The sequence below is a fragment of the Agrobacterium sp. 22-214-1 genome, assembly GCF_053522465.1.
Map to the genome: position 1 here is coordinate 1 of NZ_JBNWCK010000001.1, position 110,244 is coordinate 110,244.

Annotated in this window: 114 protein-coding genes, 1 tRNA gene, 1 pseudogene and 1 riboswitch (1 of these 117 only partly in view); of the genes and pseudogenes, 79 read left to right on the forward strand and 37 right to left on the reverse strand. The window is 59.7% G+C overall.

Features of this window, described 5'->3' with window-relative positions:
• Positions 1-565, forward strand: a 565-nt coding sequence (locus ACQZ5G_RS00005) for an EF-Tu C-terminal domain-related protein (RefSeq protein WP_272870676.1), incomplete at its 5' end; no start/stop codon positions are given.
• A gap of 68 nt (positions 566-633) precedes the next feature.
• Here the strand turns inward: ACQZ5G_RS00005 and ACQZ5G_RS00010 are convergent.
• Positions 634-1,221 carry a histidine phosphatase family protein gene (locus tag ACQZ5G_RS00010; protein WP_003523717.1) on the reverse strand — a complete coding sequence of 196 codons (588 nt, stop codon included), beginning with the start codon at positions 1,219-1,221 and terminating at the stop codon, positions 634-636.
• A 186-nt stretch (positions 1,222-1,407) separates the two neighbouring features.
• On the opposite strand from ACQZ5G_RS00010, the gene ACQZ5G_RS00015 reads away from it, so the two are divergent.
• The 9 genes from ACQZ5G_RS00015 (at position 1,408) to rpoC (ending at position 13,821) form a co-directional block, all read left to right on the forward strand.
• Positions 1,408-1,483, forward strand: a tRNA-Trp gene (locus tag ACQZ5G_RS00015).
• A 185-nt stretch (positions 1,484-1,668) separates the two neighbouring features.
• Positions 1,669-1,869, forward strand: coding sequence for a preprotein translocase subunit SecE (gene secE, locus ACQZ5G_RS00020; RefSeq protein WP_003523719.1), 201 nt, complete (start codon positions 1,669-1,671; stop codon positions 1,867-1,869).
• A gap of 45 nt (positions 1,870-1,914) precedes the next feature.
• Positions 1,915-2,445 carry a transcription termination/antitermination protein NusG gene (gene nusG / locus ACQZ5G_RS00025; RefSeq protein ID WP_003523721.1) on the forward strand — a complete coding sequence of 177 codons (531 nt, stop codon included), beginning with the start codon at positions 1,915-1,917 and terminating at the stop codon, positions 2,443-2,445.
• Positions 2,446-2,589: 144 nt separating this feature from the next.
• Entirely contained in the window at positions 2,590-3,021 is a 432-nt protein-coding gene (gene rplK / locus ACQZ5G_RS00030) for a 50S ribosomal protein L11 (protein WP_003523723.1), read from the forward strand.
• A gap of 2 nt (positions 3,022-3,023) precedes the next feature.
• Entirely contained in the window at positions 3,024-3,719 is a 696-nt protein-coding gene (gene rplA / locus ACQZ5G_RS00035; protein ID WP_003523724.1) for a 50S ribosomal protein L1, read from the forward strand.
• Between the two features lie 354 nt (positions 3,720-4,073).
• The gene (rplJ, locus tag ACQZ5G_RS00040) at positions 4,074-4,592 is read left to right on the forward strand and encodes a 50S ribosomal protein L10 (RefSeq protein WP_003523725.1); all 519 of its coding nucleotides are present in this window, start codon (positions 4,074-4,076) and stop codon (positions 4,590-4,592) included.
• Between the two features lie 59 nt (positions 4,593-4,651).
• Positions 4,652-5,032, forward strand: coding sequence for a 50S ribosomal protein L7/L12 (gene rplL, locus ACQZ5G_RS00045; RefSeq protein ID WP_003523726.1), 381 nt, complete (start codon positions 4,652-4,654; stop codon positions 5,030-5,032).
• 263 nt (positions 5,033-5,295) lie between these two features.
• On the forward strand, positions 5,296-9,432 hold the full coding sequence (gene rpoB, locus ACQZ5G_RS00050) for a DNA-directed RNA polymerase subunit beta (protein ID WP_003523727.1): 4,137 nt from the start codon (positions 5,296-5,298) through the stop codon (positions 9,430-9,432).
• A gap of 180 nt (positions 9,433-9,612) precedes the next feature.
• Entirely contained in the window at positions 9,613-13,821 is a 4,209-nt protein-coding gene (gene rpoC / locus ACQZ5G_RS00055) for a DNA-directed RNA polymerase subunit beta' (protein ID WP_448736644.1), read from the forward strand.
• A 140-nt stretch (positions 13,822-13,961) separates the two neighbouring features.
• Here the strand turns inward: rpoC and ACQZ5G_RS00060 are convergent, their stop codons facing one another.
• The 3 genes from ACQZ5G_RS00060 to ACQZ5G_RS00070 all read right to left on the reverse strand — a co-directional run bounded on the left by ACQZ5G_RS00060 (position 13,962) and on the right by ACQZ5G_RS00070 (position 15,801).
• On the reverse strand, positions 13,962-15,047 hold the full coding sequence (locus ACQZ5G_RS00060) for a helix-turn-helix transcriptional regulator (RefSeq protein WP_035239757.1): 1,086 nt from the start codon (positions 15,045-15,047) through the stop codon (positions 13,962-13,964).
• Positions 15,048-15,145: 98 nt separating this feature from the next.
• Positions 15,146-15,496 carry a VOC family protein gene (locus ACQZ5G_RS00065; protein ID WP_448736645.1) on the reverse strand — a complete coding sequence of 117 codons (351 nt, stop codon included), beginning with the start codon at positions 15,494-15,496 and terminating at the stop codon, positions 15,146-15,148.
• Between the two features lie 11 nt (positions 15,497-15,507).
• Positions 15,508-15,801 carry a transcriptional regulator gene (locus ACQZ5G_RS00070; protein WP_448736646.1) on the reverse strand — a complete coding sequence of 98 codons (294 nt, stop codon included), beginning with the start codon at positions 15,799-15,801 and terminating at the stop codon, positions 15,508-15,510.
• Between the two features lie 526 nt (positions 15,802-16,327).
• Between ACQZ5G_RS00070 and rpsL the strand changes: the two genes are divergently transcribed.
• The 31 genes from rpsL to rplQ all read left to right on the forward strand — a co-directional run bounded on the left by rpsL (position 16,328) and on the right by rplQ (position 35,965).
• Positions 16,328-16,699: a 30S ribosomal protein S12 gene (gene rpsL / locus ACQZ5G_RS00075; protein WP_003507760.1), complete on the forward strand. Its 372-nt coding sequence runs from the start codon at positions 16,328-16,330 to the stop codon at positions 16,697-16,699.
• 78 nt (positions 16,700-16,777) lie between these two features.
• A complete protein-coding gene (rpsG, locus tag ACQZ5G_RS00080) occupies positions 16,778-17,248 on the forward strand; it encodes a 30S ribosomal protein S7 (RefSeq protein ID WP_003507761.1) in 471 nt (156 codons plus the stop codon).
• A 34-nt stretch (positions 17,249-17,282) separates the two neighbouring features.
• Positions 17,283-19,382, forward strand: a complete 2,100-nt coding sequence (gene fusA / locus ACQZ5G_RS00085) for an elongation factor G (RefSeq protein WP_003523732.1) — start codon at positions 17,283-17,285, stop codon at positions 19,380-19,382.
• A gap of 65 nt (positions 19,383-19,447) precedes the next feature.
• Positions 19,448-20,623 (forward strand): elongation factor Tu, encoded by a 1,176-nt coding sequence (gene tuf / locus ACQZ5G_RS00090; protein WP_003525183.1) that lies wholly within the window; start codon positions 19,448-19,450, stop codon positions 20,621-20,623.
• 311 nt (positions 20,624-20,934) lie between these two features.
• Complete coding sequence (gene rpsJ / locus ACQZ5G_RS00095) at positions 20,935-21,243, forward strand: 30S ribosomal protein S10 (protein WP_003507767.1); 309 nt, start codon at positions 20,935-20,937, stop codon at positions 21,241-21,243.
• A 168-nt stretch (positions 21,244-21,411) separates the two neighbouring features.
• Positions 21,412-22,053 carry a 50S ribosomal protein L3 gene (gene rplC / locus ACQZ5G_RS00100; RefSeq protein ID WP_003507769.1) on the forward strand — a complete coding sequence of 214 codons (642 nt, stop codon included), beginning with the start codon at positions 21,412-21,414 and terminating at the stop codon, positions 22,051-22,053.
• A gap of 12 nt (positions 22,054-22,065) precedes the next feature.
• Positions 22,066-22,686, forward strand: coding sequence for a 50S ribosomal protein L4 (rplD, locus tag ACQZ5G_RS00105; RefSeq protein WP_003495173.1), 621 nt, complete (start codon positions 22,066-22,068; stop codon positions 22,684-22,686).
• On the forward strand, positions 22,683-22,976 hold the full coding sequence (locus ACQZ5G_RS00110; protein WP_003521003.1) for a 50S ribosomal protein L23: 294 nt from the start codon (positions 22,683-22,685) through the stop codon (positions 22,974-22,976). The genes rplD and ACQZ5G_RS00110 overlap by 4 nt, the downstream gene beginning before the upstream one ends.
• A gap of 43 nt (positions 22,977-23,019) precedes the next feature.
• Positions 23,020-23,856 (forward strand): 50S ribosomal protein L2, encoded by an 837-nt coding sequence (gene rplB, locus ACQZ5G_RS00115; RefSeq protein ID WP_003521004.1) that lies wholly within the window; start codon positions 23,020-23,022, stop codon positions 23,854-23,856.
• Positions 23,857-23,871: 15 nt separating this feature from the next.
• Positions 23,872-24,150: a 30S ribosomal protein S19 gene (rpsS, locus tag ACQZ5G_RS00120; RefSeq protein WP_003507772.1), complete on the forward strand. Its 279-nt coding sequence runs from the start codon at positions 23,872-23,874 to the stop codon at positions 24,148-24,150.
• A 2-nt stretch (positions 24,151-24,152) separates the two neighbouring features.
• Positions 24,153-24,542, forward strand: a complete 390-nt coding sequence (gene rplV, locus ACQZ5G_RS00125; RefSeq protein ID WP_003521005.1) for a 50S ribosomal protein L22 — start codon at positions 24,153-24,155, stop codon at positions 24,540-24,542.
• Positions 24,542-25,273, forward strand: coding sequence for a 30S ribosomal protein S3 (rpsC, locus tag ACQZ5G_RS00130; RefSeq protein ID WP_003495188.1), 732 nt, complete (start codon positions 24,542-24,544; stop codon positions 25,271-25,273). Before rplV ends, rpsC begins: the two co-directional genes overlap by 1 nt.
• Positions 25,274-25,311: 38 nt before the next feature.
• Positions 25,312-25,725, forward strand: a complete 414-nt coding sequence (gene rplP, locus ACQZ5G_RS00135; RefSeq protein ID WP_003495190.1) for a 50S ribosomal protein L16 — start codon at positions 25,312-25,314, stop codon at positions 25,723-25,725.
• Between the two features lie 12 nt (positions 25,726-25,737).
• On the forward strand, positions 25,738-25,938 hold the full coding sequence (gene rpmC / locus ACQZ5G_RS00140) for a 50S ribosomal protein L29 (RefSeq protein ID WP_003495193.1): 201 nt from the start codon (positions 25,738-25,740) through the stop codon (positions 25,936-25,938).
• Positions 25,939-25,949: 11 nt separating this feature from the next.
• Positions 25,950-26,186 (forward strand): 30S ribosomal protein S17, encoded by a 237-nt coding sequence (gene rpsQ, locus ACQZ5G_RS00145; protein ID WP_003495195.1) that lies wholly within the window; start codon positions 25,950-25,952, stop codon positions 26,184-26,186.
• Between the two features lie 234 nt (positions 26,187-26,420).
• The gene (rplN, locus tag ACQZ5G_RS00150) at positions 26,421-26,789 is read left to right on the forward strand and encodes a 50S ribosomal protein L14 (RefSeq protein WP_003495199.1); all 369 of its coding nucleotides are present in this window, start codon (positions 26,421-26,423) and stop codon (positions 26,787-26,789) included.
• A 12-nt stretch (positions 26,790-26,801) separates the two neighbouring features.
• Complete coding sequence (gene rplX, locus ACQZ5G_RS00155; RefSeq protein WP_003521006.1) at positions 26,802-27,110, forward strand: 50S ribosomal protein L24; 309 nt, start codon at positions 26,802-26,804, stop codon at positions 27,108-27,110.
• Positions 27,103-27,657 carry a 50S ribosomal protein L5 gene (rplE, locus tag ACQZ5G_RS00160; protein ID WP_003495201.1) on the forward strand — a complete coding sequence of 185 codons (555 nt, stop codon included), beginning with the start codon at positions 27,103-27,105 and terminating at the stop codon, positions 27,655-27,657. The genes rplX and rplE overlap by 8 nt, the downstream gene beginning before the upstream one ends.
• A gap of 33 nt (positions 27,658-27,690) precedes the next feature.
• Positions 27,691-27,996, forward strand: a complete 306-nt coding sequence (gene rpsN, locus ACQZ5G_RS00165; protein WP_003507785.1) for a 30S ribosomal protein S14 — start codon at positions 27,691-27,693, stop codon at positions 27,994-27,996.
• Positions 27,997-28,008: 12 nt separating this feature from the next.
• Complete coding sequence (gene rpsH / locus ACQZ5G_RS00170) at positions 28,009-28,407, forward strand: 30S ribosomal protein S8 (RefSeq protein ID WP_003521007.1); 399 nt, start codon at positions 28,009-28,011, stop codon at positions 28,405-28,407.
• Between the two features lie 42 nt (positions 28,408-28,449).
• Positions 28,450-28,983, forward strand: coding sequence for a 50S ribosomal protein L6 (gene rplF, locus ACQZ5G_RS00175; protein ID WP_003495204.1), 534 nt, complete (start codon positions 28,450-28,452; stop codon positions 28,981-28,983).
• Between the two features lie 12 nt (positions 28,984-28,995).
• On the forward strand, positions 28,996-29,358 hold the full coding sequence (gene rplR / locus ACQZ5G_RS00180) for a 50S ribosomal protein L18 (RefSeq protein ID WP_003521008.1): 363 nt from the start codon (positions 28,996-28,998) through the stop codon (positions 29,356-29,358).
• Positions 29,359-29,477: 119 nt separating this feature from the next.
• Positions 29,478-30,047, forward strand: coding sequence for a 30S ribosomal protein S5 (gene rpsE / locus ACQZ5G_RS00185; RefSeq protein ID WP_003495208.1), 570 nt, complete (start codon positions 29,478-29,480; stop codon positions 30,045-30,047).
• 11 nt (positions 30,048-30,058) lie between these two features.
• Positions 30,059-30,265 carry a 50S ribosomal protein L30 gene (rpmD, locus tag ACQZ5G_RS00190; protein ID WP_003495212.1) on the forward strand — a complete coding sequence of 69 codons (207 nt, stop codon included), beginning with the start codon at positions 30,059-30,061 and terminating at the stop codon, positions 30,263-30,265.
• A gap of 16 nt (positions 30,266-30,281) precedes the next feature.
• Positions 30,282-30,761: a 50S ribosomal protein L15 gene (gene rplO / locus ACQZ5G_RS00195; protein WP_003521009.1), complete on the forward strand. Its 480-nt coding sequence runs from the start codon at positions 30,282-30,284 to the stop codon at positions 30,759-30,761.
• A 328-nt stretch (positions 30,762-31,089) separates the two neighbouring features.
• Positions 31,090-32,430 (forward strand): preprotein translocase subunit SecY, encoded by a 1,341-nt coding sequence (secY, locus tag ACQZ5G_RS00200; RefSeq protein ID WP_003521010.1) that lies wholly within the window; start codon positions 31,090-31,092, stop codon positions 32,428-32,430.
• Positions 32,427-33,017 (forward strand): adenylate kinase, encoded by a 591-nt coding sequence (locus tag ACQZ5G_RS00205; RefSeq protein WP_448736647.1) that lies wholly within the window; start codon positions 32,427-32,429, stop codon positions 33,015-33,017. Before secY ends, ACQZ5G_RS00205 begins: the two co-directional genes overlap by 4 nt.
• 302 nt (positions 33,018-33,319) lie before the next feature.
• A complete protein-coding gene (rpsM, locus tag ACQZ5G_RS00210) occupies positions 33,320-33,688 on the forward strand; it encodes a 30S ribosomal protein S13 (protein WP_035263425.1) in 369 nt (122 codons plus the stop codon).
• A gap of 137 nt (positions 33,689-33,825) precedes the next feature.
• On the forward strand, positions 33,826-34,215 hold the full coding sequence (rpsK, locus tag ACQZ5G_RS00215) for a 30S ribosomal protein S11 (RefSeq protein ID WP_003521013.1): 390 nt from the start codon (positions 33,826-33,828) through the stop codon (positions 34,213-34,215).
• Between the two features lie 195 nt (positions 34,216-34,410).
• Positions 34,411-35,421 (forward strand): DNA-directed RNA polymerase subunit alpha, encoded by a 1,011-nt coding sequence (locus ACQZ5G_RS00220; protein WP_003495228.1) that lies wholly within the window; start codon positions 34,411-34,413, stop codon positions 35,419-35,421.
• 118 nt (positions 35,422-35,539) lie between these two features.
• Positions 35,540-35,965 carry a 50S ribosomal protein L17 gene (rplQ, locus tag ACQZ5G_RS00225; protein ID WP_003521014.1) on the forward strand — a complete coding sequence of 142 codons (426 nt, stop codon included), beginning with the start codon at positions 35,540-35,542 and terminating at the stop codon, positions 35,963-35,965.
• A gap of 192 nt (positions 35,966-36,157) precedes the next feature.
• Here rplQ and ACQZ5G_RS00230 read toward each other — a convergent pair whose 3' ends face one another.
• Complete coding sequence (locus ACQZ5G_RS00230) at positions 36,158-37,030, reverse strand: DUF817 domain-containing protein (RefSeq protein WP_448736648.1); 873 nt, start codon at positions 37,028-37,030, stop codon at positions 36,158-36,160.
• A gap of 55 nt (positions 37,031-37,085) precedes the next feature.
• On the opposite strand from ACQZ5G_RS00230, the pseudogene ACQZ5G_RS00235 reads away from it, so the two are divergent.
• Positions 37,086-37,534: pseudogene (locus ACQZ5G_RS00235) on the forward strand (ribosomal maturation YjgA family protein).
• Here the strand turns inward: ACQZ5G_RS00235 and msrQ are convergent.
• Both msrQ and msrP read right to left on the reverse strand, forming a co-directional pair.
• Positions 37,488-38,135 (reverse strand): protein-methionine-sulfoxide reductase heme-binding subunit MsrQ, encoded by a 648-nt coding sequence (gene msrQ / locus ACQZ5G_RS00240; RefSeq protein ID WP_448736649.1) that lies wholly within the window; start codon positions 38,133-38,135, stop codon positions 37,488-37,490. The pseudogene ACQZ5G_RS00235 and the gene msrQ sit on opposite strands and share 47 nt — an antisense overlap.
• Positions 38,136-38,137: 2 nt before the next feature.
• A complete protein-coding gene (gene msrP, locus ACQZ5G_RS00245; protein WP_448736650.1) occupies positions 38,138-39,079 on the reverse strand; it encodes a protein-methionine-sulfoxide reductase catalytic subunit MsrP in 942 nt (313 codons plus the stop codon).
• Between the two features lie 312 nt (positions 39,080-39,391).
• Between msrP and ilvD the strand changes: the two genes are divergently transcribed.
• Positions 39,392-41,227, forward strand: coding sequence for a dihydroxy-acid dehydratase (gene ilvD / locus ACQZ5G_RS00250; RefSeq protein WP_003521018.1), 1,836 nt, complete (start codon positions 39,392-39,394; stop codon positions 41,225-41,227).
• 441 nt (positions 41,228-41,668) lie between these two features.
• Positions 41,669-42,670: a serine hydrolase domain-containing protein gene (locus tag ACQZ5G_RS00255; protein ID WP_003520385.1), complete on the forward strand. Its 1,002-nt coding sequence runs from the start codon at positions 41,669-41,671 to the stop codon at positions 42,668-42,670.
• A 5-nt stretch (positions 42,671-42,675) separates the two neighbouring features.
• Here the strand turns inward: ACQZ5G_RS00255 and ACQZ5G_RS00260 are convergent, their stop codons facing one another.
• Positions 42,676-43,026, reverse strand: coding sequence for a lysozyme inhibitor LprI family protein (locus ACQZ5G_RS00260; RefSeq protein ID WP_003520387.1), 351 nt, complete (start codon positions 43,024-43,026; stop codon positions 42,676-42,678).
• Positions 43,027-43,200: 174 nt separating this feature from the next.
• On the opposite strand from ACQZ5G_RS00260, the gene ACQZ5G_RS00265 reads away from it, so the two are divergent.
• On the forward strand, positions 43,201-44,607 hold the full coding sequence (locus ACQZ5G_RS00265) for a DegQ family serine endoprotease (RefSeq protein WP_003520388.1): 1,407 nt from the start codon (positions 43,201-43,203) through the stop codon (positions 44,605-44,607).
• Entirely contained in the window at positions 44,604-45,920 is a 1,317-nt protein-coding gene (locus ACQZ5G_RS00270) for a replication-associated recombination protein A (RefSeq protein ID WP_003520389.1), read from the forward strand. Before ACQZ5G_RS00265 ends, ACQZ5G_RS00270 begins: the two co-directional genes overlap by 4 nt.
• Before the next feature lie 113 nt (positions 45,921-46,033).
• Here the strand turns inward: ACQZ5G_RS00270 and ACQZ5G_RS00275 are convergent, their stop codons facing one another.
• Positions 46,034-46,348, reverse strand: a complete 315-nt coding sequence (locus tag ACQZ5G_RS00275; RefSeq protein ID WP_003520391.1) for a DUF1883 domain-containing protein — start codon at positions 46,346-46,348, stop codon at positions 46,034-46,036.
• Positions 46,349-46,589: 241 nt separating this feature from the next.
• On the opposite strand from ACQZ5G_RS00275, the gene ACQZ5G_RS00280 reads away from it, so the two are divergent.
• From ACQZ5G_RS00280 to ACQZ5G_RS00300, 5 genes are all read left to right on the forward strand, one after another.
• A complete protein-coding gene (locus ACQZ5G_RS00280; RefSeq protein ID WP_448736651.1) occupies positions 46,590-48,404 on the forward strand; it encodes a methyl-accepting chemotaxis protein in 1,815 nt (604 codons plus the stop codon).
• 237 nt (positions 48,405-48,641) lie between these two features.
• The gene (locus ACQZ5G_RS00285) at positions 48,642-49,925 is read left to right on the forward strand and encodes an extensin family protein (RefSeq protein WP_448736652.1); all 1,284 of its coding nucleotides are present in this window, start codon (positions 48,642-48,644) and stop codon (positions 49,923-49,925) included.
• Between the two features lie 497 nt (positions 49,926-50,422).
• On the forward strand, positions 50,423-51,244 hold the full coding sequence (locus ACQZ5G_RS00290; RefSeq protein WP_035261319.1) for a sulfite exporter TauE/SafE family protein: 822 nt from the start codon (positions 50,423-50,425) through the stop codon (positions 51,242-51,244).
• A 104-nt stretch (positions 51,245-51,348) separates the two neighbouring features.
• Positions 51,349-52,275, forward strand: a complete 927-nt coding sequence (locus tag ACQZ5G_RS00295) for an ABC transporter ATP-binding protein (protein ID WP_003520395.1) — start codon at positions 51,349-51,351, stop codon at positions 52,273-52,275.
• Complete coding sequence (locus ACQZ5G_RS00300; RefSeq protein WP_174057006.1) at positions 52,272-53,033, forward strand: ABC transporter permease; 762 nt, start codon at positions 52,272-52,274, stop codon at positions 53,031-53,033. Before ACQZ5G_RS00295 ends, ACQZ5G_RS00300 begins: the two co-directional genes overlap by 4 nt.
• 140 nt (positions 53,034-53,173) lie before the next feature.
• Here the strand turns inward: ACQZ5G_RS00300 and ACQZ5G_RS00305 are convergent, their stop codons facing one another.
• From ACQZ5G_RS00305 to ACQZ5G_RS00325, 5 genes are all read right to left on the reverse strand, one after another.
• Positions 53,174-53,959 (reverse strand): SDR family oxidoreductase, encoded by a 786-nt coding sequence (locus ACQZ5G_RS00305; protein WP_448736653.1) that lies wholly within the window; start codon positions 53,957-53,959, stop codon positions 53,174-53,176.
• Positions 53,960-53,982: 23 nt separating this feature from the next.
• Positions 53,983-54,942: a sugar-binding transcriptional regulator gene (locus tag ACQZ5G_RS00310; protein ID WP_059760430.1), complete on the reverse strand. Its 960-nt coding sequence runs from the start codon at positions 54,940-54,942 to the stop codon at positions 53,983-53,985.
• A 20-nt stretch (positions 54,943-54,962) separates the two neighbouring features.
• Positions 54,963-56,432, reverse strand: coding sequence for an FGGY family carbohydrate kinase (locus tag ACQZ5G_RS00315; RefSeq protein ID WP_448737059.1), 1,470 nt, complete (start codon positions 56,430-56,432; stop codon positions 54,963-54,965).
• Between the two features lie 116 nt (positions 56,433-56,548).
• Entirely contained in the window at positions 56,549-57,505 is a 957-nt protein-coding gene (locus ACQZ5G_RS00320) for a transketolase family protein (protein ID WP_448736654.1), read from the reverse strand.
• The gene (locus tag ACQZ5G_RS00325; protein WP_052817934.1) at positions 57,505-58,314 is read right to left on the reverse strand and encodes a transketolase; all 810 of its coding nucleotides are present in this window, start codon (positions 58,312-58,314) and stop codon (positions 57,505-57,507) included. The genes ACQZ5G_RS00320 and ACQZ5G_RS00325 overlap by 1 nt, the downstream gene beginning before the upstream one ends.
• A 230-nt stretch (positions 58,315-58,544) precedes the next feature.
• Between ACQZ5G_RS00325 and ACQZ5G_RS00330 the strand changes: the two genes are divergently transcribed.
• The 4 genes from ACQZ5G_RS00330 to ACQZ5G_RS00345 all read left to right on the forward strand — a co-directional run bounded on the left by ACQZ5G_RS00330 (position 58,545) and on the right by ACQZ5G_RS00345 (position 62,988).
• The gene (locus tag ACQZ5G_RS00330; RefSeq protein ID WP_448736655.1) at positions 58,545-59,525 is read left to right on the forward strand and encodes an ABC transporter permease; all 981 of its coding nucleotides are present in this window, start codon (positions 58,545-58,547) and stop codon (positions 59,523-59,525) included.
• 134 nt (positions 59,526-59,659) lie between these two features.
• Positions 59,660-60,589 (forward strand): substrate-binding domain-containing protein, encoded by a 930-nt coding sequence (locus ACQZ5G_RS00335; RefSeq protein WP_448736656.1) that lies wholly within the window; start codon positions 59,660-59,662, stop codon positions 60,587-60,589.
• A 117-nt stretch (positions 60,590-60,706) separates the two neighbouring features.
• Entirely contained in the window at positions 60,707-62,185 is a 1,479-nt protein-coding gene (locus ACQZ5G_RS00340; RefSeq protein WP_448736657.1) for a sugar ABC transporter ATP-binding protein, read from the forward strand.
• Between the two features lie 14 nt (positions 62,186-62,199).
• Positions 62,200-62,988 carry an SDR family oxidoreductase gene (locus tag ACQZ5G_RS00345; protein ID WP_065115987.1) on the forward strand — a complete coding sequence of 263 codons (789 nt, stop codon included), beginning with the start codon at positions 62,200-62,202 and terminating at the stop codon, positions 62,986-62,988.
• Between the two features lie 530 nt (positions 62,989-63,518).
• On the opposite strand, the gene ribB is transcribed toward ACQZ5G_RS00345, so the two are convergent.
• Positions 63,519-64,160 (reverse strand): 3,4-dihydroxy-2-butanone-4-phosphate synthase, encoded by a 642-nt coding sequence (ribB, locus tag ACQZ5G_RS00350; RefSeq protein ID WP_448736658.1) that lies wholly within the window; start codon positions 64,158-64,160, stop codon positions 63,519-63,521.
• 120 nt (positions 64,161-64,280) lie between these two features.
• Positions 64,281-64,431, reverse strand: a riboswitch (FMN riboswitch).
• 292 nt (positions 64,432-64,723) lie between these two features.
• On the opposite strand from ribB, the gene ACQZ5G_RS00355 reads away from it, so the two are divergent.
• Complete coding sequence (locus ACQZ5G_RS00355; RefSeq protein WP_448736659.1) at positions 64,724-65,326, forward strand: hypothetical protein; 603 nt, start codon at positions 64,724-64,726, stop codon at positions 65,324-65,326.
• A gap of 266 nt (positions 65,327-65,592) precedes the next feature.
• On the opposite strand, the gene ACQZ5G_RS00360 is transcribed toward ACQZ5G_RS00355, so the two are convergent.
• The 3 genes from ACQZ5G_RS00360 to ACQZ5G_RS00370 are packed head-to-tail and all read right to left on the reverse strand — an operon-like array spanning position 65,593 to position 67,293.
• The gene (locus tag ACQZ5G_RS00360) at positions 65,593-66,300 is read right to left on the reverse strand and encodes a TIGR02281 family clan AA aspartic protease (protein WP_003522163.1); all 708 of its coding nucleotides are present in this window, start codon (positions 66,298-66,300) and stop codon (positions 65,593-65,595) included.
• Positions 66,297-66,488 (reverse strand): DUF1289 domain-containing protein, encoded by a 192-nt coding sequence (locus ACQZ5G_RS00365; protein ID WP_003522164.1) that lies wholly within the window; start codon positions 66,486-66,488, stop codon positions 66,297-66,299. Before ACQZ5G_RS00365 ends, ACQZ5G_RS00360 begins: the two co-directional genes overlap by 4 nt.
• 19 nt (positions 66,489-66,507) lie before the next feature.
• Positions 66,508-67,293, reverse strand: a complete 786-nt coding sequence (locus ACQZ5G_RS00370; RefSeq protein ID WP_080629564.1) for an adenosylcobinamide-GDP ribazoletransferase — start codon at positions 67,291-67,293, stop codon at positions 66,508-66,510.
• 152 nt (positions 67,294-67,445) lie between these two features.
• Between ACQZ5G_RS00370 and cobT the strand changes: the two genes are divergently transcribed.
• Both cobT and ACQZ5G_RS00380 read left to right on the forward strand, forming a co-directional pair.
• Entirely contained in the window at positions 67,446-68,480 is a 1,035-nt protein-coding gene (gene cobT / locus ACQZ5G_RS00375; protein WP_003522166.1) for a nicotinate-nucleotide--dimethylbenzimidazole phosphoribosyltransferase, read from the forward strand.
• Positions 68,481-68,488: 8 nt separating this feature from the next.
• Positions 68,489-68,893: a diacylglycerol kinase gene (locus ACQZ5G_RS00380; RefSeq protein ID WP_020012886.1), complete on the forward strand. Its 405-nt coding sequence runs from the start codon at positions 68,489-68,491 to the stop codon at positions 68,891-68,893.
• A 62-nt stretch (positions 68,894-68,955) separates the two neighbouring features.
• On the opposite strand, the gene pdhS2 is transcribed toward ACQZ5G_RS00380, so the two are convergent.
• Positions 68,956-70,491: a two-component system sensor histidine kinase PdhS2 gene (pdhS2, locus tag ACQZ5G_RS00385; protein ID WP_035262217.1), complete on the reverse strand. Its 1,536-nt coding sequence runs from the start codon at positions 70,489-70,491 to the stop codon at positions 68,956-68,958.
• A gap of 108 nt (positions 70,492-70,599) precedes the next feature.
• Between pdhS2 and ACQZ5G_RS00390 the strand changes: the two genes are divergently transcribed.
• From ACQZ5G_RS00390 to ACQZ5G_RS00405, 4 genes are all read left to right on the forward strand, one after another.
• A complete protein-coding gene (locus ACQZ5G_RS00390; RefSeq protein ID WP_448736660.1) occupies positions 70,600-71,193 on the forward strand; it encodes a thermonuclease family protein in 594 nt (197 codons plus the stop codon).
• On the forward strand, positions 71,186-71,833 hold the full coding sequence (locus tag ACQZ5G_RS00395) for a uracil-DNA glycosylase family protein (RefSeq protein ID WP_448736661.1): 648 nt from the start codon (positions 71,186-71,188) through the stop codon (positions 71,831-71,833). Before ACQZ5G_RS00390 ends, ACQZ5G_RS00395 begins: the two co-directional genes overlap by 8 nt.
• Before the next feature lie 70 nt (positions 71,834-71,903).
• The gene (locus ACQZ5G_RS00400; RefSeq protein ID WP_003507846.1) at positions 71,904-72,392 is read left to right on the forward strand and encodes an Lrp/AsnC family transcriptional regulator; all 489 of its coding nucleotides are present in this window, start codon (positions 71,904-71,906) and stop codon (positions 72,390-72,392) included.
• 285 nt (positions 72,393-72,677) lie between these two features.
• Positions 72,678-73,643, forward strand: a complete 966-nt coding sequence (locus ACQZ5G_RS00405; protein ID WP_448736662.1) for an aliphatic sulfonate ABC transporter substrate-binding protein — start codon at positions 72,678-72,680, stop codon at positions 73,641-73,643.
• A 264-nt stretch (positions 73,644-73,907) separates the two neighbouring features.
• On the opposite strand, the gene ACQZ5G_RS00410 is transcribed toward ACQZ5G_RS00405, so the two are convergent.
• The 5 genes from ACQZ5G_RS00410 to ACQZ5G_RS00430 all read right to left on the reverse strand — a co-directional run bounded on the left by ACQZ5G_RS00410 (position 73,908) and on the right by ACQZ5G_RS00430 (position 77,768).
• Entirely contained in the window at positions 73,908-74,732 is an 825-nt protein-coding gene (locus tag ACQZ5G_RS00410) for a class I SAM-dependent DNA methyltransferase (protein WP_174056994.1), read from the reverse strand.
• 84 nt (positions 74,733-74,816) lie between these two features.
• The gene (locus ACQZ5G_RS00415; RefSeq protein ID WP_003522173.1) at positions 74,817-75,083 is read right to left on the reverse strand and encodes an usg protein; all 267 of its coding nucleotides are present in this window, start codon (positions 75,081-75,083) and stop codon (positions 74,817-74,819) included.
• A gap of 168 nt (positions 75,084-75,251) precedes the next feature.
• Positions 75,252-76,082: an ABC transporter permease gene (locus ACQZ5G_RS00420; protein WP_125146936.1), complete on the reverse strand. Its 831-nt coding sequence runs from the start codon at positions 76,080-76,082 to the stop codon at positions 75,252-75,254.
• Positions 76,079-76,882, reverse strand: a complete 804-nt coding sequence (locus ACQZ5G_RS00425) for an ABC transporter permease (RefSeq protein WP_059760406.1) — start codon at positions 76,880-76,882, stop codon at positions 76,079-76,081. The genes ACQZ5G_RS00420 and ACQZ5G_RS00425 overlap by 4 nt, the downstream gene beginning before the upstream one ends.
• 112 nt (positions 76,883-76,994) lie before the next feature.
• Positions 76,995-77,768 carry an ABC transporter substrate-binding protein gene (locus ACQZ5G_RS00430; protein ID WP_003525132.1) on the reverse strand — a complete coding sequence of 258 codons (774 nt, stop codon included), beginning with the start codon at positions 77,766-77,768 and terminating at the stop codon, positions 76,995-76,997.
• Between the two features lie 336 nt (positions 77,769-78,104).
• Between ACQZ5G_RS00430 and ACQZ5G_RS00435 the strand changes: the two genes are divergently transcribed.
• The gene (locus tag ACQZ5G_RS00435; RefSeq protein ID WP_448736663.1) at positions 78,105-80,393 is read left to right on the forward strand and encodes an OmpA family protein; all 2,289 of its coding nucleotides are present in this window, start codon (positions 78,105-78,107) and stop codon (positions 80,391-80,393) included.
• Between the two features lie 247 nt (positions 80,394-80,640).
• Here the strand turns inward: ACQZ5G_RS00435 and ACQZ5G_RS00440 are convergent, their stop codons facing one another.
• Positions 80,641-81,564, reverse strand: a complete 924-nt coding sequence (locus tag ACQZ5G_RS00440; protein WP_065655925.1) for a pseudouridine-5'-phosphate glycosidase — start codon at positions 81,562-81,564, stop codon at positions 80,641-80,643.
• Between the two features lie 29 nt (positions 81,565-81,593).
• Positions 81,594-82,535: a carbohydrate kinase family protein gene (locus ACQZ5G_RS00445; RefSeq protein ID WP_448736664.1), complete on the reverse strand. Its 942-nt coding sequence runs from the start codon at positions 82,533-82,535 to the stop codon at positions 81,594-81,596.
• A 246-nt stretch (positions 82,536-82,781) separates the two neighbouring features.
• On the opposite strand from ACQZ5G_RS00445, the gene recA reads away from it, so the two are divergent.
• The 3 genes from recA to ACQZ5G_RS00460 all read left to right on the forward strand — a co-directional run bounded on the left by recA (position 82,782) and on the right by ACQZ5G_RS00460 (position 87,246).
• Complete coding sequence (gene recA, locus ACQZ5G_RS00450; protein WP_003525161.1) at positions 82,782-83,867, forward strand: recombinase RecA; 1,086 nt, start codon at positions 82,782-82,784, stop codon at positions 83,865-83,867.
• Positions 83,868-84,099: 232 nt separating this feature from the next.
• A complete protein-coding gene (alaS, locus tag ACQZ5G_RS00455; RefSeq protein ID WP_448736665.1) occupies positions 84,100-86,763 on the forward strand; it encodes an alanine--tRNA ligase in 2,664 nt (887 codons plus the stop codon).
• A 99-nt stretch (positions 86,764-86,862) separates the two neighbouring features.
• On the forward strand, positions 86,863-87,246 hold the full coding sequence (locus ACQZ5G_RS00460; protein ID WP_448736666.1) for a VOC family protein: 384 nt from the start codon (positions 86,863-86,865) through the stop codon (positions 87,244-87,246).
• A 76-nt stretch (positions 87,247-87,322) separates the two neighbouring features.
• On the opposite strand, the gene ACQZ5G_RS00465 is transcribed toward ACQZ5G_RS00460, so the two are convergent.
• The gene (locus tag ACQZ5G_RS00465) at positions 87,323-87,949 is read right to left on the reverse strand and encodes a glutathione S-transferase family protein (RefSeq protein WP_059760392.1); all 627 of its coding nucleotides are present in this window, start codon (positions 87,947-87,949) and stop codon (positions 87,323-87,325) included.
• Between the two features lie 317 nt (positions 87,950-88,266).
• Complete coding sequence (locus ACQZ5G_RS00470) at positions 88,267-89,481, reverse strand: NADP-dependent isocitrate dehydrogenase (RefSeq protein WP_035210117.1); 1,215 nt, start codon at positions 89,479-89,481, stop codon at positions 88,267-88,269.
• Between the two features lie 215 nt (positions 89,482-89,696).
• On the opposite strand from ACQZ5G_RS00470, the gene ACQZ5G_RS00475 reads away from it, so the two are divergent.
• The 7 genes from ACQZ5G_RS00475 (at position 89,697) to ACQZ5G_RS00505 (ending at position 95,998) form a co-directional block, all read left to right on the forward strand.
• Positions 89,697-90,230 carry a hypothetical protein gene (locus ACQZ5G_RS00475; RefSeq protein WP_003520412.1) on the forward strand — a complete coding sequence of 178 codons (534 nt, stop codon included), beginning with the start codon at positions 89,697-89,699 and terminating at the stop codon, positions 90,228-90,230.
• Between the two features lie 138 nt (positions 90,231-90,368).
• Complete coding sequence (locus ACQZ5G_RS00480; RefSeq protein ID WP_003520414.1) at positions 90,369-91,202, forward strand: RNA methyltransferase; 834 nt, start codon at positions 90,369-90,371, stop codon at positions 91,200-91,202.
• The gene (murI, locus tag ACQZ5G_RS00485) at positions 91,186-92,007 is read left to right on the forward strand and encodes a glutamate racemase (RefSeq protein WP_059760388.1); all 822 of its coding nucleotides are present in this window, start codon (positions 91,186-91,188) and stop codon (positions 92,005-92,007) included. The genes ACQZ5G_RS00480 and murI overlap by 17 nt, the downstream gene beginning before the upstream one ends.
• A 377-nt stretch (positions 92,008-92,384) precedes the next feature.
• The gene (locus ACQZ5G_RS00490) at positions 92,385-92,624 is read left to right on the forward strand and encodes a hypothetical protein (RefSeq protein ID WP_196378686.1); all 240 of its coding nucleotides are present in this window, start codon (positions 92,385-92,387) and stop codon (positions 92,622-92,624) included.
• 169 nt (positions 92,625-92,793) lie between these two features.
• Complete coding sequence (locus tag ACQZ5G_RS00495) at positions 92,794-93,432, forward strand: LysE family translocator (RefSeq protein ID WP_448736667.1); 639 nt, start codon at positions 92,794-92,796, stop codon at positions 93,430-93,432.
• 37 nt (positions 93,433-93,469) lie between these two features.
• Positions 93,470-94,357: an EamA family transporter gene (locus ACQZ5G_RS00500; RefSeq protein ID WP_448736668.1), complete on the forward strand. Its 888-nt coding sequence runs from the start codon at positions 93,470-93,472 to the stop codon at positions 94,355-94,357.
• 126 nt (positions 94,358-94,483) lie between these two features.
• Positions 94,484-95,998, forward strand: a complete 1,515-nt coding sequence (locus ACQZ5G_RS00505; RefSeq protein WP_448737060.1) for a helicase HerA domain-containing protein — start codon at positions 94,484-94,486, stop codon at positions 95,996-95,998.
• Positions 95,999-96,001: 3 nt separating this feature from the next.
• On the opposite strand, the gene ACQZ5G_RS00510 is transcribed toward ACQZ5G_RS00505, so the two are convergent.
• On the reverse strand, positions 96,002-96,520 hold the full coding sequence (locus ACQZ5G_RS00510; RefSeq protein ID WP_125146943.1) for a DUF6584 family protein: 519 nt from the start codon (positions 96,518-96,520) through the stop codon (positions 96,002-96,004).
• A 284-nt stretch (positions 96,521-96,804) separates the two neighbouring features.
• Positions 96,805-97,788, reverse strand: a complete 984-nt coding sequence (locus tag ACQZ5G_RS00515) for a TerC family protein (RefSeq protein ID WP_448736669.1) — start codon at positions 97,786-97,788, stop codon at positions 96,805-96,807.
• Between the two features lie 452 nt (positions 97,789-98,240).
• On the opposite strand from ACQZ5G_RS00515, the gene rpsD reads away from it, so the two are divergent.
• The 5 genes from rpsD to ACQZ5G_RS00540 all read left to right on the forward strand — a co-directional run bounded on the left by rpsD (position 98,241) and on the right by ACQZ5G_RS00540 (position 102,557).
• Positions 98,241-98,858, forward strand: coding sequence for a 30S ribosomal protein S4 (gene rpsD / locus ACQZ5G_RS00520; protein ID WP_003520423.1), 618 nt, complete (start codon positions 98,241-98,243; stop codon positions 98,856-98,858).
• Between the two features lie 68 nt (positions 98,859-98,926).
• Entirely contained in the window at positions 98,927-99,856 is a 930-nt protein-coding gene (locus ACQZ5G_RS00525; RefSeq protein ID WP_003520424.1) for a glutaminase, read from the forward strand.
• Positions 99,857-99,917: 61 nt separating this feature from the next.
• Positions 99,918-100,859, forward strand: coding sequence for a tRNA 2-thiocytidine(32) synthetase TtcA (gene ttcA, locus ACQZ5G_RS00530; protein ID WP_035236763.1), 942 nt, complete (start codon positions 99,918-99,920; stop codon positions 100,857-100,859).
• A gap of 16 nt (positions 100,860-100,875) precedes the next feature.
• Positions 100,876-101,703, forward strand: coding sequence for an inositol monophosphatase family protein (locus tag ACQZ5G_RS00535; protein WP_003520426.1), 828 nt, complete (start codon positions 100,876-100,878; stop codon positions 101,701-101,703).
• 29 nt (positions 101,704-101,732) lie between these two features.
• A complete protein-coding gene (locus tag ACQZ5G_RS00540; protein WP_448736670.1) occupies positions 101,733-102,557 on the forward strand; it encodes an inositol monophosphatase family protein in 825 nt (274 codons plus the stop codon).
• Positions 102,558-102,790: 233 nt separating this feature from the next.
• On the opposite strand, the gene ACQZ5G_RS00545 is transcribed toward ACQZ5G_RS00540, so the two are convergent.
• The 4 genes from ACQZ5G_RS00545 to ACQZ5G_RS00560 all read right to left on the reverse strand — a co-directional run bounded on the left by ACQZ5G_RS00545 (position 102,791) and on the right by ACQZ5G_RS00560 (position 105,286).
• Positions 102,791-103,999 carry a multidrug effflux MFS transporter gene (locus tag ACQZ5G_RS00545; RefSeq protein WP_065655211.1) on the reverse strand — a complete coding sequence of 403 codons (1,209 nt, stop codon included), beginning with the start codon at positions 103,997-103,999 and terminating at the stop codon, positions 102,791-102,793.
• Positions 104,000-104,136: 137 nt separating this feature from the next.
• A complete protein-coding gene (grxD, locus tag ACQZ5G_RS00550) occupies positions 104,137-104,472 on the reverse strand; it encodes a Grx4 family monothiol glutaredoxin (protein ID WP_003520429.1) in 336 nt (111 codons plus the stop codon).
• 137 nt (positions 104,473-104,609) lie between these two features.
• Positions 104,610-105,041, reverse strand: coding sequence for a hypothetical protein (locus ACQZ5G_RS00555; protein ID WP_142779388.1), 432 nt, complete (start codon positions 105,039-105,041; stop codon positions 104,610-104,612).
• Positions 105,038-105,286: a hypothetical protein gene (locus tag ACQZ5G_RS00560; protein ID WP_059760363.1), complete on the reverse strand. Its 249-nt coding sequence runs from the start codon at positions 105,284-105,286 to the stop codon at positions 105,038-105,040. The genes ACQZ5G_RS00555 and ACQZ5G_RS00560 overlap by 4 nt, the downstream gene beginning before the upstream one ends.
• 211 nt (positions 105,287-105,497) lie before the next feature.
• Between ACQZ5G_RS00560 and ACQZ5G_RS00565 the strand changes: the two genes are divergently transcribed.
• On the forward strand, positions 105,498-106,646 hold the full coding sequence (locus ACQZ5G_RS00565) for a hypothetical protein (protein ID WP_448736671.1): 1,149 nt from the start codon (positions 105,498-105,500) through the stop codon (positions 106,644-106,646).
• Positions 106,647-106,787: 141 nt separating this feature from the next.
• Here the strand turns inward: ACQZ5G_RS00565 and ACQZ5G_RS00570 are convergent, their stop codons facing one another.
• The 3 genes from ACQZ5G_RS00570 to ACQZ5G_RS00580 all read right to left on the reverse strand — a co-directional run.
• Entirely contained in the window at positions 106,788-107,021 is a 234-nt protein-coding gene (locus tag ACQZ5G_RS00570; protein WP_003507909.1) for a BolA/IbaG family iron-sulfur metabolism protein, read from the reverse strand.
• A gap of 16 nt (positions 107,022-107,037) precedes the next feature.
• Positions 107,038-109,272 (reverse strand): phosphoribosylformylglycinamidine synthase subunit PurL, encoded by a 2,235-nt coding sequence (purL, locus tag ACQZ5G_RS00575; protein ID WP_448736672.1) that lies wholly within the window; start codon positions 109,270-109,272, stop codon positions 107,038-107,040.
• Between the two features lie 154 nt (positions 109,273-109,426).
• On the reverse strand, positions 109,427-110,244 hold the 3' portion of the coding sequence (locus tag ACQZ5G_RS00580; RefSeq protein ID WP_448736673.1) for an aminotransferase-like domain-containing protein. 601 nt of this gene lie beyond the right edge of the window; only the last 818 of its 1,419 coding nucleotides appear in the window; its start codon lies off the right edge, out of view; its stop codon occupies positions 109,427-109,429.

The following is a 110,244-nucleotide window of genomic DNA, read 5'->3' on the forward strand; positions in this document are numbered from 1 at the left end:
CGACCAGCCGTTCCTGATGCCGATCGAAGACGTGTTCTCGATCTCCGGCCGTGGTACGGTTGTGACGGGTCGCGTTGAGCGCGGTATCGTCAAGGTTGGGGAAGAAGTCGAAATCGTCGGCATCCGTCCGACCTCGAAGACGACGGTTACCGGCGTTGAAATGTTCCGCAAGCTGCTCGACCAGGGCCAGGCCGGCGACAACATCGGTGCACTGGTTCGCGGTGTTAACCGTGACGGCGTCGAGCGTGGTCAGATCCTGTGCAAGCCGGGTTCGGTTAAGCCGCACAAGAAGTTCAAGGCTGAAGCCTACATCCTGACGAAGGAAGAAGGCGGCCGTCATACGCCGTTCTTCACGAACTACCGTCCGCAGTTCTACTTCCGCACGACGGACGTAACGGGCATCGTTACGCTTCCGGAAGGCACGGAAATGGTTATGCCTGGCGACAACGTGACCGTTGACGTCGAGCTGATCGTTCCGATCGCGATGGAAGAAAAGCTGCGCTTCGCTATCCGCGAAGGCGGCCGTACCGTCGGCGCAGGCATCGTGGCCTCGATCGTCGAGTAATCTTTTCCCGCAAGGGATTTGAGAAAACCCCGCTGGAGACAGCGGGGTTTTTTATTGCCTGAAAGGGCTCAGCAGTCGATGCGGACGATGTCGCCATCCTTGAGATGGAAGAATGCGTCCTGCGGCACATCGAGGCGCAATGCTTCCTCCTTTGGAAGGTTCGCATAGACGCCGCGCAACAGGCGGCTGGTGATGCCGTGGCAGATGACGATCGCATCGCGCGCCTGTCTCTGCTGAATGGTCTCCAGGCTGCGGGCCACCCGGCTCGTCATTCTTTCGAACGTCTCACCGCCCGGCGCGTGGAAGAACCATTCGTATCGATCCAGCCCGTCGCGCATGCCGGGATATTCATAGTCGATCTCGTAATCCGTCATGCCGTCCCATACACCCATGCCGATCTCCATCAGGCCGGGATCGAGAGTGATGCCGTCGATCATGCCGATTTCGCCTGCGACGATCTCGCAGGTCTGTCTCGCCCTGCCGAGCGGGCTGGAGAAAATATGGACTTCATCGGTTTCGATAAGCGCTGCGAGCCTGCGGCCCATGCGTATTGCCTGTTGTCGCCCCAGTTCCGTCAAAGGCGAATCGACCTGACCCTGCCAGCGGCGAACGGCGTTGAATTCGGTCTGGCCGTGACGGACGAGATAGATGCTCATGGGCGTTCCTGTGAAATGCGGGGAAGATCAGCGAATTGAACAATGTACCCCGTGGGCGGGGCAAGCCGGGGTATTTTGCCAGACAATGTGAAAAAACAAAAAACACACTTGCCATTCTTTTCCCTGCACCTTAAAGGAGCGCATACCGAATTGGCCAAGCGATTTCGCGGCCGGTTCAGGTGATCAAGGGGTATAGCTCAGTTGGTAGAGCGGCGGTCTCCAAAACCGCAGGTCGGGGGTTCGAGCCCCTCTGCCCCTGCCACTTTCCATTCGCAAGCGCGGGTCCTCGCTGCATGGCAGATGGGTGCCGGATTTCCGGCGAATTTCGCGGAATGTCGATTTCCTCTTGTTAAAAAGGGAATCGGTGTTTATGTAGGGTCAAAACAGACACGCGGTGCGTGGGGCTGATTAGTTCGGCTTTACGCGCCGTAATTGCGTGGGCAGTCAATGGCATCCAAAACCAATCCGTTTACGTTTCTGCAGCAGGTTCGCGCCGAAGCGTCAAAAATCACTTGGCCGTCGCGCCGCGAGACCATGATTTCGACGGCTATGGTGCTGGTGATGGTCATTTTTGCGGCTCTGTTCTTCTTTGCTGCGGATCAGCTCATCGGCTGGCTGCTCAGCCTGGTGCTGAACGTAGGCCGGTAACGGCGCGGTCAAAGGCCCGGTGGAAGGATCGAACGGAGAATAAAAATGGCAGCGCGCTGGTATATCGTTCACGCATATTCGAATTTCGAAAAGAAGGTCGCTGAGTCGATCGAGGAAAAGGCCCGCCAGAAGGGTCTGGATCATCTTTTCGAGAAAATCCTCGTGCCGACCGAAAAGGTGGTCGAGGTGCGTCGCGGCCGCAAGGTCGACAGCGAGCGCAAATTTTTTCCAGGTTACGTGCTGGTGCGCGCCAACCTGACGGATGAGGCCTATCACCTCATCAAGAACACGCCGAAGGTTACCGGTTTCCTCGGTTCGGACAGCAAGCCTGTTCCGATTCCCGATTATGAAGCCGAGCGTATCCTCGGTCAGGTTCAGGAAGGTGTCGAGCGTCCGAAGTCTTCGGTTTCGTTCGAGATCGGCGAGCAGGTTCGCGTTTCCGACGGTCCGTTCGCGTCGTTCAACGGCGTGGTTCAGGATGTCGACGAAGAGCGTTCGCGCCTGAAGGTGGAAGTGTCGATTTTCGGCCGCGCTACTCCGGTCGAGCTGGAATACAATCAGGTCGAAAAGGTCTGATTGGCGGGGCGAAGCCCCAAGCGCGTGGAAGGCTAACTGGCTCTTTAAGCCGGGGCAGGGCGCCGCACCACGCAACCGCAGCCGCCGGAGCAATCCGGCTTAAGAGAAGCCGGGTAACCGGTTTGAATTGAAAGGCAGAGAGATATGGCTAAGAAAGTTGCAGGCCAGCTCAAGTTGCAGGTAAAGGCCGGGGCGGCCAATCCGTCCCCGCCGATCGGTCCGGCACTTGGTCAGCGTGGCATTAACATCATGGAATTCTGCAAGGCGTTCAATGCCGCCACGCAGGAAATGGAAAAGGGTATGCCGATCCCGGTCGTCATCACCTATTACCAGGACAAGTCCTTCACCTTCGTCATGAAGCAGCCGCCGATGACCTACTGGCTGAAGAAGGAAGCAAAGATCACCTCCGGTTCCAAGACGCCTGGCAAGGGCGCCAAGGTCGGCTCCATCACCAAGGCTCAGGTCAAGACGATCGCTGAAGCCAAGATGAAGGATCTGAACGCAGCCGACATCGAAGGCGCAATGGCAATGGTTGAGGGCTCTGCCCGCGCCATGGGCCTGGAAGTGGTAGGTTGATCATGGCCAAGGTAGCAAAGCGCATTCAGAAGATCCGCGAAGGCGTGGATCCTAACAAGCTTTACGTTCTCACCGACGCCATTTCGATGGTCAAGGAACGTGCTGTCGCCAAGTTCGACGAAACCGTTGAAGTTTCGATGAACCTCGGCGTTGACCCGCGCCATGCGGACCAGATGGTTCGTGGCGTCGTCAACCTGCCGAACGGCACCGGCCGTGACGTTCGCGTCGCCGTCTTCGCCCGTGGCGCCAAGGCTGATGAAGCCACGGCTGCCGGTGCTGACGTTGTTGGTGCGGAAGAGCTGGTTGAAATCGTTCAGGGCGGCAAGATCGACTTCGATCGTTGCATCGCGACCCCGGACATGATGCCGCTCGTCGGCCGTCTCGGCAAGGTACTCGGCCCGCGTGGCATGATGCCGAACCCGAAGGTCGGAACCGTGACCATGGACGTTGCCGGTGCTGTCAAGGCATCCAAGGGCGGCGCTGTCGAATTCCGCGTCGAAAAGGCCGGTATCGTACACGCTGGCGTTGGCAAGGCTTCGTTCGACGCCAAGGCTCTTGAAGAAAACATCAAGGCTTTCGCCGATGCCGTCATCAAGGCAAAGCCGACCGGTGCCAAGGGCAACTACGTCAAGCGCGTCGCGATTTCCTCGACCATGGGTCCGGGCGTCAAGATCGACCCTTCGTCGGTTACGGCTTAATCAATTCTCTCGCTTCCCAAGGGAAGTGTGAATAAAAGAATTTCCGGCTCCCAGGAGCCGGAGATTTCCGGGGAAACCCGGAACTCCTGTCCGAGATTGCGGGTGGCCATGTCTTTCGGGACCTGGCCTTAATCATTCAACCTGCATGAGACGGGTGAGGCTGGATTTGAGGCATCCTGGATGCCTGACTGTCCGGTTCGAACCTGGTGTGCCTGTGCCTGAAGCCGTTTGCGGCGACAGAGCGGGGGACAGGATCCTCGAGCGTCGCTCGGGATCTTTGTAAAAAGGTCCCTTGGGGCAAAGGCAAACCCGACGGGTTCACAATCATGTGGTCCCGTCTACTGGAGACAGACAGTGGAAAGAGCGGAAAAACGCGAATTCGTCACGGAGCTGAACGAAGTCTTCAAGGCTTCCGGTTCGGTTGTCGTGGCCCACTATGCTGGTGTCACCGTTGCGCAGATGAACGACTTCCGTTCGAAGATGCGCGCTGCCGGAGGCACCGTCAAGGTCGCGAAGAACCGCCTGGCCAAGATCGCTCTTCAGGGCACGGAGTCGGAAGGGATGACAGATCTCTTCAAGGGCCAGACGCTGATTGCATACAGCGTCGACCCGATGATCGCTCCGAAAGTCGTCATGGATTTCGCCAAGACCAACGACAAGGTCGTTGTTCTCGGTGGCGCCATGGGTGCAACCACGCTCAACGCCGAAGCAGTCAAGTCGCTTGCGACCCTGCCTTCGCTGGACGAGCTGCGCGCAAAGCTGCTGGGCCTTCTCAATGCCCCGGCAACCCGCGTCGCTACGGTTGTCGCCGCACCTGCAAGCCAGCTGGCACGGGTGTTCTCGGCTTACGCCAAGAAGGACGAAGCCGCTTAAGGCGGTTTTTCGCTGTAAATATTCAAACTGGTTCGAACTGAACAAAAGGAACTATCAAAATGGCTGATCTCGCAAAGATCGTAGACGACCTCTCCTCGCTGACCGTTCTGGAAGCTGCAGAACTGTCCAAGCTTCTCGAAGAAAAGTGGGGCGTTTCCGCTGCTGCTCCGGTAGCTGTTGCTGCTGTTGCTGGCGGTGCAGGCGCTGCTGCTGCTGCTGAAGAAGAAAAGACCGAATTCGACGTGATCCTGGTTGACGCTGGCGCCAACAAGATCAACGTCATCAAGGAAGTCCGCGCTATCACGGGCCTCGGCCTGAAGGAAGCCAAGGACCTCGTTGAAGGCGCTCCGAAGGCTGTCAAGGAAGCTGTTTCCAAGGCTGAAGCTGCTGATCTCAAGAAGAAGCTTGAAGAAGCCGGCGCTAAGGTCGACGTTAAGTAATCTTGCGATTACTGGCGGGAAGGGGCTTCATGCCCCTTTCCGTCGTCATCGTTTTTAAAACTCATTACCCAAAAGCCGCGTGAAAATGGCTTTTGGGTAATGGGTTCTTCAAGAGAATGGTTCCGAACCGGCTCATCTAGGCAATCCGGCCTGATCGATCCGGGATGTGGAACGAGATTGATGACACCCATTGCTTGACGGGATCGACTGGCCATCGGTTCCCGTCCGTTGCAGGCCCGGATGCAATTTTTAAAGGAGCGACGATGGCTCAGACCCTTTCGTTTAACGGTCGCAGGCGCGTACGCAAGTTTTTCGGCAAAATTCCAGAAGTAGCGGAAATGCCGAACCTCATCGAGGTTCAGAAGGCTTCGTACGACCAGTTTCTCATGGTTGACGAGCCCAAGGGTGGCCGTCCCGACGAGGGATTGAATGCCGTATTCAAGTCCGTATTCCCGATCACCGATTTTTCCGGCGCCTCCATGCTTGAATTCGTGTCCTACGAATTCGAAGCGCCGAAGTTCGACGTCGAGGAATGCCGTCAGCGCGATCTGACCTATGCTGCGCCGCTGAAAGTGACGCTGCGCCTCATCGTGTTCGATATCGATGAAGATACGGGCGCGAAGTCCATCAAGGACATCAAGGAACAGTCCGTCTACATGGGCGACATGCCGCTCATGACCAATAACGGCACGTTCATCGTCAACGGCACCGAGCGCGTCATCGTTTCGCAGATGCACCGTTCGCCGGGCGTGTTCTTCGATCACGACAAGGGCAAGAGCCATTCTTCCGGCAAGCTGCTCTTCGCTGCCCGCGTCATCCCCTATCGCGGTTCCTGGCTCGACATCGAGTTCGACGCCAAGGACATCGTCTATGCGCGTATCGACCGTCGCCGCAAGATCCCCGTGACCTCGCTGCTGATGGCGCTTGGCATGGATGGCGAAGACATTCTGTCGACCTTCTACACCAAGGCTTCCTATGAGCGCGACGGCGATGGCTGGCGCATTCCGTTCCAGCCCGAGACGCTGAAGAACGCCAAGGTCATCACCGACATGATCGACGCCGATACCGGCGAAGTCGTGGTCGAAGGTGGCAAGAAGCTGACCCCGCGCCTGATCCGTCAGCTGACGGAGAAGGGCCTGAAGGCACTGAAGGCGACCGACGAAGACCTCTACGGCAACTATCTGGCCGAAGACATCGTCAACTACGAGACGGGTGAAATCTATCTCGAAGCCGGCGACGAAATCGACGAGAAGACCCTCGGTCTTATCCTGCAGTCCGGCTTCGACGAGATTCCGGTCCTCAACATCGACCACGTCAATGTTGGCGCCTATATCCGCAACACGCTGTCCGCCGACAAGAACGAGAACCGTCAGGAAGCCCTGTTCGACATCTACCGCGTCATGCGTCCGGGTGAGCCGCCGACCATGGAATCGGCGGAAGCGATGTTCAACTCGCTGTTCTTCGATGCAGAGCGTTACGATCTGTCGGCCGTCGGCCGCGTCAAGATGAACATGCGCCTCGACCTCGATGCGGAAGACACCGTGCGCACGCTGCGCAAGGAAGACATCCTCGCCGTCGTCAAGATGCTGGTCGAACTGCGCGACGGCAAGGGCGAAATCGACGACATCGACAACCTCGGCAACCGCCGTGTCCGTTCTGTCGGCGAACTGATGGAAAACCAGTATCGTCTGGGCCTTCTGCGCATGGAACGTGCGATCAAGGAACGTATGTCCTCGATCGAAATCGACACCGTGATGCCGCAGGACCTGATCAACGCGAAGCCGGCAGCAGCCGCCGTTCGCGAATTCTTCGGTTCCTCGCAGCTGTCGCAGTTCATGGACCAGGTGAACCCGCTTTCGGAAATCACCCACAAGCGCCGTCTTTCGGCTCTTGGACCGGGCGGTCTGACCCGCGAGCGCGCCGGCTTCGAAGTCCGCGACGTTCACCCGACCCATTACGGCCGTATTTGCCCGATCGAAACGCCGGAAGGCCCGAACATCGGTCTGATCAACTCGCTTGCAACCTTCGCCCGCGTCAACAAGTACGGCTTCATCGAAAGCCCGTACCGCAAGATCGTCGACGGCAAGGTCACCAACGACGTGATCTACCTCTCCGCCATGGAAGAGGCCAAGTATTACGTCGCGCAGGCCAACGCGCCGCTCAATGAAGACGGTTCGTTCTCGGAAGAGTTCGTCGTCTGCCGTCACTCGGGCGAAGTTATGCTCGCACCGCGCGACAACATCAACCTGATGGACGTTTCGCCGAAGCAGCTCGTTTCGGTCGCAGCGGCTCTCATTCCGTTCCTGGAAAACGACGACGCCAACCGCGCTCTCATGGGCTCGAACATGCAGCGTCAGGCCGTTCCGCTTCTGCGCGCCGAGGCACCGTTCGTCGGTACCGGCATGGAGCCGATCGTCGCCCGTGACTCCGGCGCTGCCATCGCAGCCCGTCGTGGCGGTGTGGTCGATCAGGTGGATGCGACCCGTATCGTTATCCGCGCCACGGAAGACCTCGATGCCGGCAAATCCGGTGTTGACATCTACCGTCTGCAGAAGTTCCAGCGTTCCAACCAGAACACCTGCGTCAATCAGCGTCCGCTGGTTTCCGTCGGCGACAACATCTCCAAGGGCGATATTATCGCGGACGGTCCGTCGACCGACCTCGGCGATCTGGCACTCGGCCGCAACGCGCTCGTCGCGTTCATGCCCTGGAACGGCTATAACTACGAAGACTCGATCCTGATGTCGGAGCGTATCGTTTCCGACGACGTGTTCACCTCCATCCACATCGAAGAATTCGAAGTGATGGCGCGCGACACGAAGCTTGGTCCGGAAGAAATCACGCGCGACATTCCGAACGTTTCGGAAGAAGCGCTGAAGAACCTCGACGAAGCCGGTATCGTTTACATCGGTGCGGAAGTTCAGCCGGGCGACATCCTCGTCGGCAAGATCACGCCGAAGGGCGAAAGCCCGATGACGCCGGAAGAAAAGCTTCTGCGCGCCATCTTCGGTGAAAAGGCTTCCGACGTTCGCGACACCTCCATGCGCATGCCTCCGGGCACGTTCGGTACGGTCGTCGAAGTCCGCGTCTTCAACCGTCACGGTGTGGAGAAGGACGAGCGCGCGATGGCTATCGAGCGCGAAGAGATCGAGCGTCTGGCGAAGGACCGCGACGACGAACAGGCGATCCTCGACCGTAACGTCTACGGCCGTCTGATCGACATGCTGCGTGGCCACGTTTCCATCGCCGGTCCGAAGGGCTTCAAGAAGGGCGTCGAGCTTTCCAACGCCGTCGTTTCCGAATATCCCCGCTCGCAGTGGTGGATGTTCGCTGTCGAAGACGAGAAGGCTCAGTCCGAGCTGGAAGCGCTTCGTGGCCAGTACGACGAATCCAAGTCGCGCCTTGAACAGCGCTTCATGGACAAGGTCGAAAAGGTCCAGCGCGGCGATGAAATGCCTCCGGGCGTCATGAAGATGGTCAAGGTCTTCGTTGCCGTTAAGCGCAAGATCCAGCCGGGCGACAAGATGGCCGGCCGTCACGGTAACAAGGGCGTCGTCTCGCGTATCGTTCCGGTCGAGGACATGCCGTTCCTCGAAGACGGCACGCATGTCGACATCTGCTTGAACCCGCTCGGCGTGCCTTCGCGCATGAACGTCGGCCAGATCCTCGAAACCCACCTCGCATGGGCATGCGCAGGCATGGGCAAGAAGATCGGCGAGATGCTCGAAGAGTATCGCAAGACGATGGACATCAGCGAGCTTCGCAGCGAGCTGACGGAAATCTACGCGTCTGAAGCCAATGACGAGGTTCAGCGTTTTGACGACGACTCGCTTGTCAAGCTTGCCGAAGAAGCCAAGCGCGGTGTTTCCATCGCGACGCCGGTTTTCGACGGGGCGCATGAGCCTGACGTTGCCGCGATGCTGAAGAAGGCAGGTCTGCATGAATCCGGTCAGTCCGTCCTTTACGACGGCCGTACCGGTGAGCCGTTCGATCGCAAGGTCACCGTCGGCTACATGTACATGATCAAGCTGAACCACCTTGTCGACGACAAGATCCACGCTCGTTCGATCGGTCCTTACTCGCTCGTTACCCAGCAGCCGCTGGGCGGCAAGGCGCAGTTCGGCGGACAGCGCTTCGGGGAAATGGAAGTCTGGGCTCTGGAAGCATACGGCGCGGCTTACACGCTGCAGGAAATGCTGACCGTCAAGTCGGACGACGTGGCCGGCCGCACCAAGGTTTACGAAGCGATCGTCCGTGGCGACGACACCTTCGAGGCCGGTATTCCGGAGAGCTTCAACGTTCTCGTCAAGGAAATGCGGTCGCTCGGTCTTTCGGTCGAACTGGAAAACTCGAAGATCGAGAACCAGCCCGAAGACCAGCTGCCCGACGCGGCGGAATAAGACGATAGAGGCGGGCGCCTTCAAGGGCGCCTGCCGGTTTCCCGGACGGTATTGGCCGGTTCGGGACACTTTCGCCGCATTATGCGGTTAATCCGTATTTAAAGCTCTGGACGGTGACCCGGGAAGAAGCCGGTCCAGATGCAAACAGGGGCAGCAGCTAGCCTCTCAAGGAGACAAGGCATGAACCAAGAGGTCATGAATCTTTTCAATCCTCAGGTGCCTGCGCAGCATTTCGATTCCATCCGGATTTCGATCGCTTCGCCGGAAAAAATCCTGTCGTGGTCCTACGGCGAGATCAAGAAGCCGGAAACCATCAACTACCGTACGTTCAAGCCGGAACGCGACGGTCTCTTCTGCGCGCGCATCTTCGGACCGATCAAGGACTATGAGTGCCTGTGCGGCAAGTACAAGCGCATGAAATACAAGGGCATCATCTGCGAAAAGTGCGGCGTCGAAGTGACGCTGTCGCGCGTTCGCCGTGAGCGCATGGGCCATATCGAGCTCGCAGCGCCGGTTGCCCATATCTGGTTCCTGAAGTCGCTTCCCTCGCGTATCTCGACCCTGCTCGACATGACGCTGAAGGATGTCGAGCGCGTTCTCTATTTCGAGAACTACATCGTCACGGAACCGGGCCTCACTTCGCTGAAGCAGAACCAGCTTCTGTCCGAAGAAGAGTACATGATCGCCGTTGACGAGTTCGGCGAAGACCAGTTCACCGCCATGATCGGCGCTGAAGCCATCTATGAGATGCTGGCTTCGATGAACCTCGAAAAGATCGCCGGCGACCTGCGCGTCGAGCTTGCTGAAACGACTTCTGACCTGAAGCAGAAGAAGCTGATGAAGCGCCTGAAGATCGTCGAGAACTTCATGGAAAGCGGTAACCGTCCGGAATGGATGATCATGAAGGTCGTTCCGGTCATTCCGCCGGACCTGCGCCCGCTGGTTCCGCTGGATGGCGGCCGTTTCGCGACGTCCGACCTCAACGATCTCTATCGCCGCGTCATCAACCGTAACAACCGTCTGAAGCGCCTGATCGAGCTTCGCGCGCCGGGTATCATCATCCGCAACGAAAAGCGTATGTTGCAGGAATCCGTCGATGCGCTGTTCGACAACGGCCGTCGCGGCCGTGTCATCACGGGCGCCAACAAGCGTCCGCTGAAGTCGCTCTCCGACATGCTCAAGGGCAAGCAGGGCCGCTTCCGCCAGAACCTTCTCGGCAAGCGCGTCGACTATTCCGGCCGTTCGGTCATCGTGACCGGTCCGGAACTGAAGCTGCACCAGTGCGGCCTGCCGAAGAAGATGGCGCTCGAACTGTTCAAGCCGTTCATCTATGCCCGCCTCGACGCCAAGGGTTATTCCTCGACCGTCAAGCAGGCCAAGAAGCTGGTTGAAAAGGAAAAGCCGGAAGTCTGGGATATCCTCGACGAGGTTATCCGCGAACATCCGGTTCTTCTGAACCGCGCACCGACGCTGCACCGTCTGGGTATCCAGGCTTTCGAACCCATGCTGGTCGAAGGCAAGGCCATCCAGCTGCACCCGCTCGTCTGCACGGCCTTCAACGCCGACTTCGACGGTGACCAGATGGCTGTCCACGTTCCGCTTTCGCTGGAAGCCCAGCTGGAAGCACGCGTGCTGATGATGTCGACCAACAACATCCTGCATCCGGCAAACGGCCACCCGATCATCGTTCCTTCGCAGGACATGGTTCTCGGCCTGTATTACCTGTCGATCATGAACCAGAACGAGCCGGGCGAAGGCATGGCCTTCTCGGATATCGGCGAGTTGCATCACGCGCTTGAAAACAAGGTCGTGACGCTGCATGCCAAGATCCGCGGCCGCTTCAAGACCGTGGATGCCGATGGCAAGCCGGTTTCGAAGATCCATGAAACGACCCCCGGCCGTATGCTCATCGGCGAACTTCTGCCGAAGAACGTCAACGTGCCTTTCGACGTCTGCAACCAGGAAATGACCAAGAAGAACATCTCCAAGATGATCGACACGGTCTACCGTCATTGCGGCCAGAAAGACACGGTCATCTTCTGCGACCGCATCATGCAGCTCGGCTTTGCCCATGCCTGCCGCGCCGGCATTTCGTTCGGCAAGGACGACATGGTCATTCCGGACAGCAAGGTGAAGATCGTCGGCGACACCGAAGCTCTCGTGAAGGAATACGAACAGCAGTATAACGATGGTCTCATCACCCAGGGCGAAAAGTACAACAAGGTTGTTGACGCCTGGGGCAAGGCTACCGAAAAGGTCGCCGAAGAAATGATGGCACGCATCAAGGCTGTCGAGTTCGATCCGGAAACGGGCCGCCAGAAGCCGATGAACTCCATCTACATGATGTCCCACTCGGGTGCTCGTGGTTCTCCGAACCAGATGCGTCAGCTGGGCGGCATGCGCGGCCTGATGGCGAAGCCGTCGGGTGAAATCATCGAGACGCCGATCATCTCGAACTTCAAGGAAGGCCTGACCGTTAACGAGTACTTCAACTCGACCCACGGTGCCCGTAAGGGTCTCGCAGACACCGCCCTGAAGACCGCGAACTCGGGTTACCTGACCCGTCGTCTCGTCGACGTCGCGCAGGATTGCATCGTCAACTCCAGGGATTGCGGCACCGACAAGGGCCTCACCATGACTGCCATCGTCGATGCCGGTCAGGTCGTTGCCTCGCTCGGCGCACGTATCCTCGGTCGTACGGCTCTGGATGACATCGACAATCCGGTCACCGGCGAGAACATCGTCAAGGCCGGCACGTTGATCGACGAAGCCGACGTTGCGACCATCGAGAAGGCCGGCATCCAGTCCGTCCGCATCCGCTCGGCGCTTACCTGTGAAGTGCAGATCGGCGTCTGCGGCGTCTGCTACGGTCGTGACCTTGCACGCGGTACGCCCGTCAACATGGGCGAAGCCGTTGGCGTCATCGCCGCACAGTCGATCGGTGAACCGGGCACGCAGCTCACCATGCGTACGTTCCACCTTGGTGGTACGGCAAACGTGGTTGACCAGTCGTTCCTCGAAGCCTCGTATGAAGGCACGATCCAGATCAAGAACCGCAACATTCTTCGGAACTCCGAAGGCGTTCTCATCGCCATGGGCCGTAACATGTCCGTTACGATCCTGGATGAGCGCGGCGCGGAACGTTCCACGCAGCGCGTCGCTTACGGTTCGAAGATCTTCGTGGACGATGGCGACAAGGTAAAGCGTGGCCAGCGTCTTGCAGAGTGGGACCCCTACACCCGTCCGATGATGACGGAAGTGGAAGGTACCGTTCACTTCGAGGACCTCGTCGACGGCCTCTCCGTTCTGGAAGCCACCGACGAATCCACCGGCATCACCAAGCGTCAGGTTATCGACTGGCGTTCGACGCCGCGCGGTTCGGACCTCAAGCCCGCGATCGTCATCAAGGACGCGTCCGGTGCGGTTGCGAAGCTTGCCCGTGGTGGCGAAGCCCGCTTCCAGCTCTCGGTCGACGCCATCCTGTCGGTCGAGCCGGGTGCGAAGGTCTCCCAGGGTGACGTGCTTGCGCGTTCGCCGCTGGAAAGCGCCAAGACGAAGGACATCACCGGCGGTCTGCCGCGCGTTGCCGAACTGTTCGAAGCCCGTCGTCCGAAGGACCACGCCATCATCGCAGAGATCGATGGTACGATCCGGCTGGGCCGCGACTACAAGAACAAGCGTCGCGTGATGATCGAGCCTGCGGAAGACGGCGTCGAGCCGGTCGAATACCTGATCCCGAAGGGCAAGCCCTTCCACCTTCAGGAAGGCGACTATATCGAAAAGGGTGAATACATCCTCGACGGTAACCCGGCACCGCACGACATTCTGGCGATCAAGGGCGTGGAGGCTCTGGCTTCCTACCTCGTGAACGAAATCCAGGAAGTCTACCGTCTGCAGGGCGTTGTGATCAACGACAAGCACATCGAGGTGATCGTTCGCCAGATGCTGCAGAAGGTTGAAATCACCGATGCTGGCGACAGCCAGTACATCGTGGGTGACAACGTTGATCGCATCGAGCTCGATGACAACAACGACCGCCTGATCGAAGAAGGCAAGAAGCCTGCCTATGGCGAGCCGGTTCTACTCGGTATCACCAAGGCTTCGCTGCAGACGCCGTCCTTCATCTCGGCCGCATCCTTCCAGGAAACCACCAAGGTTCTCACGGAAGCTGCGATTGCCGGCAAGACGGACACGCTGCAGGGCCTCAAGGAAAACGTCATCGTCGGCCGTCTCATCCCGGCCGGTACGGGCGGCACCATGACGCAGATCCGCCGCATCGCCACCTCGCGCGACGACCTCATTCTCGAGGAACGCCGCAAGGGCACTGGTGCAGGTTCTGCGAACCAGATGCTGCAGGACATGACGGACCAGGCTCCGGCCGCCGAATAAGGCGGGAAGGGCAGGGGCTTTGCGAAGCCCCGCCAAAGTTCAGAACAAAACGCCCGGAGCAATCCGGGCGTTTTTGTTTATGTGGAACAGGGGCCACGGCTTTTGCGGTCGGCCGGCGTCTCCAGCCACGTGCGGCGGGGTCAGCCCTGTTCGCGGATGTTATAACGGGTGAGGACGGAAAGCCGGCGAACGAGATCGGTCTGGCCGGTGCTGCCGGTCTTCGCATAGATCGACTTGGCGTTGCTGCGCACCGTTTCGTGGGAAATCTGCAATTGTTTCGCCACGGCGGGAAGCGAAAGCCCCTTCATGATTTCCAACGCCACACGGGCCTCGCCCCTGGTGAGGTCGTAAAGCCCCTTCAGCAGTGAGGTTGCATCGGCGACGGTACCCATGGGTTGCGATATCAGCACGATGGCGCAGCCTTTCGGGGACAGATCCAGCGCGTTCCTGCGCAACGGTATGACGTGGAGGATGCAGGACCGGTCTTCGCCGGTCGGCAGCGGGAACGAGCCGATATTATGCCCGGCAAGCGCCTTATAGAGCAGCCGGTTCACTCTTTCGTCGGCAATCACGATCCTGTCGTGGGCGCGGGTGGAAATACATTTCCTGAGGGAGAGAAACATGTCGTTTGCGGAAAGCACACGTCCGCTCGCCTGAAGCACCGCCGCCGGCGCCCCGATGGCGTTCAGTCCAAGCGTCATGGCATCGGCTTTCTGCCGTTGCAGCCGGGTTGCCAGCGTGAGGCTGCGGGCAATATGCGGTCTCAGCCGGTCCAGCGCCGCCATGGTTTCCGGCCCGATGACGCCGCTATCGAGCTTGCGTTCGAAAAGCACCGTCATTGCGGGATGGTCGGGCGGGGCAACCTGGGTGGCCGCGCCATATCCCAGTCCGCGTGGTATCAGGAAATCACGCACGATCGGCAGGCCGGCCCATTCATCATGGGTGAAAACATCGAAATCCTGCACGAAGGAAAATTGTCCCTCACGGATCGCGCGGGTGAGGCGGTCGTTTCGGCGGTTCCAGCCGCCATCCATGAAGGCCTGCATCAGTTCCTGGAAATTGGGCGTGTAGAGCCAGGCTTCTTCTTCACCCTTGCCCCAGGTAAGGGCGCCACCCCAGAAATCCAGCCGGTGGCCGATGGCGGCAATGACCTGTGCCCAACGATCGGGGAAAAGCGCTGCCTCATAAATGTCATCGATAATGTCTGCCGACAATATAGTATTCAACCCGTCACCGGAATCCTGTGTCGGGGCTATTTAAATCTCATATTTCGGCGTTGTTCAACGTATAATCTAATAATACTATTGTATTCAAAGTATATAATCTATGAGTGACTTAATATATTGACTAATTTGCCAAAGGGATCGCGCAGAAACAGCCGGCGCACGCCCCAGGCTTCGGTAACCGGGCCATAGTCGATCGGCAAGCCCGCTTTCAGGATTCTTTCGTGGACCTCTTCGAAATTATCGACCTCGATGGAAAGGTCCGGCACTGCCGTGCCGGAGCCGCCTTCGCTTGCGAAGCTGACCTGCGCCCCGGCTTCGCGCGAACTGGCATAGGTCAGGATCCAGCCGTGGTCCATGGCGACGGTCATGCCGAGAATATCGCCATAGAACGCCTGAGCCCGCGCGGGTTCCGGCGTTGCGATGTTGGCGACGACGCGTCTTACCGCCACGGACCTGCGCCTCAGGCGAAGCGGATGATGGCGACTTCGCCTTCAAGCGCGCCCTGATAGGCGGAGGCGTGCGGCTCTTCATCCGGCACTTCGGTCAGCATGCCGATCTGGTCGAGATCGGCTTCGATGAAACCTTCCTCGGAAAGCGCGTTCAGCGTTTCGCGCACGGCGGTATCGTCGTCCGGCGCCCGCAGGATGACGTGAATGTCGATACCGTCGGAATTGTCGGTTTCGTAAGCCTTGCCGATGACGATGAAGACCATCGGCTCGTCGCGTCCGTTGTCGTTGTCGGGGAGGGTGCTCATGACGCGGTTCCTTGATCTGTCGTTGCTGTGATGCGGGCCGAGGGAATCGGTCCCGCCCATGGCGGAGCCGCTCTGGCCCGCCATGGGGAATCAATAGACGGATTTTATGAAAAGCCAAAGCGTGGAGGTCAAAATCGCTGCCTTCTGCGCCGACTTATGTTAAAGCGGGTTGGAAATGGCCCGGACGTGGGCTTTGCGGCCATGGGTGGCGGCGCAAAATGTGGATTCACCCTTGACGAAAGCTGGCTAAAACAGTAGTACGCCCGCCATCGGAGCCTCTGTGGGTGCTGGCCGTTCGGTAACCTTTTTCCCGAACATCATCTCAAACGGGTCTCCATTGCACGTAGAAGACACGAATGTTGCACGCAAGACGCCTCATCCGGTGTCCTCTGCTCTTGGTGGTCCATCCGTGAAAACGGATCGGGCCACGTTTTGCGCATGAGGATATATGCGTGCATCGTCGCCGGAAACGGCATAGCCGCCACCCGTGAGGGTGGCTAAAGTAGTTTTTGCAAGGGATGGTTATATGCCTACCGTAAACCAGCTGATCCGCAAGCCTCGCCAGGCACAGGTAAAGCGCAACAAGGTTCCTGCTCTTCAGGAAAACCCGCAGAAGCGTGGTGTTTGCACCCGCGTTTACACGACGACCCCGAAGAAGCCGAACTCGGCTCTGCGTAAGGTTGCCAAGATCCGCCTCACCAACGGCTTCGAAGTCATCGGCTACATTCCGGGCGAAGGTCACAACCTTCAGGAACACTCCGTGGTCATGATCCGCGGCGGCCGCGTAAAGGACTTGCCGGGCGTGCGTTACCACATCATCCGCGGTGTTCTCGATACCCAGGGCGTCAAGAACCGCAAGCAGCGCCGCTCCAAGTACGGTGCGAAGCGTCCGAAGTAATTCGGGTTTAAACAAATTCCGGCGCTGCGCGAGGTTCTCCGCGTGGTTTAGCGTCAATAACATTGAGAGACAAAGAATATGTCCCGTCGCCATAGTGCAGAAAAGCGTGAGATCAACCCGGACCCGAAGTTCGGCGATCTGGTCGTCACCAAGTTCATGAACGCCATCATGCTTCACGGCAAGAAGTCGGTCGCAGAAAGCATCGTTTACGGCGCGTTCGACGTCGTTCAGGGCAAGACGAAGCAGGAGCCGCTCGGCGTGTTCCACTCCGCCCTCGACAACGTTGCTCCGCACGTTGAAGTGCGTTCGCGCCGCGTTGGTGGTGCCACGTATCAGGTTCCCGTCGACGTTCGCCCCGAGCGCCGTCAGGCCCTCGCTATCCGCTGGCTGATCACGGCTGCCCGCAAGCGCAACGAAACGACCATGGTTGATCGCCTTTCCGGCGAACTCATGGACGCTGCGAACAACCGCGGTTCCGCTGTCAAGAAGCGCGAAGACACGCACAAGATGGCCGACGCCAACCGCGCATTCTCGCATTACCGCTGGTAATCTTAACCGGTCGCATATCGAAAGGCAGTCCATTATGGCTCGCGAATATAAAATCGAAGACTACCGCAATTTCGGTATCATGGCGCATATCGACGCCGGCAAGACGACGACCACCGAGCGTATTCTTTATTACACCGGTAAGTCGCACAAGATCGGCGAAGTTCACGATGGCGCTGCCACGATGGACTGGATGGAGCAGGAGCAGGAGCGTGGCATCACCATCACCTCCGCCGCCACCACGACCTTCTGGAAGGGTCGCGACGGCAAGATGCGCCGCTTCAACATCATCGACACCCCCGGCCACGTCGACTTCACCATTGAAGTTGAGCGTTCGCTGCGCGTTCTCGACGGCGCCATCGCGCTGCTCGACGCCAACGCCGGTGTTGAGCCGCAGACGGAAACCGTCTGGCGCCAGGCCGAGAAGTATCATGTTCCGCGCATGATCTTCTGCAACAAGATGGACAAGACCGGTGCTGACTTCTACCGCTCGGTGGAAATGATCAAGACCCGTCTCGGCGCCATCGCCGTTGTCATGCAGCTGCCGATCGGCGCTGAGACCGAGTTCAAGGGCGTTATCGACCTGATCGAGATGAACGCACTCATCTGGCGCGACGAATCGCTCGGCGCTCAGTGGGACGTCGTCGAAATCCCGGAAGACATGAAGGCCAAGGCTGACGAATATCGCGAAAAGCTGATCGAGACCGTTGTCGAGATCGACGAAGAAGCGATGGAAGACTACCTGAACGGCATCATGCCCGACAACGACAAGATCCGTGCGCTCGTTCGCCGCGGCACCATCGACGTGAAGTTCCACCCGATGTTCTGCGGTACCGCGTTCAAGAACAAGGGCGTTCAGCCGCTTCTCGACGCTGTTGTCGACTACCTGCCTTCTCCGCTGGACATTCCGGCGATCAAGGGTATCGACTTCAAGACCGAAGCCGAAATCGAGCGTCATGCCGACGACAGCGAGCCGCTTTCCATGCTCGCGTTCAAGATCATGAACGACCCCTTCGTCGGTTCGCTGACCTTCGCACGTATCTACTCGGGCAAGCTCGAAAAGGGTACGTCTGTCATCAACACGGTCAAGGACAAGCGCGAGCGCGTCGGCCGTATGCTGCAGATGCACTCCAACAGCCGTGAAGACATCGAAGAAGCCTTTGCCGGCGACATCGTTGCTCTGGCTGGCCTCAAGGAAACCACCACTGGCGATACGCTCTGCGATCCGCTGAAGCCGGTTATCCTCGAGCGCATGGAATTCCCCGAGCCGGTCATCCAGATCGCGATCGAGCCGAAGACCAAGGGCGACCAGGAAAAGATGGGCCTCGCGCTCAACCGTCTGGCTGCTGAAGATCCTTCGTTCCGCGTCAAGACGGATGAAGAATCCGGTCAGACGATCATCGCGGGCATGGGCGAACTTCACCTCGACATTCTCGTTGACCGTATGCGTCGCGAGTTCAAGGTTGAAGCAACCGTCGGCGCTCCGCAGGTTGCCTACCGCGAAACCATCACGCGTCAGCACGAAGAAGACTACACGCACAAGAAGCAGTCCGGTGGTACCGGTCAGTTCGCTCGCGTGAAGATCATCTTCGAACCGAACCCCGAAGGCGAAGACTTCAAGTTCGAGTCCAAGATCGTCGGCGGTGCTGTTCCGAAGGAATACATCCCGGGCGTTCAGAAGGGTATCGAAAGCGTTCTGTCTTCCGGTCCGCTGGCTGGCTTCCCGATGCTCGGCGTCAAGGCGACGCTGGTCGACGGTGCATTCCACGATGTTGACTCGTCCGTTCTCGCCTTCGAAATCGCATCGCGTGCCTGCTTCCGTGAAGCAGCGAAGAAGGCTGGCGCACAGCTTCTCGAGCCGATGATGAAGGTCGAAGTCGTAACGCCGGAAGACTATGTCGGTGACGTTATCGGCGACCTGAACTCCCGTCGTGGTCAGATCCAGGGCCAGGAAAGCCGTGGTATCGCCGTCGTCATCAACGCGCATGTTCCGCTCGCGAACATGTTCAAGTACGTCGACAACCTGCGCTCCATGTCGCAGGGCCGTGCACAGTACTCGATGACGTTCGACCACTATTCGCCGGTTCCGTCGAACGTGGCGCAGGAAATCCAGGCTAAGTACTCCGGTCAGAAGTGATCGGGGTACGCCCCACCGAATTTTGAAGATTATTCCCGTCAAGGGACAAGAATGGAGAGCCACTAATGGCAAAGAGCAAGTTTGAGCGCAATAAGCCGCACGTCAACATTGGCACGATCGGTCACGTTGACCATGGCAAGACGTCGCTGACGGCAGCGATCACGAAGTTCTTCGGCGAATTCAAGGCGTATGACCAGATCGACGCCGCGCCTGAAGAAAAGGCCCGTGGTATCACGATTTCGACGGCGCACGTTGAATACGAAACGCCTGCCCGTCACTACGCGCACGTCGACTGCCCCGGCCACGCCGACTACGTGAAGAACATGATCACCGGTGCTGCCCAGATGGACGGCGCGATCCTGGTTTGCTCGGCCGCCGACGGCCCGATGCCGCAGACCCGCGAGCACATCCTGCTTGCCCGTCAGGTTGGCGTTCCGGCGATCGTCGTGTTCCTCAACAAGGTCGACCAGGTTGACGACGCCGAGCTTCTCGAGCTCGTCGAGCTTGAAGTTCGCGAACTTCTGTCGTCCTACGACTTCCCGGGCGACGATATTCCGATCATCAAGGGTTCGGCACTTGCCGCTCTCGAAGACTCTGACAAGAAGATCGGTGAAGACGCGATCCGCGAGCTGATGGCTGCGGTTGACGCCTACATCCCGACGCCTGAGCGTCCGATCGACCAGCCGTTCCTGATGCCGATCGAAGACGTGTTCTCGATCTCCGGCCGTGGTACGGTTGTGACGGGTCGCGTTGAGCGCGGTATCGTCAAGGTTGGTGAAGAAGTCGAAATCGTCGGCATCCGTCCGACCTCGAAGACGACTGTTACCGGCGTCGAAATGTTCCGCAAGCTGCTCGACCAGGGCCAGGCCGGCGACAACATCGGCGCACTGGTTCGCGGTGTTAACCGTGACGGCGTCGAGCGTGGTCAGATCCTGTGCAAGCCGGGTTCGGTTAAGCCGCACAAGAAGTTCAAGGCTGAAGCCTACATCCTGACGAAGGAAGAAGGCGGCCGTCATACGCCGTTCTTCACGAATTACCGTCCGCAGTTCTACTTCCGCACGACGGACGTAACGGGCATCGTTACGCTTCCGGAAGGCACGGAAATGGTTATGCCTGGCGACAACGTCACCGTTGACGTCGAGCTGATCGTTCCGATCGCGATGGAAGAAAAGCTGCGCTTCGCTATCCGCGAAGGCGGCCGTACCGTCGGCGCCGGCATCGTCGCTTCGATCGTCGAGTAATTTCGACCTTTGAAATTCAGACTGGCGGCGGTGTGAACAACACCGCCGCCGGACTTTTGGTAAAAAGCCTGGCGGCGTTGCATTTTTAGTGCTTGAAAAATTCGGTGAAAGCGCGTAAACGCGCACTCACACTCACCGCTGGATTCGCAAGCGATTGCGAAACGCGGTGTTTTAGCAATACAGACAACTGAAATGATTGGGATGCGACAGCGCATTTCTCTCGATTTTTGAAAATCTGCGGCGCCACGATCAATAGAAGTTCATGTGTTTCCGCGTGCGGAAACGAATAACAAAGAACAAGGACAAGACGAATGAACGGCCAGAATATCCGTATCCGCCTCAAGGCGTTCGATCACCGGATCCTCGATGCCTCTACCCGTGAAATCGTGTCGACCGCAAAGCGCACCGGCGCCAGCGTTCGCGGCCCGGTTCCGCTCCCCACCCGCATCGAAAAGTTTACCGTCAACCGCTCTCCTCACGTTGATAAGAAGAGCCGTGAACAGTTCGAAATGCGGACGCACAAGCGTCTTCTCGATATCGTTGACCCCACCCCGCAGACTGTCGATGCTCTGATGAAGCTCGACCTCGCTGCTGGCGTTGACGTGGAAATCAAGCTCTAAGACCCGGCCCGATCCATCCAAGGTGAGGGCTGAAATAACAAGGAAGGTACGTGGAGTAATCCAACGACTTCCAAACCGGAGACCGGAAACATCGTGAGATGTCGAAGGGCACTCCTTAACAAAGGCCAGAGAGGGTTTTCCCTTCAAGGCTCGCAAGAGGATGAACCAATGCGTTCAGGTGTGATTGCACAGAAAGTGGGTATGACACGCGTCTATAACGACGCAGGTGAACATATCCCCGTAACAGTATTGCGACTGGATAACGTACAAGTCGTTGCCCAGCGCACGGAAGACAAGAATGGCTACACCGCAGTTCAGCTCGGTGCCGGCCAGTCCAAGGTCAAGAACACGACGAAGGCGCTTCGCGGTCATTTTGCCGCTGCCAATGTCGAACCGAAAGCCAAGCTCGTCGAGTTCCGGGTTTCCCCCGAGAACCTGATCGACATCGGTGCAACACTGACCGCAAATCATTTTCAGTCCGGCCAGCTGGTCGACGTCACTGGAACCACGATCGGTAAAGGTTTTGCCGGTGCTATGAAGCGTCACAACTTCGGTGGTGGCCGCGCTTCGCACGGTAACTCCGTATCGCACCGTGCACACGGTTCGACCGGTAACAACCAGGATCCGGGCCGCGTCTGGAAGGGCAAGCGCATGGCTGGTCATATGGGCCAGACGCGCGTTACGACCCAGAACCTCGAAGTCGTTTCGACCGATGAAGACCGTGGCCTCATCCTCGTGAAGGGTGCAGTTCCCGGCTCGAAGGGTTCCTGGATCATCGTCCGCGACGCCGTCAAGTCGGCTGCGAAGTAAGGGAGCCTTATCATGGAATTGAACGTCAAGACCCTCGAGGGAAAAGACGCCGGCAAGGTTTCTCTGTCGGATGAGATCTTCGGCCTCGACCCCCGCCAGGACATCCTGGCCCGCATGGTTCGCTGGCAGCTTGCAAAGAAGCAGCAGGGAACCCACAAGTCCAAGAACCGGTCGGAAGTTTCCCGCACCGGCGCGAAGATGTACAAGCAGAAGGGTACGGGCCGCGCTCGTCACCATTCGGCTCGCGCACCGCAGTTCCGCGGCGGCGGCAAGGCCCACGGCCCGGTCGTTCGCAGCCATGCACACGACCTTCCGAAGAAGGTTCGCGCGCTCGCTCTGCGTCACGCCCTGTCTGCAAAGCTGAAGGCTGAAGAACTGATCATCGTCGATCAGCTCGTCGCGTCCGAAGCAAAGACCAAGGCTCTGCTGGGCAGCTTCGCTTCGCTTGGCCTGACCAACGCTCTCGTTATCGGCGGCGCCGAACTTGATGGCAACTTCAAGCTCGCTGCACAGAACATCCCGAACGTGGACGTTCTGCCGGTTCAGGGCATCAATGTTTACGACATCCTGCGCCGTGGCAAGCTGGTGCTTTCCAAGGCTGCTGTAGAGGCTCTGGAGGAGCGGTTCAAATGACGGATCTTCGCCACTACGATGTGATCGTATCTCCTTCGATCACGGAAAAGTCGACGCTGGTATCCGAACAGAACCAGGTCGTATTCAACGTCGCCAAGAACGCTTCCAAGCCTGAAATCAAGGCTGCCGTGGAAGCTCTCTTCGGCGTCAAAGTCACGGCTGTGAACACGCTTATCCGCAAGGGTAAGACCCGTCGTTTCCGTGGATTCGCCGGTAAGCTGAAGGACGTCAAGAAAGCCGTCGTCACGCTCGCCGAAGGTCAATCCATCGACGTGTCCACCGGACTCTAAAGGTTAGGCCCAAGCGGGCAAAGACCCAAAAGGGAACAAGAAAATGGCATTGAAAAGTTTCAATCCGACCACGCCGAGCCAGCGCCAGCTGGTTATCGTGGACCGCGCTTCGCTCTACAAGGGCAAGCCGGTAAAGGCTCTCACCCAGGGCCTCAGCTCCAAGGGTGGCCGTAACAACCAGGGCCGGATCACCGTCCGTTTCCAGGGCGGCGGTCACAAGCGGACCTACCGTCTGGTTGACTTCAAGCGTCGCAAGTTCGACGTAGAAGGCACCGTTGAGCGTCTGGAATACGACCCCAACCGCACCGCGTTCATCGCGCTGGTTACGTATACCGACGGCGAACAGGCTTACATTCTCGCGCCACAGCGTCTCGCTGCCGGTGACAAGGTGATCGCCTCCGACAAGGCAGTGGACGTGAAGCCCGGCAACACCATGCCGCTTCAGTACATTCCGGTCGGTTCGATCATCCACAACGTCGAGATGAAGCCGGGCAAGGGCGGTCAGATCGCTCGCTCCGCCGGTACGTATGTCCAGCTCGTCGGCCGCGATGCCGGCATGGCCATCCTGCGTCTCAACTCGGGCGAACAGCGTCTGGTGCACGGCTCCTGCCTCGCATCGATCGGCGCTGTTTCGAACTCGGACCACGCCAACATCAACGACGGCAAGGCCGGTCGTTCCCGTTGGCGCGGCAAGCGTCCGCACGTTCGCGGCGTCGTCATGAACCCGGTCGACCACCCGCACGGTGGTGGTGAAGGTCGCACGTCGGGTGGTCGCCACCCGGTTACTCCGTGGGGCAAGCCCACGAAGGGCAAGCGCACCCGTTCGAACAAGTCGACCGACAAGTTCATCATGCGCTCGCGCCATCAGCGTAAGAAGTAAGAGAGGTAGTCACTAATGGCTCGTTCAGTATGGAAAGGTCCGTTTGTTGACGGCTATCTTCTCACCAAGGCTGAGAAGGTGCGCGAGAGCGGACGTAACGAAGTAATCAAGATCTGGAGCCGTCGCTCCACGATCCTGCCGCAGTTCGTTGGTCTGACCTTCGGCGTCTACAACGGCAGCAAGCATGTGCCCGTCTCCGTCAACGAAGACATGGTCGGACACAAGTTCGGTGAATTCTCTCCGACCCGTACCTATTACGGTCACGGCGCGGACAAGAAGGCAAAGAGGAAGTAATCATGGCGAAGGCTAAGACCGAACGCCGGCTGAAGGACAACGAGGCTCAGGCCGTTGCCCGTACGCTCCGCGTCAGCCCCCAGAAACTGAACCTGGTTGCCGCTCTTATCCGTGGCAAGAAGGTTGATCGCGCTCTCGCCGAGCTCGAATTCTCCCGCAAGCGCATTGCAGGCACCGTCAAGAAGACGCTGGAATCTGCAATTGCCAATGCGGAAAACAACCACGACCTCGACGTCGACGCTCTCGTCGTTGCCGAGGCCTATGTTGGCAAGTCCATCACCATGAAGCGTTTCCACGCTCGTGGCCGTGGTCGTGCTTCCCGCATCGAAAAGCCGTTCGCTCACCTCACGATCGTTGTTCGTGAAGTCGAGGAAAAAGGGGAGGCCGCATAATGGGTCAGAAAATCAATCCGATCGGCTTCCGCCTCGGCATCAACCGTACCTGGGATAGCCGCTGGTACGCTGACACCGCAGAATACGGCAAGCTGCTGCATGAAGACCTGAAGATCCGGGCTTACCTGATCAAGGAACTCAAGCAGGCCGGTATCGCCAAGGTCGTCATCGAGCGTCCGCACAAGAAGTGCCGCGTCACGATCCACTCGGCTCGTCCGGGTCTGATCATCGGCAAGAAGGGTGCAGACATCGAGAAGCTTCGCAAGAAGCTTTCCGAGATGACCAACTCCGAAACGCACCTCAACATCGTTGAAGTGCGCAAGCCGGAAATCGACGCGACGCTGGTTGCCCAGTCGATCGCTCAGCAGCTCGAGCGCCGCGTGGCTTTCCGCCGTGCGATGAAGCGTGCTGTTCAGTCCGCAATGCGTCTTGGCGCCGAAGGCATCAAGATCACCTGCGGCGGCCGTCTCGGCGGTGCTGAAATCGCTCGTACCGAATGGTACCGCGAAGGTCGCGTTCCGCTGCACACGCTGCGTGCGGACATCGACTACGGCACGGCTGAAGCTGAAACCGCATTCGGCATCTGCGGCATCAAGGTCTGGATCTTCAAGGGCGAAATCCTTGAGCATGATCCGATGGCCTCTGAGCGTCGCGGTCTCGAAGGCGACGCACAGGGCCCTGCAAGCCGTGAGCGTGGCGATCGTCCCGATCGTCGTCGCGAAAACGCTTGATTGACGCTGGCGAAAGATAAGCTCGGAGAAGTAAGAAAATGTTGCAGCCAAAGCGTACTAAGTACCGTAAGCAGTTCAAGGGACGCATCAAGGGCGTCGCCAAGGGCGGCTTTGACCTGGCATTCGGTGAATTCGGCTTGAAGTCGCAGGAACCGAACCGCGTGAATGCACGCGAGATCGAAGCGGCCCGCCGCGCGATCACGCGTTACATGAAGCGCGCAGGTCGCGTGTGGATCCGCGTATTCCCCGACGTTCCGGTTACGGCTAAGCCGACCGAAGTTCGTATGGGTAAGGGCAAGGGTTCGGTCGATTACTGGGCATGCAAGGTCAAGCCCGGTCGTATGATGTTCGAGATCGACGGTGTGTCCGAGGAGATCGCCCGTGAGGCGCTTCGTCTCGGCGCTGCCAAGCTCTCGGTCAAGACGCGCTTCGTACAGCGCATCGCAGAGTAAGGAGCAAGGCACATGAAAGCCGATGAAGTTCGCGGCCTCAGCGCCGACCAGCTCAAGGACAAGCTCGCCGATCTGAAGAAGGAGCAGTTCAACCTGCGCTTCCAGAAGGCAACTGGTCAGCTGGAGAAGTCCTCGCGCATCAACGAAGTCCGCAAGGATATCGCCCGCGTTAAAACCATTGCCCGCCAGAAGGCGGCAGAAGCCAAGGCCTAAGGAAGAATAATATGCCGAAACGCATTCTGCAGGGCGTCGTAGTGTCCGACAAGAACGAGAAGACTGTCGTAGTCCGGGTTGAGCGCCGATTCGCTCACCCGCTGCTTCAGAAGACCGTTCGTCGTTCGAAGAAGTACAAGGCACACGACGAAAACAATCAGTATAAGGTCGGCGATGTCGTTTCCATCGAGGAATGCGCACCGATCTCCAAGGACAAGCGCTGGACGGTCGTTTCCGCCCAGGCTTAATTTCATCAGAATCGCGCCAGGTGTCTTGCACTTGGCGCGAATTCCTGTATGAAGCACCGCAAGGACGCTCGTGAATCGAGCGTCTTTTGCTTTGATGCGCACGGAAGGTCCTTCGGGAAACCACCCTGTCACGACATTTCCGCGCAAAAAAAGAGATATTCATAAGCTGGGGCAGGGGGCTTACTCGGGAGAGTTTGCCCAACCGTTCCGGTAACAACAAGAAGGCGACCTGACATGATTCAGATGCAAACAAACCTCGACGTGGCGGATAATTCCGGCGCACGTCGTGTCATGTGCATCAAGGTGCTGGGCGGCTCGAAGCGCAAATATGCTTCTGTTGGCGACATTATTGTCGTTTCCATCAAGGAAGCTATTCCGCGCGGCCGCGTCAAGAAGGGCGACGTGATGAAGGCGGTTGTCGTGCGCACCGCCAAAGACATCCGCCGCGCTGACGGCAGCGTCATCCGTTTCGATAACAACGCAGCCGTTCTTATCGACAACAAGAAAGAGCCCATCGGCACCCGTATCTTCGGACCGGTTCCGCGCGAACTTCGCGCCAAGAACCACATGAAGATCATCTCGCTGGCTCCGGAAGTACTGTAAGGAGCGAATGCGATGCAGAAGATTCGTAAAGGCGACAAGGTTGTCGTATTGACCGGTAAGGACAAGGGCCGTACCGGCGAAGTAATCCAGGTTTTGCCGAAGGAAGATCGGGCCGTTGTGCGTGGCGTCAACATGGTGAAGCGTCACCAGCGCCAGACCCAGGCCCAGGAAGCCGGCATCATCAACAAGGAAGCATCCTTGCACATCTCCAACATCGCCATCGTCGACAAGGATGGCAAGCCGACCCGCGTTGGCTTCTCGGTTGTGGATGGCAAGAAGGTCCGCGTGGCCAAGCGTTCGGGAGAAGTGATCGATGGCTGATAAGTACGAGCCGCGTCTCAAGACGGAATACGTTTCCCGTATCCGTGGCGCCATGCAGGAGAAGTTCTCCTACGCCAACGTGATGATGATCCCGAAGCTTGAAAAGATCGTGATCAACATGGGTGTTGGCGAGGCAACCGCCGACTCCAAGAAGCCCACCATCGCTGCCGGTGACCTGGCTGCGATCGCCGGCCAGAAGCCGGTCGTTACCCGCGCTCGCAACTCGATCGCAGGTTTCAAGGTTCGCGAAGGCATGCCGATCGGTGCGAAGGTTACCCTTCGTGGCGCCCGCATGTACGAATTCCTTGATCGTCTGGTCAACATCGCGCTTCCGCGCGTTCGCGACTTCCGGGGCCTGAACCCGAAGAGCTTTGACGGCCGTGGCAACTTCGCCATGGGCATCAAGGAACACATTGTGTTCCCTGAGATCAACTACGATAAGGTTGATCAGATGTGGGGCATGGACATCATCGTTTGCACGACGGCGACGTCGGACGACGAAGCTCGGGCTCTGCTGACAGAGTTCAACTTCCCGTTCCGTCACTAACCGTAACGACGAGCGTAGAAAAGGAACTCCGATATGGCGAAAACAAGCGCAGTTGAAAAGAACAAGCGCCGCCGCAAGTCGGTCGCCCAGCAGGCCGCCAAGCGCGCCGCACTGAAGGCGATCGTGATGAACCAGTCCCTTCCGATCGAAGACCGGTTCAAGGCCACTCTGAAGCTCGCTTCGCTGCCGCGTGACGGCTCGAAGACGCGTATCCGCAACCGCTGCGAAGTAACGGGCCGTCCGCGCGCGTTCTATCGCAAGCTCAAGATGTCGCGTATCGCGCTTCGTGAGCTGGGCAATTCCGGCAAGGTGCCGGGCATTGTCAAGTCGAGCTGGTAAGGAGACGGGCACATGACCATGACTGATCCTTTGGGTGATATGCTCACCCGCATCCGCAATGGTGCTGCTCGCCGCAAGTCTTCGGTAAGCACGCCGGCTTCCAGCCTCCGCGCACGCGTTCTCGACGTGCTGCAGGCTGAAGGCTACATTCGCGGTTATTCCAAGGTCGATTTCGAAAACGGCAAGTCCGAATTCACGATCGAGCTGAAGTACTACGAAGGCGCGTCCGTGATCCGTGAGATCGGCCGCGTTTCCAAGCCGGGCCGCCGGGTTTATGTCTCGGTAAAGTCCATTCCGCAGGTCGCGAACGGCCTCGGCATCACCATCCTTTCGACCCCGAAGGGCGTGATGGCCGATCACCAGGCTCGCGAACAGAACGTTGGTGGCGAGGTTCTTTGCTCGGTCTTCTAAGACTGGGCAAGGATCTCCATAACGAACAGACAGGATTGAATAATGTCTCGTATCGGTAAAAAGCCCGTTCCGGTTCCAGCAGGTGTGACGGCCAATGTCGACGGCCAGAAGGTTACTGCTAAGGGCCCGAAGGGTGAACTGTTTTTCGTCGCTAACGACGACATTCAGCTGAAACTCGAAGATAACGGCGTTTCCGTAACGCCGGCTAACGGCACCAAGGAAGCTCGTTCGAAGTGGGGCATGTCCCGCACGATGATCGAGAACATCTTCAAGGGTGTTAAGGACGGCTATGAGCGCAAGCTCGAAATCAACGGCGTCGGTTACCGTGCCGCCATGCAGGGCAAGAACCTGCAGCTGGCTCTCGGCTTCTCCCACGACGTTGTTTACGAGCCGCCGGTCGGCATCACCATTGCCGTTCCGAAGCCCACGGAAATCATCGTTTCCGGCATCAACAAGCAGCAGGTTGGCCAGGTAGCCGCGGAAATCCGCGAATACCGCGGTCCCGAGCCCTACAAGGGCAAGGGCGTGAAGTACGCTGAAGAGCGTATTGTCCGCAAAGAAGGCAAGAAGAAGTAAGGATCACGCGAAATGGCTAGCAGGAAAGAAGCACTTGCACGTCGCGCGAGCCGCGTGCGCCGCCAGATCAAGGCGGTTGCCAACGGCCGCCCGCGCCTGTCGGTTCATCGCTCGTCGAAGAACATCTACGCCCAGATCATCGATGACGTTGCTGGCAAGACGCTTGCGTCTGCCTCCACGCTCGAAGCCGATCTGCGCGGCTCGCTCAAGACCGGCGCCGACGTTGCAGCAGCAACTGTTGTCGGCAAGCTGGTTGCCGAGCGTGGCGTCAAGGCTGGCGTCAAGGATGTCGTATTCGACCGTGGCGCGTTCATCTACCACGGCCGCATCAAGGCCCTGGCAGACGCTGCCCGCGAAGGCGGTCTGAACTTCTGATTTTTTTCCGCCCGGACAACGATCCGGGCGGAATTTCACCGGACCATGCGGATCTCTTCGTTGAGGCCGCTGGTCTTTTCGTTTGCCGTTCCACCCGTAAAAGAAAAAGGACAAGGACAATGGCACAGGAAAAAAGAGGTTCTCGCGACGATCGCCAGAACCGTGAAGAGCGCGATAGCGAATTCGTTGACAAGCTGGTCGCGATCAACCGCGTTGCAAAGGTTGTTAAGGGTGGCCGTCGCTTCGGCTTCGCTGCTCTCGTCGTCGTTGGCGACCAGAAGGGTCGCGTTGGTTTCGGTCACGGCAAGGCTCGTGAAGTTCCGGAAGCAATCCGCAAGGCAACCGAAAGCGCAAAGCGCGATCTGATCTTCGTTCCGCTGCGTGATGGCCGTACGCTTCATCACGACGTCAATGGCCGTCACGGCGCAGGCAAGGTTCTGCTGCGTTCGGCCAAGGCCGGTACCGGTATCATCGCCGGTGGTCCGATGCGCGCCGTTTTCGAAACGCTCGGCGTTCACGACGTTGTTGCGAAGTCGACCGGTTCGTCGAACCCGTACAACATGGTTCGCGCTACGTTCGACGCTCTGAAGCATCAGGTTCATCCGAAGGACATCGCTGCACAGCGCGGTCTGAAGTATGCGACCCTTCAGGCTCGCCGTGCCGCTTCCGGCAACGCTTCTGAAGAATAAGGAGCTGGATCATGGCCAAGAAGACTACTGAAGCCAAGAAGACTGTTACGGTCGAACAGATCGGCAGCCCCATTCGCCGCCCGGCAATCCAGCGTCAGACGCTGGTCGGTCTGGGTCTCAACAAGATGCATCGTCAGCGCACCCTGGAAGACACTCCGGCGGTTCGCGGCATGATCCGCGCGGTCCAGCATCTCGTTCGCGTCGTTGACGAGAAGTGAGACGGAGTAACCTATCATGAAACTCAATGAAATCAGAGACAACGAAGGCGCCTCCAAGGACCGTATCCGCGTAGGTCGCGGTATCGGTTCCGGCAAGGGCAAGACCGGTGGTCGCGGTGTGAAGGGTCAGAAGGCTCGTTCGGGCGTCGCCATCAACGGCTTCGAAGGCGGTCAGATGCCAATCTACCGTCGCCTGCCGAAGCGCGGTTTCAACAACATCTTCGCTTCCGAATATGTTGTCGTATCGCTCGGCCGCATTCAGACCGCCATCGACGCCAAGAAGCTTGACGCTTCCGCAACGATCGATGCCGCTGCTCTCAAGGCTGCCGGCGTTATCCGCCGCGCCAAGGACGGCGTACGCATTCTCGCCGACGGCGAGCTGAAGGCCAAGGTCGCTTTCGAAGTTGCCGGCGCTTCCAAGCCCGCAATCGAAAAGATCGAAAAGGCTGGCGGTTCGATCAAGCTTCTCGCAGTTGCAGCAGAAGCCGCCGAGTAATATATAGACTTCAGACGCCCGGGGCTCGTCGCTCCGGGCGTTTGCGCTCCCTGGCCTATGGTGCTTTCGATCTAAATCGATTTATAGAGCATCAGGGCAATCTCTTCGCGGTGTGCTTCCACGGCCCCGCTTGCGGCAGAAAGTGCTGCAGGGAGAGCCTCACAGTTCTTGAACTTCCGTAGGGGAGGGGATAGGACATAAAAAACAGGGTGAGGCATGATGGCGGCTGAGAGCCGCATTTGTCCGAAGCCCGGTTTTGACCAGTATCTTTTAGACCTTTCCGCATCGGCCGGTTGCGCTGGCTGGCAAGGGTCATTCGGAGAAATTTATGGCTTCAGCAGCGGAACAACTGGCTTCGAACCTGAATTTTTCGACCTTCGCTAAGGCGGAGGATCTGAAAAAGCGTCTCTGGTTTACTCTTGCCGCACTTCTCGTCTACCGTCTCGGCACCCACATTCCGCTTCCGGGCCTGAACCCCGAAGCCTATGCGCAGGCCTTCCGTGGCCAGGCCAACGGTATTCTCGGTCTTTTCAACATGTTTGCGGGTGGCGCCGTCGAGCGCATGGCGATCTTCGCGCTCGGCATCATGCCTTACATCTCCGCTTCGATCATCGTGCAGCTCATGACTTCGGTCGTGCCCTCGCTCGAAGCGTTGAAGAAGGAAGGCGAAGCCGGCCGCAAGATCATCAACCAGTATACGCGCTACGGCACGGTGCTGCTCGGCACGCTGCAGGCCTATGGCATTGCGGTCGGCCTCGAAAGCGGCAACGGCCTCGTGGTCGATCCGGGTTGGTTCTTCCGCATTTCCACCGTCATCACGCTGCTCGGCGGCACGATGTTCCTGATGTGGCTGGGTGAGCAGATCACCTCGCGCGGTATCGGCAACGGTATTTCGCTGATCATCTTCGCGGGCATCGCCGCAGGCCTGCCCAAGGCGCTGGCCGGCACGCTGGAACTCGGCCGTACCGGCGCGCTTTCCACCCCGCTCATCCTGACGGTCGTTGTGGTCGCCATCGGCGTCATCGCGCTCATCGTCTTCGTGGAGCGTGCTCAGCGCCGCCTGTTGATCCAATATCCGAAGCGACAGGTCGGCAATCGCATGTTCCAGGGCGATACCTCGCATCTGCCGCTGAAGCTCAACACGGCCGGCGTCATTCCCGCGATTTTCGCATCGTCGCTGCTGCTGCTGCCGGCAACGGCTGCGGGTTTTGCCGGCAACACCAACCTGCCGGGCTGGGCAACCTCGATCATCGCGTCGCTGCAGCACGGACAGCCGCTGTTCATGGCGCTCTACGGCCTGCTGATCGCGTTCTTCGCGTTTTTCTATACGGCGATCGTCTTCAATCCGAAGGACACCGCAGATAACCTCAAGAAGCATGGTGGCTTCATTCCGGGCATCCGTCCGGGCGAGCGCACCGCGGAGTACATCGATTACGTCCTGACCCGCATCACCGTGGTCGGCGCGATTTATCTTGTCTTCGTCTGTATCCTTCCTGAGACACTTATCGCACGCACGGGCATTCCATTAGCCCTTGGTGGTACTTCGCTTTTGATCGTTGTCAGTGTAACTCTGGACACGGTTGCGCAAATTCAGGGCCACCTGATCGCGCAGCAGTATGAAGGGCTGATCAAGAAGTCGAAGTTGCGTGGAGGAAAGAGGGGACGATGAGACTGATATTTTTGGGTCCGCCGGGTGCGGGCAAGGGAACCCAGGCCAAGCGGCTGACGGACAAGTACGGGATCCCGCAGCTTTCCACCGGTGACATGCTTCGCGCTGCGGTCAGCGCGGGTACCGAAATCGGCAAACGCGCCAAAGCCGTCATGGATGCCGGCGGGCTTGTTTCCGACGATATCGTCAATCAGATCGTTTCCGAACGCATCGAAGCACCGGACTGTGCCAAGGGCTTTATTCTCGACGGCTATCCGCGCACCGTTCCGCAGGCCAAGGCGCTTGCCGAGAACATGCGCAAGAAGAATCTGGTCCTTGATGCCGTCATCGAACTCAAGGTGGACGAAGAGGCGTTGATTCGCCGAATCGAAAATCGCGTGGCTGAAACCATTGCCGCCGGCGGTGCGGTTCGTTCGGATGACAATCCGGAAGCGTTCCGCAAGCGCCTGACGGAATATCGCGAGAAGACCGCGCCGCTGTCCGCCTATTACAGCGAACAGGGCGAGCTCGTGACGCTGGATGGCATGGCTGACGTCGATGCCGTCACCGAGGCTATCGAGCGCGTTCTCGAGAAAGCCTCCGCCTGATTGACAGAGCGGATGGGCGAGGCTGTTGCGCTCTTGCCCATATCTCGCTTGCGCATGGCGGCTGATCCTTTGGATCGTAAAAGAATCTTGGCGGAGCCGGTTGCTTTTTTGCGCTGATTCCGTTAAACACCGCGCCAACTCGCGACATCCCAAGCGACTGGCGCGGATTTCCCTAAGGGAGGGGAGATCCGGGTTCGGTCGTTTTGACTTGTCACGGACACCAATTTGAACTGGCGGTCTTGTCGGCCGCTCGAATGGAATCACCACTTGCCGGATGGCAACTGGAACCAAGGAGAAGAGACGTGGCACGTATCGCTGGCGTCAACATCCCGACCGCGAAGCGCGTTGTTATTGCGCTGACCTACATTCACGGGATCGGTCCGAAATTCGCGCAGGAAATCATGGACAAGGTCGGTCTTCCGGCTGAGAAGCGCGTTCATCAGCTGACGGATGCTGAAGTTCTTCAGATCCGCGAAGCCATCGACCGCGACTATCAGGTCGAAGGCGACCTGCGTCGTGAGACCTCGATGAACATCAAGCGTCTGATGGACCTCGGTTGCTACCGCGGCCTGCGTCACCGTCGTGGCCTTCCGGTCCGCGGTCAGCGCACGCACACCAACGCCCGCACCCGCAAGGGTCCGGCGAAGGCTATCGCTGGTAAGAAGAAGTAATTTTCCGGTTCTCCGGAAAGGGGAGGCTGGTGCAGTCCGCGCCAGCCTTTCTGAGTTTGGCGTGAAGCTCCGATGGGGCTGGTCGCCGGTGTAGCCGCTGGTGTTACGGCGGTGAAGAGATCAATGAAAGGTATAAAATGGCCAAGGAAGCCGCACGTATTCGCCGTCGCGAACGTAAGAACATCACGTCGGGCGTCGCGCACGTCAACTCGACCTTCAACAACACGATGATCACCATCACCGACGCACAGGGCAACGCCATTGCCTGGTCGTCCGCTGGTGCCAAGGGCTTCAAGGGTTCGCGCAAGTCGACCCCGTTCGCTGCCCAGATCGCTGCTGAAGATTGCGCGAAGAAGGCTCAGGAACACGGCATGAAGTCGCTTGAAGTTGAAGTTTGCGGTCCGGGTTCCGGCCGTGAATCGGCACTTCGTGCCCTGCAGGCTGCCGGTTTCATGATCACCTCCATTCGCGACGTGACGCCGATCCCGCACAACGGTTGCCGTCCGCGCAAGAAGCGCCGCGTCTGACGCGACCGTGGTTCGGAAATTCCGCCTTTCCTCAGGTCTGGCGGAATTTTCGTGTATCTGGCGTGTGCGCGTCGATTTCGATCGACGGACTTGCGCTCAAGAACCCACCGATGAACCACTGAATTAGGTTCCTCTCGGTGTTTTCATGCTCGGTCCGTCACGATTGGATGGTGGCGGCGAACGGAAGGTTTAAAGATGATTCAGAAGAACTGGCAGGAACTTATCAAGCCGAACAAGGTCGAGTTCACCTCGTCCAGCCGCACCAAGGCAACGCTCGTTGCCGAGCCGCTGGAACGTGGTTTCGGCCTCACCCTCGGCAACGCGCTGCGTCGCGTTCTGTTGTCTTCTCTGCGCGGCGCCGCTGTTACGGCCGTGCAGATCGACGGTGTCCTGCACGAATTCTCCTCCATCCCCGGCGTTCGGGAAGATGTGACGGATATCGTGCTCAACATCAAGGAAATCGCCATCAAGATGGATGGTGACGATTCCAAGCGCATGGTCGTGCGCAAGCAGGGTCCGGGCGCCGTAACCGCTGGTGACATCCAGACGGTTGGCGACATCGAGATCCTGAACCCCGACCACGTGATCTGCACGCTGGACGATGGCGCTGAAATCCGCATGGAATTCACCGTCAACAACGGCAAGGGTTACGTACCGGCTGAGCGCAACCGCGCGGAAGATGCCCCGATTGGCCTCATTCCGGTGGACAGCCTCTATTCTCCGGTCAAGAAAGTGTCCTACAAGGTGGAAAACACCCGTGAAGGCCAGGTTCTCGACTATGACAAGCTGATCATGACGATCGAGACCAACGGTTCGGTTTCCGGCGAAGACGCCGTTGCCTTCGCCGCTCGCATTCTTCAGGACCAGCTCGGCGTCTTCGTCAACTTCGACGAGCCGCAGAAGGAAGCAGAAGAAGAATCGGTTACCGAACTCGCGTTCAACCCGGCGCTTCTCAAGAAGGTCGACGAGCTCGAGCTGTCCGTTCGTTCGGCAAACTGCCTGAAGAACGACAACATCGTTTATATCGGCGACCTGATCCAGAAGACCGAAGCCGAAATGCTTCGCACGCCGAACTTCGGTCGCAAGTCGCTGAACGAAATCAAGGAAGTTCTCGCTTCCATGGGTCTGCACCTCGGCATGGAAGTGCCGGCATGGCCGCCTGAGAACATCGAAGATCTCGCAAAGCGTTACGAAGACCAGTACTAACAAACAAGAAGGCAGACCTCAAAGACTGCCTTTCCCCGTCAAACAGCAGATAAGTCATCTGCATGTGCCAGGAAACGGCAGGCCTTAGAGAAGGAACCTGCGTAGAAGGAGAATAGCAATGCGCCACGGTAATTCAGGCCGCAAGCTCAATAGAACCGCCAGCCACCGCAAGGCAATGTTTGCCAACATGGCTGCTTCGCTCATCACCCATGAGCAGATCGTAACCACGCTTCCGAAGGCGAAGGAAATTCGCCCGATCGTTGAGAAGCTCGTCACCCTCGGCAAGCGCGGCGACCTGCACGCTCGTCGTCAGGCGATCTCGCAGATCAAGGATCAGGACGCCGTTCGCAAGCTGTTCGACGCGATCGCAGCCCGCTACGCAAACCGCAACGGCGGCTACCTGCGTATCATGAAGGCCGGCTTCCGCCAGGGCGACAATGCCGCTCTCGCCGTCATCGAATTCGTCGAGCGCGACGTTGACGCCAAGGGCGCAGCCGACAAGGCTCGCGTTGCCGCTGAAGCTGCTGCTGCCGAAGCTGCATAAGGTTTGACGCCGTTCAGGCGTAATGAGTTTAAAAAGCCGGGCGAGAGATTGCCCGGCTTTTTACGTTTGGGTTGATGAAGGGGGAGTGTGAAAAGTCTAGCCTCTCCTGAGTACTCCGGCGCACGCGCTCCAGTTCTCGCGCCTTGGGGGACGCTATGGGCAATCCGCGGGCGTTTTGTGCGAGAGCCCATCTTACTCCGGAACGTAAATACGGGCCTTGATGTGCTTGAGGTGTGCGACAATCGTGAAAGTCATGATGACCAGCAGCGACCATGAACTCCATTTGCCGATATGCACGACGGACCAGGCGCCGAGCTGATCGGGATATTTCCAGATGCCGAAGAAGGTGGAGATATTTTCCGCCAGCCAGACGAAAAAGCCGATCAGGATGAAGGCGAGAAGTAGCGGCATCTTTCGATCCCGATCATAGGGGCGGAAGATCACTGTTGCGCGGGAGTAGAGCCCGATGGCGCAGGCGGCGATGTACCAGCGGTAATCGCCGATGAAGTGGTGGGTGAAGAAGTTGGCGTAGATGGCGATGCCGATGAGGGTCGCCATCCAGTAGGTGGGATAGTGGCGAATGCGCACATCCAGCAATCGCCACGCCTGAATGATGTAGCTGCCGACGGCGGCATACATGAAACCGGAAAAGAGCGGCACGCCAAGGACTTTGCTATAGGCGAAATCCGGATAGGACCATGACTGGATGGCGCTCGATGTCTTGAACACCTCCAGTGCAAAGCCGACGATATGGAACAGCAGGATGGCCTTGGCCTCGTCATGCGTTTCGAGCCTGCTCCAGATCATGAAGAACTGAATGGCGAGCGCAATGATCAGCAGCACGTCATAACGGGGAATGCCGAGCACTCCACCATGCGGCACCACGAAGATGGAGACGAAGAACAAGCCCGCAAACATGCAGGCGCGGGCTTCCTTGATGCCGAAATACAGAAACTCGACGATAAAACGCCTGATGCCCTTGAGTTCGCCCCAAGGATAGGTATCGCAGAGCAGATTGTCCAGAACGGAGAGGCGGCTTGTGGCTGGGCTTGTTGCTGTGTTCATTTCCGTCCCCGATCTCAGTTCGTCACCTTTCATACGAAAACCCGAAAGAAGCCGTATGGGCCTGCCGCGCGTATCCCCATCTTATTTCGCCCGCATCCGGCTTCTGGCCGGGGCGATGGTGGTGATCGTCTGCGGCCTTTGCCTGCGCAGGTTCGGTTACGACGTGGGACTGCCGTTCGTGGCGGTAAAATATGGCGGATCCGTGCTCTGGGGTGCGATGATCTATCTGCTGCTGGCAGCCTTCTTCCCATCCCGCTGGCACGGCTATGAGGTTCACATCGCCATTCTTGCCGTCATTCTCGTGGAACTTATCCGGCTTGTTCATTTTCCGGCGCTGGATGCGTTTCGCGCAACGACGGCCGGCGCTTTGCTGCTCGGCCGTGTTTTTTCGCTGTGGAATATAGTCTGTTATATCGCGGGGATTGGGGGCTGCCGCATAACAGACTATATTCCACCATTATGGCCGGACGGGTCTCGCGCGTTTGGCTCTCTTCATCGACATGATCGAGGGCCGTACCAGCCGATAGCCGAGCAATACCACCATCGTGCTGATATAAAACACCGGCTCCAGCGTGATCGACTTTCGCGCCAGCACGAAATGCAGCACGCCGACGATGAGCACGAGATAGACAAGCTTATGCAGCGTGTTCCAGCGGCTGCCGAGTTTGCGGATCGACCAACGGTTGGAGGTGAGCGCCAGCGGTATGAGCATGAGGAGCCCGGCCATGCCGAGCATGATATAGGGGCGCTTCAGAATATCGCCGGCGATGGAGCCGAGGATCAGGCCGCGATCCAGCACCAGATAGACGGTGAAATGCGCCAGCACGTAATAAAAGGCGATCAGGCCCAGCGCCCGGCGATAGGCGATGAGGTTGATGTTGAAGAGACCGCGAAGCGGCGTCACCAGAAGCCCGAGGCAGAGGAAGCGCAGCGCCCAGATGCCGAGCAGGTGTTCGAAATCCTTGACCGGATTGAAGCCGAGGCCGCCGGTTGCGGCGAGATAGAAATACCAGACACCTGGACAGAGGCCGATCACATAAAGCGACCAGATGGCCGCCGGCTGGTAACGCTTCGGCAGCGAGGGAAGAGGCAGGGCGAAGGCCATGGTCAATAATTCGCTTTCAGATCCATGCCGGCATAGAGGCTCGCCACCTCGTCATAACCGTTGAACATCAGGGTAGGGCGGTTCTCAGTGCCAAAGAAGCCGCCTTCGCCGATGCGCTGTTCCGTCGCCTGGCTCCAGCGCGGATGGTCGACATTCGGGTTGACGTTGGAATAGAAGCCATATTCGCGGGCGTTGGAGTTTTTCCACGTCGTTTCCGGTTGTTTCTCGACCAGCGAAATGCGGACGATGGATTTGATGCCCTTGAAACCGTATTTCCACGGCACGACGAGGCGGATCGGCGCCCCGTTCTGGTTGGGCAGCGTCTCTCCATAAAGGCCGACGGCGAGTATGGTGAGCGGATGGCGTGCTTCATCGAGGCGAAGCCCCTCGACATAGGGCCAGGAGAGAGGCTGGAACAGGCCGCTTTGCCCTGGCATTTCATCCGGCCGCACCACGGTTTCGAAAGCGACATATTTCGCGCTGCCAAGCGGCTCCACCTTGTCGAGAAGGGCGGCGAGCGGGAAGCCGATCCACGGAATGACCATCGACCAGCCCTCGACACAGCGCATGCGGTAAGTGCGCTCTTCGAGAGGATATTTCATCAGGTCTTCGATGCCGAATTCCTGCGGTTTGGAGACGAGGCCATCCACCTTCACCGTCCAGTGGGTGGGCTTGAACTTGCCGGAATTTTCCTTCGGGTCGGATTTTCCGACACCGAATTCGTAGAAATTATTATAGCTGGTGACAGCATCGAGCGGGGTGAGCTTCTCGTCCAGCTTGTAAGCGCCGGGTTTTGCGGAAAGCGGCGCGGCAACAGCCTCGCGCCCGGCCAGCCCGATTGCCGCCAGCCCCGCCGCCGTGCCGAGGAAGCCACGTCTGGACAGGTAGATATTTTTCGGCGTGATTTCATTTGCCGAGATGAGGGGCGGACGATAGGCGGGCATTGGAACCTCCACAAAAGCCGGGTACATCGGCGATAAATCGATTATGATAGCCAATACGGCCGCTGCACAGATATGTTTCAGCGCTCTGCGGAAAAACAACGGTGGGGCGGCGGAAATCGCGCATTTGTGATGAAGGCGCGGCCGGATAGCACGATGAAGAGAAAGCGTACCGTACCGAACCGTACTGTTTTGCCTCAAGGTGACAGTGACAGGGCTTGCAGTTTGCGCTAGAAAAACCGCAAAATAGGGCAGAGGCCGTTTTGACCGTGCAGCGGAAGACGCGTCTTAGCCCAAGAGATTGAGGAAAACACCATGCCAGCCTATCGCTCCAGAACGACAACCCACGGCCGCAACATGGCGGGCGCGCGCGGCCTTTGGCGCGCCACCGGCATGAAGGACAGCGATTTCGGCAAGCCGATCATCGCGGTGGTCAATTCCTTCACGCAGTTCGTGCCGGGCCATGTGCATCTGAAGGATCTCGGCCAGCTGGTTGCCCGCGAAATCGAGGCGGCCGGCGGTGTGGCCAAGGAATTCAACACCATCGCGGTTGATGACGGTATCGCCATGGGCCATGACGGCATGCTCTATTCGCTGCCGTCGCGTGAGATCATCGCGGATTCGGTGGAATATATGGTCAATGCCCATTGCGCCGATGCGATGGTGTGCATTTCCAACTGCGACAAGATCACGCCCGGCATGCTGAATGCGGCGATGCGCCTCAACATCCCCGCCGTCTTCGTTTCCGGCGGTCCGATGGAAGCCGGCAAGGTCGTCCTGCATGGCAAGACGGTTGCGCTCGATCTGGTTGACGCCATGGTCGCGGCTGCAGACGACAAGATTTCCGACGAGGATGTGAAGGTTATCGAGCGTTCGGCCTGCCCGACCTGCGGTTCCTGTTCCGGCATGTTCACGGCCAATTCCATGAACTGTCTGACCGAGGCGCTGGGTCTGTCGCTGCCCGGCAACGGTTCGACGCTTGCCACCCATTCCGACCGCAAGCGGCTGTTCGTCGAGGCCGGCCACCTGATCGTCGATCTGGCGCGCCGTTATTATGAGCAGGAGGACGAAACCGTCCTGCCGCGCACCATCGCCAACAAGGCAGCATTCGAAAACGCCATGTCGCTGGATATCGCCATGGGCGGCTCCACCAACACGGTGCTGCATATTCTGGCGGCGGCGCATGAGGGCGGTGTCGATTTCGGCATGGAAGACATTGACCGTCTTTCCCGCAAGGTTCCCTGCCTTTCCAAGGTCGCGCCGGCCAAGCAGGACGTGCATATGGAAGACGTTCACCGCGCCGGCGGCATCATGCGCATTCTCGGCGAGCTGGAACGCGGTGGGCTCATCAATCGCGATACCTATACCGTGCATGAGGCGACGCTGGGCGACGCCATCGACCGCTGGGACATCACCCGTACCAACAGCGAGACGGTGCGACAGTTCTTCAAGGCGGCCCCCGGCGGCGTACCGACGCAGGTTGCCTTCAGCCAGTCCTCGCGCTGGGACGATCTGGATACGGACGGCGAAAACGGCGTCATCCGCTCGGTCGAGAAGCCTTTCTCCAAGGATGGCGGTCTGGCCGTGCTTTACGGCAACATCGCGCTTGACGGCTGCATCGTGAAGACGGCGGGCGTCGATGAATCCATCCTGAAATTCACCGGCCCGGCAGTGGTTTACGAAAGTCAGGATGCGGCGGTGAAGGGCATTCTCGGCAACGAGGTCAAGGCGGGCGACGTCGTCGTCATCCGTTACGAAGGGCCGAAGGGCGGGCCGGGCATGCAGGAAATGCTCTATCCGACCAGTTACCTGAAATCCAAGGGCCTCGGCAAAGCCTGTGCGCTGATTACCGACGGCCGTTTCTCCGGCGGCACCTCCGGCCTTTCCATCGGTCACGCCTCGCCGGAAGCGGCGCAGGGCGGCGCCATCGGCCTCGTGCGTCAGGGCGATCTGATCGAGATCGACATTCCGAACCGCACCATCAACCTGAAGGTCACCGATGCAGAGCTGGCTTCGCGCCGCGCCGAGCAGGAAGAACTGGGCTGGAAGCCGGAAGCGCCACGCAAGCGCAATGTCACGACGGCGCTGAAGGCCTATGCAGCCTTTGCTTCCAGCGCGGACAAGGGTGCAGTGCGGATTCTGCCGGAGTAATTTCCGGATTTGCGGGATGATAAAAAGCCGCCGTTGATAAACGGCGGCTTTTTTTGTGCCGATTATTCTTTTTCGAGCCGATAAGGTCGAAACGGGACGATTTTTCCCCGTTGCCGGCAAAAGGCATTTGCCCGGCCAGTCGCAACAAAGTCCAGCTTATCCGTCATTTTAAAAGGCCGCAGGACAAGGCGTGATGATTTCAGTTGCGGCATCGTTTCCTGTCTTTTGCATTTGCGGCAGGGCAATAGTCCTCAAGATCAGAAACTGATTCAAGCGCTTTGCATCTCGATTCCGGAATGCAGGCCAACGCCCTGTTTTCATAGATATTTCGCCAGACCATCAAATTGAGGTGGGGAAATCCGGTGCTTGAAATAAGGTCACATTGGAGTGATTGGCGATGTTTCCTCTTTTCATCTCCGTATGGCTTCCTAGCTCAGTGACATGAAAAGAAGAACCGCACTTGCCCTTATCGCTTCCCTGCCTTTCGCCTCGCTTGCCCGCGCGCAAAGCACTGGCAATGGCATCCGTTTCGATCCGTTGCTGCGGGAGGCGGATGCGCTTTCCAGCCTCAAGGCCGTCATTGTCAGCATCGATGGCGAAGAGGTCGCGAGCCGCGCCTATCACGGCGCCGGTTTGAACGGCTCCACCAATATCAAGTCGGCCTCGAAATCGATCATCTCGGCGCTGGTGGGCATGGCGATCGATCGCAAGATTCTCGAAGGCGCAGACCAGCCGATCGCGACTGTTCTGCGCGGCGATTTTCCGCAAAATCCCGATCCCCGGCTGGAACGGATCACTGTCGGCAACCTGCTGTCGATGCAATCCGGCCTGGAGCGCATGTCCGGCCCCAATTACGGCCGCTGGGTCGCCAGCCGCAACTGGGTGCGGATGGCGCTGGGTTCCGGTTTTGCCGGAGAACCGGGCGGCGGCATGCTTTATTCCACCGGCTCCACCCATCTGCTCTCGGCGATCCTGACAAAAGCGTCCGGCCGTTCGACGCTGTCGCTTGCGCGCGACTGGTTCCGACCGCTCGAAGGATTTTCCATCGGCGGCTGGGAGCGCGATCCGCAGGGCATCTATCTCGGCGGCAACCAGATGGCGATGACGGCGCGGTCTTTGCTGGCCTTCGGTGAGCTTTACCGCCTGGGCGGTGTGACACCCGGCGGTGAGCGGTTGATTTCTCAGGGCTGGATCGAGCAATCGTGGCGGCAACGTACCAATTCCGTCTTCAACGGCGACGGCTATGGCTATTGCTGGTTCATCAAGGAGATGGCAGGCGAGACGGTCTATTATGCCTGGGGTTATGGCGGCCAGATGCTCTATATCGTACCCGCCAGACGGCTATCGGTCGTGATGACCTCTCGCGAGGACGCACCTTCCGCCCGAACCGGTTATCGTGACCAGTTACATGGCCTTATGGAAAACATCATCCGGGCGGTGTGAGGAGGTCAGAGCGGCCGGTTGATGCTCTGGAACGCCTCTCCGAGACGTTTCATCCGTTCCTCGTAAGCGCTGGTAAGGCAGGCAACGTCCGCTGCGCATTCCTGGCGTTTCTTCAGCCACTGGCTCTGCTCGTCGCGCAGCGTGTCGCGTGCGCCCATGGCCATCAGCTGGGTGAGGATGTCGAAGGTGGTGGCCATCTTCACATCCTGATCGTTCAGCGTGCGGTTGTCGCAGATCGCCTTTTCATCCGCGGCCAGATCGGTCTTTGCGCAATCGAAGCTCGCCGCGCTGGCCAGAGAAATGAAGGAGGGGGCAAGCAGGATGCCGCAGGCAAGGAGGATCGGTTTCAGATGCATGGGTCGTCTCTTTTTAAGGACAGTCAGGTGCCGGTGAAACCGAAAAGGGGCGCTGTTGGTTCCAATGTCGCGCACCGATCCATGCCTGGAAAAGGACGGCCATCATCTTGCCGCTCTTTGCTTTACAGGCTTTGGCGTTATAACTCCATCATACTGATGACGATGAGGAATCACATGCGAAGCGTGTTGAAGTATCTGTCCACCGGCTTTCTCGCCGCACTCATTCTCCTGCCTGTGGGTGCTGCGGCGCAGGATAACAGGACCGTGCCGTCGAGCCACACGGAAATGCAGCTTTCCTTCGCGCCGCTGGTCAAGCGCACCGCGGGCGCGGTGGTGAATGTCTATGCCGAACGCGTCGTGCAGCGGCGTCTGTCGCCCTTTGCCGGTGATCCTTTCTTCGAACAGTTCTTCGGCCAGCAGATGCCGAACCGCACGGAAAAGCAGTCGTCGCTCGGTTCCGGCGTGATCGTGACCGCCGGCGGCCTCGTGGTCACCAACAATCACGTCATCGACGGTGCTGACGACATCAAGGTGGCGCTGGCGGATGGGCGCGAATTCTCCTCCAAGGTTCTGCTGAAGGATGACCGCGTCGACCTCGCCATTCTGCAGATCGACGCGAAGGAGCAGTTCCCGGTGCTGTCGCTCGGCAATTCCGATGCGATTGAGGTGGGTGATCTGGTGCTGGCCATCGGCAATCCGTTCGGTGTCGGCCAGACGGTGACAAGCGGCATCGTCTCGGGTCTGGCGCGCAACCAGGTGACGCAGGGCGATTTCGGCTTCTTCATCCAGACCGACGCTTCCATCAATCCCGGCAATTCCGGCGGCGCATTGATGAACATGGCGGGTGAGCTGATCGGCATCAATACGGCCATCTTCTCCAAGGGCGGCGGCTCGAACGGTATCGGTTTCGCCATTCCCGCCAATCTGGTCCGGGTTTTCGTGGCTGCCGCCGAGCGTGGCGATGCAAGCTTCGAGCGGCCCTATATCGGTGCGACCTTCGATCCGGTGACATCGGATGTCGCCGAGGCGCTTGGCCTGCATCGCGCCCGCGGCGCGCTGGTCGTCAGCGTCGTCAAGGGTGGGCCGGCCGAAAAGGCGGGTATCGAACCGGGTCAGGTCGTCACCGCCGTCAATGGCTTCGAGGTGGAGCACCCGGATGCGCTGGGTTATCGCCTGACGACCGCTGGCATCGGCAAATCCGCCGAACTGACCGTCATGGACAAGGGGAAAGAGAAAAAGGTGACCATCGCGCTCGATACCGCGCCGGAAACCGCACCGCGCGATGAACGGCTGATCGAGGGCCGCAATCCCTTCGCCGGCGCGACTGTCGCCAATCTTTCGCCGAAGCTTGCCGATGAATTGCGTATGCCCTCGCAGGTGACCGGCGTTGTCATTACCGATGTGAAGCGCGGTTCCCCGGCCTATCGTGTCGGCTTCCAGCCGAAGGACGTGATCCTGTCGCTGAACGGCGCGGATATCGGCACCACCGCCGCTGTCGAGAAGGCGCTGGACGACAATCCCGGCTTCTGGCGGGTGGAAATTCTGCGTGACGGGCAGCGCATCCGGCAGTTCCTGCGATGAGCGACGATCTCTTCGCCCCGCAAGTGCCCGTGGAGGTCGCCAACCGGCGGCCTCTTGCCGATCGCCTGCGTCCGAAGACGCTGGCGGAGGTGAGCGGGCAGCCGCATCTGACGGGCGAGGAGGGCGTGCTGCGCCGCATGATCGATAGCGGCTCACTGGGATCGATGATCTTCTGGGGGCCGCCCGGCACCGGCAAGACCACGGTTGCCCGCCTGCTTTCCGGCGAGGCGGGGCTGGCTTTCGAGCAGATATCGGCGATCTTTTCCGGTGTCGCCGATCTCAAGAAGGTTTTCGAAGCGGCGCGCACACGGCGGATGAATGCCCGGCAGACGCTGCTTTTCGTAGACGAGATTCATCGCTTCAACCGCGCCCAGCAGGACAGCTTCCTGCCGGTGATGGAAGACGGCACCATTATTCTGGTAGGCGCCACCACCGAAAACCCGTCTTTCGAACTCAATGCCGCTCTGTTGTCGCGGGCGCGTGTGTTGACATTCCGCTCGCATGACGAGGAGAGCCTGAGCGAGCTTCTGAAACGTGCCGAGGAGGCGGAGGGCAAGCCCCTGCCGCTTACCGAGGATGCGCGGGCGAGTCTGATCCGCATGGCCGATGGCGATGGCCGCGCTGTGCTGACACTTGCCGAAGAGGTGTGGCGTGCGGCGAGGAAGGACGAGACCTTCGATACCGAAGGGCTGACGCGCATCGTGCAGCGCCGTGCGCCCGTCTACGACAAGAGCCAGGACGGCCACTACAATCTCATTTCAGCGCTGCATAAATCGGTGCGTGGTTCGGACCCCGATGCGGCACTTTATTACCTCGCCCGCATGTTCGATGCCGGCGAGGACCCGCTCTATATCGGCCGCCGGCTGGTGCGCATGGCGGTGGAGGATATCGGCCTTGCCGATCCGCAGGCGCTCGCCGTCTGCAATGCCGCCAAGGATGCATATGATTATCTCGGCTCACCCGAGGGTGAGCTGGCGCTGGCGCAGGCCTGCGTCTATCTCGCGACCGCGCCGAAATCGAACGCCGTCTATACGGCCTTTAAATCGGCGATGCGGGCGGCCAAGGAAAACGGCTCGCTGGTGCCGCCGAAACATATTCTGAACGCGCCGACCAAGCTCATGAAGGGTGAGGGTTATGGCGACGGTTACCGCTACGACCATGACGAGCCGGATGCCTTTTCCGGACAGGATTATTTCCCGGAAAAAATGGGGCGCACGACCTTTTACGATCCGCCTGATCGGGGGTTCGAAAGGGAAATCCGCAAGCGTCTGGACTGGTGGGCGAAGCTGCGTCGCGAGCGTGGATCGCGCTAGGATTTTACGCGGTTGCGCCGAAAGCCGTATCGCGGTCGATCTTAAGAAAAAGATTCAGGCCGCTGGCAAAAAGAGTCGCGAAACCGCGACAACTCGCTGTTTTTTAAGGAAGATCAGGATGCCTTGCGATGCGGTGCCGCCTGCGGCTGCGCGGGCAGCATCTTGACCGAGGATTCCGCCAGGCCGCTATGGCCTTCGGCATCGATCACCAGATGCCAGTGCAATGTCTCGGGAATGGCAATGCGGATCGGCGATTTTTTCGCAACGCCGCCGAGATATTTGAAATCGAGCAGTTCGGTGAAACGCTGGAAATTCGCGCCCGTCATCAGCCGGACATTGTTGACGGCTGACAGGGATATTTCAAGGGTAGTGCCTGCCCGCAATTCCTTCAGGTCATAATGCGTATAGCGAAAATTCGGCCGGGCCATCGCGCCCTCCCTGTAAAGTAATTTCGGTCAAAGAGGATAGGAGCCGCACGGTTAACGGTGTCTTTAAATGCCGCCGGCCGGTTTGAAAATTCACGCTTGCTGTGCCTGTCTGGCATGATGGCGCCAAGGAGTATGAGAATATAAGAATAATACCAACGTATAATATGTGTATTTAATAATAATAAATTTTTTGCCTTTAACATCGGCTGGTCGAAGTGCATCAGCGACGTTGAGGGGGAACATGAAAAACGTAACAATATCTACGCGCCTGTATGCGCTCGTCGCATTGTTTCTGGCAATACTGGCCGCGGCCCTGACATTCAGCCTGTTTGAAAGCTACCACGAAATGGAGCGCGAACGGAAAGCCGGGCTTGCGGCAATGAACGAAACCGCTGTTGCCATTCTCGATCAATATTACCGGCTGGAGCAGGGCGGAAGCCTGACGCGGGAGGCGGCGCAACAGCAGGCCAAGACGACCATTGCGGCAATGCGCTATGGCAATGGCAGCGGCTATTTCTGGATCAACGACATGCATCCCAAAATGGTGATGCATCCGATCAAACCCGAAATGAACGGCACGGACCTTACCGCCAACAAGGACCCGAACGGTAAGGCGCTGTTCGTTGAGTTCGTGAATACGGTCAAGGCAGGCGGCAAGGGCTTTGTCGATTATTACTGGCCGAAGCCCGGCGCGCCGGAGCCGGTCGAGAAATTTTCCCATGTCGCCGGTTTCGCCCCCTGGGGCTGGATTGTCGGCACCGGTGTTTATGTTGACGATCTTGAAGCGGTGTTCTGGCGCGACGTCTATTTTAATGGCGGTCTTTGTGTCGCCGCCGGTCTTCTGGTTGTCGGCGTGGCCGCAGCCGTCGTGCGCAGCGTGACGCGGCCGATCGATCTTATCCGCCAGAGCATGCGGCGGATTGCCGACGGTGACGGCGCGGCGGATATACAGTTCGCCGACCGTCGCAATGAAATCGGCGCGATTGCCAAGACGCTGCTGGTACTGCGCGACAGCGTCAATGAACGCAGCGCGCTGCAGGCCCGCGAGGCCGACCAGCAGCGGGCACTGGAGCAGGAGCGGCACGGTAACGAGATGGTTCTGCGCTCCGCTTCCGAGCGGCAGGCCCACGCCATGGAGCGACTGGGCGATGCGCTCGAGGCGCTCGCCAATGGCGATCTGACCGTTTCGCTTGCGGATATCGGCACGGATTATGAAAAGCTGCGCATGGACTTCAACCGTGCCGTCGGCGCATTGCACGGCGCGATCGAGGCGATTGCCAGAACCGGCCATGTGGTCAATGACAGCGCCTCCGATATCAGCGGTGCGACGGGCAATCTTTCCCGCCGGACCGAACAGCAGGCAGCGGCGCTGGAGGAGACGGCGGCTGCTCTGGACGAGATCACCGCCACGGTGCGCACCGCTTCCGAGCGTGCCAACGAGGCCCGGCAGATGGTGCAGGACACGAAAACCAGCGCCGGCCGCTCGGGCGAGATCGTGCGCAACGCCGTCGACGCCATGGGCCGTATCGAGGAGTCTTCGAAGCGCATCGGCCAGATCATCTCGGTCATCGATGAAATCGCCTTCCAGACCAATCTTCTGGCGCTGAATGCCGGTGTTGAGGCGGCGCGTGCGGGCGAAGCCGGGCGTGGTTTTGCCGTGGTGGCGCAGGAGGTTCGCGAACTGGCGCAACGTTCCGCCAATGCGGCCAAGGAAATCAAGACCCTCATCAACCGTTCGGCCGAAGAAGTCGGCGGCGGCGTCGCACTGGTGCGCTCGACGGGCGATGCGCTGGAGGAGATCGTGGCGCTGGTCAATCGTGTCGATGGCCATGTCAACTCCATCGCCACGGCAGCGCGCGAGCAGGCGACCGGCCTGCAGGAGATCAACACCTCCGTCAACCACATGGACCAGATGACACAGCAAAACGCCGCCATGGTGGAAGAAACGACGGCGGCCAGCCAGACGCTCGCCGAGGAAAGCCGCCAGCTGCGCTCGCTGCTGTCGCGTTTCGAGCTTGGACATGGTGCCGGACGCGAGGTTTCGCGGGCCGCGTGATTTCAGGTGTTTCAGGAAAGTTGAAGGGCGCGGCTTTGGCCGCGCCCTTTGTTATGGACAGGACTTTATCCGCCCGCGTCGTCATCGGACGCGATTGTGGCGGTCTTGTGTGGATGGGACTGCGCCAAACACATCATTCGTTATTTCCCGCAACCAATAAGGTTTCGTTTACCTCATTTCTTTAAAATTTATCCTGTATTGCCGCGAATAGCGGCCGCTGAAGGTACAGGTTCTCGTATGGCGTATGTTTCCCTTCCGCGTCGTCTTGTGACGTTGCTGATGATTTCCACGGTCATGGTGTCGTGTTCGGCGGAAGGCCTCGTGCCACCGGCGGAGGTGGACGGCACCACACGCGTCAGCGCCATCCGCTCCTCGCGGCAGCAGGGTTACAGCGCGCCGGCGGGTGCGGTGTATCAGGCCGAGCAGGCCGGGCAGGGCGCCGATTATCCGGCAGCCGTTTCACAACCGATGCCGGAGCCTTACGCCTCGCAGGATCCCCTGCTGCAATCGCCGCAGGGCGGACAGGGTTATTCGACGCTGGATTCCCAGCATCAGGCGCGCATGGCGGCCAGCGGCCATGGCAATTTGCCGGCGCAGTCCATGCAGAACCAGACCATGCCCGCGCAGCAGATGACCAGCAACCAGATCGCCGAAGGCGAAGGCGGCGTGAACATGGATTCCATGCTGGGCGTGGAGCCGGTCCGCGGACTTGCCGAAGAACAGGATGCGGATATTGCCGAAGGCGCGTCGGCGCAGCCGGTGGTGGACGGTATCGGCACCGATAATCCCGTGGCCGTTCCTCCGGCCCGCCAGCCGCAACGGGCCAGCCAATCGCGGCTCATCCCGCCGCCGCCGCTCGGCTCTTCTTCCCGTCGTCAGCCGGTGGAAGAGGTGGCGATGGTGATGCCGAACGATCCGATGGCGGGTGGCGGGCTGCAAAGCAACCGCTCGATGCCGCCCGGCGTCATGCCATCCTCCGAAGTTGCCTGCCGTTCCGAGTTGCGTCGCCTCGGCGTCGCTTTCCGGGATGTCGCGCGCATTGCAGACGGTCCGACCTGCGGTATCGATTATCCGATCGAACTCAGCGGTCTTGCCAGCGGCGTCGCCATCCGGCCGGCGGTGAAGCTCAATTGCCAGGTCACGCTTGCCTTCGCCAAATGGGTGAAGTTCGAGCTCGTGCCATCCTCGCGCTTCCGTTATCTTTCCGGCGTCGGCCGCATCACGCCGATGGGCGGTTATTCCTGCCGCAAGATGAACTCACGCTCCAGCAATCCGTGGTCCGAACATGCGCGCGGCAACGCCATCGATATCGGCACCATCACGCTGAAGAACGGCAAGGAAATCGACGTACGCAGCAAGAGCTTCTTCGCCTTCCGTGAAAAAGCGCTACTGAAGGCGGTGAGGTCCGATAGCTGCAAATATTTCTCCACCGTTCTCGGACCGGGCAGCGATCCCAATCACTGGAACCATTTTCACTTCGACCTGCGCACCCGCAAGTCAGGTTACAGGCATTGCGATTAAGTCGCGCCGGCGGAGGTTGACGGCTGAGTTTGAAAGCGTCTCCTCCGTCATGCCCGGGTCTGTCCCGAGCATCTGCAACGCCGCTATTGGCGATACGTCGGCAGATCCTCGGCACAAGGCCGAGGATGACGTCGAATACGGAGTGCGGCTCGTCATCGGGCTGCCGCCGATGACATAGGCGCCGGATTTTTGGACAGGGTCGGAATAACGAAGGTTGAGGATGTTTCGCTGCCGCTAGCTCGATAATCGCCGTCACACCCCAAAAAAAAAGACCGGCCCGAAGGCCGGTTGAAGAAGACAGCCTTATCGGGGGGGATATCGGCGTCTTTGCAAGGGCATGCAATGGGAAACGATCCCATGGAGTGGTCCATCCGGCGCGGATGTGCGGCAAAAGACATCGCGCCGTACTGACCTGCGGGCAACATGGCTTGCCGCGTTCTTCTGATACGCTATGAGGGTCACATGTTTGTGACAACGGCCTTCGGGAGCCTGCCTTTATGCCCCCTGTTTCAGAGCTGATGGTCTTTGCTGCGGCGCTTGCGGCAGCGGGTGTGGTCGCCGGTCTTCTGGCGGGGTTGTTCGGCATCGGCGGCGGCGCAGTGCTGGTGCCCGTCTTCTACCAGGTCTTCGGGCTGCTGGATGTGCCGGAGGCGGTGCGCATGCATCTTTCGCTCGGCACGTCGCTCGCCATTATCGTGCCCACTTCCATCCGCTCGTTCCTGACGCATCGTCAGAAAGGCGCGGTCGATATCGATCTGCTGAAGGGCTGGATCGTCGCCGTGCCGCTCGGCACCATCCTCGCATCCGTGGTTGCCGCCCATGCCTCAAGCGTTGCGCTGCGGCTGATCTTTGCCTTCATCGCGCTGGCGCTTGCCTTCCGGATGATCTTCAACCGGGCAAGCTGGCATCTGGGTTCCGACCTGCCGCAAAACCCGGGCCGTTTTCTGGTGGGCACCGGCATCGGGCTTTTTTCCGGCCTGATGGGCGTGGGTGGCGGGGTTATGAACAACACCTTCATGACGCTTTACGGACGCACCATTCATCAGGCAGTCGCCACGTCTTCCGGCGTCGGTGTGCTGATTTCGCTGCCGGGTCTATTGGGTTACATCTGGGCCGGCTGGGGCGATGCGGGCCTGCCGCCATTTTCCACCGGCTTCATCAACTGGATCGCCGTGGTGCTGCTGATCCCCATCACGCTTGTCGTTGCGCCCTATGGCGCGCGACTGGCGCACGCGCTCAGCAAGAAGCAGCTGGAGCGCGCCTTCGGACTGTTTCTGGTCTTCGTTGCGGCGCAGTTTTTCTATAGCGTTTACGGCTGATTTTCCCTCTCCGCCGAACGCAGTGTTCAGCCCGTCGGACTGGCATTTGCGCCTTTCCCGGCCTATATGGCGTGCATCTTACTCGGTTTTTCGAAAGATTCGCCATGAATGCCATTGTTTCGATACGGAATCTGACAAAATCCTACGCAAACGGCTTTCAGGCGCTCAAAGGTGTCAGCCTCGATATCAAAGAGGGGGAAATCCTCGCTCTTCTCGGTCCGAACGGTGCTGGCAAGACGACATTGATCTCCATCGTCTGCGGCCTCGTCAATCCCGGTGAAGGTTCGGTGCTTGTCGGCGGGCACGATGTGGTGAAGGATTTTCGCCAGACCCGCGCCCTGATCGGGCTCGTGCCGCAGGAACTGACCACAGACCAGTTCGAGACGGTGTGGAACACCGTCAGCTTCTCGCGCGGCCTGCACGGGCAAAAGAAGAACCCGGAGCTGATCGAGCGCATCCTGAAATCCCTGTCGCTCTGGAACAAGAAGGACAATATGCTGCGGGAGCTTTCCGGCGGCATGAAACGGCGTGTGCTGATCGCCAAGGCGCTCGCGCATGAGCCGAAGGTTCTGTTCCTTGACGAGCCGACAGCCGGCGTGGATGTGGCGCTGCGCCGCGACATGTGGAACGTGGTTTCCGAGCTGCGCGCCAAGGGCGTCACCATCATCCTCACCACGCATTACATCGAAGAGGCGGAAGAAATCGCCGACCGGGTGGGCGTCATCAATGGCGGCGAATTGCTGCTGGTGGAGGAAAAGACGGCGTTGATGAAGAAACTCGGCCGCAAGCAGCTTTTCCTGGAGCTTGCCCAGCCCGTGGAGCAATTGCCCGACAGTCTTGCGCCCTTCGGTTTGACGCTTTCCGATGACCGCTGCACCGTCACCTATGAAATCGAGGATAATGGCGAGCAGGGTCGCATTGCCGATGTTCTGAGCGCTCTTTTCGCCGCCAACATCCATTTCAAGGATATTTCAACGCGGCAGAGTTCGCTTGAGGATATCTTCGTTTCGCTGGTGGGAGGCCAGAAATGAATTTCGAAGCCATCAAGGCCATCTATCTGTTCGAAATGGCGCGCACGCGTCGCACCCTGCTGCAGAGCGTGGTCTCCCCGGTCATTTCCACCTCGCTCTATTTCATCGTATTCGGAACCGCGATCGGTTCGCGGATTCAGGAGGTTGGCGGTGTTTCCTACGGCGCGTTCATAACGCCCGGCCTCATCATGCTGACGCTTCTGACGCAATGTATCGGCAACGGCTCCTTCGGCATCTATTTCCCGAAATTCACCGGCACGGTCTATGAAATCCTCTCCGCTCCGGTGGCGATGACGGAAATTCTGGCCGGTTATGTCGGGGCGGCGGCGACCAAGGGGCTGATGATCGGCACGATCATCCTGATAACGGCCTCCTTCTTCGTGGATATCACCATCGCCCACCCGTTCATGATGATCCTGTTCTTCGTTCTCACGGCGGTGAGCTTCAGCCTGTTCGGGTTTATTATCGGTATCTGGGCGACGAATTTCGAGCAGCTGAACCTCATCCCCATGCTGGTGGTGCCGCCGCTGACCTTCCTCGGCGGCAGCTTTTATTCCATCGACATGTTGCCGCCCTTCTGGCAGACGGTCAGCCACTTCAATCCGGTGCTTTATCTCATCAGCGGTTTCCGCTGGAGTTTCTATGAGATCGCCGACGTCAATCCTGCCATCAGCCTCGCGATGATCACGCTGTTTCTGGCGCTGTGCCTCGGTATTGTCGGCTGGATGTTCAAGACGGGGTATAGGCTGCGCAACTGACGTTGCAGATTACTGCCTGTCACTGAAGACTTCTCTACAGTGCCGTCATCCTCGGGCTTGACCCGAGGATCCATGGTTGCGTGGGGATGGATCCTCGGGTCAAGCCCGAGGATGACGGAAGAGAGAGGTCGCAAGGCCCCTCAAGACATAATCAACCCACCATCGACATTGATCGTCTGGCCGGTGATATAGGCCGCGTCGTCGGAAGCCAGAAACGCCACCAGTGCGGCCACTTCGGTGGGCGTTCCGGCGCGGCGCATGGGGATGTTGCGCACCCATTCGGCTATCAGTTCGCCGGGCTTGTACTCACCCAGCATCTGGCCCCAGACGCGGTCGTTATAATCCCACATTTCGGTGTGGATGATGCCGGGGCAAATGGCGTTGACGGTAATGCCTTCCGGCGCGAGTTCCTTGGCAAGGCTTTGCGTCAGGCCGACGACGCCGAACTTCGAGGCGGCGTAATGCGGGGTATAGATGAAGCCCTGCCGCGCCTGACCGGAGGCGGTATTGACGAGGCGACCTTTGGTGCCGCTTTCGCGGAAGCGGCGGATCGCCTCCTGGCAGCAGAGGAACGCGCCCTTGGTATTGACGTCGAGGTTGAAATCCCACTGTTCCTGCGTCAGCTCTTCGATCTTGGAAATGGTGATGACGCCGGCATTCTGGACGGAGATGGAAAGCGGGCCGATCGCCTCTTCGGCGGCGCCATAGGCCTCGCGCACCGCTGCCGCATCCCGAACGTCGAGGATGAGGCCATGGGTGACGGCGCCGGTTTCGTCCGTCAGTTTTTTGGCGGCATCCTGCGTGTCTTTGTCGACAGAGGCGATGGCGACTTTCGCACCTTCCTCGGCAAAACGGCGGGCGATGCCGTAACCGATGCCCTTGTTGCCTCCGGTCACGAATACGGATTGACCTTCAAAGCGCCTCATGTCTCCTCCTTATGGGATTCTGGCTATGTTTCCTGGCCGACCAGTCGTTCGGCGGTGAATTTGTCGGTGACGAGCACGTCGATCACACCGGTTCTGAGCGCACCGGCAATCGCCTCGGTCTTTTTCGAGCCGCCGGCGAGCGCAATGACACGGTCGACATTGGAGAGGTTTTCCAGCGGCAGGCCGATGACCCGGTCGTCGAGCGGCGTCTTGACCGGCTTGCCTTGCCTGTCGAAGAACCGGAGCGATATGTCGCCCACCGCACCCGCCTGCGCGAGATCGGCGAGTTCCTTGGCGGAAAAGATGTTGCCGGAGCGTGCGAGAAGCTCCGACGGCTCGACCGCACCGATGCCGACGACGGCGAGCGTGATCGACCCGAAGAGATCGATGGTTTCGCGCACGAAGGGATCGGCGAGCATCAAAAGCTTCGCCTCGCGGGATGTGGCGACGCCCGGCACCGGCAGCAGTTTCGGTTCGGCCTCCGTCAGCCGCGCCAGGCGCGTGGTGATCTGGGTGGCGTGCGTCTGTACCGATGGGTCGCCCATGCCGCCCAGCGTCTGGACGATATAGCGAGCCTTGGCGCCTTTGAGGGGGTGGATGTTTTCCACCATCTTGAAGATCGTCTGGCTCCAGCTGGAAACACCGATGATCTCGTTCTGCGACAGTGTCACCTCGAGAAAATGCGCCGCCGCTTCACCAATGCGGGCCATGATCGCGCCATCGCGATCCTCGCTGCAATCGACGACGATGGCTTCCGGCAGGTCGAAACGTTCGCGCAGCTGCGCTTCCAGATCGCTATAGGTGCCGGGCGGCGGAATGATGCTGGTGCGGACGATGCCTTCCGCCTCGGCGCGCTTCAACATGCGTGAGACGGTGGCTTGCGAAAGATTGAGATGCTGGGCGATTTCCGCCTGACGCTTGTGCTCGCTGAAATACATCTGCGCCACGCGGGAAATCATTCGAAGTTCGTTTAGCCTGCCCATAAGCCCTCCAGGGTGAATTTTTATTCACCATTACCCGAGGTTACAGGCAAGGTCGAGCGGGCAATCGCGTCGCGCCAGATGCCGAGCCTCTGCCGGCTTTCACTGTTGGCGGGCGCGATGGTGTTGCCCTGGCTTGCAAGGGCGGTGATGGCCGTAAGATCGCTCCAGAAACCGAGGGCGAGGCCAGCGAGATAGGCAGCACCCAGCGCAGAGGCTTCCGGTGCATCGCGCTGGATGACGGGGTGTTCCAGCATATCGGCGACACATTGCATCAGGAAACGGTTCTGGCTCGGCCCGCCATCCACGAACAGCCGCCCGAAACCGGAAGGCGACTGCGCGCGCATGGCGGCAAAGACGTCATGGACCTGAAAGGCAATGGAATCGGTGACGGCGCGGGCCATCTGGGCACGGGTGGTGCTGAAATTGATCTGGGAGAAAAGCGCACGCGCATTCGTATCCCAATAGGGCGCGCCGAGACCGACGAAGGCCGGCACGAAGCCGGGGCCGTTTGGCTCGGCGGTGGCGGCCAGCTCGACGAGGGCGGCGACATCGGGCAGGCCGAGAATCTCCGTCATCCAGGGTAGGGAGGCGGCGGACACGAGAATATTGCCCTCGAAGGCGAAGGTCGGTTTGCCGTCGAGCCGCCATGCGACGGTGGTGGTGATGCCGCGTTCGGGCGCGATGAAATGCGGCAGGGTTGTCATGACCGAGGAACCGGTGCCGAAGGTTACCTTGCCGTCACCCGGATTGAAGGCGCCATGGCCGAAGAGGGCGGCGTGGCTGTCGCCGATGGCGGCGAGAATAGGCGTGCCGTCCTTGATGCCGGGAACGCCTGATGTGACGCCAAAATCGCCGCTGCTGTCGCGCAGATCAGGCAGGGTGTTGATATCGATGCCGAAGAGCTCGCAAAGCTCATCGCTCCAGACCTGCCGGTTGAGATCGAGCACCTGGCTGCGCGCGGCATTGGAGGCGTCGCAGGCATGGATCTTGCCGCCGGTGAAGCAATGGATGAGCCAGCTATCGATGGTGCCGAGGCGGAGCCTGCGGCCCTTCGGGGCGCGCTCCAGCAGCCAGCGCATTTTTGCGCCCGGAAACATCGGGTCGATCGGCAGGCCGGTCAGCGCCATGACGCGCTCGGAATGGCCCTTTTCGATCAGTTCGGCGCAGTCCTGCGCCGTGCGGCGGCATTGCCAGCTGAGCACCGGGCCGAGCGGCTCGCCGGTCTCGCCATCCCAGATGGTCACGGATTCGCGCTGGTTGGAAATGGCGATGGCCGCGACATCGATGTCAGAGGGTGCGGCGGCGAGGCAGGCGGAGATCGCTTCGCAAACCGAGGCCCAGATGCGCTGCGGCTCCTGTTCCACCCAGCCGGGCTGCGGATAGGCGATGCCGACCGGTGATGAGCCGCGCGCCAGCAGCTCTCCGCTTTCCGAGACGAGTATGGCCTTGGAATTGGTAGTGCCCTGATCGATGGACAGAATGGCGCGCATCATGGGAGTCTTTCGTCGGCAGTTTTTCGTTTCCGCCTTGCGGCGATTAAACGACGATATTGCAGAAAGGGTGTCGCCGCGCATCCGAAGACACGCGACGACTCTGGGAGGAGACTTTATTTTCTCTTGATCAGCGCTTCGGCCGCATCCGCAATGGCGGCCGGCGCCATGCCGAATTCATCCAGCAGCCATTCGGCCGAACCGGTATGGGCGAAGACACCGGGAACGCCGAGACGTTTCATCGGCACCGGGGCGTGCTCGACCACGACTTCGGCAATGGCCGAACCAAGGCCGCCGAAGATCGAATGTTCTTCAGCCGTCAGTATCGCGCCGGTTTCCTTCGCTGCTGCGACGATAGCCGCCTCATCGATGGGACGCACGGTCGCCATGTTCAGCACACGCGCCTTGACGCCACGGCTTGCCAGAATGTCGGCGGCCTTGATGATGCGGTGCGTCAGTGTGCCGTTGGCGATCAGCGTCACATCGGAGCCTTCGCGCAGCAGGTTGGCGCGGCCAAGTTCGAAGACATGGCCTTCCGGCAGCAGATCCGGCACGCCGACGCGCGACAGGCGCAGGAAACAGGGGCCGGCATAGTCTGCGGCCCATTTGACGGCGGCGGCCGTTTCGATGCGGTCGCAGGGGGCGATGACCGGCAGGTTCGGCAGAACGCGGGTCCAGGCGAAATCTTCGATGGAATGATGCGTCGGGCCGAGTTCGCCATAGGCCATGCCCGAGGAGATGCCGATTAGCTTCACATTGGCGTTGGAATAAGCAAGGTCGGCCTTGATCTGCTCCAGCGCGCGGCCGGTGAGGAAGCAGGATGCGCCGCAGACGAAGGGCAATTGGCCGCCATTGGCGAGACCCGCGCCCACGCCGACCATATTCTGTTCGGCAATGCCGACATTCACGAGGCGCTCGGGGAATTTCGACTTGAAGCCGCCGAGTTTCGAGGAGCCGACCGAATCGTTACAGACGGCGACGACCCTGTCATTGCCGGCGGCCAGCGCTTCCAGCGTTTCGGCGAAGGCGTCGCGGCAGTCATAAAGCTTGGCGGCGGTTACGGGCGCGTTCATTACAATGTCTCCGAAAGTTCTTTGACGGCGATTTCATATTGTTCCCTGCTCGGAACCTTATGGTGCCAGTCAACGCGGTCCTGCATGAAGGAAATGCCGTGACCCTTGTTGGTGTGGGCGACGATGCAATGCGGGCGGTTGCCGCGATGCTCCAGCGCCGGCACGACTTCCGCCATGGCGTTGCCGTTGATTTCGCTGACTTCCCAGCCGAAAGCCTCGAGCTTGGGGCGAAGCGGTGCGACATCGTTGGTTTCCGAGAGCGCCGCACCCTGCTGGAAGCGGTTGTGATCGACGATCAGTGTCAGATTGTTGAGGCCGAATTGCGCAGCGGACATGATGGCCTCCCAGTTGGAGCCTTCCTGCATCTCGCCGTCGCCGGTCATGACATAGGTGTGGTAGTCCGCACCGGAAAGCTTGGCCGCCTTGGCCATGCCGACGGCAACCGGCAGTCCGTGACCGAGCGGGCCGGTATTGGTTTCCACACCCGGCACCTTGTTACAGTTCGGATGGCCGTTGAGGCGCGAATTCGGCTGCAGGAAGGTCGAGATTTCCTCTTCCGGGATGAAACCGCGCTTGGCCAGCGTCACATACAGCGCGCAGGCCGTATGGCCCTTGGAAAGCACGAAGCGGTCGCGGGCAGGGTTCTTTGGATCATCCGGCCAGATGCGCAGGACGCGGAAGTAAAGGGCCGTCATGATGTCGATAGCCGACATTTCGCCGCCGACATGGCCCGCACCCGCTTCAAAAACAGCCTGTACGTCGCGAAGGCGAATCTGGCGCGCAATGCGCTCTAGCTCCTGGGACTGCATGGAATCCTCTTCAAAACATGCGTGTGAATATTTATACAGCTATTTATATAATTGCAGAGATGGCGTTGCTGTCAAGCCGGAATTGCGGATTGTTTATCGTCAGGCGGTATCGGCATTGCCGTCAAAGCCCTATTGACAAGCTTCTCTCAACTGGCTTATGCATGTTTCACCGATGATGAATAATTATTCTAATCGGTTTAAAAAATGCAAGACAGTCACCGGGAGGAGCCATGTCCGCGATTGAACGCAATGAGGGGGTCACGCACACCAGGAGCCCGCTTGCCTGGTTGAGCGGTGCGACCGGACCTCTTTTGGGCCTGCTGCTGCTCTGCGTGTTTCTGACCTTCGCCAGCGAGAATTTCCTGTCGCTGCGCAATGGGCTTAACATTCTCGACCAGATCACCGTTCTCGGCATCATGGCCGTCGGCATGACCTTCGTGATCCTTCTTGGCGGCATCGACCTGTCTGTCGGCTCGGTTTTGGCGCTGTCGATGATGATCATGGGCTGGACGGCCAATGTGGCGGGCATGCCGATGGGCATGGCCATCGTGCTGGCGCTGATCGCGTCCGCCGCCTGCGGCCTCGTGGTCGGTATTCTGGTTACGGCTTTTCGGGTGCCTGCTTTCATTGCCACGCTGGCGATGATGTCGGTGGCGCGCGGTCTCGCCAATATGATCACCGATGGACAGCAGATCGTCGGTTTTCCTGACTGGTTCATGATGCTGGCGATTGAGCGCCATTTCGGCGTGCTGACAGCGACCGTGCTTCTGATGCTCGTCGTCGTTCTGATCTCCTGGCTGTTCCTGCGCTTCCGTTCGGAAGGCCGCACGGTCTATGCGGTGGGTGGTAATCCCGAAGTGGCGCGCCTTGCCGGCATCAATGTGCCGCTGGTGACGATCTGCGTTTATGTCGCCTGCGCGGTTCTTGCCGGTCTCGCCGGCATCGTTCTTGCGGCACGTCTCGACTCGGTGCAGCCCTCCAGCGGCTTCGGTTACGAGCTGGATACGATTGCGGCCGTTGTCATCGGTGGAACCTCGCTTTCGGGCGGTGCGGGCGGCATCGGCGGAACGCTGATCGGCGTGCTGATCATCGGCGTTCTGCGCAACGGCCTCAACCTGCTCAACGTCTCTCCCTTTTTGCAACAGGTCATCATCGGTGTCGTCATCGTGCTGGCCGTTGGCGCTGAAACATTGCGCCGCCGCAGAAGCTGAATTTGCCTGCGGGCGGTGCTGAGCCGTCCGCGCAATAAACGACCCTCCTTATTGGGGAGGCGTGAAATAAGCGGCCGGAGGGGAGGAGGTTCGATCTGCCCGAAGGTCAACAATCAACAAATGGAGGAATAATCATGAAATTTTCACGCATTCTGCTGACATCCGCCGCCCTTTTCGCCCTGTCGCTCGGCTCTGCCAATGCCGCCGAAGTCAAGAAGATCGGCCTTGCCGTCGCCAATCTGCAGGCGAACTTCTTCAACCAGATCAAGCAGGCCGTCGAAGCCGAAGCCAAGACGCGCGGCATTGCCGTCGTCACCGTTGACGCCAAGGGCGATGGCCCGACGCAGGTGAACCAGATCCAGGATCTGCTGACCCAGAATATCGATGCGCTGATCTATATTCCGGCCGGCGCCGCTGCGGCGACCGTTCCGGTAAAGCTTGCCAAGGCCGCCGGCGTTCCGGTCATTAACATCGACCGTAATGCCGATGGCGCGCCGGGCGATACCTTCCTCGCCACCGATTCCGTCGCTTCTGCCAAGGCGGTTTGCGATTACATCATCAAGCAGGCCGGTGGTTCGGGCAAGATGGTCATCATCCACGGCCAGAAGGGTACGACGCCGGAAGTGGACCGCACCAAGGGCTGCATGGAATCGGTGAAGGCCAATTCCGGCGTGAAGATCGTTGCCGAACAGTGGTCCAACATGTGGAGCCAAGATGAAGGCTTCCAGATCATGCAGAATATGCTGCAGGCCAATCCGGATGTTTCCATCGTCTTTGCGCAGGCCGATGGTCTGGCGCTCGGCGCGGCGCAGGCGATCAAGGTCGCCAACCCTTCGCAGAAGATCGTCGTTGGCGGCTTCGATGGTGATACGGCAGCCCTTGAGGCGCTGAAGAACGGCGTGTTCGACGTGACCGCGACGCAGCAGACCCAGAAGATGGGCCGCATGGCTGTGGAAATGGCCGTCAAGATCGTCGGCGGGGAGAAGGTTCCGGCCGTGCAGCTCTCCGATGCGACGCTGACGACCAAGGAAAATGTCGAAGGCTTCATCGCCAACCATCCCTGATCCTGCTGCCCCGCGCGACCCTTGGGATGCGCGGGGCATTCACTGGTTTGTCTTTAGATTATTTCGGACGCAAGGCTTGGGCATTGCCGCTGCTTATGTGTCCTGGGAGGTCCCGTCATGCGCGAGCCGGTTCTTTCGCTCCGTGGCATCAGCAAACGTTATGGTCCGCTTGAGGTTCTGAAAGCCGTCGATCTCGACGTCTATCCGGGCGAAGTGGTGGCGTTGCTGGGTGAAAACGGTGCGGGCAAGTCCACGCTGTCAGGCATCATCGCCGGTTCGCGTGAGCCGTCCGAGGGCAAGATGACTTGGCTTGGGCAGCCTTACGCGCCTGCATCGCCGCGCGAAGCGATCGACAAGGGCATCGTGCTCATCCATCAGGAGCTGAAGCTTCTGCCGGAGCTTTCCATTGCCGAGAACGTGTTCATCGGCCGCTGGCTGATGAAGAACGGCGTTATCGACCGCGCCGAGATGGTGCGCAGAGCCCAGCAGCAGCTGGCGCGCCTCAATCTCCACATTCCAGCCACCCGCAAGGTGGCCGGTCTTTCGACCGCCAACCAGCAGCTGATCGAAATCGCCAAGGCGCTGGCGCTGGATGCGAAACTTCTGATCCTCGACGAGCCGACGGCGGCACTTGGCGGCGCGGAAACGCAGGCGCTGTTCGAGCAGGTGCGCAAGCTGCGCGCCGAGGGCGTCGGCATCGTCTATATTTCCCACCGTATGGAAGAGATTAAACAGATCACCGACCGCATCGTCGTGCTGCGCGACGGCGAGCGGGTGCATGAATTTGCCGATAGCGCGACGCCGGTGCGTACCATCGTCGAAAGCATGGTCGGCCGCTCGCTGGAGCGCCTGTTTCCGACGCTGCCGGAGCCGCAGGACAAGATGGTGCTGGAAGTGAAAGGGCTGACCGGCGCGGACAATGCTTTCCGCGACATCAGCTTCGGCGTCCGCGCCGGTGAAATCCTCGGCATTGCCGGTCTTATCGGCGCGGGACGCACCGAGCTGGTGCGGGCCATTTCCGGCGCCGATCCGACGAGTGCGGGTGAGGTTCTTCTCGATGGCAAGGTGCTGACGCTGAAAAGCCCGGCGGATGCGATTGCCAAGGGCATCGTCATGGTGCCGGAAGACCGCAAATTGCAGGGGCTGGTGGTGGAGCACGAGATCGGTGAAAACCTGATCTATGCCAATCTCGACCGCGTCGGCACCGGCTGGATCACGCCACGCATCAAGCGTGCCTTCACCAGGGAGGCAATCGCCAAATTCGGGGTGAAGGGCCGCAGCGAACAGCCGGCATCGGATCTTTCCGGCGGCAACCAGCAGAAGGTGGTCATTGCCAAATGGCTTGCCCGCAATCCGCGCGTTGTGGTGCTGGACGAGCCGACCCGCGGCATCGATGTCGGCGCGCGGGCGGGCATTTACGATATCATTGTCGGTCTGGCGAAAGACGGCGTGGCCGTCATCGTCGTCAGCTCCGATCTCGAGGAGGTGCTGGGCGTTTCGAACCGCATCCTCGTGCTCGCGCAGGGAAAACAGGCCGGCATCCTCAACCGCGACGAAGCAAACGACGTCTCGGTCATGGAACTGGCAACCATCTGAAGAAGGAAACAGAGATGTCCACCATCACGCTCAACGCGCCGAAACTGTTCGATCTTTCCGGCCAGGTGGCGCTCGTCACCGGCGCCGGTTCCGGCATCGGCCAGCGGATCGCCATGGGGCTTGCCCAGTCCGGCGCCAATGTCGCGCTGCTTGATCGCCGCACCGATGACGGTCTGGCGCAGACGGCCGATTTCATCGCCAAGGCCGGGCGCAAGTCGATCCAGATTGCGGCTGACGTCACCAGCAAGCAGGCATTGACTGAAGCGGTTGCGCGTACTGAAGCCGAGCTTGGCGCGCTATCGCTCGCCGTCAATGCGGCCGGCATCGCCAATGCCAATCCGGCCGAGGAGATGGAGGAAAGCCAGTTCCAGACGATGATGGATATCAACCTGAAGGGCGTTTTCCTGTCCTGCCAGGCGGAAGCCAATGCCATGCTTAAGAACGGCCGTGGTGCAATCGTCAACATCGCCTCCATGTCCGGCGTCATCGTCAATCGCGGGCTGATGCAGTGCCACTACAATGCCTCGAAGGCTGGCGTCATTCACATGTCGAAATCCATGGCGATGGAGTGGGTGGGTCGCGGCATCCGCGTCAACACCATCTCGCCGGGTTACACGGCGACACCGATGAATACGCGGCCGGAAATGGTGCACCAGACGAAGCTGTTCGAAGAGCAGACGCCGATGCAGCGCATGGCGGGTGTCGATGAGATGGTTGGTCCGGCGATCTTCCTGCTGTCAGATGCGGCGAGCTTCGTGACGGGCGTGGATCTGCTGGTGGATGGTGGTTTCTGCTGCTGGTAGGGTTTTGGCGTTATAGCCCAACTTCAACGGCTGATGAAGTCTGCAAAGTTCGCGGCCGTCATCCTCGGGCTCGTCCCGAGGATCTGCAACGTATTGATTTCATTCGACGTGTTTAGATTCTCGGCACAGGGCCACTGCTGTCCGGGTTAGATTTCCCGGAGAGGTGCAGCCTATTGGCTCCATTATGTTTTCAGACAAGCCATCGCACCCCGGACTCGAAAAATCACGGTGCCTTTGGATGGGATATCTAACCAAGCCACTCACACTGACGTCATCCTCGAGCTTGCCCCGAAGGTCTTCTAACGTATTGATTTTATTCGATGTGGTTAGATCCTCGGGACAAGCCCGAGGATGATGTCGAGAGGATGCTCATCCACCGCATTCACTTCGAGGCGACAGCAGTTTGCATGTTCAAGCGGGACAGCATTGGGTCAGGTTCGAGGACGATGTCGGGTAGGAAGTAATGTCTACCTCCAGTTTCACGCCCGGCTACTGCCGGGCGTTTTTGTATTCACACCACGAGCAGCAGCTCACGCAACCTGCTTCTGCATCACGTCCTCGACAACCTCGCCCTTGAGGTAAGCAACGAGATCCTTGATCGTCACGACGAGCAGGCCGTGGCGTTCGGCGAAGACTTCGAGCTGGGGCAGGCGGGCCATGGTGCCATCGTCATTGGCGACTTCGCAGATGGTGCCGCAGGGATATTTGCCGGCGAGGCGGCAGAGGTCCACGGCTGCTTCGGTGTGGCCGGTGCGGCCGAGAACGCCCTCAGGGTTGGCGCGCAGCGGGAAGATGTGGCCGGGGCGGGCGAAATCTTCCGGGCGCGATTCCTCGGATACCAGCGCACGCACGGTCTTTGCCCGGTCGGCGGCGGAAATGCCTGTCGTCGTGCCCGGAATATAGTCCACCGAGACGGTGAAGGCCGTCTTGAGGGATTCGGTGTTGCGCGACACCATTAGCGGAATGTCGAGCGCGTCGAGGCGCTCACCTGGCATGGCGACGCAGACCAGCCCGCGAGCATGGTTCATCATGAAGGCGATCTGCTGTGGGGTGATGCTGTCGGAGGCGGCGATGATATCGCCTTCATTTTCGCGGTCTTCGTCGTCAACCACAATCACCATCTCGCCACGGGAAATGGCTTCGATCGCGTCTTCAATTTTAGCAATGGTCATTTTCTTTCAAGCCTTTCAAGGGTTATGCCGTTTTGCGGCATTTTCGCGCTTCGAGAAGCGCCAAATATCCCTTGGGCGAACAATGCAATGCGAAGCCCGCTCACGCGCGGGCGTCCTATGCCTTGTCCTCTTCCATCCGGACTATACCGTCGGCTCCGGCCTCTCACCGGATCTGCTGACCTTCCGGCTTTGGAGACCGGAAGCGCTCGCGGGCTCCGGGAAAAATCCCGATACCGCCGGTGGGGAATTGCACCCCGCCCTGAGAACGAAACCAACATAAATTATCAAATGGGAAGGAATCAAGGGGCAATGGTTCGTTGGGCGGGTGCCGGGCAGAAAGAAATCTCTCGGAAAGGCGTTTCTACGAGCATTTTAGTTCCGCCCGTTTCAGGTCGAGTTCATACTGTGTTTTTCCATCGAGACCGATTTGATATTGGCGGCGCAAATCGTGGCCCCGCTCGCCATCTGAAGTATCGTATTTATGTTGTTAATATTGGAATCTTATGATTTTTATATTGTCGTTATTACAATATGTATTTTCTTATATTTAAGGGAATTGTTGCATGTCAGCGACGCAGCAAATATCTGAAAGCCCGCAATTGCTCGCCGCGTTGGTCGCGGCTTCCACAGCCTTCACGCTGTGGATACTTGGACAATTTGTAGCGGTGGGCGTAGGATTCTGGAAAAAATCGCGAGAAAAAGAGAAATTTATTCGGTCCCTGTATGCGGAAATCGACTTTAATACAGCCGATATGGCGATCTTTCTTGCGGCACCTATTTCTTATGTGACTTTCAGGGAGCGCATCAAGGAAAACAAAGATTTCGTTCCGCATATTACAGATGCACGTCACACCCATTTCTATCTGAAGAATATCGATTCCATATCGGCCACTGGAAGAGAGTATATTGGCGATGTCGTCTATTTCCATGGTGTTTTGGATAAAATCCGCGCCAAGATAGATGGAATATACCGTAAGAGTTTTACCAATATTTCACTCGAGGGTCGGGAAAGTGCCATTCGTAGCCTCTACGAGCACGCGGAAGAGGCAAAGAAAACCGGCGAGAAACTTTTGCAGACAATGGAAGGAAAATACAGGGGATACAAACTAAAGCGAAAAATCCGTTCGCCGGGCATCTTAAAAAACCAAAAAGCGCCGAAACCATAGTTCGACGCTTCGCTTCTCTACAGTGGAAGGACGTTTAGATCAAAGTAGGATAGGATCTGGACCGATCATGTTGAGAACTCCTGCGTTGAATATGTAATCTTGTCTCATGGTCAATGCGGCCTGTCAATGATTTGCCGAAGTGGCGGTATTTTTCGAGATAAGCCACTGCTTCAGCGGGTCAACGTTGACCAACCCTTTCCTCGTTACTTCACATATATTGTGATGGGGCGTTTGATCGCAAGATAAGAGCCTTCTCCCAGAGGAGCTTACCGATCCCGCAACCGCAATTCATCGGTCTGCATCTGCAGCGAACCGAGCGTCGACAGGAAGCTCATGCCGAGCAGGCTCTGGCCCAATTGGCCATCCTGCGCGACGAGGGCGGGGATGTTGCGTCGCATGATCGGGCCAATGCTGATTTCCGAAAGGGTGACGGGGGCTGCCGCCGTGCGGCCATTCGCAGTCATCACCGGTACGGTATAGCGGAGATTTGCGGTGTCGATGCCGATTGCGGTCGCATCCGCATTGGCGAGCACCACGGAACTTGCACCGGTATCGACGAGCATGTGGATCGTCTTGCCCTCGACGCCGACATTTGCTTCGAAATGGCCGCTCATCGATTTATGCAGGACGATTTCCTGTTCGCCGCCAGCCGTCGTCACCACCACGGCGCGGCCGGGCATCAGGCCGCCCAGCAGCCGGTCGCCGAAGGATTGCAAGTCGTAGCGATAGAGATAGAGCGAGACGAGGCCGAGAATGATGACGAGCCAGACGGCGAGCTGGCGGATGACGGTACTGAGGCTGCCGCGTCTTCCCGCCAGAATGCCGGCCGATAATAGGCCGGCAATGGGCAGAAGATAAAGCACGTGGGCGAATTGATCATTGTCGATGCCGAGCGTTCGGCCGCCGTCGTGATTGATGAGAAGCAGGCCAAGGCCAACGGCCAGCAGGAGGAGAACGATGGTCAGCCTGTTCATGCGGTATGCGTCTCCTTGGCGGTCTCGGGCAGTTTTGCCAGTCTTTGCGGCAGCAACCGCATGATTTCGCGGCGCTTCTCGTCGCTATACCCCGCCCAGCCGCCAATTTCATCCAGCGTTCGCCCGCAGCCGATGCAGAGGCTGCTGGTTGCGTCGAGGTGGCAGATATGGATGCAGGGTGTTTCCATGACGATTTATATCAGGCCCTCACGCCGCAAGGGCAAGGGCGATGAGGGTAACGATCTCCGTGATCTGCTGGCAGGCGCCGATGGTGTCGCCGGTATGGCCGCCGATCTTCCTGTCGCAGAGCCTGCCGAAAAGGACGGCTGCCAGAAAGGCTGCCGCCAGCACGAGTGCAATCGACAGAAGCGGCAGGGCGTGCAGCGTGAAGAGTGTGAAAAGCAGCAACCCGATCACCAGCGCGATGTTGCGCTCGCTTGAGCCCGGCTGACCGGCACCGGCGGCGATGCCGGAGGTTTTGGCGGCGGGCAGGGACTGCCAGTGCCACACCATCAGGGCGCGGCTCAGGACAAGCGCGGCGATCAGGGCGGCGGCGGCGGTCTTTGCTGGCAGCGTCTCAATGAGCGAGGCGAGTGCGGTGGCGCGAAGCGCAAAGGACAAAATCATGGCAATCGTGCCATAGCTGCCGATGCGGCTGTCCTTCATGATCTCAAGCATGAGGGCCTTCTCCTTGCCGCTGCCGAAACCGTCGGCCATGTCGGCGAGACCGTCTTCGTGCAGAGCCCCCGTGATGAGCGCCGTCAGGCCAATGACGAGCCAGCCGGTGAGTTGCGGAGAGGCGTCGAAGGCTGCGAAAACCACAACAAGGAAAGCGGCGGGCAGGGCGATTAGCAGGCCGGCGGCGGGAAAGGCGCGGGCGGTGCGGCGCATCGACACGCCCTCGGCATCATCGAAAAACCGCGAGGGAACGGGCAGGCGGCTCAGAAAGGCGAGGGAATGCATGACATCTGTTATAAAATCCCCGGCCTTCATGCTCTCTCCGTTGCAGTCGCTGCATTTCCGGTTGTTCCGCGGCGCATCCGCGATTATGAGAGGCGCAACAAAGACCGATTTGCCGGAAAACACAAGTTCCGGACGCATGAGCCGATGCGACAGCCAACCCGACGACGAGAAAGACAGATATCATGAGCATGAGCGGATTGCCCTTCGACGATTTCCGCGCGCTGCTGCGCGAGCTTCCCGGCCCGGATACGCACGCGCTTGTGGCGGCCAAGGAGCGCAATGCGCAGTTGACCAAGCCTGCCGGTTCGCTCGGACGTCTCGAAGAAATCGCCATGTGGCTGGCTGCCTGGTCCGGCCGTTCTCCGGCCGTCACCCGCCCGCTGGTGGCGATCTTCGCCGGCAATCATGGCGTTACCCGGCACGGCGTTACGCCCTATCCGACATCCGTGACCCAGCAGATGGTGGAGAATTTCGCGGCAGGCGGTGCGGCGATCAACCAGATCTGCGTTGCAAACGATCTTGGCCTGAAGATTTTCGATCTGGCGCTCGATTACCCGACCGGCGACATCACCTGCGAGCCGGCGCTTTCCGAGCGCGACTGCGCCGCCACCATGGCCTTCGGCATGGAAGCGATTGCCGGCGGCACCGATCTTCTCTGTGTCGGCGAAATGGGCATCGGCAACACCACCATTGCGGCGGCGATCAATCTCGCGCTTTATGGCGGCACGGCGGAAGAATGGACCGGTCCGGGCACCGGTTCGGAAGGCGAAGTCATGGCCCGCAAGATCGCGGCGGTGAAGGCAGCGGTGGAGTTCCACAAGGATCATCTGTCCGATCCGCTGGAGATCATGCGCCGTCTCGGCGGACGCGAGATCGCGGCGATTGCCGGCGCCATCCTTGCCGCCCGCGTGCAACGCATTCCCGTGCTGATCGACGGTTATGTGGCGACGGCCGCTGCCGCTCTCCTCAAGGCCGCCAATCCTGCGGCGCTCGACCATTGCCTGATCGGCCATGTCTCGGGTGAGCCCGGCCATCTGGCCGCCATCGAAAAGCTCGGTAAGACGCCGCTTCTGGCGCTTGGCATGCGTCTCGGCGAAGGTACGGGGGCAGCGCTTGCCGCCGGCATCGTCAAGGCTGCCGCCGCCTGCCATTCCGGCATGGCGACATTCGAAGCGGCGGGTGTGGACACCCGCATCAGCTCCCGCACCGACCATTGAGGCCGAAGATGGACGTGACGCCGCAAAAGAAGCAACCGGAACCCGCCTTTCGCAAGGAAAAAGGCTGGCGGCATCTTTTTGCCGCGGCGCGCTATTCCGTGCAGGGGCTTGGCCGGCTGTGGCAGGAAGCGGCGTTCCGGCATGAGGTTCTCGCCTTCGGCGTCGGGCTTGCCCTGCTTCTGGTCGTCGGCGCACCCTTTGCCCATCTTCTGGTCTTTACGGTGTTGATGCTGTTGCTGTTTTCGGTGGAAGCGCTCAATACCGCCATCGAAGAGCTGGTGGATCGCATTTCGCCGGAAATCTCTTCGGTCGGGCGGCACGCCAAGGACCTCGGCTCTTTCGCCGTCTTCTGCCTGTTGATGGCGAACGGATTTTTCGTGCTGTATTCGTTGGTAACGACGCTGTTCTTCTGAAGTTCTAAGCCTCAAGGCATTTCAGGGCGGAAAACCCGGGGGCCACTTTTCCTGGAAATGCCCTAAGCGAAGGACCGGCGGCGTGGCTGGATGGCGTGGGTTTCTTCCACGGCCGGCAGGCTTTGCAGCACACGTTTGGCCGGCAGGATGGCGATGCCTTCGGTACCCTCGCGCAGTTTCGATTTCAGGATGAACTGGCCGTCATGCTTGGCGAGAATGGCCTGAACGATGGGCAGGCCAAGACCGGTTCCCTGTTCGGCGCTCTTGATCGCGATCGATCCCTGACCGAATGCCGACAGCACCACGGGAATTTCGTCCTCGGGAATGCCGGGGCCGTTATCCCTGATCGAGACATATTGGCCGCCGCCCGCCGTCCAGCCGGCTTTCACGAGGATTTCGCCGCCCTGCGGCGTGAATTTCACGGCGTTGGACAGCAGATTGAGGATGACCTGACGGATGGATTTCTCATCGGCCCAGACCTGCGGCAGGCTGTTTTCGAACTGCTGGGAAATTTTGATGTTCTTGGCGCGGGCGCGAAGCTGGATCATGCCGATGCAATCCTCGGCGATTTCCAGCATCGAGATCGCTTCTTCGTTCAGGTCATAGCGGCCGGCCTCGATGCGCGACAGGTCGAGGATTTCGTTGATGAGATCAAGCAGATGCTGGCCGGAGCGATGGATATCGCCGGAATATTCCTTGTAGAGCGGATTGTTGAGCGGGCCGAGCACCTCTGATGACATGACCTCCGAGAAACCGAGAATGGCGTTGAGCGGCGTTCTGAGCTCGTGCGACATGGAGGCGAGGAAGCGCGATTTGGCCAGATTGGCTTCTTCCGCGCGCCGCCGCGCCTCATCGGACACCGAATTGGCGACTTCGAGTTCGGCGATCAGGTCGTCCTTTTCCGTCTGCGAGGAGAGGAGCTTGATGCTGGTCTGGTAAAGCCGGCTGGTGATGCGATGACAGAAGAGGATGGCCATGCCGAACATCAGCGCGAGACCGACATCGAAAGGATTGCGCGAAATGGCCGATGTCATGCAAAGAGCCGCCAGCACCGGCAAAAAGGTCATGAAGGTCGCGCGCCGCAGCATGAAATTAGCCATGGCGGTGAGCGAAAGCGCGATCAGCAGCGTCGAGCCCTTGAAGAAAAGCACGAGCGTCGGGTCGTTGCGCACCGGCTCGGCCAGCGCAAACATTGCCCAGGCGCAGCCGATGAGGATCTGCATGCCGAGGAAGAGACTTTTCCAGTGCTGAAGATTGTCGGCCGTGATTTCCTGTTTTGCCGCCCGCTTGGCCAAGAGCAGGGAAAAGGCGTGGAAGCTCAGCGCAATCAGCGACCAGATGATCAGGCTGATGTCGCGGGTTATATAAAGGCCGATGATGGAGGCGAGCAGGATGAAAAGCGGCATGATCATCGCGCCCTGCAGGGTTTCGGCGATGTGCATGGTCAGCATTTCGCGTTCATAGGCGTCGCTTGCGCCGGCCCCCTGCTGCAGGCGTTCACGCGTCGTCTTCACCGTGTCGAAGACCGCCTTGTTGCGGTGCTTTTTCGACCGGTCGACGATGATCTTGTCGGTGGACGTGCTGACGCTTTTACTCATTGTTACAACGCAGGGTGACATGAACCCTTGCAGACTACGCGCAAAATCTTAAGAAGATGCTGCCGTGAAAGGATTTGTTTGCCATTTCTGACAAGGGTTTGTTGTTACATGAGACGAAATGGAGGCAAGGGCAGGCGGTTTTCGGCATTTCGCGATGGCGGGCTTTTTCTCGCCACGGTTTTTCTCGGCATTCTGATCGCGGCCAAGCTCGACCGGATCAACAGCGAAACCTATAGCGGCCGCTTCTTCGTGATCGATGGCGATACGCTGTCGAAGGGTGAGGAACGTTTCCGACTGCTTGGCATCGATGCGCCGGAGCTTGCGCAGACATGTCTGCGCGGCAGCGAAAGCTGGCCGTGCGGCGAGGAAGCGCGTCGTGTTCTGCAAAGGCTGGCCGGGGCTGAGGATTTTTCCTGTTCCGGCAGTTCCAGAGACCGTTACGGGCGGCTGCTGGTTTATTGTTCCGCCGGCGGCAGGGATGTCTCATCGGAAATGGTGTCGGCGGGTTTTGCCGTCGCATCCGGTTATTTCCAGTTCTCCAGCGAGCAGGCGGCGGCGCGCAGGCAGGCACGCGGCATCTGGGCGGGAGAATTCGAGAAACCGTCGCAGTGGCGGCGGGAACACCGTGCCGCGGATCTGGAAACGCCGGCGGCGGGTTTCCTCACCATTGTCCGTCATCTTCTGGGGTGGGATCATGGTTGAAGGAGAGAAGGGCGCGTGTGATGACGGGCTGGACGGGTTGCGCGGCGAAATCGCCGGCTGTCGTCTCTGTCGCGACAAGCCGCTCAGGGGAATGGCCGATCGCCTGCCGCACGAACCCCGGCCGGTGGTCGTCATGTCGACCAAGGCGCGCATCCTGATTGCCGGGCAGGCGCCGGGGCTTCGCGTGCATGAAACAGGGCTGCCGTTCAACGATGCCTCGGGCGACAGGCTGCGCCAATGGCTGAACGTCGACCGGCAGACATTCTACGATCCGGATCGTTTCGCCATCGTGCCCATGGGCTTCTGTTTCCCCGGTTATGACGACAAGGGCAGCGATCTGCCGCCCCGGCGCGAATGTGCGCCGCAATGGCGTGAGCGGGTTATAATGGCGATGCCGCAGGTGGAGCTGATCCTCGCCATCGGCCAATATGCACAGGTTTTTCACCTGGGTGAAAGGCGGCGCAAGACCATGACGGAAACGGTGCAGGACTGGCGCGGCTTTCTCCATACCAATTCCGGCCCCGGCATTTTTCCCCTGCCGCATCCAAGCTGGCGCAATACCGGCTGGCTGAAAAAGAACCCATGGTTCACGGAGGAACTGCTGCCGGTTCTGCGACAACATGTGGAAATGCGGCTTTAGTGAAACAATTTTCTGTTTTTCTGCAAAAATTAGTGTATTGAAAGGAAATTAATTCAGGAGGATAGACGCATTGGATCGCCTAGACCGTAAGATTTTGCGCATTCTGCAAGAGGATTCCACGCTGGCCGTTGCCGATCTGGCGAAAAAGGTCGGCCTTTCCACGACGCCCTGTTGGCGGCGTATCCAGAAGATGGAGGAAGACGGCGTTATTCGCCGGCGCGTGGCGCTGCTCGATCCGGTCAAGGTCAACACCAAGGTCACGGTTTTCGTCTCCATCCGCACCGCCTCCCATTCCATCGAATGGCTGAAGCGTTTCTCCGAGGTGGTTTCCGAGTTTCCGGAAGTCGTCGAATTTTACCGCATGAGCGGCGATGTCGATTATCTGCTGCGCGTCGTCGTGCCCGATATTGCGGCCTATGACGCTTTCTACAAGCGGATGATCGCCAAGATCGAAATCCGCGACGTGTCCTCCGCCTTCGCGATGGAGCAGATCAAATATACGACCGAGCTGCCGCTCGATTACATGCTGCTGGACAATCCGAAATCCGGCGAGGAGTAATTCGCCGCCGGCCAGTTTTTCGACCAATGCCCTTTCCGGTTGCCGGGGAGGGCATTTTTATTTGCGGGTCGTTTTTCCCGTCGATCTGGCCCGCCAAGGGCTGATCCAGCCGGAAGGTCCATCCGGTAGCCGCCGCCTGGGCACGACAATTCTATTCCGCCCATCGTGGCAAATTCGCACATTCAATTCTCTCGGCGCTGTCTCCGCGCAAACTGCGATTTTGATAAAATCGCTCGAATATCTACGCTTTTACTGTCGAAGGATGGAATAGCGAGGGATATCCATATGCTTACACGACGCGGAACATTGGGACTGATTGCAGGTGCGACCGGGGCGGTGTTTCTGCCGCATATCCGGCGGGCGAGTGCCGCAACCACCACATTGCGGATTGGCTGGCAGAAGAATGGCGTGATAGCGCTCGCGAAAAGCCAGGGCGCGCTTGAAGCGTTGCTGAAGGATCGCGGCATCGAGGTCAAATGGTCGGAATTTTCCTCCGGGCCGCCGCTTCTTGAAGCGCTGGGTGCCGGCGCGCTGGATATAGGCCCGACCGGCGATGTGCCGCCGCTTTTCGCGCAGGCCGCCGGCGGCAATCTGCGTTATGTGGGCACTTACAAAGCGGCGGCCGGCGGATCGGCCATCCTTGTGCAGAAGGATTCGCCGCTGAAGACGCTGGAAGACCTGAAAGGCAGGAAAGTCGCCTTCAAGCGCGGCTCCAGCGCCCATAATGTCACCGTCAAGGCGTTGCGAAAGGCAGGGTTGACGTTGAACGACATTACGCCGGTCGATCTTGCCCCGCCGGATGCGGCCGCCGCCTTCCGCAGCGGCAGCATCGATGCCTGGTCGATCTGGGATCCTTATTTCGCCGTGGCGGAAAAAGAGCCGACGACGCGGGTTCTTTCGACCGCCGAAGGCATCGTCGATCCGTGGAGCTATTTCCTTGCCAATGGCGGTTTCGTGGAGGCCAATCCCGATCTCGTGCCGCTGATCCTCAAGGAACTGGCGAATGTGGGTGCGAAAGCGCAGATCAACATCGATGCAACGGCAAAGTCGCTGGCGTCGATCACCGGCGTTCCCGAGGATGTCACCAAGGTTTCGCTGACGCGGCCGGGCGCCGATCTCGGGCGGGTTTCGCTGGTTCCGGATGAGGCCATCGCCTATCAGCAGGCGCTTGCGGATGAGTTCTACGATCTGAAGATCGTGCCGAAGAAACTCAACGTGGCGGATATCGTCTGGCGGCCGAAGGCGAGCTGAGCGGGTCGGAAAAGGTGAGTCTCTTCAACCCGCTGGCGGGTGTTGTTGAGAGGTTGATTCAGGAAAATGCCATTCTTGCCGCATAGGGCTAGCCCGTGCCGCTTGTTTCTTCTCCCCGCCGGGGAGAAGTCCGCGGCAGCGGGATGAGGGGGCAAGGGTAGAGATAGACCGAGAGGTTACCCCCTCATCCGACCCTTCGGGCCACCTTCTCCCCGGCGGGGAGAAGAAATCTGCCGCAACGTCTGCGACAATGCCGAAGCGGCATCAGCCCTTGAGCTTGGCAATCACCAGATGGCCGGGTGTCGGATTGCCGTCCTGCATGCGCACGTTGATGTCGGTCACTTCGAGAACCTCGAAACCGGTTGCGGCCAGTCTTTCGCGGACATAGGTTTCCGCATGGGCGAAACGCTGGTGCGGGCCGACCATATAGGGGCGTCCGGCCAGAGTCGCTTCGGGCAGGGTTTCCGACGAGAAGATCAGCAGGCCGCCGGCGTTGAGGTTTTCGGCGGCGCCGAAAAACAGCGGCTCCAGCGCGCCGAGATAGGGCAGCACATCGGTGGCGGTGATGATGTCGAAAGGCTCGTCGTCATTATCCTCGAGAAAATCCTCGGCTTCGGCGACGTAGAGCGTCTCGTAGAGGTCCTTCTCATGGGCGATTTCGACCATGTTTTCGGAAATGTCGATGCCGGTGATATCGTCGGCCATGTCGCGCAGCGCTTCGCCGGTGAGGCCGGTGCCGCAGCCGAGATCGAGCAGGCGCTTGAAGGGGCCGAGGTTCAGCGTCTGCAACCGCTGGCGCACCATCATCGGCACGGCGTAACCGAGCTGTTCGACAAGAATATCCTCGAAAGCTTCGGCATGCTGGTCGAACAGGGTTTCGACATAGGCGTCGGGCGCCTTCGGCGGGGTTTCGCCCCGGCCCATGGCGGCGATGCGAACGGCCGCTCCGCCGTGATCGTCGGGATCGATGGCCAGAACCTCTTCATAGGCCTTCACCGCCGCGTCCACATCGCCGGCTTTTTCAAGCGCGAGCGCGCGGTTATAGGCTTCGGCAAGCGCCTCTTCGTCGATTTTCTGGTTCTTCGTCATCGTGCCTTATCCGTCAGCATCTTCAGTTGAGGTTTGCTGTAAGCCGCATCGGGGACGGGCGCAATGTTTATGTGGTGCGACGGCTCAGTGGATGATGAACTCCCCCTTGAGCGCGCGCCATTCCTGCGCCGAGATTACCTGCCGGTGCACGTAGCGGACGGAATGCAGCGGTCCGTCGAGCTTTTCCTTCCAGAATTTGAGGAAGCCATGCATCTCAGGGAAATCCGGGGCAAGATCATAGTCCTGCCAGACATAGGTCTGGAGAACCAGCGGATGATCCGGCAGGCGATAAAATATCTGGGCGGTGGTGAGGCCGTAGCCTCTCAGCATCATTTCCATGTCCTTGTTCATGACGGCGGTTCCCGTTTCCATGATTGCCGATCACAGCGTTACCGCTGTATCGAATATGGGAACACGTCATGGTTAATCCAAGCTTGCCAAAGACATGGGTTGTCACAAAATATTTATATTTTTCAAAATGTTGGCAGCCTTCATTGATGAGTGCTGCCAACGTTGCGACTAGCGCTTCAGATGCCGGGTCAGCCGGGCTTCCAGCCATGCCCAGACATGCCGCAGCGTTTCGACGATCGTCAGGTAGAAGATCGCGGCCCAGAGATAGGCCTGATAGTCGAAGGTGCGGGAAAAGGCGTAGCGGGTCTGGCCCATCAGGTCGAAGACCGTGACGATGGAGACCACCGCCGAACCCTTGATCATCAGGATGATCTCATTGCCATAGGGACGCAGCGCCACGATCAGCGCCTGTGGCAGGATGATCTTGCGGAAAGTGACGAGTTTCGACAGGCCGAGCGAGGCGGCGCCCTCATGCTGGCCGCGCGGCACGCTGCGGATCGCGCCGCGCAGGATTTCGGCCTGATAGGCGGCGGTGTTGAGGGTGAGCGACAACAGGCCGCAATACCAGGCCTCGCGGAAGAACCACCACAGGCCGACGGTTTCCAGCCCCTGGCGGAAACTGCCGAGGCCGTAATAGATCAGGAAAAGCTGCGCCAAAAGCGGCGTGCTGCGGAAGACGTAGACATAGGCATAGGCCAGCGCGCCGATGATGCGGTTTTCCGACATGCGGCCGAAGGCGATCGGCACGGAAAGAATGGCGCCGAGAATGATCGAGCTGCCGACGAGGGTGATGGTGGTGATGAGACCGTCGATATAGCGCGGCCCGTAACGCTGGAATTTGTCCCAGTCCCAGCCCTCGATCATGGCGAAGATCAGCCCGGCGGCGAGCAGCAGCCAGAGCGTGATGACGGCGATGCCGACGATGCGCGAAATATTGAGCGGTTTGTCCGCGACAGCCGGGGCGGGGCGGGGGGGAATGAGTTCCTGAATATGGCTCATCGGCTTACCTCCGACTTGCGCGACCAGCGATCGATGAAGCCGATGCCGATGGACGAAAGCAGCGCGAGGATGAGGTAGAGCAGGCAGGCGATGCTGTAGAAGAAGAAGGCTTCCTTGCTGACGCGGGCGGCGATGCCGGTCTGGCGAACGATATCTGCAAGGCCGATGATCGAGACGTAGGACGTGTCTTTGAGCAGGATGACCCAGAGATTGGTCATGCCGGGAAGGGCGATCCTGACCAGCTGCGGAATGATGATGAGCACCATGGTGCGGCCCCGCGAAAGCCCCAGTGCCGCACCCGCCTCATATTGCCCCTTCGGTATGGCCTTGAAGGCGGAGAGCAGCACTTCGGACGCATAGGACGAAAACACCACGGACAGCGCCACCATGCCCGCGACGAAGGCGTTGATCTCGACCGGACCGGTGATGCCGACATAACCGGCCACCGATTGCAGCAGCATCTGGATGCCGTAATAGACGATGAAGAGCGTCAGCAGTTCCGGCAGGCCGCGGAAGATGGTGGTGTAGATACCGGTCGCCAGCCGCAGCGATTTTTCTTCCGATTGCGCGGCGAGCGCGATGAGGAAACCGATCAGCAGCCCGACGGGCAGGGTGGCGAGCGCCAGCGAGATGGTGACCTTGACGCCGAAGGCGATTTCATCGCCCCAGCCCGCATCGCCGCAGGCGACCAGGGTGCCGTTTCCGAAAAGCGAGAAGAGACCGACCGGCCCGCAAAAGGGATCGAGAAGTGTCGAGACATAGGTCCAGAACGCACCTATGGCGGAAAATGCTCCGCTCATGCCAATTTTCCCCTGCGGTCTTAAGCCGCCGTGATTGTTATCGTGACGTTTTCAAACAAAAATGGCGGAAGGGCAAGCCTTCCGCCACGAGATTTCAACAGATCGAACGGGCTTACTCGCCGTAAACGTCGAAATCGAAGTATTTTTTGTTGATCTCCTGATACTTGCCGCTGGCGCGAATGCCGGCGATGGCGGCGGTGAACTTGTCGGCAAGCGCCGTGTCACCCTTGCGGACGGCGACGCCCGCGCCATTGCCGTTGATCTCGACATCGACCGGAAGCGGCGTCAGGATCTTGCAGCAGGCGCCAGCATCCGTCTTCAGCCATTCCGACAGAACCACGATATCGTCGATGACGGCGTCGATACGGCCATTGGCGATGTCGAGCTTATACTCGTCGGCGGTCGGATACATCTTCACGTCGGCATCCGGGAAATGCTTTTCGGCATAGTTGGAGTGGGTGGTGGAACCCTGCGCGCCGAGCGACTTGCCCTTCAGATCGTCGACGGACTTGATCGGCGAATCCTTCGGCACGGCGATGGCCGGCGGGGTGTTGTAATATTTCTTGGAGAAGTCGACCTTCTCGAGACGCTCGGGCGTGATCGACATGGACGCGATGATGGCGTCGAACTTCTTGGCCTGAAGGGCGGGGATGATGCCGTCCCAGTCATTGGTGACGAACGTGCATTCGGCCTTCATTTGTTCGCACAGCGCCTTGGCGATGTCGATGTCGAAGCCGGTCAGCGTGCCGTCGGCTTCGAGATTGTTGAAGGGCGGATAAGCGCCTTCGGTGCCGATGACGATCTTGTCCTGCGCGAGGGCAGCACCTGAAAACAGCGAGATGGCGGCAATCGATACGGCTGCGAGCAGACGGGTGGAAATAGGCATTTCGATCCTCTCTTTTGGTCGTTCATCCGCGGTCTGTTGTTGTTTTCAGTGCGGACGCCATGGGCGCAGGGCGCAGCGGATGATACCGCCTGTAGCCTTCAGCGCGGATGCGATTATTCATCCGGTTGGTCAAAAAATGCAACTGCAATATTAGTGACCGCGATTGTGCCGCAGAGCTTCCACGAAAACGCCTTGATCTGTTCATTTCCGGTACAGAAGGCTTTGGTCATCATGGGAACCGAAGTGTGTGCGAGGCGTTGACCAGCGCCTGCACGCGCAGCCGGAATCAAGATGTCGCAAGACTGGCGACCAATAATGGCAGATGAGGAAACACCGATGCTGAAGAAGAACACATTGCTGACGGGGGTGGTTTTCCCCCTCATGTCGCTGGCGATTGCGGCGGAGCCGGCCGCGGCCGGTTTTGCCGGTGCTGCGCGGGCGCAGACGCCCGTGTCGCAGGCGCTTCCCGGCGGTGCGGCGACCGGCCGGGTTATACTGGCGCAGGCGCAGCCGGAAGAACCGAACCCGGAAGAGGAACTGCGCAAGCGTCGCAAGCAGGCCGAAGAGGAGCAGCCGCAGGCCGAGCCGCAACGACAGGAGCGTGCGCCGGAGCCGCAGCGCGAACCGGAGCCCAAGCGCGAAGCCGCGCCTGCCGAACCGCGCCCTGAGCCGCAACGGGAGCCGCAGCCCGAACCCCAGCGGGAGCCGCAGCCCAAGCCCCAGCGGGAACCGCAGCAGCGCGAGGCCCGCCCGGAGCCCGCGCCTGCCGAGCAACCGCAGGAGCGTCCCCGCAAACCCGAACGCGCGCAGGAGCCGCAGGGCGAGGGCGAACAGCGCCCGGCACGCCAGCGCGAGGCCGCACCCGAAGCCGCACCTGCCGAAGAGCAGCCGAAGGAACGTCCGCGCAAGCCGGAACGGGCTGAGCAGCCCGCAGGTGAGGGCGAGCAGCGTCCCGAGCGTCCGCGCAAGGAGCGCGCGAAGGAACCTGCTGCGGAACAGGAGCCCGCAGCACGCCCTGAAAATGCCGGCGAGCCGGCCAAGCCCCGCGAACAAGCACCTGCCAAAAAGCCACCGGTAGAGGAAAAAGCCCCGGAACAGAAAGCCGAACCGGCCGAAAAAGCCGTTCCGGAGAAAAAGCCGGCCGCCCCCGAGCCCGCCGCGAAGGAAGCACCGGTTCCGACCGAAGCGCCGACGCCCGCGCGTCCGCCGGCACCTGAAGCCCAGCCCAACCCCGCGCCGGGCCGTCAGCCTTCGGAACAGCCGCCGGTAGAGGGTCAGGGCAGAACCGAACCCGCAGCCCCGCTGCCAGGCGCGCCGACGCCGCCGCCGAGCGGTACGACAACCGGACAGGCGCCGGCCGGCGAAACCGTCCCCAATCAGGTTGCTGTTCCGCAGACGGAAGCGCCGCCGATGACGAAGGAAGAGCTGGACAAGGCAAAGGCAATCGCCAAGGACCCGTCCAAGACCGCCGATACCGTCATTCTGCCGGTCGACAAGGGCGCCGCCGTTCTCGACAGCGACAAGGAAGTGGAACGTTCCGGCAACCGCCAGACCCGCGAGGAGCGCCGTCGCGAACGCGAGCAGGCCGGTGACGTGAAGGTTCCGACCTCCGACGCCGAGGCGCAGCGCGCCGGCGCCGCCGAAGGCAAGGCCCCGCCGCCGCCCGTCAAGATGGAAGCCATCACCTCGCAGCAGGGTGAGCGTGTCGACCGCCGCCCGCAATATGAGCGGCCGGAAGGCGTGCGCGAATGGCAGCCGCGCGAAGGCCGTCCGCGTGACCGTGACCGCGATGCGCCGATCATCCTGCAGTTCGGCGACCGTGTCGTGGTGCGCGGCGACGACAACCAGCGCTTCATCCGCGATGGCGGCGAGCCCTATTACGAGCGTCTGCCCGGCGGCCGTGTCCGCGAAACCGTGGAGCGCCGTGACGGAACGCAGGTGGTGACCATCCGCAATCGTTACGGCGACGTGATCCAGCGCTCGCGCATCGACGATCGCGGCCGCGAATATGTGCTGTTCTATGCGCCGGAGCTGATGGAAGATCCCGACCGCGACTACGTCTATCGCGATCCGGGCCTCGACCTGCCGCCGATGCGCCTGCGCATTCCCGTGACGGACTACATCATCGACACCTCGAGCGATCCGGACCGCGATTATTACCGCTTCCTGGAACAGCCGCCGGTCGAGCCGGTGGAGCGTGTCTATTCGCTGGATGAAGTGCGTTATTCGGCCCGTATTCGCGACAAGGTGCGCCGTATCGACCTCGATACCATCACCTTCGCCACCGGCAGCGCCGAAATCCCGATGACGCAGGCCCGTTCGCTGCGCAAGGTGGCGGATGCGATCAACAAGGCGCTGGACAAGAACCCGGGTGAAACCTTCCTGATCGAAGGCCATACCGACGCCGTCGGTTCGGATGAAAGCAACCTCGTTCTTTCCGACGAGCGCGCCGCTTCCGTCGCCAATGTCTTGACCGATGTTTACGGCATTCCGCCGGAAAACCTCGCGACCCAAGGTTATGGCGAGCGTTACCTGAAGGTCCAGACGCTCGGCCCGGAACAGCAGAACCGCCGCGTCACCATCCGCCGCGTGACGCCGCTGGTGAAGCCGGTCGCCCAGAACTGATTGGGTTCGACAGGAAAAACAAAGGCCCGGAAGCGCAAGCTCTCTGGGCCTTTTTCATTGGGACAGGCTTTCCAAATACGCGACGTCATCCTCGCCCTTGTGGCGAGGATCTAATCACGTTTCCTCCAGTCGAGACGTAGCAGATGCTCGGGACAGGCCCGAGCATGACGGGGGACGTGTTTGTTCCAGCCGCCAAAGCTCCGACAGCAATCTCTTTGGGAACGGCCCGAAGAGGAGATGTGTGCCCTCAGTTCAGAGCCACCGCGATTTCCGCTGCCAGCTGCGCATTGTTGCGCACCAGCGCGATATTGGTTTCCAGGCTGCGGCCATCCGTCAGGCGGAAGATGTCGCCAAGCAGGTAGGGGGTGACTTCCTTGCCGGTGATGTCGTCGCGTTCGGCGTGGGAGATGGCGCGGTTGATGTAGATTTCCATCTCTTCACGCGGGATTTCGTCTTCCTCCGGCACGGGATTGGCCACCAGCATACCGCCATCGATACCCAGCTGTTCGCGGGTTGTCTGGAAATTGGCGATTGCCGCCGGGCTGTTGAGCGAGAGCGGGCTCGGCAGGCCGGAGGAGCGCGACCAGAAAGCCGGGAATTCTTCCGAGCCGAAAGTGACGACCGGTACGCCATTGGTTTCAAGAACCTCGAGCGTCTTCGGAATATCGAGAATGGCCTTGGCGCCGGCGCAGACGACGATCACGCCGGTCTTCGCAAGCTCGGTCAGATCGGCGGAGATGTCGAAGGTCTCTTCCGCGCCCTTGTGTACGCCGCCAATGCCGCCGGTGGCGAAAACGCGGATGCCGGCGCGGGCGGCGGCGATCATGGTGGCGGCCACCGTGGTAGCACCCGTGCGGCGCTCGGCGATCGCGAAGGCGATATCGGCGCGCGAGACCTTCATGGCGTCGGTGGTCTGGGCAAGCGCTTCGAGCTGGTCTTTCTCAAGGCCGATATGCAGGGTGCCGTGAATGACTGCGATGGTAGCCGGAACCGCACCCTGATCGCGGATGATCTGTTCGACGCTTTCCGCCATTTCGATATTGCCGGGGTAAGGCATGCCGTGGGTGATGATGGTCGATTCAAGCGCCACGATCGGCGCACCGCGCTGCTTGGCGGCGGCGACTTCCTGAGAATAGACGATGGGCAGGAGCGGGGAGATTGGGCGGGTCATTTCATCTGTTCCAGTTTTTAAAAGCGGGTTCATGCCAGCATTTCAGCCTGGGGAACAAGCCCCAACATGGCTTCGACACTGTCTTTTGATAGTTCGTGGGAGGTGGCGAAGGGCGATTGTACGGTGATGGCTGCTGCCGCCGCGCCCTGCCTCAACGCTTCCGCAATCGTCTTTCCCTCGGCGATGGCGGCAAGATAACCCGACGCCATGGCGTCGCCCGCACCGGTCACGTCCTTCACCTCGCGGATGAGGGGCGGATGGAGGATCGCCGTCTCCGTCCTGCTGAAGGCCACCACCTCGCTTGCGCCGCGGGTAACGACACCGCCGGCAAGCCCGGCCTTGCGCAGGATGTCGGGCCAGTCGCGGACATTGGCCGTCGTTTCGCCGGTCAGCGCGCGGGCTTCCGCCTCGTTCATGAAAAGGATGTCGATATCGCCGAGCGCCGCTTTCAGCTTCACCGCCTTGGCGGGGGATATGGCGATGGCCGCCAGCGGTTTCTCGCAGGCGCGGGCGACGAGGCCGAGCGCCGTCAGCGTGTCTTCCGGCAGATTGGCGTCGCAGAGCAGGATGTCGCTCGCCGTGATCGCCTCGCGCACGGCGCGTATCTTGAGGCGGCGCGGGGTGAAGAGCTTATAAAGGTCCATATCGGCCAGCGCGATGACGAGGTTGCCGTCACGCTCCAGAATGGCGGTGTAGCTTGGCGTGCGGCGGTCCAGGAAGGTGAAGGGCGTGTCTTCCACGCCCGCCTGCCGTGCGGCCTCCGCCACCGCCTCACCGGTCGCGTCGCCGCCGCGCGGGGCGATGATGCGGACCTGAAAACCGAGGCGGGAAAGATTGCGCGCGGCGTTGAAACCGCCGCCACCGGCCTCTTCCATCCAGGAACCCGGGTTGCTCGCGCCGGGCGCCGTCTCAGTCTCGATCATGCCGCGCCTGTCGATATGCGCGCCGCCCAGAACGAGTATTTTCTTCACGCTTGCGTTTCCCTCTTTGGCGGATGGAAAGACCGGACGATTCGGCCTAAACTGACGTCTTCCTGACCTCGCATCCGGTTTGCGGCCATGGGCCGGGCACGGAAAAACGAAAGCAGAACAAACGACTTATCGCTATTTGTTTTCAATATGCTGGCTTAGCCTTGCGAAATGAGAACAAATAGAGTACATACCGTTTCCATACTGCTTCATTGCCTGTGCGGCTTCAATAACCTAAAGGTGGTTCGGATGGCACAAAATTCTTTGCGTCTCGTAGAGGATAAATCGGTGGATAAAAGCAAGGCACTGGAAGCGGCGCTCTCCCAGATCGAACGGTCGTTCGGCAAGGGATCGATCATGAAGCTCGGTTCCAATGAAAACGTGGTTGAAGTGGAGACCGTTTCGACGGGTTCGCTCAGCCTGGATATCGCGCTCGGCATCGGCGGTCTGCCGAAGGGGCGCATCATTGAAATTTATGGCCCGGAAAGCTCCGGTAAAACGACGCTGGCATTGCAGACCATTGCCGAAGCGCAGAAGAAGGGCGGCATCTGCGCCTTCGTGGACGCCGAACATGCGCTCGATCCGGTCTATGCCCGCAAGCTCGGTGTGGATTTGCAGGGCCTTTTGATCTCGCAGCCCGACACGGGCGAACAGGCGCTGGAAATCACCGATACGCTGGTGCGTTCCGGCGCGGTTGACGTGCTGGTCGTCGACTCCGTTGCGGCGCTGACGCCGCGGGCCGAAATCGAAGGCGAAATGGGCGACAGCCTGCCGGGTCTTCAAGCGCGTTTGATGAGCCAGGCGCTGCGCAAGCTGACGGCTTCGATCTCCAAGTCGAAGTGCATGGTGATCTTCATCAACCAGATCCGCATGAAGATCGGCGTCATGTTCGGTTCGCCGGAAACGACGACGGGCGGTAACGCTCTGAAGTTCTATGCGTCCGTTCGTCTCGACATTCGCCGCATCGGCTCCGTCAAGGAGCGCGAAGAGGTTGTCGGCAACCAGACGCGTGTGAAGGTCGTCAAGAACAAGATGGCGCCGCCCTTCAAGCAGGTGGAATTCGACATCATGTATGGCGAAGGCGTTTCCAAGACCGGTGAGCTTGTCGATCTTGGCGTGAAGGCTGGCATTGTCGAGAAGTCCGGTGCATGGTTCTCCTATAACAGCCAGCGTCTGGGGCAGGGGCGTGAAAACGCCAAGATATTCCTCCGCGACAATCCGGAAACGGCCAATGAGATCGAACTGGCGCTGCGCCAGAATGCCGGCTTGATCGCAGACCGTTTCCTGCAGAATGGCGGCCCGGAAGCCGGTGACAGCGACGGTGACGACGGCTGATTTGGGTTATGCCGCGGGGTGTTTTCCGCCCGGCTGCTGCGCTGGATATGAATTGGCATAACAAAAAGGCCGTGCGATTTGCCTCGCATGGCCCTTTTTGTTTGTCGGCGCGCCTTCGCGGGCCTCCATGGCTGGACAGGGCCGGGTGCGGACGATAAAAGCCAGTGATTTTGCAATATAGCCATCCTTCGGGGTGGAAGTGATGGACTCCAGCTGTGAGCGGTGTGTGGGCATGAGCGGTGTGAATGAAATTCGGTCGACCTTTCTCGACTACTTCAAGAAGAACGGACACGAGATCGTGCCCTCCAGCCCGCTGGTGCCGCGCAACGATCCGACACTGATGTTCACCAATGCCGGCATGGTGCAGTTCAAGAACGTCTTCACCGGTCTTGAAAGCCGTCCCTATTCCACGGCCGCTTCGGCGCAGAAATGCGTGCGCGCCGGCGGCAAGCATAACGACCTCGACAATGTCGGTTATACCGCCCGTCACCACACCTTTTTCGAAATGCTCGGCAATTTCTCCTTCGGCGATTATTTCAAGGAAGAGGCGATCACCCATGCCTGGAACCTGATCACCAAGGAATTCGGCATCGACCGCAACCGTCTGCTGGTCACCGTCTATCACACCGACGACGAGGCCTTTAACCTCTGGAAGAAGATCGCCGGTTTCTCTGACGACCGCATCATCCGCATTCCGACCAGCGACAATTTCTGGGCGATGGGCGATACCGGCCCCTGCGGTCCCTGTTCGGAAATCTTCTACGATCATGGAGATCATATCTGGGGCGGCCCGCCCGGCTCGCCGGAAGAAGATGGCGACCGCTTCATCGAAATCTGGAACCTCGTCTTCATGCAATATGAGCAGCTGACGAAGGAAGAGCGCATCGACCTGCCGCGCCCGTCGATCGACACCGGCATGGGTCTTGAGCGTATTTCCGCGCTGTTGCAGGGCAAGCATGACAATTACGATACGGACCTGTTCCGCGCGCTGATTGCCGCTTCCGTGGAAGCGACCGGCGTTCCGGCCGAAGGTGAAAAGCGCGCCAGCCACCGCGTCATCGCCGACCATCTGCGTTCGTCCGCCTTCCTGATCGCCGATGGCGTTCTGCCGTCGAACGAAGGGCGCGGTTATGTCCTGCGCCGCATCATGCGCCGCGCCATGCGCCATGCCGAACTTCTCGGCGCGCGTGAGCCGCTGATCTACAAGCTGCTGCCGGCGCTGGTGCAGCAGATGGGTCGCGCCTATCCGGAACTGGTCCGTGCCGAGGCGCTGATTTCCGAGACGCTGAAGCTTGAGGAAACCCGTTTCCGCAAGACGCTGGAACGCGGCCTGTCGCTGCTCTCCGACGCCACCTCGACCCTGCACAAAGGCGACATGCTGGATGGCGAAACCGCCTTCAAGCTTTACGACACCTATGGTTTCCCGCTCGACCTGACGCAGGATGCGCTGCGCGCCCGCGAAATCGGCGTCGATATTTCCGGCTTCACCGACGCGATGGAGCGCCAGAAGGCCGAAGCCCGCTCGCACTGGGCCGGTTCCGGCGACAAGGCGACCGAGACCGTCTGGTTCGAGCTCAAGGAAAAGCTCGGTGCGAGCGAATTCCTCGGTTACGACACCGAAACCGCCGAAGGCGTCATCCAGGCAATCGTCAAGGACGGCAAGTCGGTGGAAAGCGCTGCCGATGGCGAGACGGTGCAGGTCGTCGTCAACCAGACGCCGTTTTATGGCGAATCCGGCGGCCAGATGGGCGATACCGGCGTGATTTCCGGCGACAATGGCGCCTTTGCCGTTTCCGATACCCAGAAGAAGGGCGAAGGCCTCTTCGTGCATTTGGGCACGGTCTCCAAGGGCGGTCTGAAAGTTGGCGATGCCGTTCAACTGACGGTCGATCATGACCGCCGCTCGCGCCTGCGCGCCAACCATTCCGCCACCCACCTGCTGCACGAGGCGCTGCGCGAAGTGCTCGGCACACACGTTGCCCAGAAGGGTTCGCTGGTTGCGCCCGAGCGCCTGCGTTTCGACGTTTCGCATCCGAAGCCGATGTCGGCCGAGGAGCTGAAGGTTGTCGAAGAAATGGCGAACGAAATCGTGCTGCAGAACTCGCCGGTCGTGACCCGCCTGATGAGCGTCGACGACGCCATTGCCGAGGGCGCCATGGCGCTGTTCGGTGAAAAATACGGCGACGAAGTTCGCGTTGTCTCCATGGGCACCGGCCTGCATGGCGCAAAAGCCAATCGTCCCTATTCCGTGGAGCTTTGCGGCGGCACGCATGTGGCGGCCACCGGCCAGATCGGCCTCATCCGCATTCTCGGCGAAAGCGCCGTCGGTGCGGGCGTGCGTCGTCTCGAAGCCGTGACCGGGCAGGGCGCGCTTGCCTATCTGGCCGAACAGGATGAGCGGGTGAAGGCGCTCGCTTCTTCGCTGAAGGTGCAGCCGGGCGATGTACTGTCGCGTGTCGAAGGTCTGCTCGATGAGCGCAAGAAGCTTGAGCGCGAGCTTGCCGATGCCCGCCGGAAGCTTGCCATGGGCGGCGGTGCGGCGGATGCCGGCGCAAGCGACGTCAAGCAGGTCGCGGGCGTCAACTTCCTGGCAAAATCCATGTCCGGCATCGATGCCAAGGACCTCAAGGGACTTGCCGATGAGGCCAAGGCCAATCTCGGCTCGGGCGTCGTGCTTCTGATCGCCGTTTCCGAAGATGGCAAGGCAAGTGCTGTCGCTGCTGTGACCGAAGATCTGACGGCCCGTTTCAGCGCTGTCGATATCGTCCGCACCGCTTCCGCCGCACTTGGCGGCAAGGGCGGCGGCGGCCGTCCCGATATGGCGCAGGCCGGCGGCCCGGATGGCGCCAGGGCGCAGGATGCCATCGAAGCGGTGGCGGCGGCGTTGGCTGCCTGATCGGCCTGAATTGAAGAGGGCGGGGTTTTACCCCGCCTTTTTTGTTTCCGCCTTCAAAGGCAAGACGGTTGCGCGCCGAGGACGCGACGGAGGGAAGCGATGCGCTTTGTAAATCCTATTCCTTTCGTGCGCGATATCGGCCGTTCGAAGGCGTTTTATCGTGACAGGCTCGGCCTGAAGATCATCGAGGATTTCGGAAACTTCGTCCTCTTTGAAAGTGGTTTTGCAATCCATGAGGGGCGGTCGCTCGCGGAGACGGTCTGGGGCACATCGTCGGGCGCGGAAGAACCCTATGGCAGACGGAATATGCTGCTTTATTTCGAACATGCGGATATCGATGCGGCCTTTCGAAATATCGCGCCGCATGTGGAGCTTATCCATCCTCTCGAGCGACAGGCCTGGGGGCAGAGGGTGTTTCGTTTTTACGATCCGGACGGACACGCGATAGAGGTCGGGGAGCCGCTCGGCCAGTCCGGTACATAACCCGCCGCGATGATCGATCGGATGTTCGATTTTCGGGCGGGCTATCGTTTATAGGTAGCGGCGCGGCTGGCCGGTCTTATCCGGTTGCTTGCAAGTCCTTCGCCGCTTCCTCGTCGAGCTGGGCGGCCCGCTTGTAGGCCGGGCGGTCGGTGAGGTGGGCCATGTAGTCGAGAAAGGCCGGGCGTTTTTCGATGGTGCCGAAATGCAGGCCCCAGCCTATATGGGCGCCGACATAGACATCCGCCGCCGTGAAGAGATCGCCGGCGATGAAGCGGTTTTCGCTGACGGCCCGCTCAAGCGTATTCATCACATCCGCATAGCTGCCGCAGCCGGCCATGCGCAGCTTCTCCTTGGGCACTTCGAAACCCATCGCCTTCATGCTCGCCGCCATTTCCAGCGGGCCTGCGGCGAAGAACATCCAGCGATAATAAAGCCCGCGCGCCTTGGGTGTGGGCGCAAGGTTCGCGCCGGGAAAGGCATCGGCGAGATAGGCGCAGATCGCCGCCGCCTCGGTGACGATGGTATCGCCGTGTTTGATGGCGGGCACCTTCGCCATCGGATTTATCAGCCGGTAGGCGGGCGATTTCATCGAGGTCTCGAAGCCCAGTATTTCCGTTCGGTAAGGAACGCCCACTTCCTCAAGCATCCATCGCGCGATGCGTCCGCGCGACATGGGGTTGGTGTAGAAGATCAATTCACTCATGCTTTTGCCTCCCCAAGCAAAATCGTTGAAGCATCATGGGAAAACCGATGCGGATTTCGCGCCTGCGCTTCGCATTTTTAAAGTTCGCAACATCCTTCGCGTGTTCCCTAAGATCGCGCCGATGCTCCGATGAACGTTTGACTGTGCCGGGCAAGTTATGTGCAAGTAGATGCTGTTTAAGATTTGTCTTATTGTTGTACTGGCCGCAGCACGCGGAATCGAAGTCTGCGCCTAGTACAACGGCTAATCAAGATACTGTGAACAAAAAAGAAAACCCGGCGCTGAGGCCGGGTTTTGAAGTCGCTGGGAAGGCCGGCTTAAGCCGCCATTGCCTTCTTGAGGTTTTCGTCGATCTTGTCGAGGAAGGCGGTGGTGGAGAGCCAGGGCTGGTCCGGTCCGATGAGGAGCGCCAGATCCTTGGTCATGTAGCCGCTTTCGACGGTGTCGACGCAGACGGTTTCAAGCGTTGCTGCGAACTTTGCGAGTTCCGCATTGTCGTCCAGCTTGGCGCGGTGGGCGAGGCCACGGGTCCAGGCGAAGATCGATGCGATCGAGTTGGTTGAGGTTTCCTGGCCCTTCTGGTGCTGGCGGTAGTGGCGGGTAACCGTGCCGTGTGCGGCTTCGGCTTCGACCGTGCGGCCATCGGGAGACAGAAGAACGGAGGTCATCAGGCCGAGCGAGCCGAACCCTTGAGCAACCGTGTCGGACTGCACGTCGCCGTCGTAGTTCTTGCAGGCCCAGATGTAGCCGCCGGACCACTTCAGAGCGGAAGCGACCATGTCGTCGATCAGGCGGTGCTCATAGGTGATGCCGATCTCATCGAACTGCTTCTTGAATTCGGTCTGGTAGACTTCTTCGAAGATATCCTTGAAGCGGCCGTCATAGGCCTTGAGGATGGTGTTCTTCGTGGAGAGGTAAACCGGCCACTTGCGCATCAGGCCATAGTTCATGGAGGCGCGGGCGAATTCGCGGATGGATTCGTCGAGGTTGTACATGGCAAGCGCCACGCCGGCGCTCGGGGCGTCGAAGACGTCCTTTTCGATGACCTGACCGTCTTCACCGACGAACTTGATGGTCAGCTTGCCCTTGCCGGGGAACTTGAAATCGGTTGCCTTGTACTGGTCGCCGAAAGCGTGACGGCCGACGACGATCGGCTTCGTCCAGCCCGGAACAAGGCGCGGAACGTTCTTGCAGATGATCGGCTCGCGGAAGATGACGCCGCCCAGAATGTTGCGGATGGTGCCGTTCGGGCTCTTCCACATCTGCTTCAGGCCGAATTCCTCGACGCGCTGCTCATCCGGGGTGATGGTCGCGCACTTGATGCCGACGCCATGCTTCTTGATGGCGTGCGCCGCATCGACCGTGACCTGGTCGTTGGTGGCATCGCGGTTTTCAACCGAGAGGTCGTAATATTCGATGTCGAGATCGAGGTATGGCAGGATCAGCTTGTCCTTGATGAGCTGCCAGATGATACGGGTCATTTCGTCGCCGTCGAGATCGACGACCGGATTGGCTACCTTGATCTTTGCCATGAATTCCTCACCTTCGAAGCTGTGGCGCCGGATGGCGCCGGTATCCGGAAAAATATCCGGTGCGGCTATAGCATCGCGCGCGCCTGAGGCAAAGCCATGGGGGGCGCTTTTTTGGCGCAGCGCAATAACGCTTTGCGCATTGCCAAACCATAATGCCGGAATACAGTCAGGCGAATCGCTTCGCCCGCCTGTCGGGCCTATCCCGGGATCACATCATGCGGAATATTCTGCTTCTGACTGCCGCCGTCCTCTTTTCGCATAGCGCGCTCGCCGCCGGGCCTGCCGATCCCGTCCAGAAGGTGATGGATATCACCGTCAAGAACTGGTCGGGCGAGGCGGAAAACTGGAAATACGTTTTCGACGAGGACATGCTGACCAGCCTGTTCAGCAAGGATTTCGTCGCGCAATATCGCGAAGCCTCCAAGAAGCCGGCTTACGAGGCCGAAAGCGGCGAGACCGGCGACCCCTTCGGTTACGATGTCGTGACGAACTCGCAGGATGGCTGCCCGCTGGCCGATGTTTCCGTGACGCCGGGCGCGGTGAAGGACGGCGTGACGGATGTGACCGCAAAGTTCAAGCTCTGGGCCTGCATGGACGAGGCGGAAATGAAGGCGACGGTTGACGAAGTGCATTTCGACGTCGTCGAGGAAGACGGCCGGCCTGTCATCAGCGATATTCACCGGGTTGGCGATGAGGGCAGGGATTCGCTGCGCGAAGAGATGGCAACGATCATCAAGGGAGAGCAATAAGGGGCGTCTTGCCAGCGGGGTGGAGCCAGGCTTTCTCCGCGCCGGCTTTGATTTTGGCGCCGATCTATGCCAGTGAAGCGCGCTTTAGCGCGTCGGGCTGAAAATCGATGCGACGCTTCAACACACGGACAAAAGACGATGGCAGGCACAAACAGCGATCTTGAACTTGTGGCGGAAGGCCCGGCGATCATTCTCGTCGAACCGCAGCTCGGCGAAAATATCGGCATGGTGGCGCGGGCCATGGCCAATTTCGGCCTGGCCGAATTGCGTCTGGTCAATCCGCGTGACGGCTGGCCGAGCGAGAAGGCGCGCGCCGCAGCCTCCAAGGCCGATCACGTCATTGACGCCACGAAGGTATTCGAGACGCTGGAAGAAGCGATCAAGGACCTGAACTTCGTCTATGCCACGACCGCGCGCGAGCGTTACGGTTTCAAGCCGGTGCGTGCGCCCGTCACCGCCGCCGATACGCTCAGGGCAAAATTCAAGGCTGGCGAAAAGACCGGTATCCTCTTCGGCCGCGAGCGCTGGGGGCTGACCAATGAGGAAGTGGCGCTGGCCGACGAGATCGTGACATTTCCGGTCAATCCCGCTTTTGCCTCGCTCAATATCGCGCAGGCCGTGCTTCTGATGTCCTATGAATGGATGAAATCCGGCATGGACGATCTGGGAGAGACACTTTTCCAATCCGTCGAGCAGCGTCCTTCGACCAAGGAACAGGTTTTCGGCCTGTTCGAACATATCGAGGAAGCGCTGGATGCGCGGGGTTATTTTCATCCCGCTGAAAAAAAGCCGAAAATGGTCGACAATCTGCGCGCTGTGCTGTCGCGACGCGGTTTTTCCGAGCAGGAAATCAGCGTTTTCCGTGGCGTGATCAATTCGCTCGACCGCTTTCCACGGCAATGGCCGAAGCAGGCGGGAAGGGCAGCGGGGCCGTCGGCCGAGGGAGCAGGGGAGAATGCTGAAGACGAGTGAGGCGGCGGCCGATGTGCTGAAACCGGTGCTGGTATTCGATTCCGGCATTGGCGGGCTGACCGTGCTGCGCGAGGCGCGGGTGTTGATGCCCGAGCGCGGTTTCATCTATGTGGCCGATGATGCGGGTTTTCCCTATGGCGGCTGGGAGGAGGAAGCGCTGAAGGCGCGCATTCTTTCGCTCTTCGACAAGCTGCTGGACGACTATAGCCCGGAAGTCTGCATCATCGCCTGCAACACCGCCTTCACGCTCGCTGGCGCAGATCTTCGCGCCCGCTTTCCGGATATGACCTTCGTTGGCACTGTGCCCGCCATCAAGCCGGCGGCGGAGCGCACCCGCTCGGGTCTCGTTTCCGTGCTGGCGACACCGGGCACCGTCAAGCGCGCCTATACGCGCGATCTCATCCAGTCCTTCGCCAGCCAATGTCATGTCCGCCTCGTCGGCTCGGAAAACCTGGCCCGCATGGCGGAAAGCTGGATCAGGGGCGAACCGGTTTCGGATGAGGCGGTGCTTGCCGAAATCGAACCGTGCTTCATCGACAGCGAGGGAAAACGCACGGATATCGTCGTTCTTGCCTGCACCCATTACCCCTTCATGGCCAATCTGTTTCGCAGGCTGGCGCCATGGCCGGTGGATTGGCTCGACCCCGCCGAGGCGATTGCGCGGCGCGCGCGCCACCTCGTGCCGCTGCCGCAGGATGCGGAGCATCCGGATGGTTTCGATTTTGCCGTCTTCACCTCCGGCAAGCCGGATTTCGCCACCCGGCGGCTGATGCAGGGTTTCGGTCTCAGCGTTTCGGCGGCCTGAGCGCCTGTTGTATTTTTGCATCTGTTTTATCCGTCTTTTGCAATTCGAGATTGCGACCACTTGTCGCGCCGGATTTCTTGTGTAAGATGCATCTTGTCTGTAACCGCTATAAATGGAGGCGTGAATGACCAATGACATCAATATGCGCCTTAACGGCATGTCAGGCCTTTCCGGCATGATGTCCTGCGGCTACGTGACCCGAGGCATCTCCCTCCGATAAGGCTTAAGGCCTGATTTCCTTGCCGTTTGGCATTTTCACTTCGTTCGACATGTGATCGTGCGTCCGCGTGGCCCTTGCTGCTGCGTCCGCGCTTCCGGCATGTCGTTTTCCATCGATAAAGGACCTGGCCGCTTTGCCGCGCCGGGATGGATTTCCCATGCAGAAAAATCAACCATTGGTAGCATATGCGCTGCCGGATGCGGTCGATCGCTTGTTCGTCACATTCGGTGTCTGGAAAACCCTGAAAGCGGTTCTCGTTGCCGCAGTGGTGCCGCGCGCACCGCCGACCGATCCTGCCGATCTGCCAGAGCGCCTTCTGGTCGATATCGGCCTCGACCCTTCGCGGGTGAAGCGGCGGCGGGATTGGGAGGTTCCTTACTGGGCACCCCGGTTTTGATCGGCAAAGGCCTCTCCGGCCAAGAAATGTCGGGGAGGCATCGTTGTCGAGTTACGACCTCTGACAAACCACGAAACGCAGGCGGCCGCGGCGCGATCTGCGAAAAATCCGGCTTGATGCGGAGCGTTTTCCGTGGCTTGCTCGAGACTAGGGACAAAGGAGATTCACCATGCCGCTGGAGAACTGGCTGGCCTTCATGGCCGCATCCGCCATCATGCTTGCCATTCCAGGACCAACGATCCTGCTGGTGATTTCTTATGCGCTGGGCCATGGCCGCAAGGCCAGCACGGCGACGGTGACGGGCGTGGCGCTCGGTGATTTCACCGCGATGACGGCTTCCATGCTCGGTCTCGGCGCGCTGCTTGCCACATCGGCGGCGCTTTTCACCGGGCTTAAATGGATCGGTGCGGCTTACCTCATCTATCTCGGCATCAAGCTGTGGCGTTCGCCGGTCAGCGGCGAGGGTCGGCAAGGGACGGGCGTGACCGGCCGGGAAAGGCCACTCAAAATCTTCCTGCATGCCTATATCGTCACCGCGCTGAACCCGAAGAGCATCGTGTTCTTCGTGGCTTTCCTGCCGCAGTTTCTGGTGCCGACATTGCCCTTCTGGCCGCAGGTGCTGATTTTTGAAGTCACGTTCCTCGTGCTTGCCACGGTGAATGCGGCGCTTTATGGACTTCTGGCAAGTGCCGCCCGCAATACGATCCGCAAACCGACGGTTCAGCGCATCGTCAACCGCACGGGCGGCGGTCTCCTGATCGGCGCCGGTCTCATAGCCTTTGGCTGGAAGAGGGCGGTCGCGCCGTAAGGCAGCTCTCGATCGCCTGAAATTCGGACACAACAAAATGGCATTGCCGCATATTCTTCTCGCCCTGATCACCGTGTTTTTGTGGGGCTTCAACTTCGTCGTGATCAAGGTGGGCGTCGCCGATATGCCGCCATTGTTTCTGACCGGGGTGCGTTATCTTTTTGCGGCCGTGCCGCTGGTGTTCTTCCTGCCGAAACCGAATGTGCCGTGGCGGCATATGATCGTTTACGGCATGGCGATGGGCTTCGTGCAGTTCGGTCTGCTTTACCCGGCCATCAAGCTCGGCCTGCCGGCGGGGCTTGCTTCGCTTGTCATGCAGTCGCAGGCCTTCTTCACGCTGGCACTTGCCGTGGTGCTTCTTGGCGAACGGCCGTTGCCCTCACAGATCGTCGGCGCAATCATCGCTTTTGGCGGGCTCGCGGTCATCGGCGTGGAGCGCATGACGGCGGCAGCGTTGATACCGCTGCTGATGGGGGTCGGCTCGGCCATTGCCTGGGCCTGCGGCAACATCGTCAACCGCCGCATCGGCCAGGTGAACGCGGTTTCCTTTGTGGCGTGGACAAGCCTTGTGCCGGTTCTGCCGTTGATCCTGCTTTCGCTGGCGGTGGAAGGACCTGGTGCGATTGCGGAAGGCCTGCGCAATGCGACGCCGACGATGGCTTTTGTGGTGATCTACATGGCCTATGGTGCAACCATTGTCGGTGCGGGTATCTGGAGTTACCTGCTTCTGCGTTATCCGGCCGGAACCGTGGCGCCCTTTTCGCTGCTGGTGCCGGTGGTCGGTTTCATCAGCGCCTATCTCGCTTTTGCGGAGCATATCACCGTCTTCGAAGTGGTCGGTGCAGCATTGGTCATCATCGGGCTGATGCTGAACGTGTTCGGCAGACGGCTTTCGTTTTTGCGAGTCTCGTCCGGGGCCGCATAGATGCGGCGCAATTGCCTGTGCATTACCGGCATGGGGCAGACGCAACCGGCGATTTTTTGGTAAAGAGCATGTTCGGCCGCCGCCAGGGGAATCGGCCGGATGACATGCAGCACGAGGAATGGAACATTGCAGGTCGGTATCGACATGGGAACCCTCTCGGGCGGGCAGCAGGCCAAGCTCGATATCGAGGAATTGCTTGCGACGCGTTTGCTGGTGCAGGGCAATTCCGGTTCCGGCAAGTCGCATCTTCTGCGCCGGCTGCTCGAGCAATCGGCGCAATGGGTGCAGCAGGTCATCATCGATCCCGAGGGTGATTTCGTCACGCTTTCCGACAGGTTCGGCCATGTGGTGGTGGATGGCGAGCGTACCGAGGCGGAACTTGCCGGCATTGCCAACCGCATTCGCCAGCACCGCGTTTCCTGCGTGCTGACGCTGGAGGGCCTCGATATCGAACAGCAGATGCGGGCCGCCGCCGCCTTCCTCAACGGCATGTTCGATGCGGATCGTGAATTCTGGTATCCGGTGCTTGTCGTGGTGGACGAGGCGCAGATGTTTGCGCCCTCCGTCGGCGGCGAGGTGACGGAAGATGCCCGCAAGGCGTCGCTGGGCGCCATGACCAATCTGATGTGCCGTGGCCGTAAGCGCGGTCTTGCCGGCGTCATCGCCACGCAGCGTCTTGCCAAGCTTGCCAAGAATGTCGCGGCGGAAGCCTCCAACTTCCTGATGGGCCGCACCTTCCTCGATATCGACATGGCGCGCGCGGCCGATCTGCTCGGCATGGACCGGCGGCAGGCGGAAATGTTCCGCGATTTGCAGCGCGGCAATTTCGTGGCGCTTGGCCCGGCGCTGTCGCGCCGGCCGCTACCCATCGTCATTGGCCCGGTGGAAACCTCGGCGCGTTCCTCCTCGCCGAAGCTGATGCCGCTGCCGGATGCGCCTCAGGATGTGGAAGACCTGATTTTCACGCCGGATCCGGAAGAGTTTACCCGGCCTGCCGTGCGCCGCACACCGCCAGCGCCACGCCCGACCACGGATATTCTGGCCGAACTCTCCCGCTCCACGCCTGCCGCCGTCGGTCCTTCACCCGAGCAGCCGCGAAGCGGCCAGCCGGAGATGACGCCGGAGGAGCGTGAGGAGAAAATCGCGACGGTTCTCGTCGAAATTCTCGACGATCCGCAATCGGCCTATCGGACCGATGCCGTGCTTTATCAGGATTTTCTGGTGCGCGCCCGCATGCGCCGTATTCCCGGCACGCCGATGACGCTGCCGGAATTCCGCCGGCAGGTGGCAATTGCCCGCTCCGGCGTGGATGCGGCGATGGCCGCCAGCGAAGGCTGGCAAAAGGCGCTGGAATTGTCCACATCTGTTTCCGATGACCTGCAGGGTGTTTTCCTGCTGCTGGTCAAGGCCGCCCTTGGGGAGGAGCCTTGTCCGTCGGATGCTCGCATCGCCCGCGCCTACGGCACCCATTCCGCCCGCCGCGCGCGGCGGCTGCTCGGTTATTTCGAGGAGAAGGAACTTGTGGTGGTGCATGCCGATTTCTCCGGCAAGCGCATCGTGGCGTTCCCCGATCTCGACGCGAAAACCGCACCAGGTGACGCGGATGCGGCTGAGGATGATGCCAGACTGGCGGCTGAGTAATCGCTATTCCGCCAAAATCCGCACGGCGAAGCGGATCGTCGTGTAGAGACCGACGAGGCTTAAAGCCAGCACGCAAACAATAACGGCTATGACAAGTGTCGAGGCCAATCGGTGCGGCCGTTGATAGGGGCGGGTGCTGACATCCGTTTTTACGGGAGCGACCCGGGAGAGCTGCGCCGCCGTCCATCCGCTGCGTTCGAATTCCGGCGAGGCGATAAATTCCGCCAGATGCCGTTGCCGTCTTATGGAAGAGGGCAATTGCGCCAGAAAGCGCTGCGGTTCACGCCGGTTGTTTCTCGACAGGAATATATCGATCGCTTCCCTGAAACGTTCTTCGCGCGCCCCGGAGCAGAACAACATGCGCCCCGCTTCAACGAGATCGTTCATCTCGAGCAGTACTTCGCCGTATTTTTGAAAGAGCGCCAGATCGACTTCAGGATGGCTGAGCCTGCCTTGAAGGATTTCCTTCGCTCGCCAGAGTTTCTGTTCGGAAATGGCTTGGTCAACGGGTTCAAAGGTCATTTTAAAGCAATGAATTGGAAGTTTTTAATATTGTGAAAATAGATTTTGGTCTTGGTAGTAATAATGCAGATTATAGGTTTCAGCATCAAAAAAGAAAGAGGAGGCGTCTTCGCCTCCTCAATTTACTGACAAACCTACTCACTCTCGACGTCATCCTTGGGCTTGTCCCTTAATAAAATCGAGACGTTGCAGATGCTCGGGACAGGCCCGAGCATGACGGAAGAGAGCTTTCAGGACTTTGTCAGTGGTCCGAGGAGGCGTTTCCGCCTCCTCGTCGCATATTCTTACTCGATGGCCTTCGCTTCTTTTCGCGTCGCAATCAACGAACCGATGATGCCGGTTGCAAGGATGGCGACGGTGACGCCGAGAGAGACGGCGGGCGGGATCTTGGCTATGCCGAGCATGTCGGCGACGAAAATCTTCGAACCGACGAAGACCAGAACCGCAGCCAGCGCGTATTTCAGATAGGCGAAGCGGTGGATGAGGGCGGCGAGCGCAAAGTAGAGGGCGCGCAGGCCGAGGATCGCGAAGATGTTCGAGGTGTAGACGATAAACGGATCGGTGGTGATCGCGAAGATCGCCGGGATCGAATCGACTGCGAAGATCAGGTCGGCGATTTCGACCATGATGAGCGCCAGGAAGAGCGGCGTCACGAAGGTCTTGGGTTTGCCGGTGGCCTCATCGGTTTCCTTGACGAAGAATTTCTCGCCATGCAGCCTGTTTGTCACCGGAAGGTGACTTCGCAGGAACTTCAGGATGCGGTTATTGCCGATATCCGATTCATCATGGTCGGACGAGAACAGCATCTTGAGGCCGGTGAAGACGAGGAAGGCCGCGAAGAGATAAAGCACCCAGTGGAAGTTTTCGACGATGGCCGCGCCGCCGGCGATCATGATGCCGCGCAGGACGATGACGCCGAGGATGCCCCAGAGCAGCACGCGGTGCTGATATTGGCGGGGAATGGCGAAATAGGAGAAGATCATGGCGATGATGAAGATATTATCCATCGCCAGGCTTTTTTCGACCACGAAGCCGGTGACATATTCCATCGCCGACTGTTCGCCGGACTGGTACCAGATCCAGCCGCCGAAGGCCAAGCCGATCATGATATAAAAGCCCGACATCAGCAGGCTTTCACGAACGCCGATTTCCTTGGAGTTCTTGTGCAGCACACCGAGATCGAGCGCGAGCAGGCCAAGTACGAGAGAAATGAAGACAGCCCACATCCATGTGGGGGTGCCGAGAAAATCCGTCAGGAGAAATTCCATCAGTCAACCTTTAGCCGGACGAGGTTGGCTTTGCGGATGGGGAACGTGCGTGAAGAATATACGTGGGCCCCAACCTAAAGAAACTCGACATCACGTGTTGTCCGGTAACACGCCAGAGGGGCCCGAGTTCTGATCACGATGGAGAGATGGGTGGGCGCTCAGGCTTTTCAAGGGCAGGATCGAGAAAAAAAGCGGCAGGCGTTGTTTGACAAATTTGTAAAACGTGTTTAGAAGCCGCCCCAACGCCGGGCAGTGATGTCCGGTGTGTTTTGTTGACTGCCTTGCAGTGTAATAGCTGACGTTCGGCGGTCAATATCACCGACATGTCCCGTGGTTTCTCCATTTGCATGTGAGAAGCCTGTCAGAGGCCCTGAAACGGGCTTCAGAGGAGGGCGTGTTTCCTTGAACCGGTTTGGCAACAAACCGGCATAACCTTTTGAGAAGGAAATACGATGAGCAAGCGCGAATCGGCTAAGTATAAAATTGACCGCCGCATGGGCGAAAACATCTGGGGCCGTCCGAAGTCCCCGGTAAACCGCCGCGAATACGGCCCGGGCCAGCACGGCCAGCGCCGCAAGGGCAAGATGAGCGACTTCGGCACGCAGCTGCGCGCCAAGCAGAAGCTCAAGGGCTACTACGGCGAACTGCGCGAAAAGCAGTTCCGCGCCACCTTCGACGAAGCAAACCGTCGCAAGGGTGACACCTCCGAAAACCTCATCGGCCTGCTCGAGTCGCGTCTGGACGCCATCGTCTACCGCGCCAAGTTCGTTCCGACCGTTTTCGCATCGCGCCAGTTCATCAACCATGGCCACGTCACGGTTAACGGCGTTCGCGTCAACATCGGTTCCTACCGCTGCAAGCCGGGCGACGTTATCGAAGTTCGCCAGAAGTCCAAGCAGCTCGTAACCGTTCTGGAAGCCGTTCAGCTCGCTGAGCGCGACGTTCCGGACTACATCGAAGTTGACCACAACAAGATGGTTGCGACCTACGCCCGCGTTCCGGCTCTCTCCGACGTTCCGTACCCGGTCGTCATGGAACCGCATCTGGTCGTCGAATTCTACTCGCGTTAATCGACGCGTTTCAGTATTCAGGAAGCCGCCCTTCGGGGCGGCTTTTTTGTTTGCGGGGAAGGCTTTGCATGCAGGACATTCAGGCGATCGTCGATTCCATTTACGACAGCATGGCGCCGAGGCTCGGTGAGGGGAAGGTTGCGGATTACATTCCCGAACTTGCCAAGGTCGATCCCAACCAGTTCGGCATCGCCATCACCACTGTCGATGGAACCACCTATACGGCCGGCAATGCGCTGACGCCGTTTTCGATCCAGAGCATCTCAAAGGTCTTCATGCTGACACTGGCGCTCGGCAAGGCGGGGGAAACGGTGTGGAACCGGGTAGGGCGCGAGCCTTCGGGCTCCTCCTTCAACTCCATCGTCCAGCTGGAGCATGAGCACGGCATCCCACGCAATCCCTTCGTCAATGCCGGCGCGATCGTGGTGACCGATATCGTGCTTGCCGGCCACCAGCCGCGCGAGGCAATCGGTGAGCTTCTGCGTTTCGTGCGTTACCTCGCGGACGATGACACGATCAGCATCGACGATACGGTGGCGAAATCCGAGCAGGCGACGGGGTTTCGCAATTTCGCGCTCGCCAATTTCATGCGCTCCTTCGGCAATCTGCACCATCCCGTCGAATATACGCTCGGTGTTTATTTCCACCAGTGCGCGCTTTCCATGACCTGCGCTCAGCTTTCCCGCGCTGGCCTTTTCCTCGCCAATCGCGGCCGCAATCCGCTGACCGGCCACACGGTCGTTTCGGACCGGCGGGCGCGACGCATCAATGCGCTGATGCTGACCTGCGGCCATTATGACGGATCGGGCGATTTCGCCTATCATGTCGGCCTGCCGGGCAAGAGCGGCGTCGGCGGCGGCATCATGGCGGTGGCGCCAGGCAATGCGTCCATTGCGGTCTGGTCGCCAGGTCTCAACAAGGTCGGCAATTCGGCGCTCGGGTCACAGGCGCTGGAAATGCTGGCGACGAAAACAGGCTGGTCGGTATTCGGGGCTTGATATTGCCGGCGGATGGGGGCATTGCCTGCATTAAGAACGGCAGTCGTGCCTGAGCGAGCTGATGATGAACATTCTCACCAAGATCGATGACTTTGTAGATCAGGCCGGGGCCGACCAGATCGGGTCGGATCAGGACGCGCCCGGGGAAAACGGCAGCTCGCATCCCCTGTTCGACAATGCACCGCGTTCGGTTTCCTTCAACAAGCTGCGCAAGCGGCTGTTGCGCAATGTGCGCCAGGCCTTCACCGATTTCGGTATGCTGGACGGCCAGAAGCGCTGGCTGGTCGGCCTTTCCGGCGGCAAGGACAGCTATGGGCTGCTGGCGCTGCTGCTCGATCTGAAGTGGCGCGGCCTTTTGCCGGTGGAACTGGTGGCCTGCAATCTCGATCAGGGCCAGCCGAATTTTCCCAAACACGTGTTGCCGGACTATCTGGCGAAGATTGGTGTGCCCCATCGCATCGAATATCGCGACACCTATTCCGTGGTGAAGGAAAAGGTGCCGTCCGGCGGCACTTACTGTTCGCTCTGTTCGCGGCTCAGGCGCGGCAATCTCTACCGCATTGCACGGGAGGAGGGCTGCGACGCGCTGCTGCTCGGCCATCATCGCGAGGATATTCTCGAAACCTTCTTCATGAACTTCTTCCACGGCGGCCGGCTGGCCGGAATGCCGGCGAAGCTCCTCAATGACGAGGGTGACCTGATGGTCATGCGCCCGCTTGCCTATTGCGCCGAAGAGGATATGGCGAAATTCGCGGCAGCGATGGAATTCCCGATCATCCCCTGCGACCTCTGCGGCTCGCAGGACGGGCTTCAGCGCAATGCCATGAAGGAGATGCTGGCGGATATCGAGCGGCGTATGCCCGGCCGCAAGGACGTGATGCTGAGGGCGCTTGCCCATGTCAATCCGTCGCATCTGCTCGATCCCAAGCTTTTTGATTTTTCGGCGCTTTCTGTCACCGGGGCGTCACCTGAAGAGCGTAGGGAGGCCAACTCCCCCTTATGAAGAAGTGCCCCGCCCGATGACCCTTTCCGACAAAGATATCGACTTCCTCGTTTCCACCGTTGCTGCTGCTGGTGTAGATGAAATTCTGCCCCGCTTCCGAAACCTGAGCGCCGGCGCGATCTCCGAAAAGACCTCGGCCGTCGATCTCGTCACCGAGGCCGATGTTCTGGCGGAAAAGGCGATCACCGCTGCTCTCCTTCAGCGATTTCCGAAGGCCCATATCGTCGGCGAAGAGGCCTATGAGGCGGACCAATCCGTCATTCCCGCACTTGCCGATGCGCCGCTTGCCTTCGTGATCGACCCCATCGACGGCACTTTCAATTATGCTTCCGGTTTTCCCGCTTTCGGCACGCTGCTTGCGGTCACCGTCAAGGGCGAGACGGTGGCGGGCATCATCCACGATCCGGTGATGGGCGATACCATCGTTGCCCTGAAAGGCGAGGGCGCGTTTCTCAACCGCAGGAACGGTTCGCAGGCGAAGCTCAGGGTTGCCGATCCCGCGCCATTGTCCGATATGGTCGGCATCTTTTCCTGGGGCCACAGCCATCAGGATCGCCGGCCGGTGATTGCGGCCAATATGGCCAAGATCAAGATGGCGCTGTCGCTCAACTGCTCGGCACATGAATATTGGCTCGCCTCGGCTGGCAAGCTGCATTTCATCGGCCATGAAAAGCTGATGCCGTGGGATCATCTCGCCGGCGTGCTCATTCATCAGGAGGCGGGCGGTTATACGGCCCGTTTCGACAATACGCCCTATCGGCCGGGGCAAACGGAGGGCGGCATCCTGTCCGCTCCCGACAAGGAAAGCTGGAAGATGCTGCGACGGGAAATCGTCGCCTTATAAGATCGCGCTCAAATAGAAGGATATCGCCCATGGCTCTCGAACTCGACATCGCCTCTCTTGCCAATGCGCTTCAGGAGGCGGCGGCAGTGGAAATCCTGCCGCGGTTCCGCAATTTGGGCGAAGGCGATGTGCGGATCAAGAGCGAGGCGATCGATCTCGTCACCGAGGCTGACGAGGCCGCCGAGCGGCTTATCCGCGCCCGCGTGCACGAAATCATGCCACAGGCGCTGTTCATCGGCGAAGAGGCGGTGGCGGCGGATGCCTCGCTGCTCGGCAAGCTTGCCGATGCCGATCTTGCCGTGGTGGTTGATCCCATCGACGGCACCTATAATTTCGCTTCCGGCCTGCCGCTTTTCGGCGTGATGATGAGCGTCATCTCCAAGGGCGAGACCGTTGCCGGCCTGATCTTCGATCCGATGGGCAATGACTGGGCGATTGCCGAAAAGGGTTCCGGCGCGTGGCTTTGCAGCGCCGACGGTTCGCAGACCGAGATGTCGGTCGTGCCGGCCCCGGAATTGTCGCAGATGGTCGGCATCGCCAATACCGGCTATTTCGACGTGGAGACACGGCGCAAGATCCTGACGAACCTCGCCGATGTGCGGCTCTTCACCAGCTATCGCTGCGCGGCGCATGAATATCGCCTGTTCTGCGGCGGCCACATGCATTTCCTGATGTACAACAAGCTGATGCCCTGGGACCATCTGGCCGGCACGCTGCTGTCGCAGGAGGCGGGCGCTTACGCGGCACGCCTCGACGGCTCGCCCTATCTGCCGAGCCACGTGGATGGCGGGCTGCTGCTCGCGCCGGATCAGGAGACGTGGGAACTGCTGCGGGAGAAGATTTTTACGGTTTGAGGTGCGCTCACGCGAATTTCAGCTTCTTGCCTTCACAAGCCTGCCTGCCACGTCCTCAAATCTCTCCTTCGTCATGCTCGGGCCTGTCCCGAGCATCTGCAACATCCCGATTTTGTTGACGTGATTAGATCCTTGGGACAAGCCCAAGGATGACGTTGAGTGTGAAAGCAGACTTGTCATAACATTAAGGGCGCGGAACAGAATTCCGCGCCCTTTTATTTTTCTATTGCCCCTCAGCGGGTCGGCTTGTTATGCGCCTGAAACAACACGCCCTTTTCGCCGATCAGCACGAAGATGAGGCCGACGATGGAGACGGCGAAGAAGCCCGCCACCATGGGCAGCGCCGTGCCGTCGAAAGACTGGCCGATGGCCGCGCCGATCAGCGAGCCGCCGACGGTTCCCATGAAGCCCATGACGGACGATGCGGTGCCGGCGACGTGGCCGAGCGGCTCCATGGCCAGCGAGTTGAAGTTCGAACCGATCCAGCCGAACTGGAACATGGCGAGCGCAAAGAACACGATGAAGATGGCGAAGGGCATCGGTTCCGGCCCCAGCACCTGCACCAGCAGCCAGACGAAGGTGATGGCGATGAAACCAAGCAGCGAGCCGTGCGACAGCTTGCGCATGCCGAACCGGCCGACCAGCCTTGCATTGACGAAGGACGAGAAGGCCATGAACAGCGCCACGCCCGCAAAGGCTGCCGCAAACCATGCGCCGAGCCCGTAAATGCCCTTATAGACCTGTTCGACCGAGTTGATGAAGCCAAACAGCGCCCCGAAGATGAAGGTGCTGGAGAGCGTATAGCAGAGCGCGATACGGTTGGTGAGCACGATCTTGAAACCGCCGAGGATGGAGCTTGCGGTCAGGGGGCGGATATCGTCCGGATGCAGGGTTTCCGGCAGGCGGAAATACATCCAGGCCGTCACCACGGCGGCAATGGCCGCCATGAAAGCGAAGATCAGGTGCCAGTCACCGAAAAACAGCACGATCTGGCCTGTGCCGGGCGCTATGACCGGTACGACCATGAAGACCATCATGATCAGCGACATGACTTCCGCCATCTGCCGTCCGCCATAGATATCACGCACGATGGAGACCGTGATGACACGCGTTGCCGCCGAACCGATGCCCTGAATGAAGCGCAGCATCAGCAGCCCTGAGAAGGACGGTACGAAGACCACGGCAATGGCTGAAACGATGTAGATGGCGAGCCCGACGAACATCGGCTTGCGGCGTCCGAAACGGTCCGAAATCGGTCCGTACAGAAGCTGGGCGATGCCGAAGCCGAGAAGATAGGCAGAAATCACATATTGGCGGTGGTTTTCGTTCTCGACGCCCAGCGAAGCGCCGATTTCCTGAAGACCGGGCAGCATGATGTCGATGGCAAGCGCGTTCAGCGCCATCAGCATCGCGGCAAGCGCGATGAATTCCGTGCGCCCCATCGAGCCTGCGCGCGAAGCGGTGGATTGTGAAAGATTTGTCACAGGATTGCCCCAAAAAGAACGGCAAAGGCGTTGCATGAAGCAACGCCTGGCATAAATTTCTGACAATCAGGGTGGGCCGGATGAACCGGCCGAAATCAGGCCGCGCCGCGGACGCTGATACCCTGTTCTTGGAAGTGGTTTTGAAGTTCGCCGGACTGGAACATCTCTCTTACGATGTCACAGCCGCCGACGAATTCGCCCTTGACGTAGAGCTGCGGGATGGTCGGCCAGTTGGAGTAGTCCTTGATGCCCTGGCGGATATCTGCATCGGCAAGCACGTTGATGCCCTTGTAGTCGACGCCGAGATAATCGAGGATCTGTACCACCTGGCCGGAAAAACCGCACTGCGGAAATTGCGGGGTGCCCTTCATGAAAAGAACGATATCGTTGCTCTTCACTTCGCTGTCGATCATGTCGTGAATGCCGCTCATAGGCTTATTCCTTTCACATGCGGTTCAAGGCCGCTGCTTTCTGTTTGTTCCTAGATAACATGTCGTGGCGCGATTTCCACCCGGAAAGCGTAAAAAACTGCGGGTGTGGCATCGCTGATTGCGGGTCGAAACTCCGGCTACCAGCGCGTCGTTCTCTTCGGGTAAGAAAAGTCGAGAACGATTTTTCCTATCCGCTCCCACCGTCTGAAGACTGATTGTATCAATACACCTGTTTCGCCTTCCCAAATATCGAATTCGCGAGTGTTATCGAACGTTATGGCTCGCCTGCCGCTCGGCAACGAGCAATCGTCCTCACAGTCAATCTCCATTTCGCTATAGAAACTGTTCACTTCAATATCGAGAATTAACTTTGGACTTTTCTGGTCCACCAGGCGGCAGGTGTTGCCGGTTTTGCAGAAGGCTGTGCCGGATATCCGATCAGCACCATCAAGCTCCACGACGAAGCCGATCTTGATCTCTTTGCTGCTCTTAACCTCTGCGGCACCTTGTAACGGCCCCGAAATCGCCAGTAGTAAAAAGGCGGGAAGCAGGGGGAGGCGATACATCATCGATATCGTTGTCTGCTGCGGGCAGCGGCTGTGCGCCTTTTGCTCACCTGCTTCTTGGCCGGCTTGGGTTTGACTGCGGCATTGAGCGCGGCTTCCAGAACCGAGCCGACGATACCGCCGGCGAGCGAGCCGGTGCTTTTCGTCCGGCGCGCGCGGCGCGTCTTGCGGATACCGGTCTTGGTGAGGATTTCAGACAGCGCGCCCTTGACGACGCCGTTGAGTACTTGATCGACGATGCCAGACAAATTTCCCTCACCGATAAATAAATCACATTTCCGTCGCGATTTTTACTATACGTGCATCGCCCGCTGTATCAAGCGATCCTTTCGGGTGTCTCTAGCGCGCTTTTGCTTTTCTCCGAAACGCAAAAGCGCACTATCTCTTTGTTTTTACGCATTGTCTTAACGTAAAAGCGATTGCGCTTTTACTGGAAATGCTCCGGCCGAAGGTTCATGCATGCCAGCCGTCAAGTCACGACTTGTTCTTTATTTCCCCGGTTTCGATCCGCTCGATGCGGCCGCCCATCATCTGCGTTACCAGCGGGCGGCGGCGCTGGCCGGCAAGACATGGGATGTCGATTATGCCGTGGGGCCGCTGGAGAATGCGCCCGGGGGCGAAACATTCACGGTTGAGGCCTCGGCGGGTGACTGGCGGACGCGCTCCGACATTTTCGTTTACGACCATAATGCGGTGATATCGCAATTGCGGGATGAGCCCGTCTGGCGGCAGATCTGGCTCGGTTTCAAGGCAGGTGCCGGCCTCATCGCCGAGGGCGGCGCGGCGCGTTACTTCCGCCACGCCTGGCGTTTTGGCCTGTTCTTCATCTTTCCGTTCCTGCTGATGCTTGTCGGCGGTGCGCTTGCGGCGGCGATTGCCCTGTCGCCCTTAATTTTCGCCTTACCTCTCTGGCTCTTGGCGATCAGTCTTCCCGTCGCCGCCCTGTTTTTCGTGAAGGCTTTCCTGCCGTTTGCGGAGCGGTTTCATACCCTGCATCTTTATGCGGACTGGCGGTTCGCGCTCGCGGTCGGCCGCGATGAGCCGATTGCCCGCGACTGGATCGAGGAGAGGGCAGCGCTTGTTCTGACGGCGCTGGAGCAGCCTTCGGACGAGGTTCTGGTGGTTTCCCACAGCATGGGCGCCAGCCTTGCGCTCGCCGTGATCGGCCGTGTGCTGGAACTGAAGCCGGATGCGCTGGATGGCCGGAAACTGTCCTTTGCGACCTTGGGCGGCGCGGCGCTGCAATGTGCGTTCCTGTCGAGCGCGGACCGGCTTCGCGAGAGCGTCGGTTCGATTGCGCGTCACCCGGAGGTGACATGGTTCGATATCCAGTGCCTGACCGATCCGATTCATCTCTACCGGTGCAATACCGTGGGCCTGACCGGTCACAAGGATGCGCCGCAGCCGAAGATCGTGCCGATCCGTTTCAAGCATTCGCTCTCGCCGGATCGTTATAAGAAGAACAAGCGCAACTTCCTGCGCATGCACCGGCAATATGTGCTGGGGCCGGATCGCAGATCCGGTTACGATTTTACCCTGCTGACGGCGGGGCCTTTGCCTGCCGCCTCCTTCGCCGCTCTGGATTCGCAGACGCCGCCCGTTTTGTAAGCGGTGACGACCCCTTCGGCCGGACATGAAAAAGGCCCGCGTGAGAGTATCACGCGGGCCTTGATTTATTCCGCAGGTTTCACGCTCTGCCGCAGGCGGGACAGAGACGGTCTGTTGCCGGAACCGCTTTCACGGGCGCAGTCATTCGGGAGCCGAGGTCTGCAGGGCAAGGGCATGCAGAACGCCGCCCATATTGCCCTTCAGCGCGTCATAGACCATCTGGTGCTGCTGCACGCGGGTCTTGCCCTTGAATGCTTCCGCAACGACTTCCGCCGCGTAATGATCGCCATCACCGGCCAGATCGCGGATCGTGACCTTTGCCCCGGGAATTCCCGCCTTAATCATGTCTTCAATGTCGCCGGGTTTCATGGGCATGGTGTTTCTCCTTAATTCATTCTGCGGCGAGCAAAGTTTCGCCGTCCATGAATTGAGGGAACCACGATTCATAGGCCAAGTGCAATTCTTTAATCTCGACAGCCCGCGCCGTGCCCAGCTTTACGGTGGAACCGCCGGTAACGCCGATGACCGGGCAGGAAACGCCCGCCGCCTTCGCCGCTGTCTGCACCTCGTCGAGATCGGCCTTTTTGACCGTCAGAACGTAACGGCCCTGATCTTCGCCGTAGAAGGTAAGGACCGGGTTGTGGCCTTCGACCGCGTCGATGGTCGCGCCGATGCCCGACGAAATCGCCATTTCGGCAACTGCAAGTGCCAGACCGCCCGAGGAGCAATCGTGAACGGCGGTGGCAAGACCGTCGGTGATGAGGCTGCGGACGAAATCGCCGTTGTTCTTTTCAGCGGCCAGATCGACATGCGGCGCCGGACCATCGATGCGGCCATGAATGTCACGCATGTAAACCGACTGGGCGATATGCGTGCCGAGGCCGGCAGGGGCGCCGACCAGCAGCACCACTTCGTCAGCGGCGGCGAAACGGATGCGCGCCATGCGGCCCCAGTCCTTCAGCAGGCCGACGCCGCCGATGGTGGGGGTGGGCAGGATCGCCTGACCGTTGGTCTCGTTATAGAGCGAGACGTTGCCGGAAACGATCGGGAATTCCAGCACGCGGCAGGCTTCGCCGATGCCCTTGATGGCATGGACCAGCTGGCTCATGATCTCCGGCTTTTCCGGATTGCCGAAATTGAGGTTGTCGGTTGCCGCCAGCGGCAGAGCGCCGGTTGCGGTGATGTTGCGCCAGCATTCGGCCACGGCCTGCTTGCCGCCTTCGAAGGCATCGGCCTCGACATAACGCGGTGTGACGTCGGAGGAGAAGGCGAGCGCCTTCTTGTCATGGCCTTCGACACGAACCACGCCGGCATCGCCGCCGGGAAGCTGCAGCGAATTGCCCTGGATCAGCGTGTCATACTGTTCGTAGACCCAGCGGCGCGAGGAATTGTTGGCCGAACCGACCAGCGATACCAGCGCATCGGCGATATCGGCGGCGGGGACGTCGTTTTCCGCCAGCGGCGCGGGCACCTTGGCGGGTGTCCACGGGCGGTCATATTCCGGAGCCTGATCGCCCAGTTCCTTGATTGGCAGGTTGGCGACTTCCTCGCCATTGTGCAGCACGCGGAAGCGCAGATCATCGGTGGTCTTGCCGACGATGGCGAAGTCCAGACCCCACTTGACGAAGATCGCCTTGGCGACTTCTTCCTTGGAGGGCTCGAGAACCATGAGCATGCGCTCCTGGCTTTCCGACAGCATCATTTCATAAGCCGTCATGCGCTCTTCGCGCACCGGTACGGCGTTCAAGTCAAGCTCGATGCCGAGATCGCCCTTGGCGCCCATTTCAACGGCCGAGCAGGTGAGGCCGGCCGCACCCATGTCCTGAATGGCGATGACCGCACCGGTCTTCATCAGTTCAAGGCAGGCTTCCAGCAGGCACTTTTCGGTGAAGGGGTCGCCGACCTGAACGGTCGGGCGCTTTTCTTCGATGGATTCGTCGAATTCGGCGGACGCCATGGTCGCGCCGCCGACGCCGTCGCGGCCGGTCTTCGCGCCGAGATAAACGACCGGCAGGCCGACGCCCTTGGCTTCCGAAAGGAAGATCGCGTTGGACTTGGCAAGACCGGCGGCAAAGGCGTTGACGAGGATGTTGCCGTTATAACGCGGGTCGAATTCCACCTCGCCGCCAACGGTCGGCACACCGAAGGAATTGCCGTAACCGCCGACACCGGCGACGACGCCGGCCACGAGGTGGCGGGTCTTCGGATGATCCGGCGCGCCGAAACGCAGGGCGTTCATGGCCGCGATGGGGCGAGCACCCATGGTGAAGACGTCACGCAGGATGCCGCCCACACCGGTCGCAGCACCCTGATAGGGCTCGATATAGGACGGGTGGTTGTGGCTCTCCATCTTGAAGACGACGCAGTCGCCATCGTCGATATCGACCACGCCGGCGTTCTCGCCGGGGCCTTGAATGACGCGCGGACCCTTGGTCGGCAGGGTCTTCAGCCACTTCTTGGAGGACTTGTAGGAGCAGTGCTCGTTCCACATGGCCGAGAAAATGCCAAGCTCGGTAAAGCTCGGCTCCCGTCCGATCAGGTCGAGGATACGCTGGTATTCGTCGGGCTTCAGCCCGTGGGATGCAACGAGTTCCGGGGTGATCTTGATGGAGTTTGAGATAGACATAGGTCTCACGCGGTTCGAGCCGAGGAAAGTTTCCGGTTCTTTAGCGCAAGAGGCTCCATGGCGCGACAGGAAAATGCGCCGCTTTGCCGGCTAATTGGCGGTTTATGCGGTTATTCACCCGTTGCGGGCGGTGCCCGCAGCGCTGCGGGCCGTATCACGCCACGCTTTCATAGCCGGCGGAGCCGTTATCCAGCAGGTGGCGGAGGATGCCGAAGGCATGGGTCAGCTCCTCGCGGGTGGAAGGCCCGGAAAAGCTGATGCGGACGCGGTGGAAAACCTTGTCCGTCCGTCCGGCCTTGAACTCGTCCTCGTCGTCGATCAGCACGCCTTCCTTCATCGCCGCATTGCGGAAGGTGCCGGAAAGCCATGGTTCGGGCAGTCTCAGCCACAGGAAGGCGATGTCGGGTAGCGAATTGAAGTCCAGCCCGGTAAAGACGCGCCGGGCAATCGCCTCGCGCTCATTCAGTTCGGCGATACAATCCTTGCGAATGTCGTCGGCGTCGCCACTATTGACGAGGCGCGCATTCAGTTCGGCCAGCATGAAGGGCAGGCCGCCCGTCATCATCGAGTGGGAAATACGGATGCGCGAGGAATATTGCGCGGGGCAGGCGACCCAGCCGCCGCGCACGCCGGCGGCGACGGATTTCGACAGGCCGCCGACGACGAAGGTAATGTCGGGCGCAAATTCGGCGATCAGCGGGATCGCCTCACGCGTCATCGCGCCATAAAGATTGTCCTCGACGATCCACACGCCGTAACGACGGGCGATATCGGCAATCGCGCGGCGGCGCTCTTCCGGCAGGGTGGCGCAGGTCGGGTTCTGGCCGGCCGACATCAGGAAGATCATCTTGGGATGCTGCTGGGCGCAGACGCGTTCGAAATCGTCAGGGACAATGCCGTTCTCATCCGCCTCCACCAGCGTCACCCGCCGTCCGGCAAGGGCGGCGCTGCGGCTGATGTGGGAATAGGTGA

Bases quoted from the DNA above. Each gene is read 5' to 3' on its own strand.
- ACQZ5G_RS00010 (WP_003523717.1), bottom strand. From the start codon at position 1,221: ATGAGCATCTATCTCGTCCGTCACGGCCAGACCGAATTCAACGCCGTT.
- secE (WP_003523719.1), top strand. From the start codon at position 1,669: ATGGCATCCAAAACCAATCCGTTTACGTTTCTGCAGCAGGTTCGCGCC.
- nusG (WP_003523721.1), top strand. From the start codon at position 1,915: ATGGCAGCGCGCTGGTATATCGTTCACGCATATTCGAATTTCGAAAAG.
- rplK (WP_003523723.1), top strand. From the start codon at position 2,590: ATGGCTAAGAAAGTTGCAGGCCAGCTCAAGTTGCAGGTAAAGGCCGGG.
- rplA (WP_003523724.1), top strand. From the start codon at position 3,024: ATGGCCAAGGTAGCAAAGCGCATTCAGAAGATCCGCGAAGGCGTGGAT.
- rplL (WP_003523726.1), top strand. From the start codon at position 4,652: ATGGCTGATCTCGCAAAGATCGTAGACGACCTCTCCTCGCTGACCGTT.
- rpoB (WP_003523727.1), top strand. From the start codon at position 5,296: ATGGCTCAGACCCTTTCGTTTAACGGTCGCAGGCGCGTACGCAAGTTT.
- rpoC (WP_448736644.1), top strand. From the start codon at position 9,613: ATGAACCAAGAGGTCATGAATCTTTTCAATCCTCAGGTGCCTGCGCAG.
- ACQZ5G_RS00070 (WP_448736646.1), bottom strand. From the start codon at position 15,801: ATGAGCACCCTCCCCGACAACGACAACGGACGCGACGAGCCGATGGTC.
- rpsL (WP_003507760.1), top strand. From the start codon at position 16,328: ATGCCTACCGTAAACCAGCTGATCCGCAAGCCTCGCCAGGCACAGGTA.
- rpsG (WP_003507761.1), top strand. From the start codon at position 16,778: ATGTCCCGTCGCCATAGTGCAGAAAAGCGTGAGATCAACCCGGACCCG.
- fusA (WP_003523732.1), top strand. From the start codon at position 17,283: ATGGCTCGCGAATATAAAATCGAAGACTACCGCAATTTCGGTATCATG.
- tuf (WP_003525183.1), top strand. From the start codon at position 19,448: ATGGCAAAGAGCAAGTTTGAGCGCAATAAGCCGCACGTCAACATTGGC.
- rpsJ (WP_003507767.1), top strand. From the start codon at position 20,935: ATGAACGGCCAGAATATCCGTATCCGCCTCAAGGCGTTCGATCACCGG.
- rplC (WP_003507769.1), top strand. From the start codon at position 21,412: ATGCGTTCAGGTGTGATTGCACAGAAAGTGGGTATGACACGCGTCTAT.
- rplD (WP_003495173.1), top strand. From the start codon at position 22,066: ATGGAATTGAACGTCAAGACCCTCGAGGGAAAAGACGCCGGCAAGGTT.
- ACQZ5G_RS00110 (WP_003521003.1), top strand. From the start codon at position 22,683: ATGACGGATCTTCGCCACTACGATGTGATCGTATCTCCTTCGATCACG.
- rplB (WP_003521004.1), top strand. From the start codon at position 23,020: ATGGCATTGAAAAGTTTCAATCCGACCACGCCGAGCCAGCGCCAGCTG.
- rpsS (WP_003507772.1), top strand. From the start codon at position 23,872: ATGGCTCGTTCAGTATGGAAAGGTCCGTTTGTTGACGGCTATCTTCTC.
- rplV (WP_003521005.1), top strand. From the start codon at position 24,153: ATGGCGAAGGCTAAGACCGAACGCCGGCTGAAGGACAACGAGGCTCAG.
- rpsC (WP_003495188.1), top strand. From the start codon at position 24,542: ATGGGTCAGAAAATCAATCCGATCGGCTTCCGCCTCGGCATCAACCGT.
- rplP (WP_003495190.1), top strand. From the start codon at position 25,312: ATGTTGCAGCCAAAGCGTACTAAGTACCGTAAGCAGTTCAAGGGACGC.
- rpmC (WP_003495193.1), top strand. From the start codon at position 25,738: ATGAAAGCCGATGAAGTTCGCGGCCTCAGCGCCGACCAGCTCAAGGAC.
- rpsQ (WP_003495195.1), top strand. From the start codon at position 25,950: ATGCCGAAACGCATTCTGCAGGGCGTCGTAGTGTCCGACAAGAACGAG.
- rplN (WP_003495199.1), top strand. From the start codon at position 26,421: ATGATTCAGATGCAAACAAACCTCGACGTGGCGGATAATTCCGGCGCA.
- rplX (WP_003521006.1), top strand. From the start codon at position 26,802: ATGCAGAAGATTCGTAAAGGCGACAAGGTTGTCGTATTGACCGGTAAG.
- rplE (WP_003495201.1), top strand. From the start codon at position 27,103: ATGGCTGATAAGTACGAGCCGCGTCTCAAGACGGAATACGTTTCCCGT.
- rpsN (WP_003507785.1), top strand. From the start codon at position 27,691: ATGGCGAAAACAAGCGCAGTTGAAAAGAACAAGCGCCGCCGCAAGTCG.
- rpsH (WP_003521007.1), top strand. From the start codon at position 28,009: ATGACCATGACTGATCCTTTGGGTGATATGCTCACCCGCATCCGCAAT.
- rplF (WP_003495204.1), top strand. From the start codon at position 28,450: ATGTCTCGTATCGGTAAAAAGCCCGTTCCGGTTCCAGCAGGTGTGACG.
- rplR (WP_003521008.1), top strand. From the start codon at position 28,996: ATGGCTAGCAGGAAAGAAGCACTTGCACGTCGCGCGAGCCGCGTGCGC.
- rpsE (WP_003495208.1), top strand. From the start codon at position 29,478: ATGGCACAGGAAAAAAGAGGTTCTCGCGACGATCGCCAGAACCGTGAA.
- rpmD (WP_003495212.1), top strand. From the start codon at position 30,059: ATGGCCAAGAAGACTACTGAAGCCAAGAAGACTGTTACGGTCGAACAG.
- rplO (WP_003521009.1), top strand. From the start codon at position 30,282: ATGAAACTCAATGAAATCAGAGACAACGAAGGCGCCTCCAAGGACCGT.
- secY (WP_003521010.1), top strand. From the start codon at position 31,090: ATGGCTTCAGCAGCGGAACAACTGGCTTCGAACCTGAATTTTTCGACC.
- ACQZ5G_RS00205 (WP_448736647.1), top strand. From the start codon at position 32,427: ATGAGACTGATATTTTTGGGTCCGCCGGGTGCGGGCAAGGGAACCCAG.
- rpsK (WP_003521013.1), top strand. From the start codon at position 33,826: ATGGCCAAGGAAGCCGCACGTATTCGCCGTCGCGAACGTAAGAACATC.
- ACQZ5G_RS00220 (WP_003495228.1), top strand. From the start codon at position 34,411: ATGATTCAGAAGAACTGGCAGGAACTTATCAAGCCGAACAAGGTCGAG.
- rplQ (WP_003521014.1), top strand. From the start codon at position 35,540: ATGCGCCACGGTAATTCAGGCCGCAAGCTCAATAGAACCGCCAGCCAC.
- ACQZ5G_RS00230 (WP_448736648.1), bottom strand. From the start codon at position 37,030: ATGAACACAGCAACAAGCCCAGCCACAAGCCGCCTCTCCGTTCTGGAC.
- msrQ (WP_448736649.1), bottom strand. From the start codon at position 38,135: ATGGCCTTCGCCCTGCCTCTTCCCTCGCTGCCGAAGCGTTACCAGCCG.
- msrP (WP_448736650.1), bottom strand. From the start codon at position 39,079: ATGCCCGCCTATCGTCCGCCCCTCATCTCGGCAAATGAAATCACGCCG.
- ilvD (WP_003521018.1), top strand. From the start codon at position 39,392: ATGCCAGCCTATCGCTCCAGAACGACAACCCACGGCCGCAACATGGCG.
- ACQZ5G_RS00255 (WP_003520385.1), top strand. From the start codon at position 41,669: ATGAAAAGAAGAACCGCACTTGCCCTTATCGCTTCCCTGCCTTTCGCC.
- ACQZ5G_RS00260 (WP_003520387.1), bottom strand. From the start codon at position 43,026: ATGCATCTGAAACCGATCCTCCTTGCCTGCGGCATCCTGCTTGCCCCC.
- ACQZ5G_RS00265 (WP_003520388.1), top strand. From the start codon at position 43,201: ATGCGAAGCGTGTTGAAGTATCTGTCCACCGGCTTTCTCGCCGCACTC.
- ACQZ5G_RS00270 (WP_003520389.1), top strand. From the start codon at position 44,604: ATGAGCGACGATCTCTTCGCCCCGCAAGTGCCCGTGGAGGTCGCCAAC.
- ACQZ5G_RS00275 (WP_003520391.1), bottom strand. From the start codon at position 46,348: ATGGCCCGGCCGAATTTTCGCTATACGCATTATGACCTGAAGGAATTG.
- ACQZ5G_RS00280 (WP_448736651.1), top strand. From the start codon at position 46,590: ATGAAAAACGTAACAATATCTACGCGCCTGTATGCGCTCGTCGCATTG.
- ACQZ5G_RS00285 (WP_448736652.1), top strand. From the start codon at position 48,642: ATGGCGTATGTTTCCCTTCCGCGTCGTCTTGTGACGTTGCTGATGATT.
- ACQZ5G_RS00290 (WP_035261319.1), top strand. From the start codon at position 50,423: ATGCCCCCTGTTTCAGAGCTGATGGTCTTTGCTGCGGCGCTTGCGGCA.
- ACQZ5G_RS00295 (WP_003520395.1), top strand. From the start codon at position 51,349: ATGAATGCCATTGTTTCGATACGGAATCTGACAAAATCCTACGCAAAC.
- ACQZ5G_RS00300 (WP_174057006.1), top strand. From the start codon at position 52,272: ATGAATTTCGAAGCCATCAAGGCCATCTATCTGTTCGAAATGGCGCGC.
- ACQZ5G_RS00305 (WP_448736653.1), bottom strand. From the start codon at position 53,959: ATGAGGCGCTTTGAAGGTCAATCCGTATTCGTGACCGGAGGCAACAAG.
- ACQZ5G_RS00310 (WP_059760430.1), bottom strand. From the start codon at position 54,942: ATGGGCAGGCTAAACGAACTTCGAATGATTTCCCGCGTGGCGCAGATG.
- ACQZ5G_RS00315 (WP_448737059.1), bottom strand. From the start codon at position 56,432: ATGCGCGCCATTCTGTCCATCGATCAGGGCACTACCAATTCCAAGGCC.
- ACQZ5G_RS00320 (WP_448736654.1), bottom strand. From the start codon at position 57,505: ATGAACGCGCCCGTAACCGCCGCCAAGCTTTATGACTGCCGCGACGCC.
- ACQZ5G_RS00325 (WP_052817934.1), bottom strand. From the start codon at position 58,314: ATGCAGTCCCAGGAGCTAGAGCGCATTGCGCGCCAGATTCGCCTTCGC.
- ACQZ5G_RS00330 (WP_448736655.1), top strand. From the start codon at position 58,545: ATGTCCGCGATTGAACGCAATGAGGGGGTCACGCACACCAGGAGCCCG.
- ACQZ5G_RS00335 (WP_448736656.1), top strand. From the start codon at position 59,660: ATGAAATTTTCACGCATTCTGCTGACATCCGCCGCCCTTTTCGCCCTG.
- ACQZ5G_RS00340 (WP_448736657.1), top strand. From the start codon at position 60,707: ATGCGCGAGCCGGTTCTTTCGCTCCGTGGCATCAGCAAACGTTATGGT.
- ACQZ5G_RS00345 (WP_065115987.1), top strand. From the start codon at position 62,200: ATGTCCACCATCACGCTCAACGCGCCGAAACTGTTCGATCTTTCCGGC.
- ribB (WP_448736658.1), bottom strand. From the start codon at position 64,160: ATGACCATTGCTAAAATTGAAGACGCGATCGAAGCCATTTCCCGTGGC.
- ACQZ5G_RS00355 (WP_448736659.1), top strand. From the start codon at position 64,724: ATGTCAGCGACGCAGCAAATATCTGAAAGCCCGCAATTGCTCGCCGCG.
- ACQZ5G_RS00360 (WP_003522163.1), bottom strand. From the start codon at position 66,300: ATGAACAGGCTGACCATCGTTCTCCTCCTGCTGGCCGTTGGCCTTGGC.
- ACQZ5G_RS00365 (WP_003522164.1), bottom strand. From the start codon at position 66,488: ATGGAAACACCCTGCATCCATATCTGCCACCTCGACGCAACCAGCAGC.
- ACQZ5G_RS00370 (WP_080629564.1), bottom strand. From the start codon at position 67,293: ATGAAGGCCGGGGATTTTATAACAGATGTCATGCATTCCCTCGCCTTT.
- cobT (WP_003522166.1), top strand. From the start codon at position 67,446: ATGAGCATGAGCGGATTGCCCTTCGACGATTTCCGCGCGCTGCTGCGC.
- ACQZ5G_RS00380 (WP_020012886.1), top strand. From the start codon at position 68,489: ATGGACGTGACGCCGCAAAAGAAGCAACCGGAACCCGCCTTTCGCAAG.
- pdhS2 (WP_035262217.1), bottom strand. From the start codon at position 70,491: ATGAGTAAAAGCGTCAGCACGTCCACCGACAAGATCATCGTCGACCGG.
- ACQZ5G_RS00390 (WP_448736660.1), top strand. From the start codon at position 70,600: ATGAGACGAAATGGAGGCAAGGGCAGGCGGTTTTCGGCATTTCGCGAT.
- ACQZ5G_RS00395 (WP_448736661.1), top strand. From the start codon at position 71,186: ATGGTTGAAGGAGAGAAGGGCGCGTGTGATGACGGGCTGGACGGGTTG.
- ACQZ5G_RS00405 (WP_448736662.1), top strand. From the start codon at position 72,678: ATGCTTACACGACGCGGAACATTGGGACTGATTGCAGGTGCGACCGGG.
- ACQZ5G_RS00410 (WP_174056994.1), bottom strand. From the start codon at position 74,732: ATGACGAAGAACCAGAAAATCGACGAAGAGGCGCTTGCCGAAGCCTAT.
- ACQZ5G_RS00415 (WP_003522173.1), bottom strand. From the start codon at position 75,083: ATGAACAAGGACATGGAAATGATGCTGAGAGGCTACGGCCTCACCACC.
- ACQZ5G_RS00420 (WP_125146936.1), bottom strand. From the start codon at position 76,082: ATGAGCCATATTCAGGAACTCATTCCCCCCCGCCCCGCCCCGGCTGTC.
- ACQZ5G_RS00425 (WP_059760406.1), bottom strand. From the start codon at position 76,882: ATGAGCGGAGCATTTTCCGCCATAGGTGCGTTCTGGACCTATGTCTCG.
- ACQZ5G_RS00430 (WP_003525132.1), bottom strand. From the start codon at position 77,768: ATGCCTATTTCCACCCGTCTGCTCGCAGCCGTATCGATTGCCGCCATC.
- ACQZ5G_RS00435 (WP_448736663.1), top strand. From the start codon at position 78,105: ATGCTGAAGAAGAACACATTGCTGACGGGGGTGGTTTTCCCCCTCATG.
- ACQZ5G_RS00440 (WP_065655925.1), bottom strand. From the start codon at position 81,564: ATGACCCGCCCAATCTCCCCGCTCCTGCCCATCGTCTATTCTCAGGAA.
- recA (WP_003525161.1), top strand. From the start codon at position 82,782: ATGGCACAAAATTCTTTGCGTCTCGTAGAGGATAAATCGGTGGATAAA.
- alaS (WP_448736665.1), top strand. From the start codon at position 84,100: ATGAGCGGTGTGAATGAAATTCGGTCGACCTTTCTCGACTACTTCAAG.
- ACQZ5G_RS00460 (WP_448736666.1), top strand. From the start codon at position 86,863: ATGCGCTTTGTAAATCCTATTCCTTTCGTGCGCGATATCGGCCGTTCG.
- ACQZ5G_RS00465 (WP_059760392.1), bottom strand. From the start codon at position 87,949: ATGAGTGAATTGATCTTCTACACCAACCCCATGTCGCGCGGACGCATC.
- ACQZ5G_RS00470 (WP_035210117.1), bottom strand. From the start codon at position 89,481: ATGGCAAAGATCAAGGTAGCCAATCCGGTCGTCGATCTCGACGGCGAC.
- ACQZ5G_RS00475 (WP_003520412.1), top strand. From the start codon at position 89,697: ATGCGGAATATTCTGCTTCTGACTGCCGCCGTCCTCTTTTCGCATAGC.
- ACQZ5G_RS00480 (WP_003520414.1), top strand. From the start codon at position 90,369: ATGGCAGGCACAAACAGCGATCTTGAACTTGTGGCGGAAGGCCCGGCG.
- murI (WP_059760388.1), top strand. From the start codon at position 91,186: ATGCTGAAGACGAGTGAGGCGGCGGCCGATGTGCTGAAACCGGTGCTG.
- ACQZ5G_RS00490 (WP_196378686.1), top strand. From the start codon at position 92,385: ATGCAGAAAAATCAACCATTGGTAGCATATGCGCTGCCGGATGCGGTC.
- ACQZ5G_RS00495 (WP_448736667.1), top strand. From the start codon at position 92,794: ATGCCGCTGGAGAACTGGCTGGCCTTCATGGCCGCATCCGCCATCATG.
- ACQZ5G_RS00500 (WP_448736668.1), top strand. From the start codon at position 93,470: ATGGCATTGCCGCATATTCTTCTCGCCCTGATCACCGTGTTTTTGTGG.
- ACQZ5G_RS00510 (WP_125146943.1), bottom strand. From the start codon at position 96,520: ATGACCTTTGAACCCGTTGACCAAGCCATTTCCGAACAGAAACTCTGG.
- ACQZ5G_RS00515 (WP_448736669.1), bottom strand. From the start codon at position 97,788: ATGGAATTTCTCCTGACGGATTTTCTCGGCACCCCCACATGGATGTGG.
- rpsD (WP_003520423.1), top strand. From the start codon at position 98,241: ATGAGCAAGCGCGAATCGGCTAAGTATAAAATTGACCGCCGCATGGGC.
- ACQZ5G_RS00525 (WP_003520424.1), top strand. From the start codon at position 98,927: ATGCAGGACATTCAGGCGATCGTCGATTCCATTTACGACAGCATGGCG.
- ttcA (WP_035236763.1), top strand. From the start codon at position 99,918: ATGATGAACATTCTCACCAAGATCGATGACTTTGTAGATCAGGCCGGG.
- ACQZ5G_RS00535 (WP_003520426.1), top strand. From the start codon at position 100,876: ATGACCCTTTCCGACAAAGATATCGACTTCCTCGTTTCCACCGTTGCT.
- ACQZ5G_RS00540 (WP_448736670.1), top strand. From the start codon at position 101,733: ATGGCTCTCGAACTCGACATCGCCTCTCTTGCCAATGCGCTTCAGGAG.
- ACQZ5G_RS00545 (WP_065655211.1), bottom strand. From the start codon at position 103,999: ATGGGGCGCACGGAATTCATCGCGCTTGCCGCGATGCTGATGGCGCTG.
- grxD (WP_003520429.1), bottom strand. From the start codon at position 104,472: ATGAGCGGCATTCACGACATGATCGACAGCGAAGTGAAGAGCAACGAT.
- ACQZ5G_RS00555 (WP_142779388.1), bottom strand. From the start codon at position 105,041: ATGATGTATCGCCTCCCCCTGCTTCCCGCCTTTTTACTACTGGCGATT.
- ACQZ5G_RS00565 (WP_448736671.1), top strand. From the start codon at position 105,498: ATGCCAGCCGTCAAGTCACGACTTGTTCTTTATTTCCCCGGTTTCGAT.
- ACQZ5G_RS00570 (WP_003507909.1), bottom strand. From the start codon at position 107,021: ATGCCCATGAAACCCGGCGACATTGAAGACATGATTAAGGCGGGAATT.
- purL (WP_448736672.1), bottom strand. From the start codon at position 109,272: ATGTCTATCTCAAACTCCATCAAGATCACCCCGGAACTCGTTGCATCC.